Below are 114,941 nucleotides of genomic sequence, written 5' to 3' on the forward strand. Positions count from 1 at the left end.
GGGCGCGCACCCACCGGCCACGTACACCGGCACGCCGCCACCGACCCGCACCACCCGCACGCCCCCGCAGCAAGCTCCGGAGCATCCCACCAGACCGGAACCCGCGCCTCGTCCTCCCGCGTCCACCACAACGACGACGAACCCGCCTCCCCGACCGCACCCGCACCCGCGGCCCGCGGCACCGCACCCTCGGACGCGGGCCGCGGCACCACACCGTCGGACGCACCCACCGGAACAGGCACCGGAGGGCCCAGCTCGGGGCGCGCGGGCGCGACCGACCGCTCAGCGGCGACCACCCCAAGACCCCAATCGAACACGTGTTCCACACTACAGACGACCACTGACACGCGTGCCCGACGCCGGCCCCACGCACCGTCGAGGCCAGATGACGAGCGGCGTCGGCACCGCTGGATGCCGACCGCGCGCGCGGCCGGGCCCTGTGGCGAGCGGCTCCGGGCGGCGCCGTCGCGGCGCCGTCGCGGCGGTGTTCGTCGGACTCGTCGTGCTCGTCGCCGTAGGCTCGGCGCGTGAGCGTCGTCGGACCGGCCGTGCTGCCGTCGCACCTGCGCGACGCGGGACGCGCGCTGGTGATGGGCGTCGTCAACGTCACGCCGGACTCGTTCTCCGACGGCGGGCGCTGGTTCACGCCCGGCGCGGCGGTCGCGCACGGACTGACGCTGCTGGACGAGGGCGCGGACCTGCTCGACGTGGGCGGTGAGTCCACGCGTCCGGGCGCGCGCCGCGTCCCGATCTCCGACGAGCTCGACCGGGTGCTGCCGGTGATCGACGAACTCGTCCGACGCGGCGCGGCCGTCAGCGTCGACACGACGCGGGCGCGCGTCGCGCAGGCGGCGGTCGAGCGCGGAGCGGTGCTGGTCAACGACGTGTCGGGTGGGCTCGCCGACGACGACATGCACGCGGTCGTCGCGCGCACCGGCGCCGCGTACGTCGCGATGCACTGGCGCGGGCACGCCGACGTGATGGACGACCTCGACGACTACGACGACGTGGTCACGGACGTGCGCCGCGAGCTCGCCGAGCGCGTCGACGCGCTGCGCGCCGCAGGCGTGCGCGACGAGCAGGTGGTGCTCGACCCCGGCCTCGGGTTCGCGAAGCCCGGCGTGAGCAACTGGCCGCTGCTGGGCCGCCTGCCCGAGCTCGTCGCGGACGGGTTCCCGGTGCTGGTCGGCGCGAGCCGCAAGCGCTTCCTGGGGCACCTGCTCGCCGGCCCGGACCACCCGCCGGCCCCGCCGCTGCAGCGCGACCACGCGACCGCCGCGATCTCGGCTCTCGCGGCTGTCGCCGGTGCCTGGTGCGTGCGCGTGCACGAGGTCGCGGCCTCGGCCGATGCCGTGCGTGTGGCCGCCGCGTGGCAGGGTGGGCGCGACGAGCAGGGGCACCCGACCGTCCGCACCGATGCGGACCCGACGAGCGCTGGAGGCGCACCGTGAGCGAGACGCCGGGGGTCCTCGACGCCCAGGGGCACCTGCTCGACCGGATCCGGCTGACCGGCCTGTCCGCGACGGGCTACCACGGTGTGTTCGAGCACGAGAGGCGCGAGGGGCAGACGTTCGTCGCCGACGTCGTCGTGCACCTGGACACGCGCCGCGCCGCCGCGCAGGACGACCTGCGGCACACGCTCGACTACGGCGATGTCGCGTCGAAGGTCGTCGCGGTGCTCGAGGGCGAGCCCGTGGACCTCGTCGAGACGCTCGCCGAGATCATCGCGGCGACGGTGCTCGCGAACGGCTCGGTGCAGGCCGTGGACGTCACCGTGCACAAGCCGCAGGCGCCGATCACGGTCCCGTTCGAGGACGTGACCGTCTCGATCCGACGAGACCGCTCCAAGCTCCCCGCGGCCGAGCCGTACTCGCCCGTCCCGGTCGTCACGCTCGCGCCCGACGAGGCCGCGCCCGACGAGCCAGCGCCCGACGAGCCAGCGCCCGACGAGACCGCGCCCGCAGCGGCAGTGCCCCCGACGGCGGCCCTCGCAGAAGCAGCGCCCGCCGAGCCCGGCCGACTCCTCGTGCCCGCAGCAGCGCCGATGCTCGCGCCGGTGCGCGCGGCAGAAGGCCAAGGGGATGTCGAGGATGCGGCGTCCGCCGACGAGGTCGTCGTCGGCGAGGTCGTGACCGACGTGCTCGACCGTGAGCCGGACGGGCCCGTCGACGCGGTGCTGGCGCTCGGCGCCAACCTCGGCAACGCGCAGGAGACGCTGCGCGCGGCGGTCTCCGCGCTCGCGGCGACGCCCGGCGTCGTCCTGGTCGACGTGTCACCGCTGGCGCGTACCGCGCCCGTGGGCGGCCCGCAGCAGCCGGACTTCCTCAACGCGGTCGTGCTGGTGCGCACCACGCTGTCACCGCGGGGCCTGCTGCGGGCGACTCAGGCGATCGAGCAGCAGCACGGGCGCGAGCGCCACGAGCACTGGGGGCCGCGGACGCTCGATGTCGACATCGTCGTGTACGGGCAGGTGCTCGCGACGACCGACGACCTCGAGCTGCCGCACCCGCGCGCGCACGAGCGGGCGTTCGTGCTGCAGCCGTGGGCGCAGGCCGACCCGCACGCGGTCCTGCCGGGCCTGGGCGGCGGCCCGGTCGCGGCGCTCGCGGCGACGGCACCGGACCGCGCGGGCGTGCGGTGGCTCGCGCTCGACTGGCTGACCGCGCCGGTATCGGCGGCGCAGGTGGACGCCGACACGTCCCGCTCGGCCCCACCGTCGAGGCCGTGATGCAGCGCACCCGCTGGCAGACGCTGGTCGTCCTCGCGCTCGGGGTCGCGGCGGCGACGTGGATCGTCTACCGCGCCGTACTGGGTCGCGGTGGGATGCCGCCGCAGGTGCCCTGGCTCGTGATCGCGGTCGAGGTGCTGATCGCCGGCGTCGTGCTCTCGATGGGCTGGGCGGTGCGCCAGTTCCTGCGCGGCAAGCGCCCGTCGCTCGACCCCATCCGCGCCGCCCGCACCGCGGTGCTCGCGAAGGCGTCGTGCTACACGGGCGCGCTGCTCGCGGGCTGGTACGGCGGTCAGACCGCGGTGCTCGTCTCCGATCTGGACGTGCCGGGCAACGGCGGGCGCGCGATCGCGGCCGGTGCGGCGACGCTCGGCGCGCTGCTGCTGGCGGGTGTGGGCCTGCTCGTGGAGTGGTTCTGCCGGGTGCCCCCGCAGGAGCCGAAGGACCGGGTCCAGGGCGAGGCGCCGAGCACCCCGGCCTGAGCCGGTCGAGACGGTGCAAGGATGGTCGCGTGACCAGCGAGCAGACCGTCGGCCTCCCGTTCGAGCCCGAGGGCGTGGAGTGGACGCCCGTCTCGACGCGCCTGGCCGGTGCGCGGCTCACGGTGCTGGGCGTGGTGCTCGGCCCGGTGACGCTTCTCCTGATCGTCCTGGCGGTCGTCGTGACGCCGTGGATCTGGATCCCCGCGGGTGTGCTCCTGGCCGTGATCACCTTCGGCGCGGTGCTGGTGCCGCGGCAGGTGCGCGCGATGGCCTACGCCGAGCGCGCCGAGGACCTGCTCGTCCGTAAGGGCATCATGTTCCGCCAGCTCGTCGTCGTGCCGTACGGCCGGATGCAGTACGTGGACGTCAACGCCGGGCCGATCGCGCGCCGGTTCTCGATCGCGTCGGTGCAGCTGCACACCGCTTCGCCCATGACGAGCGCGAGCATCGACGGCCTGCCGCCGCAGGAGGCGGCGAGGCTGCGTGACCGGCTCGCGTCGCGCGGCGAGGCGAGGTTGGCCGGCCTGTGACCGAGGACGAGCTCGACGCCGGACCCGTCCCCGAGGACCGCTGGCGGCGGATGCACCCGGCGACGCCGGCGCTGCGCGGCTGGAAGGTCGTCTTCGCGGTCCTGCTGATCGTCTGGTACCAGATCGGCGACAACCTCCAGGACGCCTACCGGCTGATCGACGGGCACGCCTGGCTGTACATGCTCGGAGGGCTCGCGGTCGTCGCGCTGGTCGGGGTCGGCTGGTCGGCGATCGTCTGGCGCGTGACGCGTTTCGCGGTGACCGACGACGCGGTGCACGTGCACTCCGGGCTCGTCTTCCGCCAGCAGCGCCGCGCGCGGCTGGACCGGCTGCAGGCCGTCGACGTGGTGCAGCCTCTGCTCGCGCGGCTCGTCGGGCTCGCGGAGCTCAAGCTCGAGGTCGCAGGCGGCTCGGGTTCGGCGGTGGAGCTCGCCTACCTGCGCGAGAGCGACGCGCAGGCGCTGCGGGCCGAGCTCCTGGCGCTCGCGGCCGGTCTGCGGCAGGGGTCGGCGGGGGCTGCTTCCGGGCCCGTGGCCGCGGACGGCGTGCCGTTCTCCGTCGAGGCCGCGCCCGGTTCCACGGACCCGACGACCGCCCCGACGAGCGACCCGACGAGCGACCCGACGAGCATCCCGACGAGCGTCCCGGCAGCCGCCGGGACGATCCCCGCGGTCCGTGCGACCCGACTGACCGACCGCATCGAGCGCCGCTTCGAGGACGCGCCCGAGCAGGAGGTGTACACGGTCCCGACACCGCGGCTGCTGATCGCGACACTGCGCTCGGGTGCGGTGGTCGGTCTGGTCGCGGCAGCGATCGCGGTGGTCGTCGGCGTGATCCTCGCGGACGGCGACATCGGTGCGGCCTTCGTGTTCGTCCCCGGCGTGTTCGCGCTGGTCGGCTTCGTGTGGAACCGCGTCAACAGCGGTGCGGGGTTCCGCGCGGCGATCTCGCCCGACGGCATCCGGCTGCGGCACGGCCTGACGGAGGCGCGCACGCAGACCGTCCCGCCGGGGCGCGTGCAGGCGGTCCGGATCCATCAGGGGCTGTGGTGGCGCGGACCGGACTGGTGGCGCGTCGAGATGAACGTCGCCGGGTACGCGCAGGCCGCCAACAACGCGCGCGAGACCGTGCTGCACCCGGTCGCGACGCGCGACGAGGCTGCCACGGCGCTGTGGCTCGTGCTGCCCGACCTCGGTGTCGCGGACCCGCGTGCGCTGCTCGACGCCGCGCTCTCGGGGCGCGACGAGGACGGCGGCTTCCTGACGGCACCGCGGCGCGCCCGCTGGCTCGATCCGTTCGGTTGGCGACGGCGCGGCGTCTTCGTGACGTCGACCGCGCTGCTCGTGCGTTCCGGCCGCTGGGGGCGACAGCTCGACGTCGTGCCGCACGAGCGGACGCAGTCGCTCGGGTACGTGCAGGGGCCGTGGCAGCGGCGGCTCGGGGTCGCGACGATCGCGGTGCACTCGACGCCCGGCCCGGTGACGCCGCGGGTCGAGCACCTCGACGCGGACGCGCTCGCGCGGCTGCTCGACGAGCAGGCGGAGCGGGCCCGGGCCGCGCGCGCGCTGGCCGGACCCGAGCAGTGGATGCGGGGCACCGCGTGAGCGCTGCGCGCCCGGGTCGGCTGGGTGTGGGGGTGATCGGCGCGGGACGGGTCGGCGCCGTGCTCGGCAACGCCCTGCGCGCCGCCGGGCACCCGGTCGTCGGGGTGTCCGCGGTGTCCGAGCAGTCGCGCGAACGCGCGGAGCTGCTGCTGCCGGGCGTCCCCGTGCTCGACGTCCCGGAAGTCGTGCGCCGCGCCGAGCTGGTGCTCCTCGCGGTGCCCGACGACTCGCTGGGCCCGCTGGTCGCAGGGCTGGCGGACCTGGGCCGGTGGCAGGCGGGCCAGCTCGTCGTGCACACGTCCGGGCGCTACGGGACGGGCGTGCTGGACCCGGCCCGGCAGTGCGGCGCGATCCCGCTCGCGCTGCACCCGGCGATGACGTTCACGGGCACGTCGCTCGACCTGTCCCGCCTGGTCGGCGCGGCGTTCGCGGTCACGTCCCCGGCTGCCGTGCTGCCGATCGGGCAGGCACTCGTCGTGGAGATCGGCGGCGAGCCGGTCGTGGTCGACGAGGAGGCCCGCGGGCTCTACCACGCGGCGCTCGCGCACGGCGCGAACCATCTCGTCGTGCTCGTCTCGCAGGCCGCCCAGGCGCTCGCGGCTGCGGGCGTCGAGGACCCGAGCCGCGTGCTCGCACCGCTGCTCGAGGCGGCGCTCGACGGCGCCCTGCGGGCTGGGGCGCCGCGTGAGGGCGTGACGACGGGTGCGGGGGCGATCGGCGCGCTGACCGGCCCGGTCCGACGCGGCGACGCGGGCACCGTCCGCGGGCACCTCGAGGCGCTCGAGTCGTTCGCCGCGGCGTCCGGCGCGCCCGACGTCCCGGAGTCCTACCGGGTGCTCGCGCGCGCCGCGGAGGCCCGCGCGCTCGCGGCCGGGCTGCTCACGCAGGACGAGGCGACACGGGTGCTCGACGAGCTGCTCGCCGACCGTCGGGTCGCGGGCATCGATCGCGATGCGGGATCGTTGCAGCAGGATGACCCGGGCGACGACGCCGGCCGCGGCCCCCAGCACGCCGCGGACGAGCCCGAACCGGGAGCCGGCTCGCAGGAGGACGCATGAGGACCGCAGTGGTGACGCCCACGCTCGCGCGCACGCGCGCCGAGCTGGCCGCCGCCCTCACCCGGCAGGACGCCGCGCCGCCGCGCTCGGGCGGGCGGCACCGCGCGGTCGTCATGACGATGGGCGCGCTGCACGAGGGGCACCTGTCGCTGGTCGCGGCGGCGCGTGAGCGGGCCGAGCACGTCGTCGTGACGATCTTCGTCAACCCGCTGCAGTTCGGCGCGGGCGAGGACCTCGAACGCTACCCGCGCGACCTGGACGGCGACCTGCACCGGCTCACCGGGCCGGGTCTGCTGCGTGAGGGCGACGTGGTGTTCGCGCCCGGTCCGGACGAGGTCTATCCCGACGGCGACCCGCTGGTGCGGGTCAGCGCCGGACGGATCGGCGAGGTGCTCGAGGGCGCGTCACGCCCCGGTCACTTCGACGGTGTGCTGACGGTCGTGCTCAAGCTCCTGCACCTGACGCACCCGGACGTCGCGATCTACGGCCGCAAGGACGCGCAGCAGCTCGTCGCGATCCGCCGGATGGTGCGCGACCTGGACCTCGACGTCGACGTGGTGGGTGCGCCGCTGGTCCGCGACGCCGACGGGCTCGCGCTCTCGAGCCGCAACGCGTACCTGTCCGACGACGAGCGGGCGCGCGCGCTCGCACTGCCGGCCGCGCTGCGCGCCGCGACCGCGACGGCCGACGGCGGCGGGACGCCCGACGAGGTCCGCGCGGCTGCGCTCGCCGTGCTCGTCGGGCTCGCCGGGCCCGTCGGGCCCGTCGGGCTCGACGTGGACTACGTCGCGGTCGTCGACCCCGACGACCTGACCGAGCTGGCGCCCGACCATGCCGGGGACGCGCTGGTCGCGCTCGCCGCACGGGTGGGCCGCACCCGGCTGATCGACAACACGACCGTGCACCTGGGCCCGGCCCGGGGGAAGGAGGCCGCGCGATGACCTCGCTGCAGCGCACGATGATGACGGGCAAGATCCACCGCGCGACGGTGACGCAGGCGGACCTGCACTACGTCGGCTCGGTTACGGTGGACGCCGACCTGCTCGCGGCCGCGGACCTGCTGCCCGGTCAGCAGGTCGACATCGTCGACGTGACCAACGGCTCGCGCCTGACGACCTACGCGATCGCGGGCGAGGCGGGCTCGGGTCAGATCTGCATCAACGGCGCGGCGGCGCACCTGGTGCACCCGGGGGACGTCGTGATCCTCATCGCGTACGGCGTGCTGTCCGACGAGGAGGCGCGCACCTACGAGCCGCACGTCGTGCTCGTCGACTCCGAGAACCGCATCGTCGACCTGTCCGAGGACCCCGGCCAGGTGCCCGACGAGTGGACGCAGGTCGCGGGCCTGATGCCCAGCGGCGTGCCGTTCGCGCGCGGCCGTGACCTGGTGGACCACCCGCACCCGCTCGACCTGGCCGCGCCGCACGCGGCCAGTCCCGGCTGCGGCGTGCACACGCCGCACACGCACGACGCGGCGGCCCGGTGACGACGACCGACGCGCGTCCGCAGACCGGCGAGACGGTCGACGGCCTGCCGCGCCCGACGCTCGCCACCCGGCTCGCCGCGCCCGCACCCGGCTGGACGGTCGAGGCCGACGCGGTCGTCGTCGGCTCCGGGATCGCCGGGCTGACGGCCGCGCTCGAGCTGCGCACGCGCGTACCGCGCGTCCTGCTGGTGACCAAGGACCGGCTCGCGTCCGGCTCGACGGTGTGGGCGCAGGGCGGCATCGCCGCGGCGCTCGACCCGAGCGACTCGCCCTCCGCCCACCTGGTCGACACGCTCGTCGCGGGCGGTGGCCTGTGCGACCCGCGCGCGGTCGAGGTGCTGGTCACCGAGGGCCCGGCGCGCGTGCGCGAGCTCGTCGCGCGGGGGGCGCGGTTCGACCGGGCACCCGACGGCCGGATCTCGCTGACCCGCGAGGGCGGGCACCACGCGGACCGCATCGCGCACGCCGGCGGCGACGCGACCGGTGCGGAGATCTCGCGCGCGCTCGTCGCCCAGATCGAGGCCGTGCGCGGCGACCCGGGCATCGAGGTCATCGAGCACGCGCTCGTGCTCGACGTGCTGACGGGCCCGCCGGGGCCGGACGGCCGCCCCGGCCCGGCGTGCGGCGTGACGATCCACGTGATCGGCGAGGGCCAGCGCGACGGCGTGGGCGCCGCGCTCGGCAAGGCCGTGGTCCTCGCGACCGGCGGCATCGGGCAGGTGTACCGCTCGTCGACGAACCCCGCGCAGGCGACGGGCGACGGCATCGCCGCGGCGCTGCGCGCGGGGGCCGTGCTGGGTGACGTCGAGTTCGTGCAGTTCCACCCGACCGTGCTGTGGCTCGGCGCGGGGGTCAAGGGTCAGCTCACGCTCGTCTCGGAGGCCGTGCGCGGCGAGGGTGCGTACCTGCTCGACACCGACGGCGTGCGGTTCATGCCGGACGTGCACCCCATGGCCGAGCTCGCGCCGCGCGACGTGGTGGCGCACGCGATCGTCCGGCGGATGGCCGCGACCGGGTCCGAGCACGTGTGGCTCGACGCGCGGCACCTGGGCGCGTCGTTCCTGCGACGACGTTTCCCGACGATCCACGAGCGGCTCGCGGAGCACGACATCGACCTGGGCAAGGACCTGGTGCCGGTCGCGCCGGCGCAGCACTACCACTCCGGCGGTGTCGTCGCGGACCTCGTCGGACGCACGTCGTTGACCGGCCTGTACGCGGTCGGCGAGGTCGCGTGCACGGGCGTGCACGGGGCGAACCGCCTGGCGTCCAACTCGCTGCTGGAGGGTCTGGTGTTCGCGCACCGCGCGGCCCGGCACATCTCCGACGAGGTCGCACGCGGCGCCCTGCGGCACGGCGAACCGAGCGTGCGCCCAGGCGACGAGGCGCTGGTGGCCGCCGCAGCGCGCGGGCGCGTGCAGCGGATCGCGACCGACGGTCCGGGCGTGCTGCGCGACGGCCCGGGACTGCGGCGCGCGACGACCGCGCTCGCGGCCGTGCCGACCGACGCGCACACCCGGCTCGACGACGGCCGCCTGCTCGCCGCCCCGCAGCTCGCGGAGTGGGAGACGACCAACGTGCACCAGGTCGCCACGGTCCTGACGGCCGCGGCCCTCGCACGCGAGGAGAGCCGCGGTGGGCACGCTCGCTCCGACTTCCCCGAGCAGGTCGACGAGTGGCGCCTGCGGCTGACCGCACGGCTCGACGAGGACGCCCGGCTGACCCTGCACCGCACCCCCATCGACTGAGGACGGCATGACCCTCGCACCCGACGCCGCCCAACCCGGCGTGCTCCCCGGCGACCCGGGCCCCGACGAGGGCGCGGTCGAACGACTCGTCGCGACCGCGCTCGACGAGGACCTCGGACCCGCTCCCGGCCGCGACGTCACGTCCCAGTCGACGATCGCGCCGACGACGACCGGCACGGCCGACCTGGTCGCGCGCGCCGACGGCGTGCTCGCGGGCCTGGTCGTCGTCCCCGTGGTGCTGCGGCAGGTCGCGGCGCGCCTGGCGCTCGCGGAGCCGACCCTCGTCGTGCACGTGCCGGACGGGTCGCGCGTGGCGCGCGGCGACGTGCTCGCCACGCTCGTCGGACCCGTGCAGGTGCTGCTCGTCGCGGAGCGCACGCTGCTCAACGTCGCGAGCCGCGCGTCGGGCGTCGCGACCCACACCCGCCGCTGGGCCGACGCTCTCGAGGGCACCGGCGCCCGCGTGCTCGACACCCGCAAGACGACGCCCGGCCTGCGCGCGCTCGAGAAGTACGCCGTGCGCTGCGGCGGCGGCACCAACAAGCGCATGGGGTTGTACGACGTCGCGATGGTCAAGGACAACCACGTCGCCGCGGCGGGCTCCGTGACCGCGGCGATCGAGGCCGTGCGCGCGCGCTACCCGGACGTCCCGATCCAGGTCGAGGCCGACACGCGCGACCAGGCCCTGGAGGCCGTCGCGGCGGGCGCCGACTTCCTGCTGCTCGACAACATGCCCACCCCGGTCCTGGCGGACGTGGTCGCCGCGGTCCGCGCGGTCGCGCCGGACACCGAGCTCGAGGCCACCGGCAACCTCACGCTCGAGCGCGCCCGCGAGGTCGCGACCACGGGCGTCGACCACCTCTCGGTCGGCGGCCTCACGCACTCGTCCCCGATCCTCGACCTGGCCCTCGACCTGCACGCCTGACGCCGCGCCGGCACCGTCACGAGCACTCGAAGACGGCGGACTGGGCGTCGTAGCGCAGGCGGAGCTGCCACGTGCCGTCGGGGCCCTGGAGCGCCCACAGCGCGTTGGCCGCGAGGAAGTCCTCGTCGGTCGGGTAGCGGTAGGAGCCGCCGCCCAGGTCCTCGCCCCAGGACAGGCTCGACTGGTACTCGCGCACCGCACGGGAGACGTCGTTGCCGCCCGCGACCGGGAGGTAGACCTGCTGTCCCTCGGCCGTGGTGCCGGCCGCGCGCCACGTGCCCGCGTCGAAGTCCGCCTGCGTCGAGAGCTGCAGGCTGTCGCACGTGAACGCTCCGGGCGCGGCGCTGTACGGGCGCTGGTCGTCGGCCCGGAGCACGCCGTCGTCCCACGTGATCGCGTCGAACGCGGCGTTCGGCTGGTCGGCGCCCTCGAGCACGACGAGCGTGCCGAACGGCAGCCGCACGGCGTACCGGTGGGAGCGCAGGCCCTCGACGGGCTCGACGCCCTCCACGGCGTCGGGCGTCTCGTCGGTCAGGACGAGTGCGAGCGGCCCGAGGTCGACGACGTCCCAGGTCGCGTCGGGCTGGCCGAACTGCAGCGGCAGACCGTAGGCGGGCGCGTAGGGCAGCTCGCGCGTGGACGCGGTGCGGAACGACCAGCCCGGGCCCGCGTCGATCGTGGCGGGCAGCGTCAGGGAGTCGTAGAACGTCGCGTCGTCGGGCTCGACGTCGTCGGCCAGGACGCCCAGCTCGTCCGGGGTGACGCACGGGTCGCCGGTGCGGGCGCTCGGGCAGCGCACCGCGCGCGCGCCGTCCTCGTCGCGCTCGACGAGCAGGGCGCCGCGGTACAGGAACGGCGCGGTGGACCCGTGCGCGGTGGCGTCCTCGACGACGAGGTAGACGCTCGCGGCGCCGCGCGCCCCCACGGCGTACACGGTCCAGCCCGAGGTGCCGGGCGCGAGCAGGGCGGCGCGAGCGGTGTCGTCGCGCACCGGGTCGTGCCACGTCTCGCCCGTGCGCGGCGCCGCGAGGCGGGCCAGCACGCTCGCGTCGTCGATCTCGGCGGCGCGCTCGACCGGACCCTGCGGGGTCGGCGCGAGCGACGGGGCGGGGGTCGGGGTCGGCGTGGGGTCCGACGAGGGCGCGGTGGTCGGTGTCTGCGTCGCGGGCGGCACCGGCGCGGCGTCCCCGCGACCCAGTGCGTAGGCCGCGCCGACGCCGAGGACGCCGACGGCGGCGACCGCGCCCACCGAGGTGACGGCGTGGCGGCGCAGCCGGGCGCGCCGCGTGACGCCCCGCACGCGGGTGAGCGCGCGCTCGTCGATCGCGTCCGTGCCGCCGGTGAGCTCGTCGTACGCGCGGCTCAGGAGCTCGTCGAGGTTCATCGCGCCGCCTCCGTCCCGTTCGTCGTCGTGGTGGGTGTGCCGGGTTTGCTGGCGGGTGTGCTGGTGCGCGTGCGTACCGGGGCGGTCTCGTCGGACCCCGGGCTCGCGCCGAGCAACGTCGTCAGGCGTGCCAGCCCGTCGGAGGTGTACCGCTTCACCGCGCCCTCGGACAGGCCGAGCGCGGCGGCGGTCTCGGCGACCGACAGGTCCTCCATGCGCCGCAGCACCACGCACGCGCGCTCGCGGGGGCTCAGCGTGGACAGCGCCCGGACGACGTCGCGGCCGACGGTCGGTGCGGGCTCGTCGGGTGCGGCGACGGGCTGCGCGGCGGCGCGCAGCGCGACCAGCCGTTCGCGCCGGCGCCGTCGCGACTCGTCCACGGCACGCGAGGCGATCGCGCGCCGCACGTAGGCCTCGGCCTGCGCGACGCTGGTGAACCGCGCGCGTCCGCGGAAGGTCGCGATGAGCGCCTCCTGCACCAGGTCGGGCGCCTCGGCCGCCGAGCCGCTCACGAGGGTCGCGTGCGCGACCAGGCGCGGCCAGCGCTCGCGCGCCACCTGGTCCAGCATCGTCTCCCATGGTCGTGCCACGCCTTCGTCCCTCCGTCGTCGGTGCCTCGTCTCCAGAACGCCTGCCGTCCTCGCCCGGGTTGGGGTGAGATCGGCGCCGACTACGATGGCCCGGTGACGGACGCCCCCCTCCAGCCTGCCGAGCCGCAGGCCGCCGCAGCCGACGACACCCCCGAGCAGATCCGCATCCGGCGCGAGAAGCGCGAGCGGCTGCTCGCGGAGGGCACGGCGCCCTACCCGGTCTCGCTGCCGCTCACCCACACGATCGAGCAGGTCCGCGCGGCGTACCCGGACCTCGAGGCGGGTCAGGAGACGGACGACGTCGTGGGCGTCGCGGGCCGCGTGGTCTTCCTGCGCAACACCGGCAAGCTGTGCTTCGTCACGCTGCAGGCCGGCACCGGGACGCGGCTGCAGGCAATGCTCAGCCTCGCGGAGATCGGTGAGGAGCGGCTGGCGGCCTTCAAGACGGATGTCGACCTCGGCGACCACCTGTTCGTGCACGGCCGCGTCGTGCAGAGCAGGCGCGGCGAGCTGTCGGTGATGGCCGACGAATGGCGCATGGCCGCAAAGGCGATCCGCCCGTTGCCGAACCTCTACACGCGTGAGGACGGCACGGTCGCGGAGCTGTCCGACGAGGCGCGCGTGCGACAGCGTTACGTCGACCTGATCGTCAACCAGAAGGCGCGCGACATGGTGCGCACGCGCGCTGCTGTGGTGCGGTCGTTGCGGGACAACTTCGCCCGGCGCGGATTCCTCGAGGTCGAGACCCCGATGCTCCAGGTGCAGGCGGAGGGTGCCGCGGCGCGGCAGTTCGAGACGCACATGAATGCGTTCGACATCGAGCTGTTCCTGCGCATCGCGCCCGAGCTGTTCCTCAAGCGTGCGGCGGTCGGCGGCGTCGAGAGGGTCTTCGAGATCAACCGGAACTTCCGTAACGAGGGCGTCGACTCCACGCACTCGCCGGAGTTCGCCATGCTCGAGGCGTACGAGGCCTACGGCGACTACGACACCATGGCCGCCCTCACGCAGGACCTCGTGCAGACCGCGGCGCTCGAGGCGCTCGGGACGACGGTCGTCACGCTGCCCGACGGCGAGCAGTACGAGCTGGGTGGCGACTGGACGCACCTGGCGATGTACGACTCGCTCTCGGACGCGCTGGGCGTCGAGATCACGCACGACACGCCCGACGAGACCCTGCTCCGCCTGCTCGAGAAGGCCGAGATCGACCTCGCCCCCGCGCAGCGCAACCACGGCAAGCTCGTCGAGGAGCTGTGGGAGCACCACGTCGGTGCGCACCTGCACGCGCCGACGTTCGTGCGCGACTTCCCCGTCGAGACCTCGCCGCTCACGCGTGACCACCGCAGCAAGCCGGGCCTGGTCGAGAAGTGGGACCTGTACGTCCGCGGGCTCGAGCTCGCGACGGCCTACTCCGAGCTGGTGGACCCGGTGATCCAGCGGCAACGGTTCGAGGCGCAGGCGCTGCTCGCGGCGCGCGGCGACGACGAGGCGATGCGGATCGACGAGGACTTCCTCACGGCGATGGAGTTCGCCATGCCGCCGTCGGGCGGAATGGGGATGGGAATCGACCGCCTGCTCATCGCGCTGACCGGCCAAGGAATCCGCGACACCATCTTGTTCCCGCTCGTGAAGCCGCTGTCATGAACGGCCTCGGTCCCGTTCTCGCGGCGGTGCTGCCCTCGATCGGCGTCGGGTTGCTGTTCTGGTTCGTCATGCGTGCGGTCGTCAATGCCGACCGCACGGAACGCGAGGCGATCGCGCGTATGGATGCCGAAGAGGCCGCCGCGAAGCGTGCCGAATCGCAGGAGAACTGACAAGGGCATTTGACCGTCTTGCCGGACGGTGCGATCCTGACGGCGCCCAGGTATTCTTTTTCTTTCCCGAATCCGGAGAACACGATGGCCCAGAAGGTTCAGGTCCTGCTCGTCGACGATCTCGACGGCAGCACGGCCGACGAGACGGTGACGTTCGCGCTGGATGGCGTGACGTACGAGATCGACCTCACCAGCGCGCACGCCGGTGAGCTGCGGGACGCATTCGCGACGTGGATCGGGCACGGCCGCAAGGTCGGCGGCCGCGCGACGAGCGCGCGCGTCGGCAGCAGCGCACGGCGCCGTTCCAGCGACGCCGGCGCGATCCGTGAGTGGGCCAAGTCCCAGGGCATCGAGGTCTCGGAGCGGGGTCGCATCAGCGCCGAGGTCCGCAAGGCGTACGACGCGGCGCGCTGATCTCGTCGCGAGCCGAGGCTCGTCGGACACGCCCGCAGGACACGTCCGCAAGACACGTCCGCAAGACACGGAGAGGCCCGGCACCCCGCAGTGGTGTCGGGCCTCTCCTGTCTTCCGTGGCGGTGGCGACTGCGGCCATCCCACGTGTCTGTCGACCTCGCGGTCAGCGGGGTCGGGTCCCGGTGAGCTCACGCACGGCCGCGTACTGCTCGCGCACACGCGGCTGCGAGTCGCCACGGTAGACCTCGGCGTCGCCTGCCGCGCTCCAGCTCGGCGGCGCGTCGTCGCCGGAGAGGACCCACGCCGCCTGCCGGGCCGCACCGTCGGCCACGTACTCGCCGGGGGTCGGCACGTGCACGTCGAGACCGAGCACGCTCGGGGCGATCGCCCGTACCGCGGGTGACTGGGCGCCGCCACCGATGAGGAACAGCCGCTCGACGCCGACGCCCTGCGCGCGCAGCGCGTCGATGCCGTCGGCCAGTGCGCACAGCATGCCCTCGACCGCAGCACGGGCCACGTGGGCCGGCGTCGTGTTCGCCAGCCGCAGGCCGTGCAGCGCGCCCGTCGCGTCGGGCTTGTTCGGCGTGCGCTCACCCTCGAGGTAGGGCACCAGCACGAGCCCGTCGGCGCCCGCCGGGGCGGACAGGGCGAGCTCGGACAGTCCGGCGTAGTCGACGCCGAGCATGCGCGCGGTGGCGTCCAGGATCCGTGAGGCGTTGAGCGTGCACGCGAGCGGCAGGAACGCGCCCGTCGCGTCGGCGAACCCCGTCACCAGGCCGGAGCCGTCGGCGGTCGGGGAGTCGGTCACGGCCGAGACGACGCCCGAGGTCCCGATCGAGACCGCGACGTCACCTGGCCGCAGCCCGAGCGCGAGCGCCGCGGCCGCGTTGTCCCCCGCGCCGGGACCCAGTACCGGGGTCCGGGCTCCGACGACGCTGCGCGGACCGGCCTCGTGCGGGCCGAGGACCCGCGGCAGGTGCGCGCCGTGCCCGAGCGCGAGCTCGAGCAGGTCGGTGCGGTACTCGCCGGTGCGCGGCGACCAGTAGCCCGTGCCGGACGCGTCGGAGCGGTCCGTCACGAGCGTGTCGAGGCCGGCGGCGCCCGAGAGGCGCCACGTGAGCCAGTCGTGCGGCAGGGCGACCGCCGCGACGCGTGCGGCGGCGTCCGGTTCGGCGTCGCGCAGCCAGCGCAGCTTGGTCGCCGTGAGCGAGGCGACGAGCACCGAGCCGACCGCGTCGGCCCAGGCTTGCGGCCCGCCGCCCTCGGCGATCAGGTCGAGCGCGGCCGGGGCCGAGCGGGTGTCGTTCCACAGCAGCGCGTCGCGGACCACCTCGCCCTGCTCGTCGAGCGTGACCATGCCGTGCTGCTGCCCGCCGACCGCGATCGCGTCGACGTCGTCGAGGCCACCCGCGTCCGCGACCGCGGTCTGCAGCGCGTCCCACCAGGCGGCGGGCGCGACCTCGGTCCCGTCGGGGTGGGACGCGCGACCGGAGCGCACCAGCGCCCCGGTCGCGGCGTCCCTGACCACGACCTTGCAGGACTGGGTCGACGAGTCGACCCCGGCGACGAGCGCCATGTCCTCTCCTCTTCCGTCCGGTGTCAGCCGCGCGCGCCGAGCGCGTGCTCGAGCGCGAGCTGGTTGAGCCGGACGAAGCCGAAGCCGCGCTTGGCGACCTCGTCGGCGTCGAAGTCCTCGTACGCCGAGCGGTCCGCGAGGAAGTCGGCCAGCGTCTCGCCCTCGTTCAGCGTCGGCTGCGCGAGCTCGAAGACACCCGCGTACTCGAGCGCCTCCTGCACCTCGGGGTCGGCGCGGAACGCCTGCGCCCGCTCCTTGAGCAGGATGTAGGTCGACATGTTGGCCGCGGCCGACGCCCAGACGCCGTCGAAGTCCTCGGTGCGCGAGGGCTTGTAGTCGAAGTGCACCGGGCCGGTGTACTTCGGGCCGCCCGACGGGAACCCGTTCTCGAGCAGGTCGACCGTCGCGAACGCGGAGAACAGGTCGCCGTGACCGAACACGAGGTCCTGGTCGTACTTGATGCCGCGCTGGCCGTTGAGGTCGATGTGGAACAGCTTGTCGGCCCACAGCGCCTCGGCGAGGCCCGTCGTGTAGTTCAGGCCGGCCATCTGCTCGTGACCCGTCTCCGGGTTGAGGCCGACGATGTCGCCGTGCTCGAGCTTGGCGATGAGGCCGAGCGCGTGACCGATCGTCGGCAGCAGGATGTCGCCGCGGGGCTCGTTCGGCTTCGGCTCGAGCGCGATGCGCAGGCCGTAGCCCTTCTCCTTGATGTACCCGGCGACGGTGTCGATGCCGTCGGCGTACGCCTGGTGCGCGGCGTACAGGTCCTTGGCGGAGTCGTACTCCGCACCCTCGCGGCCGCCCCACATGACAAACGTGTCCGCGCCGAGCGAAGCGGCGAGGTCGACGTTGCGCAGGATCTTGCGCAGCGCGAAGCGGCGCACGCGGCGGTCGTTCGACGTGAACGCGCCGTCCTTGAACACCGGGTGCGAGAACGTGTTGGTGGTGACCATCTCGACCGTGATGCCGGTCTCGGCCAGCGCACCCTTGAACCGCTCGAGGATCTTGTCGCGCTCGGCGTCCGACGAGCCGAAGGGGATCACGTCGTCGTCGTGGAACGTGACGTGCGACGCGCCGAGCTCGGCGAGCTTGTGCACGGACTCCACCGGGTCCAGCCACGGGCGGGTCGCCGAGCCGAACGGGTCCTGGGCGGGCCATCCGACCGTCCAGAGGCCGAAGGAGAACTTGTCATCGGGAGTGGGCTTGCGGACCATCACGAACCTCTCGTCGTCGAGCGGGCTGGATATTTGTTGTACGGATGAACTTATCGAGGGAACGGGCTATGGTCAAGCCGTGAAGTCCACCGCGGCACGTCAGGGCACCCTGCGCGAGCTCAACCTCGGCCTCGTGCTGCGGGAAGTCCTCGATGCCGCTGCGACCCACGCCCCCTCACCGTCCCGCGCCGACGTCGCCGCCGCCACCGGACTGACCCGGGCGACCGTCTCCACGCTCGTCGACCGGCTCGTCGCCGGCGGGCTGCTCGCCGAGTGCGAGCCCGTCGCGACACAACGCGCAGGCCGTCCGGCGGTCCCCCTGGTCCCGGCCGGCGGCACGCTCGTCGCCCTCGGCGCCGAGGTCAACGTCGACTACCTCGGAGTGCGCGCACTGGACCTCGCCGGTCACGTGCTGGCCGAGCGCGTCGTCGAGGACGATCATCGCGACAGCGATCCCGCACGCGTGCTGCGCGCGCTCGCGGCGGTCGCCGACGACGTGCTCGCGGAGACTGTGGGCGACCCGGTCGCGGCGACTGCGGGCGAGCCGGTCGCGCCGGGCGGCCCGCGCCGCGTCGTCGGCACCGCGCTCGCGCTGCCCGGGCTGGTCGCCCGCGACGCGGGGACGCTGCTGCTCGCGCCCAACCTCGGATGGCGCGAGGTCGACGTCGCGGGCGTGCTCGCCGACGCATCCGAGGTGTTCTCGGCCCACCCGCCGACCCTCGCCAACGAGGCCGATCTCGCGGCTCGGGCCGAGGCGCGCGCGCAGCGGCGCGAGGGTGCCGCGTCGTTCGTCTACGTCTCGGGCGAGATCGGCATCGGTGCGGCGCTCGTGCTCGAGGGTCGCGTCTTCGGTGGCCGGCACGGCTGGGCCGGCGAGCTCGGCCACACGCTCGTCGCGGACGGGCGTCCGCTCGAGCAGGTCGCAGGCCAGGACGCGATGGTGCGTGCCGCCGGGCTCGAGCGCGAGGCCGGCGTGGCGTCGCTGGTCGCCGCGCTCGCCGCGGGAGCGCCGGCCGCGCACGAGGCCGTCCGGGCAGCGGGGGAGGCGCTCGGCGCCGCGCTCGCGAACGTCGTGAACACGGTCGACGTGTCCGACGTCGTGCTCGGCGGCACGTACGCGCGGCTCGCCGAGCACCTCGTCGAACCCGTGCTCGCCGCGCTGCGGACCCACGTGCTGGCGGCACCGTGGGCGCCGCCGACGGTCGGTGTCGCGCGCGTCGGCGACATCCCCGCGCTGACGGGCGCGGCGCTGTCCGTCCTCGACCTCGTCATCGCGGACCCCTCCGCGTGGCTCGACGCGCCCGGCGCAGCGGCGGCGCTGCCTAGACTCGCGCCGTGACCTCGCGCGAGCTGTGGATCGGCACCTATCCCGTCGCAGGTGCGGGCACCCCCGTCGGGCTCGGCGAGGGCGTGTGGGCGGTACGGCTCGACGACGAGACGGGCGCGCTGACCGCGGCCCGGCAGGTGGCCGAGCTCGCGTCGCCGTCGTTCCTCGCGCGGCGGCCGGGCGACCACGAGGCCGGCCGGCTCTACGCGGTCCTCGAGGATGCGCCGGGCCAGGTCGCGAGCCTGACGCCGACGGGCGCGGCGGCCGTTCCCGCGGGCGGTGACTACCCGTGCCACGTCGTCGCGACCGACCGCGCGCTGCTCGTCGCGAACTACGGCACGGGCACTCTCGCGGTGCACGCACTCGACGCCGACGGGGCGATCTGCACGCCGCCCGTCGTGCACGGGCACGTCGGCTCAGGGCCCGTGCTCGACCGGCAGGAGGGCCCGCACGCGCACTTCGTCGCGCTCGCGCCCGGGGGCCGGCACGTGCTCGTCGTCGACCTCGGCACGGACGAGATACGCCGCTACGACTGGGACGGCACCACGGCCACGCCCGCGGGGATCGCCGCCTCCTTCCCGCCCGGGACCGGCCCGCGGCACCTGGACTTCTCGGCCGACGGCCGGTTCGCGTACGTCGCGGGCGAGCTCGACGTCGCCGTGCACGTGCTCGCGTGGGACGAGGCCAGCGCGACAGGCACGCTCGTGCAGTCCGTCCCCGCGGTCGTCGAGCATGCGCGGCCCGACGACGAACGCGCCGTGCTCGGCCAGGGCGACGACCCCGTGCGCCACGGCGCGGGCGACCTCACCTCGCACCTCGAGCTCGCGGGCGACGAGGTGCTGGTCACGGTCCGCGGCGCCGACGTCCTGACCCGCTGGGACATCGGCCCCGACGGCCTGCTGACCGTGGGCCGCTCGCACGCCCTGGGTGGCCACTGGCCCCGCCACTTCGCGGTGGTCCCCACCCCCACCACCACCAGCGCCACCACCAGCCCCGTGCGCCAGTCCGACGCCGCGGCGCCAGGTCCTGCGGGCGCACCCGCGTCCGACCGGCACCCTCGCGCGTCGGTGCAGGGGTCGTCGGGCGGCGGGGGATGGGTCGTCGTCGCGCTCGAGCGGGAGGGGGCGCTCGTCGTGCTCGACTCCGACGGCACCGTCGTCTCGAGGGTGAGCCTGCCGTCGCCGACCTGCGTGCTGCCGGTCTGACTGCCGTGGGGGACAATGGCCGCGTCCCGGATCCCGAGCCCCTCGGAGCGCGCGCATGAGTGCACCGCGAATCGCGATGCTGTCGGTGCACACCTCCCCGCTCGACCAGCCCGGCACGGGCGACGCCGGTGGCATGAACGTCTACGTCCTCGAGCTGTCGAGGGCCCTGGCCGCCCGCGGGGCGCGGGTCGAGATCTTCACGCGCGCCACCTCGTCGGACCTGCCCGAGACGATGGCGCTGCCCGGTGTCGACCACGACGGGACCCCGCTGGACCCCGCGCTCGACAAGGCGCGCGTGCGCGAGGTGCTCACGGCCACCGACGTGCCCGCCGGCGTGACGCCGCCGATCCTCGTCCACCACGTGCCCGCGGGTCCGTTCGAGCGACTCGACAAGAACGACCTGCCCGGCGTGCTGTGCGGCATGGCCGCCGGGCTCCTGCGCTGGGAGGCCGCGCGCCGGCCGGGCTGGTACGACGTCGTGCACTCGCACTACTGGCTGTCCGGCCAGGTCGGGCGGATCGCCGCCGACCGGTGGGAGGTGCCGCTGGTGCACAGCGCGCACACGCTCGCCAAGGTGAAGAACGCGTCGCTCGCCGACGGTGACGCGCCCGAGCCGCCCGCGCGCGTGCTCGGCGAGGAGCAGGTGGTCGCCGAGTCGGACGCCCTGGTCGCGTCCACGCCGGCCGAGGCCGCCGAGCTCGTCGAGCTGTACGGGGCCGACCCGGCCCGCGTGCACGTCGTCGAACCCGGCGTGGATCTCGAGCGGTTCGCACCGATGGTCGCCGGGCTGCACCGGAGTCCCGACGAGCAGCGCGCCGAGGCCCGTCGCGCGCTGGGGTTGCCGACCGGTGGCGAGATCGTCCTGTTCGCCGGCCGCGTGCAGGCGCTCAAGGCGCCCGACGTGCTCGTGCGCGCGCTCGGCGTGCTGCGCGCGACCGGTCGGCCCGTGCCGGTGCTCGTCGTGCTCGGCGGCCCGAGCGGCCGCTCGACCGCGGTGCGTGAGCTGCAGGCGCTCGCGGCGGTCACGGGGGTCGCCGACCGCGTCGTCGTCCGCCCGCCCGCCGCGCGCGACGAGCTCGCGACCTGGTACCACGCCGCCGACGTCGTCGCGATGCCGTCGCGGTCCGAGTCGTTCGGCCTGGTCGCCGCGGAGGCGCAGGCGGCCGGGGTGCCGGTGGTCGCGGCCGCTGTCGGCGGGCTGCGCACGATCGTCGACGACGGCGTGACCGGACTGCTGGTGCGGGGGCACGACCCGCGGCGGTGGGCGGACGCGCTGTCAGGTCTGCTGGCCGATCGTGAGCGGCTCGCGGCGTTCGGAGCCGCTGCCCGTGGCTCGGCGGAGCGGTTCGGCTGGGACGCCGCCGCCGAGCAGCTGCTCAAGGTCTACGAGGTGGCCCGGGAGCACGGCCCGCGCTGACTCGTCGGACGCGTGCCGGTGAGAGCACGGGCGGGGCGACGGCCGCGGGACGGACGTCCCTGCGCCACCCGCGCGCGACTGCGGCAGGATGGGCACATGACGTACACCCTGGTCCTGCTCCGCCACGGCGAGAGTGAGTGGAACGCGAAGAACCTGTTCACCGGCTGGGTCGACGTGGCCCTCTCCGAGAAGGGCGTCGAGGAGGCCAAGCGCGGCGGCACGCTCCTCAAGGACGCCGGCATCCTGCCCGACGTCGTGCACACGTCCCTGCTGCGCCGTGCGATCACCACCGCGAACCTGGCGCTCGACGGCGCCGAGCGGCACTGGATCCCCGTGAAGCGGTCGTGGCGGCTCAACGAGCGGCACTACGGCGCCCTGCAGGGCAAGGACAAGAAGCAGACGCTCGACGAGTTCGGCGAGGAGCAGTTCATGCTCTGGCGTCGCTCGTACGACGTCCCGCCGCCCGCGATCGAGCCGGGCAGCGAGTTCTCGCAGGACGCGGACCCGCGCTACGCGGGTGAGCCCGTCGTCCTGACCGAGTGCCTCAAGGACGTGCTCGTCCGCGAGCTGCCCTACTGGGAGTCCGCGATCGTCCCGGACCTGCAGGCCGGCAAGGTCGTCCTGGTCGCGGCGCACGGCAACTCCATCCGCGCGCTCGTGAAGTACCTCGACGACATCAGCGACGAGACCATCTCCGGGCTCAACATCCCGACCGGCATCCCGCTTGTCTACGAGCTCGACGAGAACTTCAAGCCGGTCGTGGCCGGCGGCACCTACCTCGACCCGAGCGCGGCCGAGGCCGCGATCGCAGCGGTCGCCAACCAGGGCCGCTGACCCGCACGCGACGAACGACGAAGGGGGCCGCCGTGGCGGCCCCCTTCGTCATGTCCTCGTCGGTCAGCCCTTGGCCGCGGGCTCGGCCGAGGCCATGGCGCCGGTGACGAGGTAGGTCACACGCTTGGCGATGCTCACGCCGTGGTCGCCGAAGCGCTCGTAGTACCGGCCGAGCAGCGTGACGTCGACGGTCTCCTGGATCGAGCCCGTCCACCCGCCGCCGAGCAGCACGGTGAACGTGTTCTCGTGCAGCTCGTCGAGCGTGTCGTCGTCCTGCTCCACGGCCGCGGCGATCGCCAGGTCGCGCGTGCCGAGCAGCGTCGTGGTGCGACGCGCGACGCGCACCGCGGCATCGTGCATCTCGGTGAACGTGCTCGCCAGCGGATCGGGGATCGCGTGGCCCGGGTAGCGGCCGCGCGCGACCTGTGCGATGTGCCGCGCGAGGTCGCCCATCCGCTCGAGGGTCGCGCTCATGCGCAGCGCCGAGACGACGACGCGCAGGTCGGTGGCGACCGGCTGCTGCTGTGCCAGGAGCAGGATGCAACGCTCGTCGAGGTCGCGCTCCATGGCGTCGATCCCGAGGTCGTCCATGATGACCGACTCGGCCCGCGGCAGGTCGGCGGTCAGCAGCGCTACCCCGGCGTCGGTGATGGCGCGCTCGACCCGAGCTGCCATGGCGACCAGGTCCTCGCCGAGCTGGGCGAGCTCGGCGTCGAAGATGTCCCGCATCGATGTCCCTTCCTGCGGTGCCGCGCCGAGGCCGGGGATGGCCACGCGCGCCGCCACCATCGCACCACCAGGTGAACGCGCGGGCGACCGCAGGTGAACGGACAGGTGAACGCAGGCCGACGATCGACGTGCCGGGTCACTGCACGGGGCACTGCACGGGTCCCGACCCGGGCCGCCACCCGGACGTCGGCGGCGGGCGCTAGTGTCGGCCGTGTCCTGCCCGCGAGAGGCAGGCCGGCAGACGTCGTCGTCGGCGCAGCGCCGACGCATGAAGGAGGCAACAAGATGTCGCAGCGGGTCACGGGCTGGGTCGGTTGGGTGTGGTTCTGCGCGTTCGCTCTGCTGACCATCGGCCTGTTCAACGTCATCTCCGGGCTCATCGCCGTGTTCAACGACGACAAGGTGCTGGGCTGGAGCGGGACCCAGGGTGCTTTCGTCCTGGACATCTCGACGTGGGGCTGGGTGCACCTGGCGCTCGGCGCACTGCTGACGCTCACCGGGTTCGCGCTGTTCGGTGCGGCCGGCTGGGCGCGCATCGTGGCGGTCGTGCTCGTCGTGATCAACCTGGTGTGGCAGTTCGTCTGGCTGCCCGTCACGCCGTGGTGGTCGCTCGCGTCGATCGTGCTCGGCGGCTTCGTGCTCTGGGCGCTCACCGTCCACGGTGACGAGGTCGAGCGCGCCGTCAGCTGAGCCGAGGCGCGCGCACCGCAGGTTCGACGAGAGGAGGATGACGGGCATGGCGAACACCTTCGGTCCGATCGAGCTCGTGGCATTCGAGTTCCCGGACGACCGCATCCCGCAGGACGTCAAGAGCGAGCTGCTCGCGCTGGTCGCGTCCCAGCAGGTCAGGATCATCGACCTCGTCGTGGTCCGCCGTCCCGAGGTCGGCGAGGTCGAGGTCATCGAGGTGCACGAGCTCGACGACGACCTCGTCATCACCGACGTCGAGCTGAGCGGGTCCGGGCTGACCGGCCAGGAGGACATCGACGAGATCGCCGACGGGCTGCCGCCGGGGACCTCGGCGCTCGTGATGGTCATCGAGCACGTCTGGTCGATGGGTCTGGTCGGCGCGGTGCGTGACGCGGGCGGCTTCGTGCTCGCCGCCGAGCGCATCCCCGCCGAGGTCGTCGAGGCCCTCCTCGAGCTCGCGTCCGACGAGGACACCGGCGCCTGACGGCGCGGGTCGTCCGTCCACCACACCCACCCGAGTCGAGGAGAACCACCATGCCTCTCGTCCGTCGCATCGGCCGTCCCGGCCTGGTCGGCACCGCCGCCCGCACGGCCGTCATCGCCGGCACGGCCTCGGCCACCGCCGGCGCCGTCCAGCGCCGCCAGTCGCAGAGGGCCGCGGCCAGCTACGAGGAGCAGCAGGCTGCCGCCGCCGAGCAGCAGCGCCAGCTCGAGGAGGCCGCCCGCCAGGCGGTCGCCGCCCAGAGCGCCGCCGCACCGCCGGCTCCCGCGCCCGCCGCGGGTGACGACATGATGGTCAAGCTGCAGCAGCTCGCCGCGCTCCACCAGCAGGGCATCCTGTCCGACGACGAGTTCACGGCGGCGAAGGCCAAGGTCCTGAGCTGATCACGACGTTCACCGCGTGGAGCTTCGGCTGACGGTCGTCGTCGAACACCTGGCCGTCGGCTCTTCGGTCGGGTGCCGGGTGAACGTCAGATGAACGGTGCGCCAAAGTGTGGCCGTCCGCGCCGTCGCGCGCGCTCGCTCGTGCCGCACGCGCTCTAGGGTGGCGCTGTGGACGGGAACAGCGGCTGGCTCCTGCTGCTGGCTGGCGCCCTCGGGATGCTCGTCGGCGGCGCTGCCGTCGCGGCGTTCCTGTGGAGCGAGCGCAGCCAGCGCGCGGTTCCCGCGACCCCCGCACCCGAGCTCGACGAAGGGCTCGTGCGCACGCTGTCGGTGCTGCGGTCGGCTGCGGTCGTGCTGGACGACGAGGACCGGGTCGTGCGCGCGAGCGCACCGGCCTACGCGCTCGGGCTCGTGCGCGACGGGCGGATCGGGCCCGCCTCGGTCCGGGAGCTGGTCGCCGAGGTCCGGCGCGACGGCGTCATCCGCGACGAGGAGCTCGAGCTCCCGCGCGGCCCCGACGGACCGGGCGTCCTGCTGGTGCAGATCCGCGTCGCGTACGTGAGCGCGCGACACGTCGTCGTGCTCGCGGAGGACCGCACGCAGGCGCGGCGGCTCGAGGCGATCCGCCGCGACTTCGTGGTCAACGTGTCGCACGAGCTCAAGACGCCGGTGGGCGCGCTGTCGCTGCTCGCCGAGACGGTGCAGGACGCGGCGGACGACCCGGAGGCGGTGCGGCGGTTCGCCGGACGCATGCAGGCCGAGGCGCAGCGGCTGTCCGCGCTCGTGCAGGAGATCATCGAGCTCTCGCGGCTGCAGGTCGCGGGCGCCCTCGGCACTCTCACGCTCGTCGACCTCGACGGCGTGCTCGCCGAGGCGGTCGACCGTGCGGGCACGACGGCCGCCGCCAAGCGCGTGCGCCTCGAGATCGGCGGCACGCACGGACTCGAGGTCTTCGGCAACCACGACCTGCTCGTCACCGCGGTCCGCAACCTCGTCGACAACGCGGTCGCGTACTCCGGCGAGGCGACGCGCGTGGGCGTCGGGGTCCGGGAGAGCGGCGACTTCGTCGAGATCGCGGTCGTCGACCAGGGTGTCGGGATCTCGCCGTCGGACCAGGAGCGCGTGTTCGAGCGGTTCTACCGCGTCGACCGGGCGCGCTCGCGGGAGACGGGCGGCACCGGCCTGGGCCTGTCCATCGTCAAGCACGTCGCGGCCGACCACGGCGGTGACGTCACGGTGTGGTCCCAGCCCGGACGAGGCTCGACCTTCACGCTGCGGCTGCCGCGCGTGCCGGTCCCGCCGCCGGGGCCCATCGGCATCCCGACCACGACGGCCGGGCACCCGCCGGCCGCCCCCACCAGCACGTCCGGACCGGCCGCGAGGTCGGACGGGCGCGACTCCCGAGGAGCAAGTGTGCATCGGAGCGCGTCGTGACCAGGATCCTTCTCGTCGAGGACGAGGAGTCCTACCGCGACCCCCTGACCTACCAGCTCGAGCGCGAGGGGTTCGAGGTCGTCACGGCCGCGACCGGCCCCGAGGCGCTCGAGCGGTTCGAGGAGTTCGGTGCCGACCTGGTGCTTCTCGACCTCATGCTGCCCGGCCTGCCGGGCACGGAGGTCTGCCGGCAGCTGCGTGCGGTCTCCTCGGTGCCGGTCATCATGCTGACGGCCAAGGACGACGAGATCGACAAGGTCGTCGGGCTCGAGCTCGGTGCCGACGACTACGTGACCAAGCCGTACTCGTCGCGTGAGCTGCTCGCGCGGGTGCGGGCGGTGCTGCGCCGACGCTCGCCCGCGGTCGAGGGCGGCACCGTCGAGCTCGACGAGGACGACGACCTGGTCGCCGGCCCCGTCCGGATGGACGTCGAGCGGCACACCGTGCGGGTGCGCGGCGCGCTCGTCGCCTTCCCGCTCAAGGAGTTCGAGCTGCTCGAGCTCCTGCTGCGCAACGCCGGTCGCGTGCTGACGCGCGGCCAGCTGATCGACCGCATCTGGGGCTCCGACTACGTCGGAGACACCAAGACGCTCGACGTCCACGTCAAGCGTGTCCGCGCGAAGGTCGAGGAGGACCCCGCCAACCCGACGCTGCTGGTCACCGTCCGTGGCCTCGGGTACAAGCTCAACGACGAGCCCGGCGCGCCGCAGCCGTAGCCGGACGCACCATCCCGCCTGACGCTCCCGCTCGCGTGCGGGTTCGTCGGCGAGCGTTCACCCGGGGTTCACCGAACGCCGGGCGAGTGGTCACGTCCAGGGGACAACCTGCTGGTGCGCACACCCCGGTGCGCACCAGAACGACAGGACGGACCACTGTGAAGCTCTCCCTCCACGGCCGTGTCGGGGCGGTCGCCCTTGCCGGCGTCCTCGCCCTCACCCTCACGGCGTGCGGAACGGACAACAACACCGACACGCCGGCCGCGACGGAAGGTGCGACGGACGACGCCACCGTTCCGGCCGCGACGCTGTCCGGCACGCTGAACGGCGGCGGCTCGAGCGCGCAGGAGAAGGCCCAGCAGGCGTGGATCGCCGGCTTCCAGACGGCCAACCCCGACAGCACGGTGAACTACACGACGACCGACTCGGGCGCGGGCCGCAAGGGCTTCCTGGACGCCTCGCTCGACTACGCGGGCTCGGACAGCGCGCTCGACGACGACGAGTTCGCGGCCGCGGCCGACCGCTGCTTCGGCGGCTCGGCGCTCGACCTGCCCGTCTACATCAGCCCGATCGCGGTCGCGTTCAACATCGACGGCGTGAGCGAGCTCAACATGAGCGCGGACGTCGTCGCGAAGGTCTTCTCCGGCGCGATCACGACGTGGGACGACGCGGCGATCACGGCCCTGAACCCCGACGCGACGCTCTCGGGCCCGATCACGGTCGTGCACCGCTCGGACGACTCGGGCACGTCGAAGAACTTCCAGGACTACCTGTCCAAGACCGCGCCCGACGCATGGACCTACGAGGTCTCGAACACGTGGCCGGTGAGCGTCGGCCAGGGTGCCAACGGCACCTCGGGCGTCGTCCAGACGATCCAGGCCGCGACCGGCACAATCGGCTACGCGGACGCCTCCGCGGTCGGGTCGCTCGGCAAGGTCGCGCTCGGTGTGGGCGACGAGTTCAACGCCCCGACGGCGGAGGGCGCCGCCGCGACGGTGGACGCCTCGCCGCAGACCACCGACCGCGCCGACGGTGACATCGTCATCTCGGTGGACCGCACCACGACGGCCCCGGGCGCGTACCCGGCGATCCTCGTGTCCTACCTCGTGGTCTGCAACACGTACGACTCGCAGGACAAGGCGGACCTCGTGAAGGGCTACGCGAGCTACGTGGCCAGCGCCGAGGGCCAGACGTCGGCGGGGACGGCAGCGGGTTCGGCGCCGATCTCCGACGAGCTGCGCACGGCCGTCGTCGCGGCGATCGACTCGATCACCACGAAGTAGTCGGCCCCAGCTCGGCCGGTCGTCGTCCGGTGGGCGCCCTCGTGGCGGCCACCGGACGACGACTCACGATCCCCGCCCTGACAGGAGAGCTCCGTTGGCCTCGCCCGCGACAGCGATGACCCCGCCGGTCACACCGGACCCCCCGCCTCGTCGTCGGCGGTCCCGGACCACCGACCGCGGGCTCGACCGCGCGTTCCGGTACCTCGCCGTGGGGTCCGGCATGCTGATCCTGGCGACGCTCGCGTCGGTCGCGATCTTCCTGGTCCTCGAGGCGCTTCCGGCGCTGACGCACGACGACCTGGCCTCGGAGATCGCGTGGATCCCCGAGGGCGGCAACCTCGGCGACGTCGTCGGCCCCCTGATCTTCGGCACGATCCTGGCGGCGATCGTCTCGCTCGGCCTGGCGGTGCCGGTCGCGGTCGGGATCGCGCTGTTCATCTCGCACTACGCACCGCGCAGGATGGCATCGGCCCTGGGCTACGTCGTCGACCTGCTCGCCGCGATCCCGTCGGTGGTCTTCGGCCTGTGGGGCGTGCTCGTGCTCGCACCCAAGGTCCAGCCCGTGTGGCAGTTCCTCGTGGACTACTTCGGCTGGATCCCGCTGTTCGCGGGCGACGAGCACGGCAACGCGTCCAACCCGCCACGCGTGCTCATGACCACCGCGCTCGTGCTCGCCGTGATGATCCTGCCGATCATCACGGCCGTGAGCCGCGAGGTCTTCCTGCAGACGCCGCGCCTGCACGAGGAGGCGGCCCTCGCCCTCGGTGCCACACGCTGGGAGCTCATCCGGATGGCGGTGCTGCCGTTCGGCCGCTCGGGCGTGACGTCGGCCGCGATGCTCGGACTGGGCCGCGCGCTCGGCGAGACCATGGCGGTCCTGATGATCCTGTCGCCCGGGTTCCTCTACTCGTTCAAGCTCCTCGTGGCGAGCCAGCAGCAGACGATCGCGGCGAACATCGCCGCGAAGTTCAACGACGCCGACGACATCGGCCGCTCGGCGCTGATCGCGACCGGTCTCGCGCTGTTCGTCATCACCCTGCTGGTCAACCTCGGCGCACGCGCGATCGTCGCGCGGCGCAAGGACTTCTCGGGAGCGAACTGACGTGGCCACCCTCGACACCGCCCCCGCCACGCCGTCCTCGGCACTGCGCGACGTGCTGAGCCAGGTCGACCCGAAGCGGCGCCGCAAGGACCGCGTCATGCAGGTGCTCGTCTACGGGGCGTTCGTCCTCGCGATGATCCCGCTCGTCTCGCTCGTCTGGAGCGTGATCAGCAAGGGCATCGGCCGGTTCGACCTGTACTTCCTCACGCACTCGATGCGCAACGTGTACGGCGGCATGGACGCCGGCGGCGTCTACCACGCACTGCTCGGCACGATCCTCATCACGCTGCTCACGGCGGTCATCTCGGTCCCGATCGGCATCGTCACGGCCGTCTACCTCGTCGAGTACGGCAAGGGGAGCCTGGCGCGGGCGGTGACCTTCTTCGTCGACGTGATGACCGGGATCCCGTCGATCGTCGCCGGTCTGTTCGCGTTCTCGCTGTTCTACCTCGTCGTGGGGCCGCAGTCGAAGAGCGGGCTCGTCGGCGCGGTCGCGCTGTCGGTCCTGATGATCCCCGTGGTCATCCGGTCGACCGAGGAGATGCTGCGGCTCGTGCCGAACGAGCTGCGCGAGGCCTCGTACGCGCTCGGTGTCTCGAAGTGGCTGACGATCATCCGCGTCGTGCTGCGCACGGCGGTCGCCGGCATCACGACTGGCGTGATGATCGCGGTCTCACGCGTGATCGGCGAGACCGCACCGCTGCTCATCACGGTCGGCGCGACCGACTCGATCAACGACGACGTGTTCCACGGCAACATGATGACGCTGCCCGTGTACGTCTACCGGCAGTACGCCGCGGGCCTTGTGCCCTGTGCGCCGGGCGACGACGCTTGCATCCCGACGATCAACTACGACCGCGCCTGGAGCGCGGCGCTCGTCCTGATCCTCGTCGTCATGCTGCTCAACCTCGTGGCGCGCGGCGTGAGCCGCTGGTTCGCGCCGAAGACCCGGGCCTGAGACCCAGAGGAGACCCATCACCATGGCACAGCGCATCGACGTCAAGGACCTCAACATCTACTACGGCGACTTCCTCGCCGTCGCCGGTGTCGAGATGTCCGTCGAACCGCGGTCCGTCACCGCGTTCATCGGCCCCTCGGGCTGCGGCAAGTCCACCTTCCTGCGCACGCTCAACCGCATGCACGAGGTGATCCCCGGCGCGCACGTCGAGGGCACCGTCGCGATGGACGGCGTGGACCTGTACGGCGCGGGCATCGACCCCGTCGCGGTTCGTCGGCAGGTCGGCATGGTCTTCCAGCGCCCGAACCCGTTCCCGACGATGTCGATCGCCGAGAACGTGCTCGCGGGGATCAAGCTCAACAACAAGAGGATCTCCAAGAGCGACGCCGACGAGACCGTCGAGCGGGCGCTGACCAGCGCGAACCTCTGGAACGAGGTCAAGGACCGGCTGAACCGGCCGGGTTCGGGCCTCTCGGGCGGTCAGCAGCAGCGGCTGTGCATCGCGCGTGCGATCGCGGTCAAGCCGCAGGTGCTGCTCATGGACGAGCCGTGCTCGGCGCTCGACCCGATCTCGACGCTCGCGATCGAGGACCTCGTCTCGGAGCTCAAGGCCGACTACACGATCGTGATCGTGACCCACAACATGCAGCAGGCGGCGCGCGTCTCGGACCGCACCGCGTTCTTCAACCTCAAGGCCACCGGGCAGCCGGGCCGACTGGTCGAGATCGACGACACCCCGACGATCTTCTCCTCGCCGCGCGAGCAGGCCACGGAGGACTACATCTCGGGCCGGTTCGGCTGAGCCGACCGCTCAGGAGGTCGGCGCGGGGCTGTACTGGGGGAGCGTGCCGTCCAGGACGGGCACCTGCACGGCGAGGGTGCCGCCGGGCTGGGTCGAGAGCGTGATCGGGGTGACCGCGCCGGCGGGGGCCGTGGTCGCCTCGGTGCGCACGTCCGCGTGCCCGTCGTCGTCGGTGCCGTCGAGCAGCACCGTCGCGCCGGCGGCGACGTCGACGGTCTCGCTCGAGGCGTCCGGGGCCGCGGTCGCGCCGGTCGGGTCGGAGACGTCGCCGAACGTGATCGTGACGGTGATGGAGTCGTCGGCGTGGTTCGTGAGGGCCCCGTGCAGGACGCCCGGCTCGCCCTCGGCGGCCGACAGGACCATGAGGTTGACCGCGGTGATGTCGCCGAGCGCGGCGCTCACACCGTCCGAGGCGTCGTAGTGATCCTCGGTCTGGATCGGGTTCGTCGCGGAGCAACCGGCGAGCGCGGCGGCGAGCGCCAGAGCGGCAGTCGCGACGACGAGGGTGCGAGGGCGGCGCAGCGAGGTCACGGCGCACAGCCTAGCCGCCCGGGCCGGGGATGTGACTGCGTGTCAGGACCGGCCCGTGACCAGCGGGGATGCGCGCTCGAGCCGGGGGTCGGCGCGAAGGGGGCGAAAAGGTCCCGTGCTAGGATGGCCCTTGCGAAAGGGGACACCTGCACATGACCTTCACTGTTGGGGAGACCGTCGTCTACCCGCACCACGGTGCAGCGCTGATCGAAGAGATCAAGACCAGGACGATCCGCGGCGAGGACAAGCTCTACCTCAAGCTCAAGGTCGCACAGGGTGATTTGACCATCGAGGTCCCTGCCGAGAACGTCGACCTCGTGGGTGTTCGCGACGTCGTCGGCCAGGAGGGTCTGGACCGGGTCTTCGAGGTGCTGCGCGCCCCGTACACGGAAGAGCCGACGAACTGGTCGCGCCGTTACAAGGCCAACCTCGAGAAGCTCGCATCGGGTGACGTCATCCGCGTCGCCGAGGTCGTCCGGGACCTGTCCCGTCGCGACGCCGACCGCGGTCTGTCCGCGGGGGAGAAGCGGATGCTCGCCAAGGCCCGTCAGATCCTCGTCTCCGAGCTCGCACTTGCCGAGCACACGGAGGAGGAGAAGGCCGAGGCGATTCTCGACGAGGTCCTCGCGTCCTGACCGACTCCTGACCACGGGCCGGATCGCAGCGTGAGCAGCGACGTCGTCGTCGCGGTCCTGACTGCCGCCGGCAGCGGGTCGCGGCTCGGGCACGAGCTGCCCAAGGCGCTCGTGCCCGTCGGCGACGAGCCGCTCGTGCGGCACGCCGCACGCCGGCTGCTCGCGGCCGACGCGCTCGGGTGCGAGGTCGCGGCCGTCGTCGTGACGGCGCCCGCGTCGTACGTCGACGAGTTCCGCGTCGCGCTCGCGGGTCTGCCGCGCGTCGTCGTGGTCCCCGGCGGCTCGACCCGGCAGGCGTCGGTCGCCGCGGGCCTCGCCGCGCTCACCGTGCCCCGCGATCGTTCCGCCGGTACCGACGGCCCTTCCGACGACGACCCTCCCGACGACGGCCCTTCCGACGACGACGGCGTCGTCGTGCTCGTGCACGACGCCGCACGCGCGTTCGCACCGCCCGTGCTCGTCGCGCGGGTGGTCGCAGCGGTGCGCGCCGGCCACCCGGCGGTGGTCCCGGGCCTGGCCGTCGCGGACACGATCAAGCGGGTCGAGGCGCCCGACGCGTCCGGTGCCGCGCGCGTCGCGGACACCGTGCCGCGCGCGCAGCTGCGCGCCGTGCAGACCCCGCAGGGCTTCGACCTCACGCTGCTGCGCCGGGCGCACGCCGCCGCCGCGGACGCCGCGCACGACGAGACGCTCGCGGCGAGCGACGACGCCGGGCTGGTCGAGCGGCTCGGTGAGCCGGTCTGGGTCGTGGCGGGTGACCCGCGTGCGGCGAAGGTCACGACGGCGCACGACCTGGCGATGGCCGCGTTCCTCGCGGCCGACGAGGAGGACGCGTGAACCTGCCCCGAACCGGCATCGGTGTCGACGTGCACGCCTACGACCCGGACCCCGCGCCCGGTGCGACGCTGCACCTCGCGGGACTGGCATGGCCGGACGAGCGCCCGCTCGCGGGGCACTCGGACGCCGACGTCGCCGCGCACGCCGCCGCGGACGCACTGCTCTCGGCGGCCGGTATCGGCGACCTGGGGTCGCACTTCGGCACGTCCGAACCGCAGTGGGCCGGTGCGGCCGGCACGGTGCTGCTCGCCGAGGCCGCGGCTCGCGTGCGCGCCGCGGGCTTCGTCGTCGGGAACGTCGCGGTGCAGGTGATCGGGAACCGGCCGCGGATCGGTCAGCGCCGTGCGGAGGCCGAGGCGGCGCTCTCGGCGGCCGCGGGCGCGCCCGTCGCGGTGTCCGCCACGACGAGCGACGGGCTGGGGCTGACGGGCCGCGGCGAGGGCGTCGCGGCGATCGCCACCGCGCTCGTCGTCCCGGCGCCCTGACCCGCCGGGACACCGGGACGTCGCGCGCTCGCCAGCAGCACGCCGGACACGACGAACACGCCCGCGACGAGCTCGACCGGCGGCGTCGACTCGTCGAGCAGCAGCCACGACGACGCGATGCCGACCACGGGCACCAGCATCGAGAACGGCGCGACGAGACCGGCGGGGTAGCGCCCCATGAGCGCCGTCCAGAGACCGGAACCACCGAGCGTCGCGACGAGCACGGTGAAGGCGAGGCCGCCCAGGGCCGCGAGCCCGCGCGGCGACCCGAGGTCGTCGAACGACGCCGCGATGCGGTCGGGGCCCTCGACGAGCAGTGACAGCGCGAGCATCGGAAGCGGTGGGACCACCGACATCCAGGCGAGCAGGCGCAGGGGTTCGCCGGGTGCCGTGCGAACCGCGAGCCGGTTGCCGAGGTTGCCGACGGCCCACCCGAGCCCGCCGCACAGTGTCAGGAGCACAGGCACGAGGGTCGTGCCGCCCGCGAGGTCCGCGCGGTGCGCGGCGATCGCGGCGAGCCCGGCGACGGCGACCAGCACGCCGAGTGCCTGACGGCCGGACACGCGCTCGCGCAGCAGCGCCGCGGCGAGCACGACGGTGAACGGCGCCGAGGACTGCAGCACGAGCGAGGCCAGGCCCGTCGGCATCCCGGCGGACATCGCCCAGTACAGGAAGACGAACTGCAGCACGCCGAACCCCAGCCCGTACAGCAGCACCCAACGCCGCGGCGCACGGGGCGGGCGGACCAGCAGCACGGTCGGGACGGCGATGAGCGCGAACCGGAGTGCGACGAGGAAGAACGGCGGGAACTGCTGCAGCGAGAAGTGGATGGCCGGGAAGTTGAGGCCCCAGCACACGGCGACGAGCACGGCGAGCAGGCGGTCGCGCGAGGTCATGGCGACGAGTCTGCGGGCGAGTCGTCGTTCAGCACCAGCGAAAGAAACTGAACTGACGATGTAGCGTCACTGCATGGACGCGCGTGCGCTCACCGCCCTGCGGACCGTCGGGACCCAGGGCGGCGTCACGGCCGCTGCCCGCGTGCTGCACCTGACGCCGTCGGCGGTCTCGCAGCAGGTCGCGGGCCTGGAGCGCGAGCTGGGGCTCGAGCTCACCGAGCGGGTCGGGCGCGGTGTGCGGCTCACGGCCGCGGGTGAGGCGCTGGCCGCCGCGGCGGTCGACGTCGAGGTCGCGCTCGAGCGGGCGCGAGCGGCGGCGCAGGGGCTGCGGGCGAGCCCGACCGGGACCGTGCGGGTCAGCGCGTTCGCGTCGGGCGCTCAGTTGCTGCTGCCCGGGCTGCTCGCGCGCACCGCCGCGCTGCCCGGCGTACGGGTCGAGTGCTCCGACGACGACGTGGCGCAGGACGCGTTCGTCGGGCTGACGGACCTCATCGACGTGGTGATCGCGCACCGGCCGGACGGTTCGCCGGGCTGGGGCGGCGGGGTCGTCGTGCGTCCGCTGCTGCGCGAACCGCTCGACGTCGCGGTCGCACCCACGCACCCGCTCGCGGGCCGGCGTGTGGTCGAGGCGTCGGACCTGGTCGACGAGGACTGGGTCGCGGTGCGCGAGGGGTTCCCGGTCGCGCGGGTGCTCGCCGAGGTCGGCGCGCTCGTCGGGGCGCTCGGCGGCACGGCGCCGCGGGTGCGGCACCGGATCAACGACTTCCACGTCGCGGCGGCGCTCGTCGGGGCGGGCCACGGGGTCAGCCTGCTGCCGCGCTACACGTTCGGCGCGGACCCCCGGGTGCGGCTGGTGCCGCTCGCGGGCGTGCGCGCGGGGCGCCGCGTGGAGGCGCTCGTGCGCCGGGACAAGGCCGAGCGCGTCGTCGTGCGGCGTGTCCTCGCCGAGCTCACCGCGCTCGCGGCGCAGATCGCGGGCGAGGACGCGGGCGCGGTCGCGGACGACGCCGATCAGGGGGTCAGCACGAGCTTGCCGCGGGCATGACCCGCGCGGCTCACCTCGTGGGCAAGCGCGACCTGGTCGAGCGGGTAGACGCCGGCCACCGCGACGTCGAGCGCCTGGTCCGCGGCGAGCTCGACGAGCTGGGCGCGGGCGGCCTCGCGCACCTGCGTCCCCGGGTCGGCGCCCGGTCCGCCGCCCAGCGCGAGGACTCCCAGCCCGGCGGCGCGCGCGAAACCCGCGATCGTCGCGATGCGCGTGCGGTCCGCGACGAGCTCGACCGAGCTGTCGAGGGCCTCGTCGGACCCGACCGTGTCGATCGCGACCGTGACCGGTGCGCCCGCGGCCTCGCGCACACGCTCGACGAGCCCCGTGCCGTAGGCCACCGGCTCGGCGCCGAGCGCGCGCAGGTCGTCGTGCGACGCGGGTGACGCGGTGGCGATCACGCGCGCGCCACGCAGCGCGGCGAGCTGCACGACCATGCGGCCGACCCCGCCCGAGCCGCCGTGGACGAGCACCACGTCACCCGTGCCCGTGCGGGTCGCGGTGAGCGTGTGCACGGCGGTCGCACCCGTGAGCAGCAGCCCGGACGCGGCGGCCCAGTCGAGCGACGCGGGTTTGCGGACCGTCACCTGTTCGGGCACGACGAGACGGCCCGTGTAGCCGCCGCGGACGCGCCACGCGATCACCTCGTCGCCCGGGGAGAGCCAGCGCACGGACGGGCCGACCGCCGCGACGACGCCCGCGACCTCGAAGCCGAGCCGCATCGGCAGCCGGGTCGGGTCGGCGTGCGGCGACGGTGCGTACAGCTTCCAGTCGATGGGGTTGACCGCCGCGGCGCGGATGTCGAGCAGGACCTCGCCGGGTCCGGGGTCGCCGGGGTCGATCTCGATCACGCGGAGCACGTCAGGGCCGCCATAACCCACCGCGATGACGGTGGGGCTCGTGTCAGTCACGGGACTCAGGGTGCACCTGCAACCCGGGTCCCGCCAGGTTGTCGGCGCTGGTGCACCCGCGCGGGTGAGGTCAGGGGCGCGGGCCGAAGACGCGCTCGACGTACGGGTTGTCGAAGACGCCCTTGGGGTCCACGGCCGCCCGCACGCGCTGCGCGTCGGCGAACCGGGGGTACAGCTCGGCGAACCGCGGCGCCTCGAGCCCGTGCATCTTGCCCCAGTGGGGCCGGCCGTCGACCTGCGCCATGATGCGCTCGACGGCCGCGAAGTAGCGCTCGTGCGGCATGCGCCAGTACTGGTGCACCGCGACGTACGCGGTCGCGCGGCCGTGCGCGGTGGACAGCCACAGGTCGTCGGGCGCCGCGAACCGGATCTCGCACGGGAACGGGATGTGCTCGCCCGAGGTGCGCACCCACGCGTCGATCTCCGCCAGGACGTCGACGAGCGTCTCGCGCGGGATCGCGTACTCCATCTCGCGGAAGCGCACGCGTCGGGGTGAGGCGAACACCTCGGGTGACGGGGCGACGTAGCGGCGGGCGGACAGCGCACGGGCGCTGATCTGGTTCACGCGCGGCGTGATCCCGGGCGCCCAGCTCACGACGCGGTTGGTGGCGCCGAAGATGCCGTTGGACAGCAGCTCGTCGTCCAGCCAGGCGCGCACCGGGTTCAGCGGGCGGTGCGTCTGCGCCGCGACGCGGTTGTTGCGCTTCGTGAGCGCGCGGCGCGTGTGCGGGAACCAGTAGAACTCGAAGTGGTCGTTGCCGTCGACGAGCGTGTCGAGCTGCTCGAGCACCGCGTCCAGGGGCCAGGGCTCCTCGCGGGCCTCGAGCGCGTACGCCGGCACCACGTCGAGCGTCACCGCGGACAGGACTCCGGCGCTGCCCAGACCGAGTCGCGCGAGCTCGAACAACTCGGGCTCGACCTCGGGCGACGCCTCCACCACCTCGCCCGAGGCGGTGACGACGCGGACCGCGGTGACCTGGGTCGCGAGACCGCCGAGCCGCGCGCCGGTGCCGTGCGTGCCCGTCGAGATCGCACCGGCGATCGACTGCTTGTCGATGTCGCCGAGGTTGCGCATCGCGAGCCCGAGCGCGGCGAGCAGCGAGTTGAGGGCCGCGAGCCGGATGCCGGCGCCGACCGTGACGAGCGCGGAGCCGTCGGGGCGGCGCTCGACGCGTTCGACGGTGTCCAGCGAGTCGAGGTGCAGGTGGACACCGTCGGTCACGGCCGCGGGCGTGAACGAGTGGCCGGCCCCGACCGCGCGCACGTGCGTGCCGTTCAGGGCGGCGAGCGCGACGATCTCGCTCAGCTCGGCCTGGTCGCGCGGGGACCGCACGGACGAGGGCGTCGCCGAGGCCGTGCGCGCCCAGTTGCGCCACGTCGTCGAAGTCGCAGATGTCGCCATGGTCCACCCAGCGTGACTTGAACGCTTGTCCAAGTCAAGCCGAACGGGCATCCTTGTCTATCGTTGGGGTGACGAGGTACGCGGGGACGTGCCGGCGCCGGAAGAGAGGGACGCCCATGAACCGCATGCCCGTGGCCGAGCGCCGAGAGCAGCTCATCGAGGCCGCGCTCGCCGTCGCGAGCCGGGACGGCATCGACGCCGCGACGGTGCGCGCGGTCGCCGCCGAGGCCGGTGTCTCGCTGGGGGTCGTGCACTACTGCTTCCAGGACAAGGCCGAGCTCATGCGGGCCATGGCGCACGCCATCACGCAGCAGAACCTGCCCAGCGGTCTCGACCAGATCCCGCCCGGCGCTCCCGTCGCCGACGTCATCCACGCAACGGTCTCGGGCCTGTGGCACGCGATCAGCGAGGCGCGCGGTGCGCAGCTCCTGACGTACGAGCTGACCACCTCGTCCCTGCGCCAGGCCGAGCTCAAGGAGGTCGCGATCGAGCAGTACCGCGGCAGCTGGGCCGCCGCGGCGGGCGTGCTCGAGCACGTCTGCGCCGCCGCACAGGTGCGGTTCGCGATTCCGATCGACGATCTCGCGCGGGTCGTCGTCGCGGTCGTCGACGGGTTCTCGCTCGCGTGGCTGGTCGACGGTGACGACGTCGCCGCGCTCCGTGGCATCGAGGGGTTCGGGGCCTACCTGGCCTCGCTCGCCATTCCGCTGGAACCAGGCGCTGCCGACTCCGGCTCGACCGACGACGACCCTTCTGCCGCGCACTCGTCCGTGACCCCCGCATGACCCCCGCGGCGCATCGCGCCCGCGTCGCCGGCTCGCTCGCGTTCGGCGTCCAGGGGCTGGTCCTCGCGATGATCCTGACGAGCCTGGACTCGTTCAAGTCGCGGTACGGCATCGGTGACCTGACGATCTCGGCGACGATCCTGGGCGTGTGCGTGATGGCCGGCCTCGGCACCGTGGTCGCCGACCAGCTCGCGCGGCGGGTCGGCGGCAGCCGCGGTGCCCTGCGACTCGGCCTGGTGCTGGTCGCGGTCGCGGTCGTGCTGATCGCGACGGCGCCGGAAGTCGGGCTGCTGTTCGTCGGGTTCGGCGTGTACGGGCTCGCGCTCGGGATGGTCGACGCCGGGACGAACATGCAGGCTGTCGCGGTGCAGGCCGAGTACGGCCGCCCGCTGCTCACCGGGTTCTACGCGTCCTGGTCGGCCGGCGGCATCCTCGGCACCCTCGCGATCGCCGTCTCGTCGGGACGCATTCCCGACGACCCGGTCGCCTGGACGATCGGCGTCGGCACGGTCCTCGCGCTGGCCGCCGCCGTCGTCGTCGGTCGCGGCTCGCTGCGCCCGACCGACGTCACGGTCGTGCCCGTGCAGCCGCGCGCCGACGCGCCCGCGCCCGTGATCCCGTGGGCGCCGCTGCTGCTGCTCGGCCTCGGTGTCGCGGCGTACTACGTGAACGACCAGGCCGTCTCCACCTGGAGCCCGATCTTCGTGCACGAGGTCTTCGGCGAGGACGGCACCATCACCAAGCTCGGGTACGCGGTCTACCTGTGCACCGCGCTCGGGTCCCGGCTCGTCGGCGACGCGTGCGTGCGGCGCTGGGGCCGCGGGCACGTCGTGCGGGCGGCCTCGCTCATCGGTGCGGCGGGCCTGCTCGTCGTGCTCGTGAGCCGGTCGCCGTGGCAGGCGGTCGTGGGCTTCGCGATCGCGGGCGCCGGCCTCGGCCTGATCGCGCCGCTGTGCTTCTCCGCCGCGGGTCGTCTGGCCCCCGGGCACGCGGACGCCGTGGTCGCGCGACTGAACAACTTCAACTACCTCGGCGCCGTGCTCGGCGGTGTGATCGTCGGCGTCGTCGGCAACGCGTCGTCGTCGATGCGCTGGGGCTTCGCGATCCCCGCGGTGCTCGTCGTCGTCGTCGCCGTCCTCGCGGGGCGCTTCGACTCGCTCGGCGGCCACGAGCACGACGCCGGCGAGGGCGCACCCGAGGGGCACGCGTCCGACGAGCACGCGGGCGGCGGGCACGCGTCCGACGAGCACGCGGGCGGAGCGGCGCTCGCCGCGACGCCGACGACCCCCGGGAGCGACGCATGAGCACCCTCGGCTCGCGGCTCGACGCCGCCACCGGTCACCTGCCCGCACCGCTCGCGGTCGTCGACCTCGACGCGCTCGACGCGAACGCCGCGGACCTGGTCCGGCGCGCGGGTGGCACCCCCGTGCGGGTCGCGAGCAAGTCCGTGCGGGTCCGTGCGGTGCTCGAGCGGACGCTCGCGACGCCCGGGTTCGCCGGTGTCATGGGCTACTCGCTGCGCGAGGCGCTCTGGCTCGTCGGTCACGGCGTCACGGACGTGCTGCTGGGCTACCCGACGGTCGACACGGCCGCACTCGACGCGCTCGCGGCCGACCCGGTGGCGGCGCGGTCCGTGACCCTGATGGTCGACGACCTGGCGCAGGTGGACCTCGCCGCGAAGGCCGCCGTCGCGCACGGCACCACGATCCAGGTGTGCCTCGACGTGGACGCGTCGCTGCGCGTGGGGCTCGGGCCCTGGCGCGCGCACCTCGGCGTACGACGCTCGCCCGTGCACTCGCCCGCGGACGCCGGTGCGCTCGCGGAGCAGATCGCGCGGCGCGACGGCATCCGGGTGCGCGGGGTGATGTTCTACGAGGCACAGGTCGCCGGGCTCCCGGACACGAGTCCCGCGGTGCGCGCCGTCAAGCGTCTGAGCCTGCGTGACCTCGCGAGTCGTCGTGGTCTCGTCGTGGACGCGGTGCAGCAGGCGACCGGGCTGCCTCTGGAGCTCGTGAACTCGGGCGGTTCGGGATCCGTGCAGGACTCGGCGGCCGACGGCTCCGTGACCGAGGTGACGGCGGGTTCCGGGCTGTTCGTGCCCACGCTGTTCGACCGGTACCGGTCGTTCGAGCCCCGGCCCGCGGCCTTCTTCGGGCTCGACGTGGTGCGGGTTCCCGCGCCCGGCTGGGTCACGGCCTTCGGCGGCGGGTACATCGCCTCGGGTCCGCCGACCGCGTCGCGCCAGCCGCGACCCGTCTGGCCGGCCGGCCTCACGCTGACCGACCGTGAGGGAGCCGGCGAGGTGCAGACCCCCATGCGCGTGCGCGGCGAGGCCGACCTGCGCATCGGCGACCGCGTCTGGTTCCGGCACGCCAAGTCCGGCGAGGTCATGGAGCGCTTCGCCGACGTGCACCTGATCCGCGGCGAGGCGATCGAGTCCACGGTCCCGACCTACCGCGGCGAATCCCACACCTTCGGCTGACCCGCCCCCACCCCGCCGAGGGCGCCGACCCGACGCGGCGGCGCCAGAAGCACCTGGCGCCGCCGCGTGCGACTGCGCCCTCGGTGGGACAGCGCTGCTCCCGGGCCGCCGCGCCGAGCCGCCGAGTCGCCGCCGTGCAGAGGGGGGCGGGGGAGGCGGGCTGAGTCGGCCGAGGGAGGGCGAGGAGGGTGTGGGAGCGTGGCCGCGACGGGGTTTGCGTGGTGGGGTTGCGGGGAATCTTCGTTTGGTGCGTAAGTTCTTGCATCTTTCGTTTGAGTCTTGTCTACGGTGTGTTGATTCCCTACGGTGTGGGACACATCGCGTGCCGCGCCCCCTGCGGTCCGCACCCGGTTCGCGCAAGGAGGCGCCCACCGTGCCCAGGTCCCTGTCGTCCCCCCGGTTCGCCCGGCTCGCCGGCGTCGTCGCGATGGCGCTCGTCGCCGGTGCGACCGCCGTCCCCGCAGCCGTTGCGACCACGTCCCCTCCACCCGGCGTCGAGACCCGCGCCGCGATCGACCCTTCGTTGAGCACCAACCGTGGTGCCCGGCTCGGTCTCGTCGAGCAGGAGGCCGAGAACGCCGTCACGGACGGTGAGCTGATCGGCCCCAGCCGTGACGCGTACACCCTGCCCGCAGAGGCGTCCGGCCGTGCCGCAGTCAAGCTCGACGCCGCGGGCGAGTCCGTCCAGTTCACGCTGACCAAGCCGGCCAACGCGCTCACGGTTCGCTACGCGCTGCCCGACTCCGCGACCGGCGGCGGGCTGAGCGGCAAGCTGCGCGTCTCGTCCGGCAGTGCCGTCGACAAGCTCGTCGGGGTCACGTCCAAGTACTCGTGGCTCTACAACCAGTACCCGTTCACCAACGACCCGAACGCCGACCTCCTGCACCCCGACTGGTGGCTGGCCGAGTGCGGGTGCGTGCCGAGCGAGCAGGAGCCGGTCTACCAGCCGGACAAGCCGTTCCGACCGTTCCACTTCTACGCGGAGCAGCGCGTCCTGCTCGGGACGCAGCTCCCGGCCGGCGCCACGGTCTCGATCTCTCTCCCGGCGGGCACGACGCTGCCGTGGGCGGTCGTCGACGTCGTCGACTTCCAGCAGGTCGCGGCGCCGCTCAAGGCTCCCCGCGTGCGTGTGCACGCGGTGGCCATGGGGGCCGACCCCACCGGCAAGAAGGACTCCACGGCGGCGATCGAGGCCGCGATCGCGAAGGCGAAGCAGCGCGGCGTCCCGGTGTGGGTGCCGGCTGGCACGTACAAGATCTCCCGTCACATCGTCGTGGACGACGTGACGATCCGCGGGGCCGGCAGCTGGTACACGATCTTCACCGGCAAGCAGGTCACGCTCAGCACCCCCGCGCCGGACGGCTCGACCCACACCGGTGTCGGCTTCTACGGTCGCAGCGCGGAGGACGGCGGCAGCTCGAACGTGCGGCTGGCGGACTTCGCGATCGTCGGTGACGTCTCCGAGCGCATCGACGACGACCAGGTCAACGGCATCGGCGGCGCGCTGTCCGACTCCGTCGTGAACAAGGTCTACATCCAGCGCACGAAGGTCGGCGTGTGGCTCGACGGCCCGATGGACAACTTCCGGCTGCTCAACAGCGTGGTGGTCGACCAGATGGCCGACGGCCTGAACTTCCACACTGGCGTCACGAGCTCGCTCGCGAAGAACAATCTGTTCCGCAACACGGGCGACGACGCGCTGGCGATGTGGGCCGACGGCGTCACGAACGCGGACAACACGTTCGAGCGCAACACCGTGCAGACCCCGACGCTCGCCAACGGCATCGCGATCTACGGCGGCACGGACATCACGGTGGTCGGCAACCTCGTGGCCGACCCGATCCGCGAGGGTTCGGCGCTGCACCTCGGATCGCGGTTCGGCGCACAGCCGTTCGCGGGCGACATCTCCCTGCGGAACAACACGACGGTTCGCGCCGGCGGGCTCGAGCTGAACTGGAACATCGGGATGGGCGCGCTGTGGGTCTTCTCCCTCGAGCGCTCGATCGACGCGAACGTGCTGGTCCAGGGCGATCACTACCTCGACAGCACGTACAACGCGATCATGCTCGTCACCGACTGGAGCCAGAAGGACAACCTGCGCCAGGAGAACCTCACGTTCAAGAACATCAAGGTCGACGGTGTCGGGACCTCGGTGCTCTCCGCGCGCACCGCGGGTTCGGCGACGTTCGTCAACGTCGACGCACGCAACGTCGGGGCGTACGGCGTGAACAACTGCGGTGCGTTCAACTGGGACTGGGTCAACGGTTCCGAGTTCACCGCGATCGACGGTGGCGGCAACGACGGCACGTCCGCGACGCCGTGGGGTGACGGGCCGGCCAACTGGCTGACCCGCTACACGCCGAACACCATCAGCTGCAACGACCGCCCCACGGTCGTCGCGCCGCCCGCGCCGTCACCGTGGGCGCAGCCCTGACGACGAGAGAGGCGCTGCCCTGACGGTGCAGTGACCGCGGTGGGGCCCACCTGAGCCGACGGGCCAGGTACTGGACCGGGCCCCACCGCCGCGGACGGCGTCCGCGCCCGGAGCTGGTGCGAACCGGGCGTGGACGCCTTCGTCGTGCGTCGCAGGTGTCGTCAGGCGCTCGCGCGCACGACGAGCTGCGGCGTGAACATCACGCCGCGGGGTTGCTGGCCGGGGCGTCCGATCCGGTCCAGCAGGAGTCGCGCCATCTCTGCGGCCATGTCCTCGATCGGCTGCCGCACGGTCGTCAGGGCGGGGCTCGTGGCGGCGGCCGACGCGTTGTCGTCGAATCCGACGACCGCGACGTCCTCGGGTACGCGACGCCCGGCGTCCTGCAGGACGTGCAGCACGGACTCGGCCACCACGTCGTTCGCCGCGAACACGCTGTCGGCGTCGGGGTGCTCGGCGGCGATGGTGTGCGCGGCGTGTGCCCCGCCGGCGGCGGAGAAGTCGCCCGCGAGCACGGTCACCGCGAGGCCCAGCTCGGTCGCGGTCGTCGTGAAGCCCGCGAGTCGCTCGCGCGCTGCCGTGAGGTCCCGGGGTCCCGCGACGGCGACGCACCGGCGCCGGCCCGTGCGCGCGAGGTGCTCGGCCGCGAGCCGCCCGCCCGCGAACTGGTCGGCGTCCACCCAGCTCAACCGCACGTCCGGACCGGGGTCGTGCGACAGCACGGTCGGCACGCTGAGGTCGGCCAGCGCGCGCGGCAGCTCGAGCTCCGCCGAGCTCGAGATCACGAGCGCGCCGTCGACGTGCCCCTGGCGCAGGTAGCGCAGCACGAAGTCGTGCCCGTCCGCGTCGGCGGGCAGCACGACGAGGTGCACGCCCTGCGTGCGCAGCACCGCCTGCGCGCCGCCGGTGACCCGCCCGAAGTACGGGTCCGAGAAGACCCGCTCGAAGAACGCCGCCCCGGTCGCCCCGGACGACGGCTCGGCGACGATCAGCGCGACCGAGTGGGTCCGCCCCGTCACGAGCGAGCGCGCGGCGAGCGACGGGACGTAGCCGGTCTCGCGGACGGCGGCCTCGACGCGCCGGCGCATCGCCGCGTCGACCGTCGGGACGTCGTTGAGGACGCGGGACACGGTGGAACGCGAGACGCCGGCGCGCCGGGCGACCTCTTCGATGGTCGCCGGCGCGACGGCGTCGTCGCTGGCTGTCATTCCTCCCTTATAGCAGCCCGGCCCCCGCCGGATGCGCGTCGCTCAGCCGTACACGCGGATCAGCGGTACACACGGACGTAGTCGACGAGCATGCGCGACGGGAACGGCGTCGTCGCGTCGACCGGACCCGGCCAGTCGCCCCCGACGGCCAGGTTGAGGATCACGTAGAAGTCGTGGTCGAAGATCCACGGGCCCCGGGTGTCCTCGATGGTCGCCTTGTCGGCCGTGAAGACGAGCCGGCCGTCCAGGTAGTACCGGATCGCGTTCGCGTCCCACTCGGCCGCCCACACATGGAAGCCGTTCGACAGCTTCGAGCCGTCGGGCAGCGTGTACGGGCCGCCGTAGCCGCCACCGCCGTTGTACGCCGGCGCGTGCAGCGTCGAGTACGAGGTGGTGGTGTCCTTGCCGAGCACCTCCATGATGTCGACCTCGCCGTTGTACGGCCACGGCCGCCCGGTGAGGAAGTCGGCGCCCATCATCCAGAACGCCGGCCACAGGCCGTTGCCCTCGGGCACCTTGATCCGGGCCTCGACCCGGCCGTACTGGAACATGTACTTGTTCGACGTGTTCATGCGGCCGGACGTGAAGTCCCGCCCGCCGGCCGTCTCGCGACGCGCCTCGATGACGAGGTTGCCCTGGCCGTCCATCGTGAGGTTGCCGCTCGGCGTGTAGTACTGCTGCTCGCCGTTCTGGCCGGTCCCTGCGTCGATCGTCCACTTGTTGGCGTCGGGCGCCGAGCCGGCCGCCCCGTTGAACTCGTCGGACCAGGCCAGGCGCGTGAAGTTCGGCGCCGGGACGTTCGACGTCGGCGGCTGCACGGGGTTGCCGCCCGTGCCGTAGACGTTGAAGTCGTAGATCGAGTAGCCGTACGGCCCCGACCGCTTCGTGAGGTTGAGCCGCACGTAGCGGCCGTCACCCGAGACGGTCAGGTCGTCCTTCGCGCCGTTGCCGGTCGTCGTCGTGTAGATCGTCGTCCACGCGCTGCCGTTCGGCGAGACCTGCACCTGGTAGGCGGTCGCGTAGGCCGGGTCCCACTGCAGCACGACGCGCGAGACGTGCGCCGTGGCGCCGAGGTCCACCTGGATCCAGCCCGGGTCGACCCAGCCCGCGGGGTTCGCCGTCGCCCAGCGGGACGCCGAGTCGTAGTCGAACGCCTTGTCCGCCGAGCACTCCCAGCACGTGCCGTCGTTCTGGTAGCTCGACGCGCTCGCGGGCTTGGCGTAGGAGAGCAGCACGTCGCCGCCGGTGGGCGGCGGGGTCGTGGTGCCGCCGTCGCCGAACACCTCGAGCTCCCACAGCGAGACGCCCCACTGCGTGGCGCGGGCCGTGGCGTAGACGCGGACGTAGCGTGCGTCGACGTCGAGCGCGATCTGCTGCTTGGCGGCCGAGGTCGGGTTCTGCGTGCTCACGGTGGTCCAGGTCGAGCCGTTCGCCGACGTCTGGAGCTGGTACGCCGAGGCGTACGCCGTCTCCCAGGTCAGGTCCACCCGCGTGACGTGCTTGCTCGCGCCGAGGTCGACCGAGATCCACTGCGGGTCGGCGAACGCGCTGGCCCAGCGGGTCCCCACGTTGCCGTCGGTGGCCGCGCTCGCCGGTGTGCCGGCGTTCTCGGTCGACGACGCCGTGGTCGGCTGACCCTTGGAGAGCAGCGTCGTGGTGGTCGGAGCCTGCTCGCCGAGCACCTGGAACTCCCAGAGCGAGACGCCGTAGCCGGTGGCCCGGGCCGTCGCGTAGAGGCGCACCCAGCGGGCGGTCGCGCTCACCGCGACCTCCTGCTTGGCCGCCGAGGTGGCCGTGCCGGTCTTGACGGTGGTCCAGGCCTGGCCGTCCGACGAGGTCTGGAGCTGGTAGGCCGTGGCGTAGGCGGCCTCCCAGGTGAGGTCGACGCGGCTGATCGACTGCGCGGAGCCGAGGTCGACCGCGATCCACTGCGGGTCGGCGAACGCGCTCGACCAGCGGGTGCCGGCGTTGCCGTCGGTCGCGGCGGACGCGGGAGTGCCCGCGTTCTCGACCGACGACGCCGTGGTGGGCCGACCCTGCGACAGCACCACGGGTGCGGCCGCGGCCGGATCGGGCTGGACCACCGCGAGGGTGGCGATCGTCGCGAGCGCGGCTGCGGCCACGACGAGGATGCGCAAGCGGTCCCGGCTGCGGCCGGAAGCGTGCAGGAGTGCTGAGGCCATGCTGGTCTCCCCCAGGGGTCGTCATTGACACACGGGAACTGGCGGTGCAGGGGCGCTGTCAGGGAGCGCTCTCTCAGAGGATGACCATGAACCAGACAAAGGGCGCTGTCAAGACGTAGCTGTGAACTCAACCCGACCGAGGGAGCGCTCCCTGAGCAAGGTTCGACGAACTCGAGCCGTGGAGGGCCGGCTGGGGGGCTAGTCGGAGCCGAGCAGCTGGTCGAAGCTCGGGACGGCCTCGTAGAGGCCGACGGGCTTGGCCGGCTCGCGGTCGGCGACCGCCTCGGCCAGCTCGCGTGCGGCGCGCCGGATCCGCTCGGGCAGCGGGCGCACGTCGTCGCCCGCGCCGTCGGCCCAGTCGTCGGTCGCGGCGTACACGCCCGTGCCGACCACGTCCGCATGCAGGTACCCGAACAGCGGGCGCAGCGCGTACTCGAGGACGAGCGAGTGCCGCCCGGTCCCACCGGTCGCGCCGAGCAGCACCGGCATGCTCGCGAGCGCGTCCTTGTCGAGCACGTCGACGAACGACTTGAACAGCCCCGAGTACGACGCCGTGAACACGGGCGTCACGACGACGAGCCCGTCGGCGGCCGACACCTTCGCGAGCGCGTCGGCGAGCGGGCCCGACGCGAAGCCGGTGAGCGTCATGTTGACGACCTCGTGCGCGAGATCGCGCAGCTCGATCGTCGTGACCCGTGCGGTCACACCGCGCGCCGCGAGCTCCTCGACCGTCGCGGCGGCGATCCGGTCGGCGAGCAGGCGCGTCGAGGACGGCTGGCTCACGCCCGACGAGACGACGACCAGCGACCGCTCCTGCGACATGTTCCCTCCCGGGAGCCCGTTGATGCTCATCGTGCCACCGCGTCCGCTGCGTCGATGTCGTCCTCGGCCGTGCGGCCCGTCCAGTGGTCCGCTGCCGCGGGCTGCTGCACGTGCACGTCGCCCGCGGCGCGGGCCGCCGCGACGCGCTCGGCGTGCGTCGGCGGGTTCGCCGGCACGTGCGCGGGCCGACGAGCCTCCGCCTCGCGGCGCAGCACCGGCACGACCTCCTCGGCGAGCAGGTCGATCTGCTCGAGGACCGTCTTGAGCGGCAGCCCGGCGTGGTCCATGAGGAACAGTTGGCGCTGGTAGTGCCCGACCTGCTCCCAGAACGCGCCGTACCGGTCGATGACCTGCTGCGGAGAGCCGACGGTCAGCGGCGTCTCGCGCGTGAAGTCCTCCATCGACGGCCCGTGCCCGTAGACCGGCGCCTCGTCGAAGTACGGCCGGAACTCGTCCCAGGCCTTCTGCGACTCCTTGCGCATGAACACCTGACCGCCGAGCCCGACGATCGCCTGGTCGGCCGACCCGTGGCCGTGGTGCTCGAACCGCTGCCGGTAGAAGTTGACCATCTGCGCGGTGTGCTCCATGGGCCAGAAGATCGCGTTGTGCAGGAAGCCGTCGCCGTAGTACGCGGCCTGCTCGGCGATCTCCGGGGACCGGATCGAGCCGTGCCAGACGAACGGCGCGACGCCGTCGAGGGGGCGGGGCGTCGAGGTGAAGCCCTGCAGCGGCGTGCGGAACTTGCCGGACCAGTCGACGACGTCCTCGGTCCACAGCCGGCGCAGCAGCGCGTAGTTCTCGATCGCGAGCGGGATGCCCTGGCGGATGTCCTGCCCGAACCACGGGTAGACCGGACCGGTGTTGCCGCGACCCATCATGAGGTCCATCCGGCCGTCGGAGATCACCTGGAGCATCGCGTACTCCTCGGCCAGGCGGACCGGGTCGTTCGTCGTGATCAGCGTGGTGGCCGTCGAGAGCGTGATGTGCTTCGTGACGCCCGCGAGGTAGCCGAGCATCGTCGTCGGGGAGGACGGCACGAACGGCGGGTTGTGGTGCTCGCCCGTCGCGAACACGTCCAGCCCGGCCTCGTCCGCGTGCCGCGCGATCGTGAGCATCGCGCGGACGCGCTCGGTGTCGTCGGGGGTGTGTCCCGTGGTCGGGTCGGTCGTCACGTCACCGACGCTGAAGATCCCGAACTGCATGTCGATCGCCTCGCTAGCCGGACTACAGGTCAACTACATGCGTTTGCATGTACTGACCGCTGCAACGGACGGGCGCGAGGGGCTATTCCCCCGTGACGCGTGAGACGTGCGTCACGGCTCCAGCGGGACGGGTGCGTCGACGGGGGCGTCGACGGGTGCGTCGACCGGTGCGGAGAAGTCCTCGTCCGTCGTGATGCTCACGGATGTGTGGTCGGTGCCGGTGAACTCCGCGGCGGCCACACCGACGTGCGGCGCGGCGAGCGCGATCGCCGCCAGCAGCACCGCGAACGCCAGGCGGACGAGCGAGCCCCGGTCGGCGGACCAGAAGCCGGGCGCGCCGTCAGTCGAGGAAGAACGCATCGACGTGCCTCTCGTCCCGGGTCGGCGTGGTCTGCCGACGGCGTTGTCGCGCATCGCGCAGCGCGAGCAGCTCGAGCGTACCGAGCGCGGCCAGCGGAGGGACGAGCATGACGGCGCGTCCCTGTGCCGATCCGGTCCACTGCAGCACCCAGCCCCAGCCCGGGTGCGCGCTCAGGACGATGCCACGAACGCGTGTGTACGGCGTCGCGTTGTCGTCCTGGACGTTGTTGGCGTCGCCCTTGGTGACGATGTACCGATCCGTGGTCGGCTCGCCCGTCGCCTCGTCGAGCACGGGCTTCGACTGGCCCGTCTTGGGGTCGGTCGCCATCTTCGGCAGCGTGACGAGCTCGATGATCCGGTGCGTCACGAGGCGCTGCGAACCCGTCGGCCAGAACGCGACGATCTGGCCGACCTTGAGCTCCGACGGGTCGCTGACCTTGCGCATCACGACCGCGTCACCGGCGTCGAACGTCGGTGCCATCGAACCCGACGTCACGATCATGAGCCGCTGGCCCTGGGCCTGGAACCACAGCGGCACGGCGATCGACGTCGCGTACGCGAGCACGCCGACCACGACGATCGTCCACAGCACGACGGACAGCGCGCGCCGCCACGCCGGCTTGCGCGCGACCGTGGCAACCGGGGCCTTGCCGCCGCGGCGATCCGCGCGGGCGGACGCCGCGGCTGCGGACGCCGTCGTCATTACGGGTTGGACTCGCCGGGGTCAGTGGGGTCGAAGTCCACCTGGCGAGCCTTGAAGATGAGGTCGAGCGACGTCGACGAGTCCTGGAACGCGTCGTCAGCGGCCGAGTTGAAGTCCACCCGAACGCACAGGTCCTCGGCCGTCTGGGCGACGAGCTCGCGGTTGCCCGGCGCCGCGTCGATGGTCGCGTCGCCGACGATGTTCGTCTCCGAGGTCGAGATGCCCCACGCGTTGCCGGCGGGCGAGATGCGGTTGGGCGATCCGGTCTCGGTGTTCGCAAGCGTGCAGTCGGCGGCCGCGATGTCGTAGATCCGCATGCGGAGCATGGTCGACAGGTTCGCCGGGTCGGCATTGGTCGCCTGCGCGACGATCCCGTACTGGTAGAGCAGCGACCCGTCGTTCGAGACGTGGACGGGCTTCACGATCGACGCGCCCGGGAGCATGTTGTCCACCGGCACGCTGAAGTTCACGTCGTCGATGCCGAGGTCGATGCTGCCGGTCGTGATCGCCGAGGTCGACGTCTCGTCGTCGGAGAAGATGGCGCTCGTCGTGAGCGTCGAGATACCGAGCGCGGACAGCGACACGATGGCGATCGTCGCCCACAGCCGACGACGACGGGGCCGGTCGCCCTGAGCCGGCGCAGGATTGATCATCTCCTGGAGCAGGTCATCCATCATGGCGGGCACTCCTGTGCTGGGTGGTGAGCCGGTGGACTGGTCCGGCTCTACGGACATCGGCGTCCGAACGGCGTCCTTGAGCAGTCTGCACGACTTTCACCCCTCTTGAGCGCACGATCTGTCCCAGTGTCACCCGGGCGTGGCGGACGGGGCAGGGGTCTTGGTCCCACGCTTCGAGCGCCGGGGCGCCCGCGCCCGCGGCAGGACCACCGCCGCAGGCTCGACCGCGGCCGAGTAGAGGAAGCCCTGCGCGCGGTCGACGCCGAGCCCCCGCAGGACGGCCGCAGTCGCGGCGTCCTCGACTCCCTCGGCGACGACACCGAGCCCGAACGAGTGCGCGAGGTCGACCATCGCCTGCACGACGACGACCGAGCTCTCCCGGCCGCCGTCCGCGATGTCGGCGACGAACAGCCGGTCGATCTTGAGCTCGTCCACCGGCAGGTCGCGCAGCTGCGAGATCGACGTGGTGCCGATGCCGAAGTCGTCGATCGACACCTGCACGCCCAGCTCGGCGAGGTCGTGCAGCACCGGTACGACGCGTGACGGGTCCGCCACCAGGGCCGTCTCGGTGATCTCCACCTGGAGCAGCTCGGCCGGGAGCGTGTGCAGCGCGAGCAGGTCACGGATCACCGTGACGACCGCCGTGCTCGTCACGTCGTGCGCCGAGAGGTTCACGGCCACGGGCAGGGGTTGCGTGGTCGTCGACCACTGCGCGAGCTGCTCGACGACCGCGGTGAGCGCGAACCGCGTGAGCTCGTGGATGAGGCCGGACTGCTCGGCGAGCGGGATGAACACGTTCGGCATCAGCAGACCACGGTTCGGGTGCTCCCAGCGCATCAGCGCCTCGTGACCGACCGTCCGGCCCGTCGCGAGGTCGATCTTGGGCTGGTAGTGCATGACGAGCTGCGCCGCTCCGTCGAGGTCCGGGGCCAGCGCCCGGTGCAGGTCGCCCAGGAGCATGAGCCGGGCCGGCGAGGAGTGGTCCTCCTCCGCGTCGTACACGGCGACGCCGGTGCGGTGGTGCTTGGCGGTGTACATCGCGACGTCGGCGGTGCGCATCAGGCTCGACGAGTCGGAGGCGTGATCGGGCAGGCAGGCGACCCCGATCGACGTCTCGACGTGGATCGACATCTCGCCGAGCTGGAACGGCGGGATGAACAGCTGGCGGACACGCCGGGCGAGCCGCTCCGCGTTGGCGACCGAGCGCACGTCCGGCAGCAGGATCGCGAACTCGTCACCGCCGAGCCGCGCGACCACGTCCTCGTCCCGCAACGCGCCGCGCAGCCGGTCGGCGACCTGCTCGAGCAGCTCGTCGCCGTGGTCGTGGCCCAGCGAGTCGTTGATGTCCTTGAACCGGTCGATGTCGAGCAGCACGAGCCCGAGCCGCCCGCCGGTCCGTTGCGCCTCCTCGACCGTCCGGCGCATCCGCTCCGCGAGCAGGCGCCGGTTCGGCAGACCCGTGAGCGAGTCGAGCAGCGCGAGCCGGGCGTTCTCGAGCGCGGTGGTCTGCAGGCGCTTGCTCGTCGTGAGCACGGTCCGGAACAGCAGGACCCACAGCGCGACGAGGCCGAGCGCCACGACGATCGCGACCGTGCGGACCGCGTTGTGCAGCGCCTGCGCGGCGTCCGTGTGGTCGAGCATGATCTCGGCGGCGCCGATCACGTCCTGCGGCCCGGCGTCGAGGGCTGCGCTCTCCTCGGGGGTCATCTCGCGCCCGGCGTCGGCCACTCGGACCGGCACGTACACGTCGAGCACCTGACGCGCGGTGGCGCCCTCGTCGGCCGTGGTCTGGGTGCCGTACGCGACGTCGACGATGACCCGTGCGTCCGGCTGCCCGCTGGACATGACCGCGTTGAAGCGCTCGGTGTCGGGGAAGCCGGAGCTGGCCGAGGTCGAGCTGTACATCAAGGAGCCGTTGGCGCTCCACAGCCGCATCTCGACGATGCGTTCGCCGAAACCGGCGGTGGACCGCTCGACCGCGGCGGCCTCCGCTGCCGAGAGCAGGCCCTGCGAGAACGCGTCGGCCGGGAGCGGCAGGACGGCGTAGCCCATCGCGGTGCTCGCGGTCGCGGTGCCGTCGCGGATCGCCTGCTGCTCCATGACGCGGGACGTCACGAGCACGAGCGCCACCCCGAGCGCCGCCATGGCGAGGATGCTGACCACGGCGAAGTACCGGGTCAGTGACCATCGCCTACGAGTGGCGGCAGACGGCACCGTTGACCTCCTCGGACGCCGGCCGTCGGTCGGCGTTACCGCGAGGGTAGGCGCAGATAGCCACAAACGGCGAGATCGGACCGGGACCGGGAGTGTGTCGGAGCGCCGCGGTGTTGCAGTCAGCGTGGTCACGAGCGATGGTCACAGCGGTGGCACACAGCGGCGGTTCCGGCGGGGTGGACCGGCCGTGCGAGGCGAGGGAGTGCGAGATGGCGTACGACGTCACGAAGTCCGACGAGCAGTGGTCGCTGGAGCTGGAGCCGCGCGAGTTCGCGGTCCTGCGCCGCGCCGGTACGGAGCGGCCGTGGACGGGTGAGCTGCTCGACGAGCACCGCGAGGGCGTCTACCGGTGCCGGGCGTGCAGCGCCGAGCTGTTCCGCTCGGACGCGAAGTTCGACTCCCACTGCGGCTGGCCGAGCTTCTTCACGCCGCTCGCCGCCGGATCCGTCGAGCTCGTCGAGGACCGCACGCTCGGGATGGTGCGTACCGAGGTGCGCTGCGCGCGCTGCGGTTCGCACCTGGGGCACGTGTTCGACGACGCGCCGCAGACCCCTACCGGCGACCGCTACTGCATGAACTCGGTGAGCCTGACGTTCGAGCCGGTGGCACCGACCGCGTGACGGCGGGGCGACGTCCCGACGACGAACCGGCGACGAACCGGCGACGAACCGGTGACGTTCGGGTGACACCCGGACGGAGGACACGCGGACCGGTTCCTGGGATGCACTGAAGCCGATGCCCTCCGGTGCCGATAATGGCAGTGTGGACCAGCTCCTGACCGTGCGGCGATGGCGACGCTATGGCGCCGACCGTCTCTTCGTCACGCAGGAGACCGGCGCGCGAGTCGGCTCGGTCGACCTGCAGTCGGGCGAGGTCGTCGTCGACGACCCGGAGCTCGAGGACCGGCTGCGGGAGGCCGCGCAGGAGTACCTGCGCAAGGACGTCACCGAGCTCGTGCTCCCGATGCCCCGGCAGCCGTTCGACGAGCCCATGCAGACGGCGATGGAGGCGTGGCTGGGACCGCGCGAGCCCGACGACGAGCGCACGCAGCGCGGCGCGAGCCTGCGCAAGCGGCTCGAGCGTCTGTACGCCGAGGGTTGGCACGTCGTCCACGACGTGCCGCTGGGCCGTCAGGGCTCGGTGCTCGAGCACCTGCTGATCGGGCCGGGCGGGATCTACACCGTCGCGGAACGCCGCCATCCCGGTTCGCTGGTGCGCGTGCACGGGCGCAACCTCACGGTCGACGGGGCCGCCACGGGCTACCTGCACGCCGCTCGCATGGAGGCGCAGCGGGTGCAGGGTCTGCTGCTCGCGGCAGGCTGCGCCGAGGTGCGGGTCCGGTCGATCCTCGTCGTGCAGGCGGAGCTCGAGACCGACGGGGTCCCGGACCCGGACGGCACGCTCGTCGTGACGCGGACGCTGCTCCCGGCGGCCGTGCGGGCGATGCCCGCGGCGCTGGAACCGGATCGGATCGCCGCGCTCGCGAACGTCGCGCGTCAGCGCGTCACCTGGGCCCGCTGACCGCTCCCGGACCCGTTCTCGACGGTCTGCGTGGGTGCTGGCACCCTGCCTCGGGCGTGTGATCCGCTCGATTCACCCGTTCGGCGCAGATTCGGAGCCCAGAGGCGTGTCCAGAGCGTCCGCGCTCGGTCAAGATGTGCCCGTGGCAGACGACGAACTCTCTCAGCTCGAACGCGAGCTGGGCCTCTTCCTGCGCCGGGCGCACGCCTCGGCGTCGGCGATGTCGCGGCGGGTGCACCCCGACCTCGACGCGTCGGCGTACGAGCTGCTCGCCCTGATCTCGCGCACGCCGGGGGTGCGCGCGAGCGACCTCGCCGCCTACATCGGCGTCGGCCGCGGCACGATGTCCCGCCAGCTCGCCCGGCTCACCGGGCTCGGCCTGGTCGAGCGAGTGGCCGACCCGGACGACTTCCGCGGGCAGCTGCTGTCGCTGTCGGACGGCGGCCGGGCGGCCTTCGAGTCGGCGCTGCGGGCGCGCCGTGACTTCCTCGCTCGCGCGCTCGAGGACTGGGGCCCGGACCAGATCGCGGTGCTCACCGAGCAGCTCGGGCGCCTGAACCGCGACCTCGCCGCCGTCTGGTCGACGTCGGACGAGGCCGCGGCCGGCGCCTGAGGGTCACGCCTTCGCGGCGACGACCTCGAGGTCCTCGAGCTGGTCGATCTCGTCGAGCGACTCCTGGGCGAGCAGCTCCTGGACGCCGGAGCGCGTGCCGAGCGGCACCTCGCGCAGGAACAGCACCGCGATCAGCGCGACGAGCGCGACGGGCGTCGCGACGAGGAACAGGTGCGCGATCGCGTCGCCGAAGGCCTGCTCGACGACCGTCCGCACGTTCGCCGGGAGCGTCGCGACATCCGGGAGCGAGCCCGAGCTGCCACCCAGCAGGCTGGGGTCGATGCCGATCTTGGCGAGGCCGCTCATGATGAGGTCTGCCGACCGGCTGGACAGGATCGCCCCGAGGACCGAGACACCGATCGCGCCGCCGAGCGTGCGGAAGAACGCGACCGTCGAGGTGCCGGAGCCGACCTCGGAGACGTCGAGCGTGTTCTGCACGGCGAGCACCAGGTTCTGCATGAGCATGCCGACGCCGATGCCGAGGATCGCCATGTAGAGGCTGACCAGCGCGAAGTTGGTGTTGTAGTGGATCGTGCCCATCAGGGCGAGGCCCACGGTGAGCGTCGTCGCGCCGGCGATCATGAACCGCTTGTAGTGACCCGTGCGCGTGATGATCTGGCCGCTGACGGCCGAGGCCACGAGCACGCCCAGGATCATGGGGATCGTCATGAGGCCCGACTGCGTCGGCGACTTGCCGCGCGCGAGCTGCATGTACTGGCCGAGGAAGACCGACGTGCCGAACATCGCGATGCCGACGGCGATGCTGGCCACGACGGAGAGCACGAGCGTGCGGTTGCGGAACAGGTGCAGCGGGATCATCGGCTCGGCCGCGCGCGACTCGACCCAGATCGCGAGCCCGAGCGCGAGCACCGCAGCGCCGACCATCGCGGCGGTCTGCCACGACGCCCACTCGAACGACGAGCCGGCGAACGTGATCCACAGGAGCAGCAGCGCGATGCCGACCGAGATCAGGAGGGCGCCGAGGTAGTCGATCCTCACGACGCGACGGCGCCGCGCCGGCAGGTGCAGCGTGCGCTGGAGCACGGCGATCGCGGCGATCGCGAACGGCAGCCCGACGAAGAAGCACGCACGCCAGGTCAGTGGCGAGTCGGTGATGACACCACCCAGGAGCGGGCCGCCGACCATGCTCACGCCCATCACGGCGCCCATGAGGCCCATGTACCGGCCACGCTCGCGCGGGCTGATGATGTCCGCGATGAGGATCGCGCCGAGCGCCGTGAGACCGCCCGCGCCCAGACCCTGCAGCGCACGCATGCCGATGAGCATCTCGGTGCTGTGCGACAGGCCCGCGAGCGCCGAGGACACGACCGTGATACCCAGCGCGACCTGGATGAGCACCTTGCGGTTGACGAGGTCGGCGAGCTTGCCCCAGATCGGCGTGGAGATCGTCGTCGTGAGCAGCGTCGCGGTGACCACCCAGGTGAACGCGGACTGCGTCCCGCCCAGGTCGGTGATGATGCGCGGCAGGGACGACGAGACCACGCTCGTCGCGAGCAGCGACACGAACATGCCCAGGAGGATCCCGGACAGCGCCTCGAGCACCTGACGGTGCGTCATGCCGGGAGGCTCGGCGTCGAGTCCGGTGCCGCGCTCCAGCGGCGCCGTGATGGACGGTTCGGTCATGGATCTCTCACTTCTCAGGGTGGTGGACCCGACGCCGTCGGCGGGTGATGGTGGGGCAGGTCAGGTGGGGAAGGTCAGGTGGGTGGGTCAGGCGGGCGGCGGCGCGTCGAGCGCGTCGAGCGCGGTGCTGAGCCGGTCGATGGCGCGGACGGTGTCGCGTACCTCGTCGGGCGTCCAGTCGGCGACCACGCGGTCCGTGTGACGTATGAGCGCCCGCTCGACCGCCGCGGCGCGGGCGCGACCCGAGTCGGTGAGGCGCAGCGTGCGGACGCGGCGGTCGTCGGCGTCGACCGTGCGCTCGACGAGACCGGCGTCGACGAGCAGGCTCACCTGACGGCTCGCGACGGAGGTGTCGACCCGCAGCGCGCTCGCGATGTCGCCGACGTGACGGGGCTCGCGGTTGAGCAGCCGGACGACCGTGGCGGCCGAGCGCGTGCACTCGGTGTCCCGGGCGACGAACCCGGCGCTCTCCCGGAGACGACGCTGGAACCCCTCGACCGCGTGCAGGAGCTCTGCCGCCGGAGTGTCCGTCATCGTCGCGCCCCTCAAATTGATTGCCAGATGCAACCATACTCCCGGATGCGTGCAGCATGCAAGTAACTGCCGCAAACGCCGCCGTCAGGCGGACGTGCGGTGCCGGCGCTCCACGTGGATCCCCTCCATCTGCTCGAGCGAGAGGCCCTTCGTCTCGGGGATCTTGAACAGCACGAACCAGAACGAGAGGAACGCGAACGCGGTGTAGATCAGGTACGGGATCGCGGCGCCGAACGCGTCCAGCAGCCAGGGGAACGACTGGGAGACCGCGAAGTTCGCGATCCACTGCGCCGCGGCGGCGACGCCGAGCGCGGCGGCCCGGATCCGGTTCGGGAACATCTCGCCGAGCAGCACCCACACCAGCGGTCCCCACGTCGCCCCGAAGAACACGACGAACGCGTTCGCGGCGATCAGCGCGGTCGTGCCCCAGCCGCCGGGGAGCTGGGTGAGGACCTCGCCCGGGTCGGCGGGGTCCGCGATCTCGTAGGACTGGGTGAAGGCCACGGCCATCAGACCCAGCGAGACGGTCATGCCGACCGAGCCGACGAGCAGCATCGGCCGGCGTCCCAGCCGGTCCACCAGGGCGATCGCGACGAAGGTCACCGCGACGTTCGTCACCGACGTGATCGTCGAGACCGTGAAGGCGTCGTCCTTCTCGAAGCCGACGGCCTGCCAGAGCGTCGTCGAGTAGTAGAAGATCACGTTGATGCCGACGAACTGCTGCAGGATCGAGAGCAGGATGCCGATCCAGACGATCGGCAGCAGCCCGAGGCAGGGCCCCCGCAGGCTCGAGTGCGCGGCGTTGTGCTCGTCCTGCGCGATGCTGTTCTCGACCGCGCTCGCGGCGCCCTGCGGATCCGCGTCGACGGTCGCCAGGACCGCGAGCGCCTCGTCGTGGCGGCCGCGGCTCAGCAGGTACCGGGGCGACTCCGGGATCGTCAACGCGATCCATCCGTAGACCGCCGCCGGCACGGCGCCGACGAAGAACATCCACTGCCATGCGGCCGCGCCCCAGAAGAGCTCGGCGGACGGGTCGCCGGCCACGCTCTGCAGGATCTGGTCGGAGAGCAGCGCTGTGAAGATGCCGAGCGTGATCGCGAGCTGCTGCAGCGAGCCGAGCCGGCCGCGCAGCGCCGACGGCGAGATCTCGGCGATGTAGGCGGGTGCCATGACCGAGGCGATGCCGATGCCGATGCCGGACAGGATGCGCCACAGGATCAGGTCCGCGGTCGTGACCGCGAGCCCCGTCATGATCGAGGACACCAGGAACATCACGGCGCCGAGGAACATGGTGCGCGTGCGGCCCCAGCGGTCCGCGAGCCGCCCCGCGAGCCACGCGCCGAGGGCCGAGCCGAGCAGGGCGACCGCGACGACGAAGCCGGACAGGGCCGAGCTGAGGCCGAACTCGTCCTTGATCGCCTCGTTGGCGCCGTTGATGACCGAGCTGTCGAAGCCGAACAGGAACCCTCCGACGGCCGCCGCCACCGCCAGGACGGTCGCCCGGCGGCGGTACGGGCTCGCGCCGTCGGCCGCCGGTGCGGTCGCTGCCTCGTCGGCTCCTGTCGGTCCCGGCACGCCACGCCCCTTCGGATGGTTGCCCGGGCCGGCCCCGGGACGCGTTCTACTCTGGCGCGCAGGGGACGGTCCCGCACGCCGACGGGCGTCGCCGGTGGTGGTGCGATCAGGAGGAGGTCCGATGACCGACACACCCGGACGGCCTCGACCGCGCCGGCCCGCCCTGATCGACCCCGCGGCGGCCGACGAGCTGCCCGGCGACCTGGACCCCGCCGTGCGCCGCGACGTCGCGCACACGACCGCCGCCGCGCTGGTGCACCAGGGCCGGGCGACGGCGGACCCCGACGTCGTGGCCCGCCTCGTCGCCCTCGTCGAGACCGAGGGGCTCGACGTCGTGGCGGCCATGTGGGCCGACAGTCCGGCCGGCTCGCTGCCCGGCGCGCTGTGGCGGCTGTACGTGCTGCGCGAGTGGGTGCGCCGCGACCCGGCGACCGTCGCGGACCGCTACCGACTCGGGGTGGCCGCCGTGCCGGTGCACGACGTCGTCGCGGGCGTCGCGGACGCGCCCGGACCTGCGGACGTGCGGGCTGTGGCCGATGCCGTGCTCTCGGGGGTCTACACCGGGGAGCTCGACGCCGCGCTCGAGCGCGCGGGTGCCTTCTGCCGCGTCCTCGCGGCCGGGGCCGCCGTGGATGCCGACCATCTCGACGAGGTCGACCCGGCGGGGGCGACGCGCCAGACCCGCGGCGCGGCGTCGCTGCTGCGTACCGCGGAGGAGCTCGAGCACGCCGCGACGCTGTGGCGGGCCGGGCGGCTCGAGTGAGTCAGCGCCGCGCCGGGAGGGTCAAAAGAGGCGGCCGATCCAGGTGAGCGCAGGGTTCAGGACGAGGTAGCACACCGCCGCGACGGCGGCCGCGGCCGGGATCGTCAGCACCCATGCGGTCGCGATGTTCCGCGCGACGCCCCAGCGCACCGCGGACAGGCGCTTGGTCGCGCCGACGCCCATGATCGCGGACGTCACGGTGTGGGTCGTCGAGACGGGTGCGTGCAGCAGGTAGGCGTTCGCGTAGAGCACGGTCGCCGAGACGGACTCCGCGATGAAGCCGCGCGCCGGGTCCACCTCGATGATCTTGCGGCCGAGCGTGCGCATGATGCGCCACCCGCCCGAGTAGGTGCCGGCGGAGATGGCCGCCGCGGCGGCGAACTTGACCCACAGCGGGATGCCCTCGTCCGGGTCCGCCCAGCCGACCGTCAGCAGCGCCAGGAAGATGACGCCCATCGTCTTCTGCGCGTCCTGCAGGCCGTGGCCGAGCGCCATCGCGGAGGCCGAGACGGTCTGCGCGAGGCGGAACCGGCGCATCGTCGGGGCGGGCGCTGCGTTCCGGATCAGCCAGAGCAGGCCGACCATGATCGCGAACGCGAGCGCGAAGCCGATCAGCGGCGAGAAGATCATCGGCAGCACGACCTTCTCGTACACCGACGACCAGAACACGGTCATGCTCGCGGCGATGCCGGCGCCCACGAGGCCGCCGATGAGGGCGTGCGTGGACGACGACGGCAGGCCGCGCCACCACGTGATGAGGTTCCACCCGATGGCGCCGAGCAGCGCGCACACGATCACCGTCAGACCGTGCGCGTTCTCCGAGTCCTGCAGGTCGATGATCGACGTCGCGATGGTCTCCGCGACCGCGGTGCCTAGCATCGCGCCGACGAAGTTCATGATCGCGGCCATGATGAGCGCGATGCGCGGCGTCAGGGCGCGCGTGGACACCGACGTCGCGATGGCGTTCGCGGCGTCGTGGAACCCGTTGGTGTAGTCGAAGCCGAGCGCGAGCGCGACGACGACGATGACGAGGAAGACCTCCACGAGCGGTCAGGACTCCTTGAGCGCGATCGTCTCGACGGTGTTGGCCACCTTCTCGAACGCGTCGGCGGCGTCCTCGAGCTTCTCGACGATCTCCTTGAGCTTCATCAGCAGGATCGGGTCGGCGATCTCGTCGAACATCTGCGCGAGCAGCTTGCGGTGCGACTTGTCGGCCTGGTTCTCGAGGCGGTTGACCTCGACCCAGTACTCCGAGAGCGATTCCATCGAGCGCAGCCGCGGCATGGCGTCGGCCGTGAGTTCGGCCGCGCGCTGCAGCACCTGCACCTGGTCCGCGACCCGGGCCGGGAGCTGACCCACCTTGTAGAGCACGATGAGCTCCGCGGCCTCGTCCATGTAGTCCATGCAGTCGTCGAGGTTGGAGGCCAGGTTGTAGATGTCGTCGCGGTCGAACGGCGTGACGAACGTCTGGTTCAGCCGACGCATGATCGAGTGCGTCGCATCGTCGGCGAGGTGCTCGGCCTCGGCGATCTTCTTGCCGATCTCCTTGCGCTGGGCGGCGTCCGCGCCGAGCATCTGCCCGAGCAGGTTGGCCCCCGTGACGAGGTGCAGTGCCGAAGCGGCGAAGAGGTCGAAGAACGTGGTGTCGCGCGGTGTCAGGCGCAGGCGCACGGGGGACTCCGGGGAGGGGGAGGAAGGACGGGATCAGGCTAGGTCACCGGGGCGGATTCTCGAAACGGCGGGTGTCCGGGAGGTGTCCTCATGGTGGCACCTGCGTCTGGGTGCGCGCTGGGACTTCGAGGACTCGCGGCTGGGAATGTGCGGGTAGCGGTCGTCGAGCGCCGGGGAGGTGACGCCGGACCGGGAGCGCCTCTCGGCGCGTGGCCGCTCGAAGCGGCTGATGATGGAGCCCGGGGCTACCGCGGTCCGGCGTCGTGGGTCATCGTACGCGGCGTCACGCCGGGACGGGCGGACGGTGCATCTCCGCCGCCACGACGCGCGGCCCCTTGGCGGTCTGGACGACGTGCGCGACGAGCAGCTCGGCCGGGCGCAGGAACGGGTCCTGCTGGGGCAGCGAGTCGGCGACCTGGCGTCTGGTGTGCTGCGCGAGGACGTCGACGACGGTCGGCAGCACCGGTCGGTGCGTGCACACCAGCGAGTCGCCCGGCCACTGCAGCAGGTCGAGCACGGTCGCCGCGACCCGCGCGGGCGACGCGTCGTTGCCCGACTCGGACAGGTGCGGCACGAGCTCGAGCGGCACCTGGGCGGCGGACGCGTACGGCGCGGCGGTGTCGACGCACCGCAGCCACGGGCTCGAGACCACCCGGCCGACGCCGAACGCCGAGACGATGGGCACGAGCTCCTCGGCCTGCTTCGCGCCGGTGGGCGTCAGCGGGCGGTCGCTCTCGCCGCCCTTCCAGGTGCTGCGTCGTCGGGCACTGCCGTGCCGGGCGACGACGACCGCGCGGCTGTCGAGGCGGTCCTTGGCGTGCGCCGCGACGAGCTCGACGAGCGGCGCGCGGTCGGCCGCGCGGGTGAGGCGGGCCGCGGCGGCGTCCACGTCGAACCAGCGCACCTGGTCGATCTCGTCGCGCGAGGCCCGCGGGACGGGCGGCCTGGCGCGCAGCGCGGCACCGTCGACGCGGCCCGAGACCTGCGCGGCCCAGTAGTGCACGCGCTTGAGCCGACCGTCGGACAGCGGGTACTCGAGCGGGGCCAGCGGGACGCCGAGGACCACGTCGTCGCCGGTCTCCTCGGCGACCTCGCGCCACGCGGCCGTGACGACGGACTCGCCCGGGTCGACCTTGCCCTTGGGCCAGGACCAGTCGCGATAGCGCGGCCGGTGGACGAGCGCGACCTGCAGGCGGCCCGTGCGCACGCGCCAGACGACCGCGCCGGCCGCCTCGACGACGGTCGGGGGTGCCGTTGTGCTCACCGCGTCGACCCCGGCCGACGGCGCTGCCGGTGGATCAGCTCGGCCTGCAGGTCACGCAGGGGGCCGTCGACGCCGCGGGCGTGACGCGTCCACTCGCCGTCCGGCTCCAGGTGCCAGCTCGAGGTGTTCTCGTCCATCGACTCGTCGACGAGCTCGATCAGCTCCGCGACCTGGTCGGGGTCGGCGACGCGGACCAGCGCCTCCACACGACGGTCGAGGTTGCGGTGCATGAGGTCGGCCGAGCCGATGAACACCTCCGGCCCCTCGAACCCGTCGTCGGGCGAGGGGTCCGCGTGCGCGAAGGCGAAGATCCGCGAGTGCTCGAGGAAGCGCCCGAGGATCGAGCGCGCGCGGATGTTCTCGCTCAGACCCGGCACGCCCGGACGCAGCGCGCAGATGCCGCGCACGACGATGTCGATCTGCACACCGGCCTGGCTCGCGCGGTAGAGCGCGTCGATGGTCTCCTCGTCCACCATCGAGTTGAGCTTGAGCTTGATCCAGGCGGGGCGCCCGGCCCGGGCGGACACGGCCTCACGGTCGATCCGTTCGACGAGCCCGGTGCGCACGGACCGCGGAGCGACGAGCAGGCGGTTGAACCGGCTCTTGGGCGCGTACCCCGAGAGCTGGTTGAACAGCCGGGTGAGGTCCTGACCCACCTCGGGGTCGCTCGTGAGCAGCCCGACGTCGGTGTACAGGCGCGCCGTCTTCGGGTGGTAGTTGCCGGTCCCGACGTGGCTGTAGCGCCGCAGGCCGTCGGCCTCCTGGCGCACGACGAGGCTCAGCTTGCAGTGCGTCTTGAGCCCGACGATGCCGTACACGACGTGCACGCCCGCCTGCTCGAGCTTGCGTGCCCAGGAGATGTTGTTCTGCTCGTCGAACCGGGCCTTGATCTCGACGAGCGCGAGCACCTGCTTACCCGCCTGGGCGGCGTCGATCAGCGCGTCGACGATCGGCGAGTCGCCGGAGGTCCGGTAGAGCGTCTGCTTGATCGCGAGCACGTGCGGATCGGCCGCGGCCTGCTCGAGGAACGTCTGCACGCTCGTCGAGAACGAGTCGTACGGGTGGTGCAGCAGGATGTCGCGCTCGCGAATCTTGGCGAACACGTCCGTCGGCGTCGCGCTCTCCACCTCGGCGAGCTGGCGGTGCGTCGTAGGGACGAACCGGGGGAACTGCAGCTCGGCGCGGTCGAGGTCCGCGATGACGTTCAGGCCGGTGTGGTCGAGCGGCGCCGGCAGCGTGTGGACCTCGTCCTCGGCCATGCCGAGCTCGCGGATCAGCAGCGTGCGGATGCGGGGGCTGATGCCATCGGCCAGCTCGAGCCGCACCGGCGGGCCGAACTTGCGGCGCAGCAGCTCCTTCTCCATGGCCTTCAGAAGGTTCTCGGCGTCGTCCTCCTCGACCTCCACGTCCTCGTTGCGCGTGACGCGGAACGTGTGGTGCTCGACCACGTCCATCCCGGGGAACAGGTGGTTCAGGTGCTCGGAGATGACGTCCTCGACGGGCACGAAGCTCGTCGGGCCCTTCTCGACCGCCGCGGTCTGCTCGTCGGGAGCGCTCGGGCGCCCGCTCGCGTCGACCGCGATGAACCGGGGCAGCAGTGGCGGGACCTTGACGCGCGCGAAGTGCTCCTTGCCCGTCGTCGGGTTCAGCAGCACGACCGCGAGGTTGAGCGAGAGCCCCGAGATGTACGGGAACGGGTGCGCCGGGTCCACGGCGAGCGGCGTGAGCACGGGGAAGATCTGGCGGCGGAAGAACTTGCGCAGCCGGTCCTGCTCGGACTCGCCGAGGTCCTGCCAGCGCACCAGCGTGATGCCCTCCGCCGCCAGCGCCGGCTGCACCTGGTCGGCGAACACCCGGGCGTGCCGGTCCATCAGGGCGTGCGTGGACTCCGAGATGGCCTCGAGCACCTGGCGCGGCGAGCGGCCGGACGCCGCGGTGACCGCGATACCGGTCGCGATGCGACGCTTGAGCCCGGCCACGCGCACCATGAAGAACTCGTCGAGGTTCGAGGCGAAGATCGCCAGGAAGCGCACCCGTTCGAGCAGCGGGAGCTCGGGGTCCTCGGCGAGCTCGAGCACGCGCTGGTTGAACGCGAGCCACGACAGCTCGCGGTCCAGGAACCTGTCGTCGGGGAGCGGCTCGCGCTCGACCTGCGTGGTCGGTTCGCTGGCGATGTGCTCGGCGATCTCGGCGGCGAGCTCGGCGTCGAGGGCGGGGGCATCCGTCATGGGGCCATGGTGGCACCGGCAGGTGAACCCTGCGTGTCCGGTCCGAACATCACGTCGACCGCACTTCGCTCGAACCCGACGGAGCGGTACGTCCGGATCGCGACCGTGTTCTCCGCACCCGTGTACAGCAGCGCGCTCGTCAGCCCGCGCTCGCGCAGGTGGGCGAGGCCGAGGTCGGTCAGCGCACCCCCGAGCCCGAGGCCCTGCGCGTCGGGATCGACGCCGACGACGTAGATCTCGCCGACCGGCGCCGGCCCGTGCTCACCCGCCGGGTGCACCTTCGTCCAGACCGATCCGAGCAGCTTGCCGTCACGCTCGGCGAGCAGGAATCCGGCGGGGTCGAACCACGGCTCGCTCTCCCGCGCGACGAGGTCCGCCTTGGAGATCCGCCCCTGCTCGGGGTGGTGCGCGAACGCGCGCGAGTTCACGCGCCGCCACGCCTCCTCGTCCTGCCCGGGGACGAACGTGCGCACGACGACGCCCGCAGGCAGCGGTCGCGGGGCCGGGGCGGGCACCGTCAGGTCGAGCCGCATCTGCCACAGCTCGCGCACGACGGCCATCGCCGTCGCCGCGGAGAACGTCCGCGCGTCGGGCAGGTCGCCGTGCGCCCACACGTGCAGTCGTCGTCCGGGTTCGAGGGCGGCCTCGGCGTGCGCCGCGGAGAGCAGCGCACGGCCCACGCCCACGCGCCGGTGGTCCGGGTCCACGACGAGCTCGGCGCGCGCGGTCGTCGTCGTGCCCACGTCCACCTGCGCATATCCGACGAGCCGGACGTCGCCACCGTCGTCGTCGGGTGCGTCGTCGGGTGCGTCGTCGTTCGCCCACCCGTCGTACGCGACGAGGTGCACGACGGGCGCCTCGGCCGACGTCAACCACAGCAAGGGTTGCTCGGACAAGGGGGCGACACCGTCGGACGACGCGGCGCGGGCAGCCAGGTCGCGGACGTCCCGTGCGGTGCGCGCATCCAGCGGACCTGGGCGCGCGACGACGGAGAACAGCTCCTTCGTCGGCTCGACCACCCGTCATCCCTACCACCAACGTGTGCGCCGGGTGTAGCCGTCACCCGTCCGGGGGACCCTGGTGCACACCATCCGGTCGCCACCCGAGGTCGGTTCGCGGACCGGTCCGTTGGTGTGGTCGTGGCGGGCATCCGGGTGGCGGGCGCCGCCGGGCATGGCCCGAAGCCGCGCACGCCGGGTACCGTGGGCGGGTCATGGATGCCGTCCCGGACCCGCCGCTCGTGGCTGAGCGGACCCCGGATGCGGGCCTGGTGCCACCTCCGCCGGCGTTCGCGCCGGCCCCCACGCGGCGTTCGTTGCGGCGGGCTCGCGAACGCGAGCGCCCGGCCGTCCCCGGCACCGCGGTCGACGTCGACGTGCTGGTGATCGGCGCGGGACAGGCGGGCCTGTCCGCCGCGTACCACCTGCGCAAGGCCGGTTTCGTGCCCGTCGGCGCGGCCGGCTGGGACACCGCGGAGCGCACGTTCGTCGTGCTCGACGCCTCGCCCGGACCCGGCGGCGCCTGGCAGGAGCGCTGGCCCGGCATGACCATGGCGGACGCGCATGCGGTGCACGAGCTGCCGGGGATGCCGCTCGTCGTCGTCGACCCGGCCGAGCCGGCCCGTGCGGCGGTCCCGTACTACTTCGCGCAGTACGAGGACGCGTACGGCCTGCACGTCCAGCGGCCGGTCGTGGTCAGCGCGGTGCGCGACGACGGCGCGGGGCGGCTGCTCGTCTCGTCGCACGTGGTCGACCGGCCCGACGAGGCCGTCTCGTGGCGCGCCCGCGGCCTGGTGAACGCGTCCGGGACGTGGCGCAAGCCGTTCTGGCCCGCGTACCCCGGCGTCGGCGTGTTCCGGGGCCGCCAGCTGCACGCCCGGGACTTCGTCTCGCCCGAGGCGCTCGCGGACGGGCACGTCGTGGTCGTCGGTGGCGGGACGTCGGCGGTGCAGCTCCTGCTCGCGGTCGCGGAGGTCACGACGACGACGTGGGTGACCCGGCGGCCGCCCGCGTGGCGCGACGAGCAGTTCACGCCCGAGCTCGGGCGCGCGGCTGTCGCGTTGGTCGACGAGCGCACGCGTGCCGGCCTGCCGCCCGGGTCCGTCGTGTCCGTGACCGGGCTGCCGCTGACGCCCGCGTACCGCGCCGGCATCGAGTCCGGCGTGCTGCGCGCCCGTCCGATGTTCAGCCGGCTGACGGCCGACGCCGCGGTGTGGGACGACGTCACGCCGCCGCCGGTGCCCGCGGCCGACGACGGACTGGACGGCCTCGGCGGCTGGGTCGCCGGGCCGGCCGAGGTCCCCGCGCGCACGATCCTGTGGTGCACGGGCTACCGCGCGTCGCTCGACCACCTCGCGCCGCTGCGGCTGCGCGGCCCCGGCGGCGGGATCGTCATGGCCGGTACGCAGGTCGCCGCGGACCCGCGGCTGCAGCTCGTCGGGTACGGCCCGAGCGCGTCGACGATCGGCGCGAACCGCGCCGGCCGCGAGGCCGTCCAGAACCTCGAGCGTATGCTCCCCTGACCCCGGCGCGGCTCGGCGCCTCGCGAGGCCGGCCACCCGGCACCGCGACGACCCGATCAGTCCTCGCGGTGGCGCTCGCCGAAGAGGGTGACGTCGATGACCTGTGCGGGCTCCTGCGCCGCCCGCGTCACCGCCTCGATCGTCGTGAGGTCGCCCAGGTACTCGGCCTCCCCCTCGCCGAGGACCGGCATCGAGATCGTCCCGTCGTCCGCGACCAGCCCCAGCAGCGCGCTGCCGCGGGAGGCGGTGCGAAGCGTCGGGTCCGGGGTGAAGGTGTTCGGCGGGTCCAGGACGGCCAGCACGTGCCGCCCGGCGAAGGCCTTCAGCATCGTCTCGGTGTCCGCACCGGCGCCGAACGTCACCGCGAGCCGCAGGACGTCGGGCGCCTCGCGGGACGGGTCGAAGTCGTTCTCGACCGCGACCGTCAGGACGACGGTGCGCCACGACGCGTCCGGTGAGCCGAAGTCGACCTCGACGGCCCGCGACCCGTTCTCCGTCTCCTCGTCTCGGTAGGCGGACCCCTCCTCGACGGCAGTCACGTGACCCTCGACGACCCCACCGAGAACAGACCGGGCCGGCGCGCCGTCGATCGAGAACGTCACGTTGGGCAGCGCGTCGCGCAGGCTCCTGTCGAACCACACTCCGTCCACCATCCCCCAGCGTGCGGCCAGGACCTGGATCGCGTACGCCAGCGCAGCGCCGTCGGTGGGCTGCGGGGTGGGCCGATCGGGTGTGGGGTCCACGGACGTCCCGACGGACTGCGGGGTCACGCCTCGCGTGAGGAACGCCCCGGCCGCTCCTGCCCCCGCGGCGACGACCACGACCACGACCGCGGCGGCGAGCAGGCGGACCGGGCGGCGTGGTGCGCGCTCCGGTACGAGCGGGTCGGGCCGCTCGATCGCGAACTCGGGGACGCCCTCGGCGAGCTCGCGGTCGACCTCGGCGCGCAGTGCCTTGCGCAGGTCTGCCTCGGTGAACATCAACGGACCTCCTCACGGTTCGACGGTGGCTGCGCCCACGTGTGCAACCTGCCCAGCGCCTGGTGCGCCGTGACGCGCACGGTGCTGCGGGAGATCCCGAGGGTCTCGGCGATCTCCCGGTCGCTCATGTCCTCGAGGTAGCGCAGCGCCAGGACGGCCCGCGCCCGGGGCGGCAGGTGCCGGAGCATCGCGACCGCGGCGTGCAGGGAGTCGAGCCCCGCGACCTCGTCGACCTGACTGGCCAGGTCTGCAGGGAGCTCGGTGGGAGGGGGCTCCTCGGCGCGTCCGTCCAGGTAGAGCCGTCCAGGTAGAGCCGCACCATCACGGTCCGGGCGTACGCCAGCGGACGACGGGCGTGGCCGAACGCCGGCTGGGTCAGCAGCCGCAGCAGCGTCGCCTGGACCAGGTCCTGGGCGTCGGTACGGTCGCGACAGATGCCCAGCGCGATCCGGTACAGCGCCGGGGCGTGCTGCGTCGCAAGGTCGGCGACGAGGTCGCCCTCGCCGGGTGTGCGCGACAAGACGAGCGCCCCTCCGATCGGCTCTACGACGTCCAGCATGGACAAGGAGACCGGTTCGGGCCGCCGATCTGTTTATCGCCGGTCGAAGCTGCTCGCCGTGCGGTCCTGCGCTCAGTCCTCCGAGGTCGTCGCGGGCGTGGCGAGGCCCTGCGCGATCAGGTCCATGACGGACGAGTCCGCGAGGGTCGTCGCGTCGCCGACCTGGCGGTGCTCCGCGACGTCCCGCAGGAGGCGGCGCATGATCTTGCCGGACCGGGTCTTGGGCAGCTCCGCCACGACGAGGATCTGGCGCGGCTTCGCGATCGGGCCGATCTCCTTGGCGACGTGGTTGCGCAGCTCGGTCTGCACGTCGTCGGCGCTCCTGTCGCCCACGCCCGCGTCGCCGCGCAGGATCACGAACGCGACCACGGCCTGCCCCGTCGTCTCGTCGGACGCGCCGACGACCGCTGCCTCGGCGACCCACGGGTGCGAGACCAGGGCCGACTCGATCTCGGTGGTCGAGAGCCGGTGGCCCGAGACGTTCATGACGTCGTCCACGCGGCCGAGCAGCCAGATGTCGCCGTCGCCGTCCTTCTTGGCGCCGTCGCCCGCGAAGTACAGGCCGCGGAACCGCGACCAGTACGTGTCCTTGTACCGCTCCGGGTCGCCCCAGATGCCGCGGAGCATCGCCGGCCAGGGAGCCGTGAGCACGAGGTAGCCGCCCGCGCCGTCCGGCACGGCCTGCGCGTCGTCGTCGACGACCTCGGCCGCGATGCCCGGCAGCGCGACCTGCGCGGAGCCCGGCTTGGTGGCCGTGACCCCGGGCAGCGGGCTGATCATGATCGCGCCCGTCTCGGTCTGCCACCACGTGTCGACGATCGGCGCGCTGTCGCCACCGATCACGCGGCGGTACCACATCCACGCCTCGGGGTTGATGGGCTCGCCCACGCTGCCGAGCACGCGCAGGCTCGACAGGTCGAACTGCGCCGGGATGTCCTCGCCCCACTTCATGCAGGTCCGGATCGCGGTCGGCGCGGTGTAGAGGATCGTCACGCCGTACTTCTGCACGATCTCCCACCAGCGGCCCTTGTGCGGGGTGTCGGGCGTGCCCTCGTAGATGACCTGCGTCGCGCCGTTGATCAGCGGCCCGTAGACCACGTACGAGTGGCCCGTGATCCAGCCGATGTCCGCCGTGCACCAGTACACGTCGGTCTCCGGCTTGAGGTCGAAGACGTTGAGGTGCGTGTACGCCGACTGCGTGAGGTAGCCGCCCGTGGTGTGGAAGATGCCCTTCGGCTTCCCCGTGGTGCCCGACGTGTACAGGATGAACAGCGGGTGCTCGGCGTCGACCTCGACCGGCTCGTGCTCGTCGGACGCGGTGTCCACGACGTCCGACCACCACACGTCCCGGCCGTCGGTCCACGCGACGTCCTGGCCGGTGCGGCGCACGACGAGCACGTGCTGCACCGTCGTCTCGCCCTTGGCGAGCGCCTCGTCGACCGCGGGCTTGAGCGCCGACGGCGCGCCCCGGCGGAACCCGCCGTCGGCGGTCACGACGAGCTTGGCCTCCGCGTCGAGGATGCGGCTGTACAGCGCCTCGGCCGAGAACCCGCCGAAGACGACCGAGTGCGGCGCCCCGATACGCGCGCACGCGAGCATCGTGACGACGGCCTCCGGGATCAGCGGAAGGTAGATCGCGACGCGGTCGCCCGTGCCGACGCCCAGCGCGACGAGCGCGTTGGCGGCCCTGGCGACCTCGCGCTGCAGATCGGCGTACGTGATCGTGCGGGTGTCGCCCGCCTCACCCTCGAAGTGCAGCGCGACCCGGTCGCCGCGACCCGCCTCGACGTGCCGGTCGACCGCGTTGTACGCGGCGTTCAGCCGGCCGTCGGCGAACCACTTCGCGAACGGTGCGTCCGACCAGTCGAGCACCTGCGTGAACGGCGTGCTCCACGTGAGCAGCTCGCGGGCCTGGTCCGCCCAGAACGCCTCACGGTTCGCGTCGGCCCACGCGTACAGGTCGTGCTGGGCGTTGGCCTGTGCGCTGAACTCGGGGGACGGGGCGAAGCGGCGGTCCTCGGAGAGCAGGTTCTCCAGGCCGCCGGGGGTCGACTCGGTCACGCGGACCTCCTGTGCAGCGTCATTGATGCAGCGTTTCGGACGGGACCTAGGTCCCGTCCGAAACTCTAGTGCGAGCGATCAGCGATGACGCGCGCGGAACTCGCCGATGCGCACCCCGCGACGCCGTGCGGCCCCGGCGACGATGCCGCCGACGAGCATGAGCGTGCCGACCGTGACCAGCGTCCCCGACGTCCCGGCGACCGTCACCTGCGTGATCGTGAGCTTCCAGCCCGACGAGTCGAGGACCGCGAGCACCTGCTCGTGCGCGACTCCCGGCAGGACCAGGGCGAACCCGCCGACCAGCGTCAGCACCGCGCCGCCCGCGATCGGTGCGGCGGGTGTCCACAGCCCCAGCAGCGCGACCCACACGAGCGAGAGCAGCCCGACCCCGACGAGCACGACGCCCGCGACGTCCAGCGTGCCGTCCCACTGCGGCGCCTGCTCCGCGAGGATGCGTGCCTGCCCGAGCAGCAGGACCGCCGCGCCGATCGGCGCCAGCAGGATCCCGACGAGCGCGCCCAGCACGTGCGTGCCCTTCGACGTGCTCGTCGGGGCGTTCGGCTCGGGGAACAGCTCGGTCGTGGCCGCGGGTGCGGCCGCGGCGGGTGCCGCCCCGACACGTGCGGCGGTCATCGGTGCGGCGGCGATCGGTGCGGCGGCGATCGGCGGCAGCGTCGCGGTCGTCTCCGCGGAGGACGCTGCCGGTGGCGCGGCGACGATCGGCTGCTCGGCCGTGACCGTGGGCACCGGAGCCGGCGCGGGAGCCGGTGCGGGAGTCGGTGCAGGAGCCGGCGCGGGAGTCGGCGCTGCGGCGGCCGTCGATGCAGCGGCGGCTGCGGGAGCGCCGATCGGGGGTGCGTCGCGGTAGCTCGTGCGGATCAGCGGCGCAGCCGCATCCGTCTCGGGCGCCGGGGGCGGCGGCACGGGCGCGGGCCGGACCACCGCGTGCTTGCCGGTCTCCGCCGCGGGCTCGGGCGCGTCGACCGGCGCACTGGGCGACGCGGGTTCCGCGGTGGCCGGGTCGGTGGCGTCCGTCGGACGTCCGGTCGCGCTCCCGGCCGGGTCGGCGGTGCTCATCGGCTGCTCCTCGCGTTCGGCGACGGCCGACGTGGCCGCCTCCGGTCACGGTAGGCGCAGCGGCACCGCCTCGCGCGGGCCGACGCGCGTGTCGCGCATCCTGGTCGCGTCGTCGCCGGCCGCGGCCGCATCGAGGCCGGCGGGTACGGGCCCGACCGCGAGTGCAGCGGCGCGGGGGGTCGGCGAGCCGTTCTCGTCGGGCGCAGGAACCGGCGCGGGAACCGGTGCAGGAACGGGTGCCGAGACGGGCACGACCACGGGGGCGGTGCGGACCGCGCCCGTGCCGTACGCGTAGGCGGCGCCGACGAGCAGCGCGCCGCCGAGGGTGTTGCCGAGGCCGACGAACACGACGTTGCGCGCGAACTCGAGGATCGTCGCGCCCGGCAGGTCGCCGAGCAGGCCGAGCGAGAAGGTCGTCATGTTCGCGACGACGTGCTCGAACCCGGAGGTGATGAAGACCATCACGCACGCGAAGATCACGGCGATCCTCGCGGACTCGCTGCGCAGCCTCGTCGCGCACCACACGGCGAGGCAGACGAGCAGGTTGCACAGGATGCCGCGCACGAGGAGCTGGACGTTGGACTCGGCGGCCTTGTGCTCGACCATGTGCGCGATCGCGTCGCCGGGTGCCGTCCCCGGCGCGACGATGCCGGACAGGTGCACGAGGCCCGCGAACAGGAACGCCCCGACGAGGTTGCCCGCCAGCACGGCGAGCAGCGTGACCCCGGCCCGGGCCCAGCCGATCAGACCCCGCAGCGCACCCTGCGTGAGCATCATCATCGCCGAGGTCGCCAGCTCGCCGCCCGCGATGACGACGATCGTCAGCGCCACGCCGAAGACCATGCCCTGGACGAGCGGTGCCCACGGCGAGCCCGCGGCCACGAGCGGTCCGCCCGCGGTCACCATGATCACCACGCCGATGCCGATGTAGGCGCCCGCGAGCATGGTGCGGACCAGGAACAGACCCGGGGTCCGCGTGAGGTCGACCTTGTGGAGCGCAGCGTCGGCGTGCGCGTCGACGGCGTCGGAGATGCTCAGCACCGTTCCAGGGTGCCTTGCGGGCGTGCGCAGGTCGTGGGACGAAAGGCTGGGCGCCGCCGTACGGCGGCGGGGTCCGCACGTACGTGGCGTCGACCCCGCGGTCCGACGGTCGTGCCGGGCTGACGTCAGATCTGGTGGTTGCCGACCGTGTCCGCGCCGTCGTCGCCCATGGCGAGCGCGGTCGCGACGACGGCCGCCGCGACCCTCGTCGTGACCTCGGGGTTGAAGACGGACGGGACGATGTAGGTGGGGCTGAGCTCGTCGGGGCGCACGACCTCCGCGAGCGCACGGGCCGCGGCGAGCAGCATCACGTCGGTGATCCGGTGGGACTGCGCGTCGAGCAGGCCGCGGAACACGCCTGGGAACGCGAGCACGTTGTTGATCTGGTTCGCGAAGTCGGAGCGCCCGGTGCCGACGACCGCGGCGTACCGGGAGGCGTCGTCCGGGTCGACCTCCGGGCGGGGGTTGGCGAGCGCGAAGACGATCGCGTCCGCGGCCATCGTCGAGACGTCCTGTCCGGTAATCACGTCGGGCGCCGAGACGCCGATGAAGACGTCCGCGCCCGCGAGCGCATCGGGGATCGTGCCGGTGACGCCGCGCGGATTGGTCACCGACGCCGTCCACGCGAGCTGCGGCGTCAGGCCGGGGCGGCCGGAGTGGACCACGCCGTCGATGTCCGCGACCACGACGTCGCGCGCACCGGCCGCGAGCAGCAGCTTCAGCACGGCGGTGCCCGCCGCACCCGCACCGGACAGCACGATCCGCACGTCCTCGATCTGCTTGTCGACGACGACGAGCGCGTTGGTCAGCGCCGCGACCACGACGATCGCCGTGCCGTGCTGGTCGTCGTGGAACACCGGGATGTCGAGGCGCTCGCGCAGCCGCCGCTCGACCTCGAAGCAGCGGGGCGCGGAGATGTCCTCGAGGTTGATGCCCGCGAACACCGGCGCGATCGCGCACACCGTCTCGACGATCGTGTCGACGTCCGTGGTGTCCAGTGCGATGGGGAACGCGTCGATGTCCGCGAACCGCTTGAACAGCACGGCCTTGCCCTCCATCACCGGCAGCGCGGCGAGCGGCCCGACGTTCCCGAGGCCGAGGACCGCCGTGCCGTCCGTGACCACCGCGATCGTGTTCCGCTTGATCGTCAGGCGTCGGGCGTCCTCCGGGTGCGCCGCGATCGCCTCGCTGACCCGGGCGACGCCGGGCGTGTAGGCCATCGACAGGTCGTCGCGGTTGCGCAGCGGGACCTTGGAGGTGATCTCCAGCTTGCCGCCCAGGTGCATGAGGAAGGTCCGGTCGCTGACCCGGTCGACCGCCACGCCCGTCAGCGAGCCGAGCGTCGCGACGATCTGCGCGGCGTGCTCCTCGCCGAGGGTCGCGCACGTCACGTCCGCGGTCATCTGCTCGTGCCCCGACGCGGTGACGTCGAGCGCCGTGACGATCCCGCCGGCCTGCTCGATCGCGGTGGTGAGCTCGCTGACCGCCGTCGGGCGGGCCGCGACCCGGAGCCGGACGGTGATGGACGACGACACGCTGGGACCGGCCATCAGCCCATCGTGCCGTGCCCGGCCGGTCCTGGCGTGAACTGCGTGCGCGCGTCGTAGGGTCGGGCGCGTGGACGCGCTCGCGAGCTGGGTCGAGGTCGCCGCCGATGCCGTCGCGCAGTCGCGGACCGCGTGCGACGAGCTGCGCTGGCACGAGGCGTACCGTCGTCGGTGGCGCGAGGTGCGCGCCGAGGCGAGCCTGCGGGCCGCCGCCGCGAGCGCCGAGCTCGAGGGTGCGCGGCTCGGGCTCGACCGGGTGCGGGCGCTCGCGGCAGGTGCTGCCGTCCCCTCAGCCAGCCCGTCCGCCGACCTGACCGATGCCGTTGCGCTCGGATGCGTCCGGGCGAACGCGCTGGTCGAGGGCCAGATGCCCGACCTCGGCGCGTCCGGCGCCGCAGCGCTCGCGCCCCTGTCGCAGGTGCTGGCCCGGCTGCACACGGTCGTCGGGCTCGGCTGGTTGCCCGTCGACTCCCTGGGACGGCTGCGGTCCGACGAGCCCGCGCAAGATCTGACCGGCCTCGGGCCCGCTCCGAGCGGGCGGGACGTCGCGGCCCGGATCGACCTGCTGGGTCGCACCGTCGCCTCGACCCACGCGCCCGCGCTCGTCGTCGCCGCGATCGCGCATGCCGAGGTGCTCGCGGTGCGACCGTTCGTCGCGGGCAACGGGGCGGTCGCCCGAGCCGTCGGGCGGTTGCTGCTGACCGCGGGCGGGCTCGACCCGACCGGAACGGCGCTGCCGGAGGTCGCCTGGGCCGCGGCGCCGCAGCCCTACCTGGGGGCGGCGGCGGGATATGCGACCGGCACCGTCGCGGGGGTCGCGGCGTGGATCGACGCGTACGCACGAGCGGTCGTCGCCGGTGCGGCCGAGGCACGGGTCGTCGCAGACGCGGTGCTGGGCTGAGCGCAGGTGCATCTCGCAGGGTCCGTCGCCGGACACGAGCGACGGCGTCCCGCGGGGGAACGCCGTCGTCGTCCTGCCTACCGCGAGGGTGATCAAGCGTGCTCATCGTCGGTCGCTACGGGACCAGCCCGGTCGACCTGCCCATAAGTGGGCCATGCTGCGCGTGGGTGCCCTCGCGGCTGTGCAGTTGTGAGGTCTTGCTACCGCAGTCGAGAGACGGCGGCAATCGCGGCCGGCATCCGTGCAGGTCGTCGGCGGTGGGGGGTCGCATGGCGGGACGGGTGTCCGCGATGCGGTCGCCTCAGGCCGAGGACCTGCCGCGGCGGTGCCGCAGCGCGAGCCACACGACGACCGCGGCGACCAGGACCGTGACCACGACGCCGGCCGAGACGCCCGCGGACCGCCGGCCGCCGAGCAGCGGCACCGGACGCTTGAACGTCAGCGTGCCCCACCCTCGCTCGTCCGCCAGCCGGCGCAGCGTGCGGTCCGGATTGACCGCGAACCCGTGCCCGACCGCCGCCAGCATCGGCGCGTCGGTGATCGAGTCCGAGTACGCGAAGCTCTCCGCGAGGTCGTACCCGTGGCGGGCGGCGAGGTCCACGATCGCCGTCGCCTTGTTCTCGCCGTACGCGTAGAAGTCGATGCCGCCCGTGTATCGACCGTCGTGCACCTCCATGTGCGTGGCGACGACGTGATCGGCCCCCAGCACTGCGGCGATCGGTTCGACGATCTCGCTGCCGGACGCGGAGACGACGACCACGTCCCGCCCGGCGGCGTGGTGCTCCTCGATCAGTGCGACGGCCTCCGCGTAGACCTGCGGGTCGATCGCCTCGTGCAGCATCTCGGCGACGACCTGCGAGACCGTCGCCACGTCCCAGCCCGCGACGGTCCGCGAGAGCTGGGCCCGCAGCCGCTCGGTCTGCTGCGCGTCGGCGCCGCCGAACAGGTAGGCCAGGTGCGCGTAGGCGGTGCGGGCCGCGGACCGGCGGGTGAGCAGGCCGCTCGCGAGGAAGCCGCGGGAGAACGCCGTGGCCGACGACGTCGCGATGATCGTCTTGTCGAGGTCGAAGAACGCGGCCGTTCGTGCGTGCGCGCCCGCCGTGCTCGCCCCGCTCATCGTGTCTCCCGTCGGTCTCGTCGTGTCCCCGGCGAGGGTACCGACCTGCACCGACACGCACACCCGGTCGCGTCAGCCGCCCCCAGCCCGGCGGACGGCTGCGCCCGTCCCCAGGGGTGCGCCGACGGCGACCGGCGGCTGCGCGTGGACGGGCAGGGTGGCGGCACGACGGCGACAGGGGGTGCTCGTGACGCAGCCGGGCGTGGTGTGGGCGGCGGGTGTCTCCTCGGCGCGCGCGCTCGTCGTCGGGATCGTCGGGGGACGCGGTGGCGCAGGCGCGTCGTCGTTCGCCGCGGCGCTCGCGCGGCGTGCGGCGGGGACGAGCGCCACGGTGCTCGTCGACCTCGACCGCAGCTGCGCGGGCATCGACGTGCTGCTCGGGCTCGAACAGGTCGACGGTGTGCGGTGGCCGGACCTGGGCGGTGCGCGCGGGGACGTGGACGGCGGACAGGTCGTCGCGCTGCTGCCGCGGTGGGGGAGGTGCGCGGTGCTGAGCACGGACCGCTCGCGGCCCGTGCCGCCGGACCCGGCCGTGGTCGCCGACGTGCTGCACGCGCTCACGACCGCGGCGGGCGTGCTGGTCCTCGACCTCGACCGCGGCGCCGTCGTGGCGGGCGAGTCGGTCGCGGCGGCGTGCGACGTCCTGCTCGTCGTCGCGCCGCGTGACCTGCGGACCGTCGCGGGTGTGCTCGCGATGCGCGAGCAGCTCGTCGGGCACGGCGCGGACGTCGGGCTCGTCGCGACGGGACCCGCGCCGGCCGGGCTGGGCGTCGCCGAGCTCGCGCGCGCCGTCGACCTGCCCGTGCGCGGCACGATCGGCATCGACCGGCGCACCGCGGCGGCGACCGAACGTGCCGGTCTGCCGTCGTCGGGGCTGCTCGCGCGCGCGGCCTCGCGCGTCGCGCGGACGATCGGCGTGGCGTCGTGAACCGGACGCTCGGCCCGCCGTCGGTGGGCGCTCCCGACGGCGCGTTCGTCGACGCCGTACGCGAACGGTGGCAGGCGCTGCCGGGCAGCCCGGACCCGGCGGGCCTGTCCGGGGTCGTCGACGCCGTGGCCCGCGCACGCGGGACGGTGCTCGGCTCGGCCGCGCTCGCCGGGGCGGTGCGCACGGTGCGGGCGGCGATCGTCGGCGCCGGGCCGTTGCAGCCGCTGCTCGACGACCCCGCGGTGACGGACGTGCTGGTCAACGGGCCGTCGGACGTCTGGGTCGAGCGGTCCGGACGGCTCGTGCGCGTGCCGCTCGAGCTCGGGTCCGACGACGACGTGCGCGCGCTCGCGGTGCGCCTGGCCGCGGCGGGCGGGCAGCGGCTCGACGATGCGGTGCCCACTGTCGACGCGCGGCTGCCGGACGGCACACGGCTGCATGCCGTCATCCCGCCCGTGGCGGGCGGCTCGACGCTGCTCAGCCTGCGGGTGGTGCGCTCACGAGCGTGGTCGCTGGCCGAGCTCGAGGCCGCGGGGACGGTGGCGCCCGCCGCGCACGCAGTCCTGCGCGCGCTCGTCGCGACGCGGGCCAACGTGCTCGTCTCGGGTGCGACGGGCTCGGGCAAGACGACGCTGCTCGCCGCGCTGCTCTCGCACGTTCCGCACGACGAGCGGATCGTCGTGATCGAGGAGGCCGAGGAGCTGCGTCCGCGGCATCCCCACGTCGTGCGGCTGCTCGCGCGGCGCGCGAACGTGGACGGCGCGGGCCGTGTCGAGCTGGCCGAGCTGGTGCGCCAGGCGCTGCGGATGCGTCCCGACCGGCTGGTGCTGGGCGAGTGCCGCGGCGCCGAGGTCCGCGAGGTCATGGCCGCGCTCAACACCGGCCACGACGGCGGCTGCGCGACCGTGCACGCCAACGCCGCCGCGGATGTGCCGGCGCGGCTCGAGGCGCTCGCGGCCCTCGCCGGGATGTCCGGGTCGGCCGTGGCCGCGCAGGCCGCGAGCGCGTTCGACGCCGTGCTGCACCTGCGCCGCGCGGGCGGACGGCGCTACCTCGCCGAGCTGGCCGTCGTGCGGCGGGTCGGGAGCGAGCTCGAGGTCGTTCCCGCGCTCACGCTCACGCCGGACGGGCACCCGACCCGCGAACCGGCCTGGTCCCGACTGTCCGCCCGCCTCGAGTCGGGAGCGCGATGAGTCTGGTGGCAGGGTTGGCAGTCGGGGCGGCGCTGCTCGCCGGGACCGGGTCTGCCGGGCGTGCGGCGTCGAACCTCGCAGACCGAGGTCGCAGCTCCTCGGCAGGTCGGACCGCGTCGGCGGTCCCGGCGGGTCCGGGTGCCGGCTCGTCGGACGGGCTCGGTGGGGGCGGTGGCCGACGACCCGTTCGGCGAGGTGACGTGCTTCGGGGCCCGCCGTGGTCGCAGCGGTCGGCCGGGGCGGCACCCGATGCCTCGGAGGTGCTCGTCGGCGTCGTCGCGCAGCTGCGTGCGGGGCGCACGCCCGAGCGGGCGTGGTCCGAGGTGCTCGGCCGACCCGTCCCGCCCGGCGGACCGGACGAGCGGCTGCTGGTCACGGTGCTGACCGGTGACGGCCGCGTCGGCGCCGAGCGGCGTCGCAGTGCGACCGGTGCGGCTCGCACCGTCGTCGCCGCGGGAGCCGTCGCCGCACGGGTGGGGGCGCCGCTCGCGGCGGTGCTCGAGAGCGCGGCTGCAGGCGTCGCGGCCGATCAGGAGGCAGCCGACGAGCTCGCGGCGGCGCTCGCCGGGCCGCGCGCGACGGCCCGGGTGCTGACGATCCTGCCGCTGCTGGGCCTGGCCCTCGGGGCGGCGCTCGGCGCGCATCCGGTGGCGGTGCTGCTCGACGGCGGTCCCGGCAGCGCGTGCGGCGTGCTCGGCGTGGCGCTGCTGCTCGTCGGGCGGCGCTGGACGACGGGCCTGGTCCGGCACGTGGAGCGGTCGGCCCGGTCCGGCGTCCGGGCCGGGTCCGGATCGGAGCCGTGAGGCTCGGCGCCGCCGTGTTCGACGTGCCGCTGCTCGTCGGGCTGCTCGTGCTGTCGGCGGTGGTCGCCGTGCCGTGGTTCGCGGCGCGGCGGGTCGGACCAGGTCGTGCGGGCGGTGGACCCGGCGCCGCGCAGGCTCGCCGCGGCGGCCGGGCGCGACGCGGTGCCGAGCCCGACCGGCCGGATCCGGTGGCGGTGCTGGACCTCGTCGACGCCGCGCTGTCCGCCGGAGCCGCCGTCCCCCGGGCGCTCGAGGCGGTCGGCGCGGCCGTGGGCGGGGACGACGGCGCCGCGTTGAGCCGCGCGGGTGCGGCGCTCGTGCTGGGTGCGTCGTGGCAGGTGGCCTGGGCGGGTTCGCCCGCGGTCGCGGCGGTGGTGCGTGACGCGTTGCGTCCGGCGTGGACGACCGGCGTCGCGCCGGGTCCCGCGCTGCGCGCGCGGGCGGCACGGGAACGCCGGGAGCGGCGTCGGCGGGCCCGCACCCAGGCGGGGGCGCTCGCCGTGCGGCTCGTGCTCCCGCTCGGGCTGTGCTTCCTGCCGGCGTTCGTCCTGCTCGGGCTCGCGCCGCTCGTGCTCGGTCTCGTCGGCGACCTGCTCGGCTGAGGGCCCGCCTCCGGCGGGCGCGCTCGTCGTGCGCGCGCTCGACCCGACCCCAGCCCCGTTCCGGACGCGTCCGTCCTCCGATCGTGGCGCCCGGCCCGCGAGCCCGGGGGCGCTGCGCCGAGGCTGGACGAGCGTCGGCAGGGCGTCGACGGGAGAGGAGACGGACATGACGACGACGGTGCTGACCACACCACAGGAGCCGCATCCGCCACGGCGTCGGCGGGCCCGGCGGCCGCAGGCGGTCGTGGTGGTCCGGCCGGCCCCGCGCCGGCTCGCGGCACGTCTGACGGGACCGGCCCGGGAGGCAGGGATGGCGACGGCCGAGTACGCGATCGCGACGCTCGCCGCGGTCGGATTCGCCGGGCTGCTGGTCGTCATCCTCAAGAGCAACGAGGTGCGCGGGCTGCTCACGGGGATCGTCAAGCAGGCGCTGTCGCTGTGAGTCCGACGGGCGGGCGGGCGGCGGGTGAGGTCGGTGCGGACGCCGAACGCGGTGCCGTGACCGCCGAGCTCGCCGTCGGCCTGCCCGCGGTCGTGCTCGCGCTGCTGCTGGTGCTGGGCGTGGCCGCTGCGGGCGTCGGGCAGCTGCGCTGCGGTCAGGGCGCCCGGGTCGGGGCCAGGGTCGCGACGCTCGGTGAGGACGACGAGGCGGTGCGTGCCGCGGTGCGGCGCGTCGTCGGCGACGAGGCGAGCATCACCATCGACCGGGACGGCTCATGGGTGACGGTGCGCGTCTCGACGGGTCTGCCCGTTCCGGTGCTCGACGCGGCCGTGACTCTCGACGGGGCGGCGACAGGGTGGCGCGAGCCGTGACGGCCGTCGATCGTGAGCGCGGCTCAGGCAGCGTGCTGCTGCTCGCGGTGCTGCTCGTCGCGGCGCTGCTCGCGGTCGGGGTCGCAGCGGTCGTGAGCGGACATGCCGCGCGGGCGCGCGCGCAGGACGCCGCGGACCTGGCGGCGCTCGCGGGGGCGGGTGCGGTGCGAGCAGGGCTTGACGGGTGCGACGTCGCGCGGCAGGCCGCGGGCCGCAACGCTGCGACGCTCGTGAGCTGCACCCCGGCGGTCGGCGGCGTGGTCGAGGCGGAGGTGCGCGTGCGGTCGGTCGTCGGCGACGCGCACGCGGTCGCCCGCGCCGGGCCGCGGCCCGTGTCAGGTGCCGGTACTGGTGCTGGTACTGGTACTGGTACTGGCGCTGGTGTCGGCTCCGGCGTCGGTTCCGGTGCCCGTCTCGGCGGAGTCGGCGTGGTGGACGACGACCTCGAGCAGCCGCAGGGCGGCGGCCTTGTCCAGCGGGTTGTTCGCGTTGCCGCACTTGGGCGACTGGACGCACGCCGGACAGCCGGTCGCGCACGGGCACGCGGCGATCGCGTCCCGGGTCGCGGCGAGCCAGGTCGCGCCGAGGTCGAAGCCGCGTTCGGCGAAGCCGGCGCCGCCCGGGTGGGCGTCGTGGACGAAGACGGTCGGCTCGCCGGTGTCGGCGTGCAGCGCGGTGGACAGTCCGCCGAGGTCCCAGCGGTCGCACGTCGCCAGCAGCGGCAGGAGCCCGATCGAGGCGTGCTCGGCGGCGTGCAGCGCGCCCGGCAGGGCCTCGAGCGTGATCCCGGCCTCCGCGAGCACCGCGGGCGGCGCGGTCCACCACACCGCCGAGGTGCGCAGCGTGCGCGCGGGCAGGTCGAGTTCCTCACGGCCCAGCACGCGCAGGTCCGGGATGCGCTTGCGCTGGAAGCCGATCACCTTCGTCGTGACGTCGACGGTCCCGACGTGCCAGGTCACGGGTCCCCAGGCACGCTCGTCGTGCACGTCGACGACCTCGGTCGAGGTGACCCAGTCCGCCCAGGTGCCGTAGTCCACGTCGCGGCGCGTGGCGAGCGCGACGGCGTCCGCCAGGTGCAGCTCGTCGACGACGAACGTCGTGCCCTGGTGCACGTACACCGCGCCGGCGTGCACGGTTGCGTCCGCCGAGGGTGCGTCGACGGTGCCGAGCAGGCGCCCGGTGCCGGACTCGACGACGCGCACCGGGCTGCCCCCGGCGCCCCGCAGGTCGGTCAGGCGCGCGGCGGGCTCCTCGTGGGTCCAGTACCAGCCGGACGTCCGCCGGCGCAGGATCCCCTGCGCGGTGAGCCGGTCCAGCACGTCGAGCGCGCCGTCGCCGAACAGCGAGAGCTCGTCGGCGCGGACGGGGCGCTCGGCCGCCGCGGCGCACAGGTGGGGCGCCAGGACGTAGGGGTTCGCGGGGTCGAAGGTCGTCGCCTCGACGGGGGCGTCGAGCGCAGCCTCGGGGTGGTGCGCCAGGTAGGTGTCGAGCGGGTCCTCGCGGGCGACGAACGCGACCAGGCCGTCGGCGCCGGCTCGACCCGCGCGCCCGGCCTGCTGCCACAGCGAGACGCGCGTACCGGGCCAGCCGGCGATGAGCACGGCGTCCAGGCCGGAGATGTCGACACCGAGCTCGAGCGCGTTGGTCGTCGCGAGCGCGCGCAGCCAGCCGGTGCGGATCGCCTGCTCGAGCGCGCGCCGTTCCTCGGGCAGGTAGCCGCCGCGATAGGCCTGCACGGAGGTCGCGAGCGAGGGGTCGATCTCGACGAGGTGGGCGCGGGTCGCGGCCGCGACGGACTCGGCGCCCCGGCGCGACCGCGTGAACGCCAGGCAGCGCGCCCCCGCCGCGACGAGGTCGGCCAGCAGGTCCGCGACCTCGGCCGTGGCGGTGCGGCGCGGCCGGTCCGCAGGTTCGCCCGGCGTGGACCACGGGTCGTCGTCGGGCACGAGCTGCGCCCACGGGTCGTCGCGGCCGGGCAGCTCGGGCGGCTGCCACAGCACGAACGTCTTGCGGCCGGCCGGCGAACCGTCGTCGGTGACGGCCAGCACGTCGTCCGGCGTGACGCCGATCATCCGCGCCGCGCTCGCGGCCGGGTCCGCGGTCGTCGCCGACGCGAGCACGACGACCGGCTCGGCGCCGTACGCCGCGGCGAGCCGGCGCAGGCGACGCAGCACCAGCGCGACGTGGGCGCCGAACACCCCGCGGAACGCGTGGCACTCGTCGAGCACGATGTAGCGCAGGTTGCCCAGCAGCCGCGCCCAGCGCTGGTGCTGCGGGAGCAGCGCGTGGTGCAGGAAGTCCGGGTTGGTGAGGACGACGTCCGCATGCTCCGCGACCCACCGTCGCTCGTCGCGGCTGGTGTCGCCGTCGCACTGCGCGACCCTCACGTCGCGCAGACCGGCCGACGAGAGCAGGCGCTCGAGCGCCGCGAGCTGGTCGGCGGCGAGCGCCTTGGTGGGCGACAGGTACAGCACGCTCGCGCGCCGACCCACCGACTCGATCCGGCCCGGGTCGAGCGTCCGGGCGGCCGCGGAGGCGCGGACCGCGCTCAGTGCGGGCAGCCAGAACGCCATCGACTTGCCCGACCCGGTCGAGGTCGCGAGCACCGTGTGCCGACCGGCCCAGACCGCGTCCGCGGCCTCGACCTGGTGCGTCCACGGCTCGAGGACGCCCGACGCGCGATAGCCGGTCACCACGTCGCGGTCCGCCCACGCCGGCCACGGCGCATGCCGGGCCTCGCGTGCCGGAAGGTGCCGCACGTGGGTGGCCCGATCGGCCCGCCGGCCCCCGGCAAGCAGCACGTCCAGCAGCTCGCCGGTGGTCACGCCCCATCGTCCCACCCGCGGACTCCCACCCCCCGCGCGGTCTCCGGCGCGTCGGCACAGGAGCGTCGTCGTCCGGGAGCACGGCGGTGCTCCGGCGCGCGCGTGGGAAGGTGGGGGCGTGGACCTCAACTGCGATCTGGGCGAGGGGTACGACGACTGGGAGCCGGGGGTCGAGGGCCTCGACACTCGGCTGCTCGCGATCGTGACCAGCGCGAACGTGGCGTGCGGCGCTCACGCGGGGGACGACCGGGCGATGGCCGAGGTGTGCCGGGTCGCGGCTCGGCACGGGGTCGCGGTGGGTGCGCACGTGTCGTACGAGGACCGCGCGGACTTCGGCCGGACGTTCCGCGACGTGCCGCCCGACGAGCTGCGCGCACAGGTGGCCGCGCAGATCCGCGCGCTCGCGGCGCACGCCGCCGCTGCCGGGACCCGGATCCGGTACGTCAAGCCGCACGGCGCGCTCTACAACGCGCTCGTCCATCACGACGAGCAGGCCCGCGCGGTGCTCGACGGTGTCGCCGACGCGTGCGCCGACCGGCGGGTCGCCGACCTGCGGACCGCCGAGCCCCTCCCGGTCGTCGGGCTGCCGGGGTCGGCCGTGCTCGCGCTCGCGGCGAGCCGAGGCGTGCGTGCGGTGGGCGAGGCGTTCGCCGACCGCGGCTACCGGTCCGACGGGACGCTCGTGCCGCGCACGGAGCCCGGGGCCCTGGTCACCGATCCTCGCGAGGTCGAGCGGCGGGTCGTGCAGCTCGCGACGACCGGCACGCTGACCGCCGCCGACGGGTCACAGCTCGCACTCGACGCCGAGACCGTCTGCGTCCACTCCGACACACCGGGTGCCGCCACGCTCGCGGCGGGTGTGCGTCGCGCGCTGGAGCGCGCCGGGGTGCGGCTCGCGTCCTTCGCCGACTGATCGTCGCGCACGGGTGACGTCGTGCACGGGTGACGTCGTGCACGGGTGACGTCGTGCACGGGTCACGTCGTGCACGTGGCGCGGAGGTCCGGTGTCGGCGGCGCGCCGGTCCGGCAGGATCGGGGGGTGCGCGTGCTCAGGTACGGCGACGACGCCCTGCTCGTCGAGGTCGACGACCTCGACGAGGTCCGGCGCGTCGACCTCGCGCTGCGCGCCGCCCGGTCGCACGCGCCGCACGAGCACGCGCCGTACGAGCACGGCGCCGCGACGCTCGCGCACGTCGTCGACCTCGTCCCGGCGGCGCGCTCGGTGCTGCTGCGCGTCGACGCACGCGGTGACCTCGACGCACTCGCCCGGGAGGTCACACGTCTCGTGACCGACTCGACGACCTCGTCGTCGGCCGGCGCCTCGCCCGAGAGCACGGCGCCGACGAGCACGGCGCCGACGAGCACGGCGCGGCCCGACGCTGCCGGGGTCGTCGAGCTGCCGGTCGTGTACGACGGGATCGACCTGCGCGAGGTCGCCGAGCTCACCGGGCTGGCGGTGGGCGACGTCGTTCGACGACACACCGCCGCGCTGTACACCGTGGCGTTCGGCGGGTTCATGCCGGGCTTCGCGTACCTCGTCGGGCTCGATCCGTCGCTGCGTGTCCCGCGCCGCGACACCCCGCGCGAGCGGGTGCCCGCCGGCTCCGTGGCGATCGCCGACACCTTCTCGGCCGTGTACCCCCGCGCGACCCCCGGCGGCTGGCGCCTCCTGGGACGGTGCGCGACGACGCTCTTCGACGTCGACCGCGACCCGCCCGCACTGCTCACTCCCGGCACCGCGGTGCGCTTCGTCCCGGTGACCCCATGACCGCGACGACACCGACTCCGACGACACCGAGCGCGACGACACCGAGCGCGACGACACCGAGCGCGACGACACCGACCGCTCCCGTCGGGGCGCTCGAGGTGCTCGCACCCGGGTTGCTCACGCTCGTGCAGGACGACGGCCGGCCGGGTTGGGCGCACGTCGGCGTCGGACGCGCGGGCGCGGCGGACCTCGGCGCGCTGCACCTGGCGAACCGGCTGGTCGGGAACGACGAGGGCGCGGCGGGGCTCGAGGTGCTGCTCGGCGGGCTGCAGGTGCGGGCGCGGCGGCCGTTGACCGTCGCACTCGCGGGTGCGCCGGCGCCGACGACGGTCCGCCGCGGGTCGCTGGTGGTACCGGTCGGGCCGCACGCGCCGCTCGAGCTGGCCGCGGGCGACGTGCTCACGCTCGGCACTCCGGTGCGCGGCCTGCGGACCTACCTCGCGGTGCGCGGCGGGGTCGCGGTGCCGCCGGTGCTCGGGTCGCGCTCGAGCGACCGGCTGGCCGGGCTGGGGCCTGAGCCGCTCACGGCCGGCGAGGTGCTGCCCGTCGGGCCTGCGCCGGCGGGCGGGATCGTCGTGGACGTCGCACCCGTGCGGCCCGTGCCGGACGTCGCGGTGCTTCCGGTCTGGCCAGGCCCGCACGTCGCGTGGTTCGGGCCGCATGCACTGAGCACGCTGCGCACCTCGTCGTACCGGGTCACGCCCGCGACCGACCGCACGGCGCTACGACTGGGGGGCACGACGCTGCGCCGCGCGCCGGAGCACGAGGGCCGCGAGCTCGCGCCGGTCGGGCTCGTGCGCGGTGCGGTGCAGGTGCCGGCCGACGGGCTGCCGGTCGTCTTCGGTGCCGACCACCCCGTCACGGGCGGCTACCCGGTGCTGGCGGTCGTCGCCGGGGGTGCGGTGGACCTCCTGGCGCAGCTGCGACCCGGCGACCCGGTGCGCTTCGCCCCGGCGCGCCGCTGACGCGGGTCGCGTCCGCGGGGGGCGTGTCGCCGCACCCCTCGCGGGCGACACGCCGGGCGATCGCCCAACCGCCAGGAGCGACACGCCGGGGATCGCGGAACCGCCTCGGAGCGACACGCCGGGGATCGCGGAACCGCCTGGGAGCGACACGCCGGGCCACGCAGCGTGTCGGCCGCTCGGTCCCCGCGCACCCTTCGGCGCGACGGCCTTCGAGTAGGACCTTAGGCCCAGGACCCCCGTGGACCCGGGCATAGAACTTCCCCACATCTTGTGAGCCACACCGCGCCGGACCACTACATGTGGGATCCGCGGCAGACAATGGATTCAGACTCAGCAAAGGAGCGCCCACCCATGACCGAGCAGCTGACCGAGCAGGCCGCAGCGCGTGAGCAGGCCGTGCCGCCGGTGACGATCGACGTCACGAGCTCGATCGAGGAGTACCTCGACCGGTCGGACTGGCGCGTGAACGCCAACGCGAACCAGGGGTACTCGCTGGGCGGCCTGATCCTCAACACGGCGGGCAAGGTCGTCGCGAACTACTGGCTCAGCAGCGTCTACCCGGCCGCGATCGGCACCGCCCACCGCGAGGGTGACCTGCACATCCACGACCTCGACATGCTCTCGGGCTACTGCGCGGGCTGGAGCCTGCGCACGCTGCTGCAGGAGGGCCTGGGCGGCGTGCCGGGCAAGGTCGAGGCGCGCCCGGCCAAGCACTTCTCCGCCGCGATCGGTCAGATCGTCAACTTCCTGGGCACGATGCAGAACGAGTGGGCCGGCGCGCAGGCGTTCTCCAGCTTCGACACCTACATGGCGCCGTACGTGCGCACCGACGAGCTGACGTACACGCAGGTCAAGCAGGGCATCCAGGAGCTCATCTACAACCTCAATGTGCCGAGCCGGTGGGGGACGCAGACGCCGTTCACCAACCTCACGTTCGACTGGGTGTGCCCGGACGACCTGCGCGACCAGGTGCCGTTCGTCGGCGAGGAGCCGTGCGACTTCACGTACGGGGACCTGCAGGCCGAGATGGACGTGATCAACCGCGCGTACATCGAGGTCATGACCGAGGGTGACGCCAGCGGGCGTGTGTTCACGTTCCCGATCCCCACGTACAACATCACCAAGGACTTCGACTGGGAGAGCCCCAACGCGGACGCGCTGTTCGCGATGACCGCCAAGTACGGGCTGCCGTACTTCCAGAACTTCATCAACTCGGAGATGAACCCGGGCGACGTCCGCTCGATGTGCTGCCGCCTGCAGCTCGACCTGCGCGAGCTGCTCAAGCGCGGCAACGGGCTGTTCGGCTCGGCGGAGCAGACGGGCTCGATCGGCGTCGTCACGGTGAACTGCGCGCGCCTGGGGTACGTGCACGCCGACGACGAGGCGGCGCTCATGGTCCGGCTCGACGAGCTGCTCGAGCTGGCGCGCACGAGCCTGGAGCTCAAGCGCGTCGTGATCCAGAAGCTCATCGACGACGGCCTCTTCCCGTACACCAAGCGCTACCTGCCGTCGCTCGACAACCACTTCTCGACGATCGGGGTCAACGGCCTCAACGAGATGATCCGCAACTTCACGGGCGACGCGTACGACATCACCGACGAGCGCGGGCACGCGATGGCGCTGCGCGTGCTGGACCACGTCCGCGCGCGGATGGTCGAGTTCCAGGAGGAGACGGGCCACCTGTACAACCTCGAGGCCACGCCGGCCGAGGGCACCACGTACCGGTTCGCCAAGGAGGACCGCAAGCGGTTCGCGGAGATCATCCAGGCCGGCACGCCGGACCAGCCGTACTACACCAACTCCTCGCAGCTCCCGGTGGGCTTCACCGACGACCCGTTCGAGGCGCTGCTGCGCCAGGACGAGCTGCAGACGAAGTACACCGGCGGCACGGTGCTGCACCTGTACATGTCCGAGCGCCTGTCCACGCCGGCCGCCGCGCGTGAGCTGGTCAAGCGGTCGCTGTCGACCTTCCGACTGCCGTACATCACGGTCACGCCGACGTTCTCGATCTGCCCGCGGCACGGCTACCTCGCCGGCGAGCAGCCCACCTGCCCGCGCTGCGCGGAGACGGGCCGTGAGCAGGTGTGCGAGGTCTGGACGCGCGTCATGGGCTACCACCGCCCCGTCTCGAGCTTCAACGTGGGCAAGAAGGGCGAGCACGCCGAGCGTCAGCACTTCCGCGAGTCCGTGGCGGCGCTGGCGTGACCACGCCCGTCGGTGGGTGGGCTTCCCGTCGCGAGGCGACGGGAACTCCACCCGCCAGCCCGGGCAAGGGCCCCGGCGAGCCGCTCGGGCTCGGGATGCCGGGGGTCGGGAGCCGCGGGGCCGCGCGGATCGCCGAGCGGGAGCGGGACGGCGCGTGCGCCGGGGACCTGGTGATCGCCGGGGTCACGCCGCTGTCAACGTGCGACTGGCCCGGGCACCTGGTGGCGACCGTGTTCCTCCAGGGGTGCCCCTGGCGGTGCACGTACTGCCACAACTACGCGATCCTCGACCCGCGCGCGCCGGGGCAGGTGCCGTGGCGCACCGTCCGCGACCTGCTGTCTCGTCGGACCGGGCTGCTGGACGGCGTGGTGTTCTCCGGCGGTGAGCCGACGCGCCAGCCCGCGCTCGCGGACGCGATGCGCGAGGTCCGGGCCGCGGGCTTCGGCGTGGGCCTGCACACCGGCGGTGCCTACCCGCGCCGGCTGGCCACCCTGCTGCCGCTGGTCGACTGGGTCGGCTACGACGTCAAGGCGCCGCGCGCGCTCTACCGCGCGATCGTGCGCGCGGGCGGCGAGACGACGGCCGCGGACCAGGCCTTCGAGGGCCTGCGCCTGGTGCTGGAGTCGGGCGTCGACGTGCAGGTCCGCACCACCGTCGATCCCACGGTCCTGTCCGACGACGACGTGGCCGCGCTGACGCGCGAGCTCACCGCGCTCGGCGTGCGCGAGCACGTCCTGCAGACGGTCCGCCCGGACGGCACCTCCGACGAGTACCGCGCGGCGCTCGCCGGGGTCGGGGCGCTCAGGGCACCGTGATCGTGCGCGGGTCGGCGATCGCGACGACCGTCTGCGCGGTCCCGGCGTCGAAGTCGTGCAGGACGACCGGGACGTACGGCCAGGCGACGAGCCGGTCGCCCGTCTCGGGGCCGTCCACCTCGCACGCCACGAGGTGCAGCGGGCCATCCAGGCCCAGGCTCGACCCGGGCGTGAACGACGCGTAGCTCGGTTCGTCGTCGTCGGGCACGACGAACCCGACGACCGTGCCGTCGGCGCCGACCAGCGCATACGACCCGCCGGCGACCTCGACGGTGGTGTCGGTCGAGCTGCCGGCCGAGAGCACCATCGACAGGTCGTCGTCGGCCGCGAGCACGATGCCGTCGGCGTCGGGTCGGGTCTGGATCGTGACTCCGACCTCCTCGCCGCACCAGAAGATCCCCGCAGCCGGCCCGAGCGCGGCGGCACGTTCCTGCGGCGTCGCGTCGCTCAGGTCGTCGTCGACCGTCGGATCCGACGAGGCCGCGCGGGTGGGGGCCGGCGTCGGCGTGCGCGACGGCGGCGTGCTCGTCGTGCCCGGGGTGCCCGCGGGGAGCGAGGGCGAGCCCTCGCGCACCTGTGCGGCGCCGATGCCGAGGGCGCCGACCGCGCACGCCGCGGCCACGCCCGTGCCCGTCTGGCGGGCCACGCGACGGCGGCGCACGCGCGTCGTCACACGCTTCGCCGCGGTCTCGTCGAGGCCGTGGGCGCCGCGGGCGACGGTGTCGGCCAGGTCCGCCAGCAGGTCGTGAAGCTCGTCGTTCATCGTGTCCTCCGCTCGATGAGGTCCAGCCGTTCGGGTGTGGGTGCGTCGCCGTCGGGAGATCCGAGCCGGGTGCGCAGGTTCGCGCGGCCGTCGGCCAGGTAGCGCTTGACCGTGCCGGTGCTCAGTGCGAGCAGGTCCGCGATCTCGTCGACCGGCAGGTCCTCGAGGTGGTGCAGCACCACGCACGTGCGTTCGCGCGGGGTGAGCTGCTGCAGCGCCTGCGCGAGCACGAGGCGATTGCCGACGAGCTCGTCGGGCGGCCCGTCCAGGCCGTGCGCGGGGCTCGACGCGGGCACCGCGGCCAGGTGCCGGATCGTCGCCCAGTGCCGCCGGCGACGGAACCCGTCGAGGTAGATGGTGTGCATCGCGCGGCGCACGTACGCCTCCGCGGAGTCGATCTCGCGCGCCGCGCGCCGCCCGGCGAACACCTTCACGAGCGCGTCCTGCACGAGGTCCTCGGCCTCCCTCGTGTCGCCCGTCAGGAGGTAGGCGCGCCCGACGAGCGCGCGCCCGCGTTCGCGGACGAGCGTGTCGAGCACCTCCTGCCAGTCGTGCACCGTGTCTCCTCGCCTGTTCCTACCCCAGATGACGCACGGGGACCCCATCCGGTTGGGGTGTGGACGCCACCCGGGGGATCCGGGCCGCTGGAGCAGGCGCGCGATGCGGGCGGCCGGCGGGTCGACCTCAGGTCGGTCGCCGGTCGTCGGTCAGGTGTCGGAACCGGTGTCCTGGCCGGGCTGCTGTCCGTCCGCGGGGCGGCCGCCGCCGGGCCCGCCGTCACGACCACCGCCCATGCCGCCGCCGCCCATGCCCCCGCCGCCCATCCCGGCGGTGACCTCGCCGGCCGTGCCGGTGCCGGCCTGGGTGGTGCCCGCGGTGCCCCCGTGGCTCAGCGGGCCGGCGACGGTCTCGCCGGCGGTGCCGCCGAGGACGGCTGCGTACGCGTCACCGTCGACCACATCGGGCGAGGAGTAGACCACCGACGAGAAGGACTTGGTCGCGGTGAACGAGGCGAGCAGGTCGCCGTCGGAGGAGACGACCTGCACGACGTCGCCCGCCCCGCCCTGGGTCTGCAGCGTGATCCCGACGAACGACTGCGAGCCGCCCGACGGGGTCTGCGCCATCCCGGAGGACCCGACCGCGATCAGCTCACCGCCCGAGATCTCGAACGTGCCGTTGTAGTCGAGCGCGCCGTTGCCGTCGTTCGTCGGACCGGACACGACCACCGTGCCGCCGGTCATCGTCATCGACCCGTTGGAGTCGAGGCCGTCGCCCTCGGCGTCGACCACGAGCGTGCCGCCGGAGATCGTCACGGACACCGCCGCGTCGTTCCCCATCTCGCCGCCGCCCATGTCGCCGCCCGGACCCTGCTGGGCCTGCGCGTCGGTCTCGGTCGTCGTGTCGTCCGTCGTGTCGTCCGTCGTCGCGTCCGCGGCCGAGCCGTTCACGCCGTCGTCGCTCGTGACGAGCGTGGTGTCCCCGCCCGAGACCGTGATGGTCTGGGCCTCGAGCCCCTCGACCGCCTGCGTGACGTCGAGCGTCCCGCCGCTGATCTGCAGCGCGTACTCGCCGTGCACCGCGTCGTCGCCCGCGGCCACCGTGAGAGCGCCGTCGGTGATCGAGACCGCGCCGTCGGAGTGGATCGCGTCGTCGGCCGCGTCGACCGAGAGCGTGCCGCCCCCGACGACGACGGCCACGTCTCCGACGAGCCCCTTCGGGGAGGCGTCCTCGGCGAGAGTCGCGCCGGCGCCGCCGCCGGTCTCGATCGTGACCGTCCCGCCCGCGACCAGCGCATCCGTCGCGGCGGTGATGCCGTCGTCGCCGGCGGTCAGGGTCAGCGTGCCGTCGTTGACCAGCACGTAGCCGGTGGTCGCGTCGTCGTCGGCGTCGGACTTGATCGCGTCGCCCGCCGCGTCGACGGTGACGTCGCCGCCGTCGACCACGACGTAGTCCTTGCCCCGGATGCCGTCGTCCACCGAGGTCACCGTGATCGTGCCGGACTCGATCAGGAGGCCGTCCTTGGAGACGATCCCGTCGTTCCCGTTGCCCGCCACCGACAGGGCGCCCGCGCCGGTGATCGTGAGGTCCGCCGTGCTGAACAGCGCGCCGGAGGCCTCGTCGTCGTCGGCGTAGCTCGTCGTGTCCGCGAGCGTGCTGGTCGAGCCGTCGGCCAGCGAGACCGTGACCTCGTCGGCGTCGAGCACCTGCAGCGGGGAGGTGGTCGCGCTCGTGAGGTCGACGCCGTCGAGGATCAGCACGACCTTCTCGTCGGGCGCGTTCACCACGACCGAACCGTCGCTCAACGTGCCCGTCAGGCGGTAGACGCCGCCGGCGGTGATGGTCACGGTGTCGCCGTCGACGCTCACGGCGTCCGACGAGGACGAGGACGCGCCGTCGGCGAGCGTGACGTCGACCGCGGCCGAGGCGTCGACCTCGTCGGCGGAGTGCGGCTCCTTGTTCGCCGCCATCGCGGACTCGACCGTCAGGTTCGCGTCGGTGGCGACCTCGACGGTCGACGAGGACGACGAGGTGCCGCTCGCGGACGTCGCGTCGTCGGTGGACGAGCCGGCCGCCGTGCAGCCGGCCAGGATCAGGGCGAGAGCAGCCGCCGGAACGGCGACCTTCCTCAGGTGGGTGCGCATGGTGCGGTCCTTTCGTCGGGCGCTCAGGCGTACGCGCTCAGGCGGGCGGTGGGCTGGACGTGCCGGTCCAGCACGCGGCGCCACGGGGTCAGGGGGAGGTCGGGGTGCAGCACGGCCATGCCGGTGCCGTACTTGGAGATGCGGACGGGCCGGTGCCCGTGCCGCCACAGGAGACGGTCGGTGGCCGACGGCGTCGCGCCGGTCTTCGTCTCGATCACGACGAGGGGGCCCATCGCCCGCTGCTCGCCGGTCGCCATGTCGACCCACACCAGGTCGGTGTCGATCGTCGTGCGGGCGACGAGCCCGGGGCGACCGCCGTCGACCAGCAGCGTGCTGCGCTGGTAGCGGGTCGCGAGCGTGGGCTGCAGCGCCGCGGGTGCCCGATGGGCGCCGAGCGCCTCGACCGTGAACTCGTGGGCCGCCGACGTCAGCTCGGCCGCGTCGCCGTCGTGCGCCTGCCGGGTCTTGACCGTCGCGCCGCGGGCGCCGCGCGTCTTGACCTCGACGAAGCAGTCGCCCGAGTCCGCGTAGGTGCGGGTGCGGACCTTGAACCGGCCGCGGCGGCGGTGCGCCGCCCCGAGGTAGCTCACGAGGTCGGGGGTGTCGAAGTAGACCGACTCGTACTCGCTGGTGCGCCGGCCGGCGATCTCCAGGACGCGCGCGCCGACCGTGAGCGGGAGCGTGTCGAGCGCCGCCGTCGGGAGCACGTACTTGCGGTCCACCCGGGTCTGGAGCGCGGCGCCGGCCGCCTCGAGCTCGTCGAGATCGACCGTCGGCAGGGTCGCCAGCCGGTCCTTGAGCGCGGTCACCGGGTCACCTCCGGCATGGCCGCGTGCGCCGTGCCCGACGAGGGTGCGCCGTCCGCCGTCGTCGTCGTCGGGATCCCGACGGAGTAGCGCACGTCGACCGTCGTCGTGTCGTTCACGAGGTCGAGGCGCAGGATCGTCGCGGAGTGCACCTGACCGCCGAGCAGGCGCTCGAGGTGCGCGACGAGCGCGGTCTCGTCGGGGATGGCCCGGTCGACCACGACGATCTGCTGGCGCAGCCGGGTGAGCAGTCGCGGGCTGTCGGCGACCGCGATGACCGCGACGATCGCGGCCATCAGGCCGACGCCGAGCCACAGCGACGTGGTGCCGAGCCCCCCGATCAGCCCGAGCGCGAGCGCCGCGAAGTAGTAGGCGACCTCGTGCTGCGAGAGCTCGGTGGACCGCAGCCGGATGATCGAGAGCACGCCGAACAGCCCGAGCCCGAGGCCCGCCGCGATCGTGCTCTGCGCGAGCGCCGCCGAGACGGCCAGCACACCGACGTTGACCGCCAGGAACGCCACGACGAGGTCGCGACGCCGGTGCCGGGGCAGGTACACGGCGAACGTGAGGACGACGATGGCGACGAGGTCCGCCAGGTAGAGGGCGTAGGGGGACACCGGGGCCTCCAGGGTCGGGAGCTGCTGACCTGACCTATTCAGGGCCTCCGACCTGGACGAACGCTGTGACCCGCCTGGATGCGCGGTCCGAGTCGTTCACCGGGTGTTCACCTTGTGCCGGTGCGCTCAGTCGGTGATCACCAGCGAGATCGGACCGGTGACGGCGTAGAACTCGTCGGGGTAGCCGAAGTCGGCCCGCAGCCACAGCTCGTACTCCCCCGCGGGCAGCGGGAGCTGCGCATCCGGCTCGGCGAGCGTGCTCGCGCACCTCACGAGCTGGATCCCCGCGCCGACCGGATGCGCCGCCGTCTCACCGGCGTCGACGTCCACGGTCACCAGCGGGTCCTCCATCGCGAGCGTCCGGGCGACGATCTGGCCGTCCTTCGCGACGAACACCCAGGCGGAGCCGGAGTACCCGGACTCCACGTGCGCGCCCGAGCGGTTGCGGATGGCGACGTCGAGCGCCAGAAGCGTGCCCGTGGGAGTCGGGGCCGGGGGTGTCACGACGAGCTCGAGAGGCGCCTCGTCGACGCCCGCCGCGGCCAGCGCCTCCAGGTCGTCGCTGGTGCCGCACTGCCCGGTGGCGACGGTCGCACCCGGCGACGGTGTCTCGCTCGTCGGCGCGCCGACGAGCTCCGCCGGGAACGGCCCGACGACCAGCTCCTGCTGACCGACCGTCCCGTCCGCCAACCGATAGTTGGCGTGCTCGACCAGCCAGATCTCGACCTGTCCGGAGATCGGCTCGCCCGTCGCGCAGCTGGTCTTCGAGATCGGGAAGGACGACGTGGTCGACTCGCCGGGTTCGAGGTCCGTGCCCATGGCGTCGTACATCGCCCACATGTCGTCTATCACGACACCGTCCTGCGTCACGATCCCGCTGTTGTCGTTCGGGTAGTAGCTCAGGTTCTGGTCGCTCGTGTTGACGACGTGCCCTTGGGCGGCCATCGCCTGGCGTCCGTCGCCGACCGCGAACGGGTCGCCCGGCTCGAGCGCCAGCGGGCCCGGCTGAGGCGCCGCGACGCGTGCGCGCAGCTCCGCGTCGGAGTCGCCGCACGCGATCTCGCCGAGGGGCGTCGGCGCCGGTGACGCACCGCCGTCGTCGGGCACGACGACGGCCACCGGCTCGCTCGTGCCGCGCGCGGCCCACGTACCGCCGGAGTGGTACGTCCAGCCGGTGGTCTGCGTGACGACGAGGTCGTACGAGCCGGGGGCGAGCGGTTCGCCGTCGCACGCGACGATGTCGACAGCGACGTCGGGCGAGCGCAGCGGGAACGGGTCGACGCCGAAGTCGGCGGCCATGGCGAGCGCGTCGTCCACGTCAGGCGCGCCCTCGCCCTCCTGCTGCGCGACGACGACCCCGTCACGCAGCAGCGCGACCGTCCAGCCGTACCGCCAGCCGACCGGATCGCCCACCGGCTCGGTCGTCGCGCCGTCGTCGGTGCCGCCGTCGGCCGTGCTGCCGGCGGTGGGCTCGACCGGCGGTGGCACGGTCGCCACGCCCATCTCGACGACGGTCGTGAGCGTCCAGGTCCCGGCGGCGGAGGGAACGACCGAGGCCGGGTCCACGACCGGAGCGCGCGGCACGCTGCCGTCGGGCCCGACCCCCGAGGCGTGGTCGTCGGCCCGCAGCTCCGCGACGGTCTGCCCGCACACGCCGACGCCCGAGGGCTCGACGACGTGCTCGGTACCCAGGCGCGGCACCACGACGGCGCCGACCGCCACGACGGCCGCGAGCGTGCCCGCGGCGACCGTGACCCGGCCGGTGCGGCGGCGGCGGGCGCGCGTGCGGATCAGCTCGACGGGGACCTCGTAGGCACGGGCCTCGGGCGAGGCCGCCGCGTCGTCGAGCGCGCTGGTCAGCGGGTGGCGCTCGTCGGGGTGGTGCGTCATGGTCGGGTCCTCCCGCCGGTGAGCGGCGCGGTCTCGTCGGTCCCGTCCGGGAGCGGGCCGAGCAGCGCCTCGAGCTTGTGACCGGCCGTCGACAGGTAGCGCTTCACGGTGCCGTCGGCCAGGCCCATGCGGGCCGCGACCTCCGGCACGGTGAGGTCCTCGCACCAGCGCAGCACCGCGGCGGCCCGCTCCTGCGGCGCGAGCGTCGCGAGCGCGGCCCGCACGTCGAGCGTGGCTCCGACGACGGGCCCGGGGTCGCGCGCAGGCTCGTCGGACGCGCCGACGAGGTGCCGCACCCGGGCCCAGCGGGCTCGTCGTCGAGCGCCGTCGAGGAAGACGGTGAGGATCGCGCGCCGGACGTACGCCTCCGCGTCGTCGGGCGTGAACCCCGCCCGGCGACGCGAGAACGTGCGCACCAGCGCCTCCTGCACGAGGTCCTCGGCGGCGTGCCGGTCCCCGCTGAGCAGGTAGGCATAGCCGAACAGCGCCCGCCCGCGCTCGCGGGCCAGCGTCGCCAGCAGATCCTCGTCCCCCACCGCTGCCCTTCCCCGATCCGGTCGAGGCGGCAACCGCCACCTCACCAGTCAAGACGCACACCGCGTCGGAACCGTTGTACCGGCCCGGCGGCGCGATCGTGCGAGGAATCGGCCACGATCCGTGGCCAGTCCTTCGCGCGATCGGATCAGGGGGCCTCGGAGTGGGGGTGCGGGTGGGGCGCGGTGATCGTGAGCGGGTACGGCCCGGCGGCCGCGGTCCAGGTCGTGGTGCCGGGGGCCGCGGTGTCCGCGTCGGCCTGCGGTGTCAGCGGCACGACGATCCAGTACTCGTACTCGCCCTCGTCGAGACCGGTGCGCGGGGCGTCGCCCGTGTCGCAGCGGCCCAGCTCGCTCGGCGCCTGGATCGTCTGCTCGCCGCCGGGCTCGAGGCCGATCGCCGTGGTCCCGTCGTCGGTGTGGTCGAGGCCGCCGACGATCGTGCCGTCCCGCGTGACGACGACCGTGGGCGTCCGCACGTCGACCACCAGGCCGTCGGGAGAGTCGTTCGTCAGGGTGACCGGCAGGTCGAGCGTGTCGTCGGCGTCGCGGGTCGTCGTCGGGTCCTCGACCGAGAGCCGCACCGGGCTCGGGTTCTGCTGCGGGTCCGCCAGCGCGGCCAGCTCGTCGTCGTCGCCGCCGCACGCGAGGGAGGGCGCCGAGGGCGCGGCGGTCGGTACGTCGACGGCCGAGACGCTGATCCCGGCGCTGGTCGCCCGCGCGACCCAGCCGTTCGAGCCCGCGACGGTCCAGCCGAAGGTCGTCGAGGTCACCAGCTCGTAGCTGCCGACCGGCACCGCACCCTTCTCGGCGGTCGCGCACCAGACGAACTCGCCCTCGTACGTCGCCGTCATCGGGAACGGCTGCGGGACGGCGTCGACGGCGACGCGCTGCGCCGTCTCGAGCGGCATGTCCTCGTGGTCGTCGAGCACGGCGACCACCCGGTCGCCCTGCAGCAGCACGACCTGCGAGCCGATCGTCCACCCCTCCGGCACCGTCGGCACCGAGGCCGCCAGTGCCTCCCCGACGGCCAGCCGCACCGTGACCACCCATGTGTTCCCCTGCGCGGACGCGGCAGCGTCGCTGGCGGTCGCCCCCACGACCCAGAGGTCCGTCCCCGACGCGGGGGTGTCCCCGGACGGCGCGATGCCGTCCCCGGCGCGAATCTCGTCGGAGGTCTGCCCGCAGGCCGCCGGGGCGCCGGGGTCGATGGTCGGGGTGGTGCCGCTCGCCGGGCCAGGCTCGGCGGACAGCCGGGGGACCGCGGTGGCGGTCGCGGCGACGACGAGAACTGCGGTGACGCTCACCGCGAGCATGCGGCCCGCGCGGTGCCGGTGGGTACGGCGCAGCACCACGTCGAGGTCCTCGAGCGGGCGGTTCAGGTCGTCCTCGTCGCCCAGCGCATGCAGGCGCGAGCGCAGGTCGTCGTTCATGCGTCCTCCTGGGCCGCGTGGGTGCGGGCGATCACCAGCACCTCGGGTGCGTCGTCGTCGGGCAGACCGAGCGGTCCGAGCACCACCTCCAGCCGGCGCAACGCGTCGTGCACGTAGCGCTTGGCGGTGCCCGTCGACACGTTCATGCGTGCGGCGACCTCGGGCACGGTGAGGTCGTCGTAGTAGCGGAGCACCACCGCCGCGCGATGCTGCGGGCCGAGCACCCCGAGTGCCGCGCGCAGGTCCAGCCGCGTCTCCACGGACGGGATGGCCGGTGCCTCGTCGGGTACGGCGACCGCGTGCCGCAGTGCCGCGAAGCGGGCGCGCCGGCGGTGGTCGTCGAGGAACACCGTGAGGATCGCGCGGCGCACGTACGCCTCGGCGGCGTCGGGTTCGAAGCCGCGCCGGATCCGCCGGAACACCTTCACGAGCGCGTCCTGCACCAGGTCCTGGGCCGCGGCGTGGTCCCCGCTGAGCAGGTGTGCGTACGCCACCAGCGCCGGCCCGCGGGTGCGGACCAGCTCCGTGAGCACGTCGTCGGCTCGCGGCACACCGCCTCCTTGGTCGTCGCGGGCCCGTCCGGCCCGTCACCACCTTGACGCACGGCGAGCGCCGGAACGTTGCAGCCGCCCAGGAAGCGTCGCTGGCGACCAGCGTCGTCAGCACGTCGTCGTCGCACCCCCAGACCCCCGGACCCAGAGAGTTCCGCCCGGACGCACGATCGGGTGAGGTCGCGGTGTTACCCGCGCGTCACCTCGTGGTCGTGGCGGCTGGCTAGACTGCCCCGGTCGCGCGGCAACGAGGCCGCGCGACTGGGGCGCTTCGGGGGAGGCGCCGGGTCGAGGAGGATGCATGGTCGAGCTCGGGTCCACGAGCATCACGATCGTCTGGGTCATCGCAGGTCTCGCGGTCGCCGCGCTGGTCGCGGCGCTGCTGCTGCGGCGCCAGGTGCTCGCGGCGGGCGAAGGCACGGCGTCGATGCAGGAGATCGCCAAGGCGGTCCAGGAAGGCGCATCGGCGTACCTGAACCGTCAGTTCCGCACGCTCGCCCTGTTCGCCGTGGTGGTCTGTGCGCTGCTGTTCCTGCTGCCGGGGGACTCCGGCGTCAAGGTCGGCCGTTCGGTGTTCTTCCTGGTGGGTGCGGGCTTCTCCGCGACCATCGGGTTCGTCGGCATGTGGCTGGCGACGCGCGCGAACCTGCGCGTCGCGGCGGCCGCGTCCCATCCGGGAGGCCGGGCCGAGGGCGCGCGCATCGCGTTCCGCACCGGCGGTGTCGTCGGGATGTCCGTGGTGGGCCTGGGCCTGCTCGGTGCCGCGAGCGTCCTGCTCATCTTCGGTGCCGACGCGCCGGCCGTGCTCGAGGGCTTCGGCTTCGGCGCCGCGCTGCTCGCGATGTTCATGCGCGTGGGTGGCGGCATCTTCACCAAGGCGGCGGACGTCGGCGCCGACCTCGTCGGGAAGGTCGAGCAGGGCATCCCGGAGGACGACCCGCGCAACGCCGCGACGATCGCGGACAACGTCGGCGACAACGTCGGCGACTGCGCCGGCATGGCGGCCGACCTGTTCGAGTCGTACGCCGTGACGCTGGTCGCGGCGCTCATCCTCGGCAAGGCGGCGTTCGGCGAGCAGGGGCTCGTGTTCCCGCTCATCGTCACCGCGATGGGCGCGCTCGTCGCCGGGCTCGGCGTCCTCATCACGCGCGTGCGCGGCGAGGAGAGCGGGCTCACCGCGATCAACCGCGGCTTCTACATCTCGGCCGTCGTCGGCGTGCTGCTCTCGGCCGTCGCGGCGTTCGTCTACCTGCCCTCGTCGTACTCCGAGTTCACCGGCGGTACCGCGGACCTGTCCGGCCTGGACTCCGATCCGCGCGTCGTCGCCACGCTGGCGGTCGCGATCGGCGTGGTGCTGGCCGGCATCATCCTGTGGGTCACCGGCTACTTCACGGGCACGACGAGCAAGCCCACGCTGCACGTCGCGGCGACCACCCGCACCGGCGCCGCGACCGTGGTCCTGTCCGGCATCGGCGTGGGGCTCGAGTCCGCCGTCTACACCGCGGGCATCATCGCCGCCGCGATCTGCGGCGTGTTCCTCATCGCCGGTGGCAACGTGGCGCTCTCGCTGTTCCTCGTCGCGCTGGCCGGCTGCGGCCTGCTGACCACCGTCGGCGTGATCGTCGCGATGGACACGTTCGGCCCGGTCAGCGACAACGCGCAGGGCATCGCCGAGATGTCCGGCGACGTCACGCCCGAGGGTGCGCAGATCCTCACGGACCTGGACGCCGTCGGCAACACGACGAAGGCCGTCACCAAGGGCATCGCGATCGCCACCGCCGTGCTGGCGGCGACCGCGCTGTTCGGCTCGTACTTCGACGCCGTGCAGAGCAAGCTCGCCCAGATCGGCGACGTCTCGATCGATCCGCTGACCGAGGCGATGATGTCGTCGAACATCATCAGCCCGGTGACGCTCGTCGGGGTGATCCTCGGCGGCGCGACGGTGTTCCTGTTCTCCGGGCTCGCGATCGACGCCGTGACCCGCGCCGCCGGCGCGATCGTCTTCGAGGTGCGCCGCCAGTTCCGGGAGAACCCCGGGATCATGACGTACGAGGTCCGTCCCGAGTACGGCAAGGTCGTCGACATCTGCACGCGCGACTCGCTGCGCGAGCTCGCCACGCCGGGCCTGCTGGCCGCGTTCGCGCCGATCGCCGTGGGCTTCGGCCTGGGCATCGGCCCCCTCGCGGGCTTCCTGGCCGGCGCGATCGGCACCGGCGTGCTCATGGCCGTGTTCCTCGCGAACTCGGGCGGTGCGTGGGACAACGCGAAGAAGATCGTCGAGGACGGGCACCACGGCGGCAAGAACTCGCCGGCCCACGCGGCGGCGGTCATCGGCGACACCGTCGGCGACCCGTTCAAGGACACCGCCGGCCCGGCGATCAACCCGCTCATCAAGGTGATGAACCTGGTGGCCGTGCTCATCGCCCCGGCGATCGTCGTGATCTCCGTCGGCGACGACGCCAACACCGTCGCCCGCATCTCCATCGCCACCGTCGCGGCCCTCATCGCCTTCGGCGCCGTCATCGCGAGCCGCCTGCGCGCCGCGAAGGTCGACCGCGAAGGCGCGCTCGAGCACGCGATCGAGGAGCAGGAGGCCGCCGCGGCCCACTGACGCCCACGACGTCCGTCGCCCGCACCCGTCGGCCGCGCCCCCCTCGGGGGTCGCGGCCGACGCCGTCCCCGCCGACCACACGGTGGGGCCAGGCCGGCGGCTGCCGCGGCGCGCGGTAGCGGGCAGGCCGGGCGGGATCGCCGGCCGGAGGTGCCCGGCGAGGGGGTCGGGGCGCCGCGGCGGGTTGGTGGGTGGCGTTCTCGTCGCGAGGCGGCGGGAAGTCCACCCATCGGTGTGCGCGCCGGCGGGGGTGGGCCGCGGCGGGTTGGTGGGTGGCGTTGCCGTCGTGGGGTGGCGGGGAGTCCACCCATCGGTGTGGGCGGCGGCGGAGGCGGGCCGTGCGGCCGGGAGTCCGGACACTGCTGCGGGTGGCTGTGTCCGGCGAGGGGCTCGGGGTGGCGCGGCGGGTTGTGGGTGGCGTTGCCGTCGCGGGGCGGCGGGGAGTCCACCCATCGGTGTGCGCGGCTGCTCGGTGTGGGCGCCGGCCGAGGCGGGCCGTGTGGCCGGGAGGTCCGGACACTGCCGGGGGTGGTTGTGCCTGGTGAGGGGGGTCGGGGTGCTGCGGCGGGGTGGTGGGTGGCGTTGGCGTCGTGGGGTGGCGGGGAGTCCACCCATCGGTGGGTGTCGGGGAGGATGGGCGCGTGGATGCACCTGTGACGGATGTGCGACTGACGAGTGCGCTGCGCGCCGACCTCGAGGCGGCCGAGTACACCGTCGAGCGGGTCGAGGACGTGCTCGGGCCGGTGGCGACAGAGGCGCTGCACCGCGAGCAGCTATTACCGGCGCTGCGCGCGACGGCCGGCGCCGAGCGTCCGGGCGCGGACCCGGCCGCGGTGCTCACCCGCCTGCTCGTCCTGGGCCGCACCGTGCGGCGCGATGCGCTGGCCGCGGCGCTGCCGGGGGTCGGGCTCGACGGCATGGCGGCGCTGGGGCTCGTCGTCGCGGCCGGGCACGGGGACGACGACGAGGTGCGCGCGCTCGTCGACCTGCGGCCCTACGCCGCCACGGACGGGCACGGCGACGTGCGGTGGTGGATCGCGTCGGACCTCGGCGAGGCCGTGACGGGCCGGGCGCTGCGGACCGACCACGTGCTGGGGGTCGGCGGCGCGTCGACCACGCTCGCGCAGGTCACGGTGCGCGACGAGCGCGCGCGGGCACTCGACCTCGGCACGGGTTGCGGGATCCAGGCGCTGCACGCCGCGCGGCACGTCCGGCAGGTCGTCGCGACCGACATCTCGGCCAGGGCGCTCGCGTTCGCGCGGTTCAACGCCGCGCTCGCGGGGGTGGGCGACGGCGTGCTGGACCTGCGTGCCGGCTCGATGCTCGAGCCGGTGGCCGACGAGCGCTTCGACCTCGTGGTGAGCAACCCGCCGTTCGTCATCACGCCGCGGCGCCCGGACGTGCCGGCGTACGAGTACCGCGACGGCGGCCGCGCGGGCGACGCGCTGGTCCGCGACCTGGTCACGGGTGTCGGGGTGGTGCTCGCGCCGGGCGGTGTCGCGCAGCTGCTCGGCAACTGGGAGGTGCCGCGGGGCGAGCGGTGGGAGGACGTCGTCGGGCGCTGGCTCGACGAGGCCGGGCTCGACGGCTGGGTGGTGCAGCGCGAGCTGCAGGATCCGGCGCAGTACGCCGAGACGTGGATCCGCGACGGCGGCACGACCCCGGACCGTGACCCCGAGCAGTGGGCGCTGCGGTATGGGGCGTGGCTGGACGACTTCGCGTCGCGCGACGTCGAGGCCGTCGGCTTCGGGATCGTGACGTTGCGCCGGCCGGCCGCCGCCGTCTCGTCGGGAAGGGCGACGGAGGGTACGCGGCTGCGCAGGCTCGAGGAGGTCACGGGGACGGTGCGGCAGCCGCTCGGTCCGACGATCGCCGCGGGCCTGGCCGCGCACGACTGGCTCGCGGAGCGCGACGACGCGGCGCTGGCCGCCGAGCGGCTCGTCGTCGCGGCGGACGTCACCGAGGAGCGCTACCTGACGCCCGGCGACCCGGACCCGCGCATCGTGCTGCTGCGCCAGGGCGGCGGCCTGGGCCGGACGGTCCAGCTCGGCACGGCGACGGCGGGCCTCGTCGGCGCGTGCGACGGCGAGCTCGGCGTGGGTCAGATCGTCGCGGCGCTCGCGGCGCTGCTCGAGGTCCCGGCGGCCGAGGTCGCCGCGGACGTGCTGCCGACGGTGCGCGGACTGCTCGCCGACGGGCTCCTGCTGCCGGCCTGACCAGCCCTTTCGCCCACCCGCGAGCACGAGTCCCCAGGTCGTTCCCAGGTCCGTCACATCTTCGCCACAGTCGGCCTCCCTACGGTCGCACCCGGACGCACCGCGTGACGGTGCCGAGGCAGGTCGACCGGAGTGGGAGAAAGCACGTGCACGCACGGCGCAGATGGATCTGGCGGGGAGTGGCCGCGCTGGTGGCGGTGGCCCTCCTCGTGGGCGGGGCATGGTGGATCTGGTGGCGCGAGCCCGCTTCGGCGCAGGCCGCGACGCAGGACACCACGCAGACCGTCCAGGCGAGCCTGACGACGATGGAGAAGACGGTCACCGGCACGGGCACGCTCACCCCTACGGTGAACGAGGACGTCTCGTTCGAGGTCTCGGGGACGGTGCTGACGGTCGACGTCGCGGTGGGTGACACGGTGACCGCGGGCCAGACGCTCGCGACGGTGGACACCCTCCAGCTCAACGCGGACCTGCTCGCGGCGAACGCGACCCTCAAGGAGGCGCAGGCGCGGCTCGACGACGCCGAGGACGCCGACGACGGCACCGACCTCGCGCAGGCGCAGATCGACGCGGCGGACGCTCAGGTCGACGTCGCGCAGGCCGCGTACGACGAGGCGGACGAGGCGATGTCGGACGCGACGCTGGTCGCACCCGCGGCCGGCCTGGTGACGACGGTCGACCTCGAGGTCGGCGACGCGGTCACGGGCACGGGCTCGAGCAGCGGCTCGGGCGGCGCCGGCGGCGCGACGGGCGGCACGGGAGCGACGGGCAGCAGCACGTCGGACACGTCGTCCGCCCAGTTCGTCATCGTCGGCACGGACGCGTGGCAGGTCACGACGAGCGTCGACGAGACCGACGTGGCGCTGATCGAGGTCGGCGACCAGGTCGAGATGACGTCGGACGACCTGACGGACACGCTCTACGGCACGGTCGGCGAGATCGGGCTCGTCTCGACGAGCTCGTCGGGCGTCGCGTCCTACCCCGTGACGGTCGACGTCACGCTGCCCGACGAGACGCTGCACGACGGCGTGAGCGTCGACACCACGATCATCTACGAGCGCCGCACGGACGTGCTCACGGTCCCGTCGATCGCTGTCACGCAGGCCGACGACGGCACGTCGCAGGTGACCCAGGTGGCCGACGACGGCACCACGTCGATCGTGGCGGTCGAGACCGGCGAGACCTCGGGAACGTTGGTCGAGATCACCTCGGGACTGTCCGAGGGCGACTCCGTGCAGGTCGAGGTCGTCACGCGGCAGCAGGGCCAGAACGGTCAGACCGGCCAGAACGGCCAGCAGAGCGGTGACTTCCAGCTGCCGGACGGTTTCCAGCCGCCCGAGGGCGGCTTCCCCGGCGGCGGGAACTTCCCGGGCGGGGGCCAGGGCAATGGCTGACCTCTTCCCGACGAGCGTGCTCGAGGCGCCCGACCCGTCCGAGCGCCCCGTCATCGAGCTGACGGGCGCCCGCAAGACGTACCGCTCCGGCACCGTCGAGTTCGAGGCGCTCCGGGGCGTGGACCTGACGATCGCGCGCGGCGAGTACGTCGCGATCGTCGGGCCGTCCGGCTCCGGCAAGTCGACGCTGATGAACATCCTCGGCTGCCTCGACACGGTGACGGCCGGGGAGTACCGGCTGGCCGGCGAGGACGTCGAGCAGCTCGACGAGGTCGAGCTCGCGGAGATCCGCAACCGCCGGATCGGCTTCGTCTTCCAGCAGTTCCACCTGCTCGCGTCGCTCTCGGCGCTGCGCAACGTCGAGCTGCCGCTGCAGTACCGCGGCGTGCCGACGGCCGAGCGCCGGGAGCGGGCCACGGCTGCCCTCGAGCGGGTCGGCCTCGGCGACCGGCTGCGCAACCGTCCGGGCGAGCTGTCCGGCGGTCAGCAGCAGCGGGCCGCGGTCGCGCGCGCGCTCGTCGGAGACCCGGACCTGCTGCTGGCCGACGAGCCGACGGGCAACCTCGACTCGACGTCGACGCACGACGTGCTCGCGCTGCTCGACGAGCTGCACGCGCAGGGCCGCACGATCGTGCTCATCACGCACGAGCACGACGTCGCGGCGCGCGCCCAGCGCGTGGTGCACGTGCTCGACGGGCTCACGCAGGAGGAGACGCGGGGGGCTGTCGCATGACGTGGGCGGAGACGCTGCGCACCGGCTGGGCGGCGATCCGCAGCCACGCGCTGCGCTCGGCACTGACGGTGCTCGGGATCCTCATCGGCATCGCGGCCGTCATCCTCACGGTCGGGCTCGGGCTGGGCACGCAGCAGGACGTGAGCGCGCAGATCAGCGCGCTGGGCTCCAACCTGCTCATCGTCACGCCGGGGTCGAGCACGTCGAGCGAGGGGATCCGCGGCGGCTTCGGCTCCGCGGCCTCGCTGACGCGCACCGATGCGGAGGCGCTCGACTCGGACGTGTCCGCACCGGACGTCGCGGGCGTCGCCCCCGAGAAGGAGACGAGCCTGTCGCTCGAGGCGAACGACACGAACTGGACCACCACGGTCACCGGCACCACGTCGGACTGGCTCGAGGTCCGCTCGCGTGAGCTGGCGTACGGGACGTTCCTGACCGACGACGACGACACCGATCGTGCCGCCGTCGTCGTGCTGGGCTCCGAGACGGCGACCGAGCTGTTCGGCCGGACGAACGTCGTCGGCCAGACCGTGACCCTGTCCGGCACCGACTTCACGGTGCAGGGCGTCCTCGCGGAACAGGGGGCGAGCGGTGACGCGAACCTCGACGACCTGGCGGTCGTGCCGTTGTCGACCATGTCGGAGCAGCTCGTCGGCGGCTTCCAGCGCAACTCGCTGAGCACGATCTACGTGCAGGCCGCGTCGGCCGACCAGCTCTCGGCGGCCTCGCAGGAGGTCACGACGCTGCTGCTCAACCTGCACGGCATCACGTCCGCCGACTCGGCGGACTTCACGGTCGCGTCGCAGGACTCGCTGGTCTCGACGGCGACCGCGGTCTACCGGACGCTGACCGTGCTGCTCACGGGCATCGCCGCGCTGTCGCTGCTGGTCGGCGGCATCGGGGTCATGAACATCATGCTCGTCTCGGTCACAGAGCGGACGCGCGAGATCGGCCTGCGCAAGGCGCTCGGCGCCCCGCCGTGGGCGATCCGCCGCCAGTTCCTCGTCGAGGCGTCCGTCCTCGGCCTGGGCGGCGGGCTGCTCGGTGCCGCGCTCGGCATCGGCGCCGCGACCTGGCTGCCCGCGCTGCTCGACAGCACGATCGTCGTCTCCGGTGCGGCCGTGGCCGGCTCGGTCGTGATCGCCGTCGGCATCGGACTCGTCTTCGGCGTGTACCCGGCCACCCGGGCCGCACGCCTCGCCCCCATCGACGCCCTGCGCGCGCAGTGACCGCGCAGGAGAAGGAGAGAGCTGTGAACACGCGACACACCCGCGCCACGCGCGCGTTGCTCGTCACCCTGACCGCGGGGGTCACCGCGCTGACGCTCGCCGCGTGCTCGTCGTCGGACGACACCGCGACGCAGCCCACCGCGGCCGCGACCCAGGACGCCCAGGGCGACCAGGGCGCCGCCCAGAACGGCGGCCAGAACGGTCAAGGGGGCCAGGGTCAGGGCGGCGGCGGGCTGAGCGGCGAGATCGTGCAGGTCGGCGACCAGCTCCTGCAGCTGCGCGACGACGACGGCCAGACCTCGGTCACGTGGTCGGCCGAGACCACGGTGACGCTGCAGAAGTCCGTCGGGCTCGAGGCCGTGACCGTCGGCTCCTGCGTCATCGCGACGAACGGGTTCTCGGGCATGCCGTCCGACGACGCGGCCTCCGACGACGCGGCTGCGGACGACGCCGCGGTCGCGACGGTCGTCGTGAGCGATCCGGTCGACGGCGAGTGCACCGGCCTCGGCGGCTTCGGCGGTGGGGGCAGCTTCCCCGGCGGCGGCCCGGACGGCGCGCCCGGCGACATGCCCACGGATCTTCCGACCGACATGCCCGCACCCGGCGGCGACGGCCAGCCCGGCGACCAGCCGACCGACCTGCCGACCGACCTGCCGGACGGCTTCCCCGGTGGCGACTTCCCCGGTGGCGGCTTCCAGCCGACCTCGGGCCTCGTGACGGCGGTCGACGGCGCCACGATCACCGTCCAGACGACGGACCAGGACGGCACGACCGGCACTGCGACGATCACGACCGACGCGGACACCACCGTGACCACGACCGTCGCGGCGGACGCCACCGCGCTCGTCGTCGGCCAGTGCGCGGCCGTGCGGGGCGAGGCCGACGACAGCGGCAAGGTGACCGCCGCGACGATCACGCTCTCCGAGAAGAGCGCCGAGGGCTGCTCGACCGGCTTCGGCGGCCGCGGCGGGTTCCCGGGCGGCCAGGGCGGTCAGGGCCGTCAGGGCGGGCAGGGCGAGCAGCAGGGCGGCGGAGATGCCTGACGTGCGCAAGCGACGCGGGCGCACGCGCCGGGTCGTCGGGATCGCGTCCGGGGTCGTCGTGCTGACGCTCGTCGGCGGCGGGGTCGCGCTCGCGCTGGCCTCCGACGGCGGCGAGCAGTACCGCACCGCGGTCGCCGGGCCGGGGTCGGTCGCGCAGAGCGTGTCCGCCGTCGGCACGGTCGCATCCGCCTCACGGCGCGACGTGGCGTTCCAGGTGAGCGGCACGGTCGCGAGCGTCGGGGTCGGGGTGGGCGACACGGTCGCCGCGGGCGACACGCTCGCGACGCTGGACGACACCGACCTGCAGTCCGAGGTCGGCTCGGCGGCCTCGGACCTCGCGGACGCCGAGCAGCAGCTCGAGGACGACCTGGACTCGCAGACCTCGAGCAGCACCTCGAGCACCAGCACGACGAGCGCGACGACGGCCTCGGCCGCCGGCACCGGCACGGCGGCGTTCGTCGTGCAGACGGCGGCCTACGCGACGGGCACGACGACGACCGCGGAGCCGGCCGCCGCGCCGACCGCGGCCCCCGGCCCGCAGCCGACCGCCGCACCGACCACGGAGCCGACCGCCGCACCGACCGACGGACCGACGGATCCGCCGGCCGACGACGACGTGCCGCAGGCGGTCCTCGACGCCGAGTCGGCGGTGGACCAGGCGCAGCAGGACCTGCTCGATCAGTACGACGCGACGTCGCAGCTCCTCACCGACTCGGGTGCCGACGTCAGCGCCGCGCAGCTCGTCTGCCAGGAGTTCCTCGACGCGGACCTGGGCTCCGGCACGCCGTCCGTCGGTGACGTCCTCACGCTGACGCCGGGCTCGGTCGCGGCAGGTGCGGCGCTGCGCGTCGACGCGGCCGGTGTCGCCGCGCTCGGCGACGGCGAGGCCTACACGTTGCGGCTGGCCTCGTCGGGCGCGGTCGTCGGGACGGTCACCGCGACCGACGGCGACGCGTTCCACGTCGCGGTCCTCGTGCCCTCGGGCGCGTCGGGCGACGACGCGATCGAGCTGGTCGGCCCCGACGGGTCGACGGTCTCGAGCACCTCGATGACCGTGACCGCGGCCGACGAGTCGTCCCTCCCGGCGGCGCTCGCGGCGTGCCAGGACGCGATCTCCGGCGTGCTCGGCGGCCAGAGCGGGGTCGACGAAGCGCAGCAGCAGCTCATGACGCTGGCCGCGGCCCTCGACGACGCCGTGGACGCGCTCGAGCAGGCGTGGCGGGACGCGTGGGCGGACGGCTCGACGCCGACGCCGGACCCCGAGCCCACGCAGCCCGGAGACCCGGGCACGGAAGATCCCGGCACGGGCGATCCCGGCACGGGCAGCCCAGGCACGGGCGACGGCGGGAGCGGCGGAACGGGCGGCACCGGCGGCACCGGCGGCGAGCAGGAGTCGGCGGTGGCCTCGGCCGCGGACGTCCTGGCGGACCGCGCGGCGATCGACCTCGCGCAGGCGCGGCTCGACCTGGCGAACGCGCAGCTCACGTTCGTGACGCTGACCGCGCCGATCGGCGGCACGGTCGCGGCGGTCTCGATCGTCGCGGGCGAGGACGTCGGCGCGGCGTCGGACTCGACGGTCGTGACGATCATCGGCGGTGACGGGTACGTCGTCACGTCGTCGGCGACGCTCGCGCAGGTGGGCCTGCTCGCGGTCGGTCAGAGCGCGGACGTCACGGTCCGCACGACGGACGCTCCGCTGACGGCGACGATCTCGTCGGTCGGTGTGCTCAACACGGAGACGTCGAGCACGACGCCGTCGTACACGATCGACCTCGTGGTCGACCCGACGGACGAGACGCTCTACGACGGGTCGTCCGCGCAGCTCACGATCGCGGTCGCCGACGGCGACGAGGTGCTCACGGTCCCGACCTCCGCGGTGCACGTGGAGTCGGGCACGACGACCGTGCAGGTGCTGCGCGACGGTGCCCCGGCGCAGGTCGAGGTCACGACGGGCGCGGTCGGTGCGGAGCTGACCGAGATCACCGACGGCCTGTCCGCGGGCGACGAGGTGGTGCTGGCCGACCTGGAGCAGCAGCTCGTCTCCGACGACTCGTCCTCGTCGGGCCTGTCCGGCCTGGGCGACACCGACGACCAGCAGCAGACCGGCCCGGGCGGGAACTTCGGCGGTGGGTTCGGCGGGGGACCGCCCGCGGGCTTCCAGCCCCCGAACGGCTGACGCGTACCGACCCCGGCGTCGCCGTGCGCGAGGCCGGGCGACGCCGGGGTCGGTAGGCTCGCGCGCGTCGCCGTCCGGCGGCGCACGACGAGCGAGGTGGCGGCGATGACCGAGGAGATGCGCGGCGGGTCGACGCCCGCGGTCGCGGTGCTGGGCGGCGGCGTGATGGGCGAGGCGCTGCTCTCGGCCCTGCTCACCGCGGGGTGGCCGACGCACCAGGTGGAGGTCGTCGAGCAGCACGTGCCCCGGGCCGACGAGCTCGCGGGCCGCTACTCCGTGCGGACCGGCGCGACCGGCGCGCAGGCGGCCGCTCGTGCCGACGTCGTGCTCGTCGCGGTCAAGCCGAACGTCGTCGCCACGGTGCTCGACGAGATCGCCCCGGTGCTGCGCGGCGGCACGGTCGTCGTCAGCGTCGCGGCGGGTGTGCCGATCGCGGCCTACGAGCAGCGACTGCCGGCGGGCACGCCGGTGGTGCGCGTCATGCCGAACACGCCTGCGGTGGTGGGCAAGGGCGCGAGCGCGATCGCCCCCGGGACCCGCGCCGGCGAGGGGCACCTGCTGCTCGTCGAGCGCATGCTGACCGCGACGGGTCTGGTCGTGCGCGTCGCGGAGAAGGACCTCGACGCGGTCACGGCGATCTCCGGGTCGGGCCCGGCGTATGCGTTCTACCTGATCGACGCCATGGCCGAGGCGGGCGTGCTGCTGGGCCTGACGCGCGACCTGGCGACCCGCCTCGCCGCCGCAACCGTCGAGGGTGCGGGCGCCCTGGCGGTCCAGGGCGAGCACCCGGCGGTGCTGCGCGAGCGCGTCTCCTCGCCGGGGGGCACGACGGTCGCGGCCGTCGCGGAGCTCGACGCGCACGCGGTCCGCGCCGGCGTCGTCGCGGCGGCACGCGCCGCCTACGAGCGCTCGCGCGAGCTCGGTGCGCACTAGACCTGACCGCGTACGCCAGGCGCGGACCGGGCACCTTCGGGGCCGCCGCTGCGTGGGAACCGGCGCTACTCCTTCAGGAGGACACGGTTCGCAGGCTTCTCGGTGAGGGTCGCGGGGTCGAGTCCGGTCAGGTCGATGCTGACCCGGACGTTCGTCAGTGCCGTTCCGTCCGGCCCGGTCTCAGGGACCTGGATGGCGCCGAGCTGCCCCAGCGGTGCCGTGATGTCGGCGTCGTTGCCGAGCAGCCAGAACTGCAGGGTCCGACTCTCGTCCACGAAGGCGTTCACGGACAGGTCGGGCGTCTGGTCGCCGTCGGTGTGGAAGCAGTCGCTCCAGCCCGCGTCGATGTGCGTGCAGATGGTGAGCGGCTTCCCGCTGTCGTCGACGAGCCGCTGGACGGGCTCGACTCGCACGCCGATGTAGTCGAGGTTCTTGGTGCGGTTGGTGCCCGGCTCGAGGACGGCTTCGTGGCTGGGCTCGGACGAGGGTTCCGGAACCCCGAGGATCTCGCGGGCCTCTGCCTTGGTGGTGCCGGGGAGCCGGCCCAGCAGGAGCGCCCAGTCGGCGCCGTATTCCTTCTGCATCCTCTGGTCGTACACCAGGTCCATGCACTGGCCGGGGATGAACCCGTCTCCGGTGGGTAGCACGACGATCGGGTAGGCGACCGTGTCCTCGCCCGCACCTGAGTCCGCGGTCGCCATCGCGAACCACACGCCGGCGTCGTTGCGCTCGGCCCAGGGCACCACCGTCAGGAAGCTCGCGTGGATGCGCAGCCGCTCGGTCCTCCGGACGCCGTCCTCGAGCACGACGACCTGTGGCGTGGCGAGGTCCCAATCCTGGTCCCACCCCGGTGCCGTGGTCGGGATCGCTTCGGCGGGCACCTCGATGACCTGCAGCCACCGCTTGGTGCCCGTCAGGTCACTCATGATGCTGTAGACCGGCCCGGCATCGGGCAGGTTGCAGGCACCGAACTGCCGGGCGAGCGCCTCGGGCGACATCGCGTCGGACGAGGCGGTCGGTCCACTTCCGCACGCGGTGGCGAGCAGAACAACGCCGATGAGGGGGCCGAGTGCGAGCGTGTGCCTCACGGGACCACCCCGATCCGAACGTTGTCGATCTTGAGGGGCGAAGAGCCGGCATCGGCGTAGGCCCGAACCTGTAGGGCGTACCCGTCGCCCTGAGCGAGCGTCGACATGAACTTGGTCGTTGACGACAGCCCGTACCAGCTCGTGCCGGGCGGAGTCGTAGCGCGAGATGTCCTCATTGCGCGCCTCCGCTCTGGAGGCGGACGGTATCGCGCTGACGGCGTCGTGCGCTTCATCCACTCGGGTGACCCCAGCCTCCACGACGTCGCACAGGCCGGCACTTTGCGGAGAATGTGAGCGTTAACATACAGTCGCCGCGGCGCCTGGTGACGCCACCACTGCCGGCAAGGGCGCCGGCCGGACCCGAGGATGACGATGACGCTTCCCCGCGCTGCCGCAGCAGCACTGACGACCCTGGCCCTCGTGGCGGCGACCGTCGCGACGGCGATGGCACCCGCCGCCGCCGAGGCCCCCTCCGACCACCTCGTCGCGCACTACGAGATCGACGAGACGAGCGGGTCGGTCGTCGCCGACTCGTCGGGCAACGGGCACGACGGCACGGTCGTCGGCGCGAGCGGCTGGGCAGCGGGGGGTCTGCAGCTCTCCGGTGCCGCCTCCAACGCCAACTACGTGCGCCTGCCGGACGGGCTGCTGGCCGGCCAGGCGTCGGCGACGGTCAGCATGCAGGTCAAGGCGGACGACCTCGCGGGCACGACGGACAACTTCCTGTGGAACTTCGGCGGGTTCTCCTCGGCGAGCGGCAGCGGCACCGGGTCGTGGTTCGTCGCTCCCCGCAACGCGCTGCGCACGGTCGTGACGCCGAGCCACTGGAGCGGCGAGCAGAGCGCGACGTGGACGGGCACGCGGCTCACGGCGGGCACGTGGCAGAACGTCACGGCGACGATCGAGCCGAACGCGGCCCCGAGCACCACCTCGACGCTCAAGCTCTACGTGGACGGCACGCTCCGGGCGACGAACGCGGCGGTCACGACCACGCCCGCGACCCTGACCGACCACACGCGCAACCGCCTCGGCGGATCGGCCTACGACGGCGACCGCGGCTTCCCCGGCACGATCGGCGAGACGCGCATCTACGACACCGCGCTGACGGCCGCGCAGGTGGTCGACGTCGTCGCGGACGACGCCGCGGACACCGCCGGCGACATCCTGGCCGGGATCGCCCTCGGCGACACGTCCGCGGTGACCCAGGACCTCTCGCTCCCGACGAGCAACGTCACGTGGACGACGAGCGACGCGGCGGTCGTCACGGCGACGGGCGTCGTCACGCGCCCGGCGACGGGCACCGCCGACACGACGGCGACGCTCACCGCGACCGCCACCGTCGCGGGACGCACGGCCACGCGCGAGTTCCCGATCACGGTCAAGGCGCTCGCCGAGGGTGAGGACCCCATGCCGGCGACCGCCGCCCTGCGCTCCTGGTTCCCGCTCAGCTCGTCGTACCCGGGCACGCCCGCGGCCGGCACGACGACGTTCGTCGGCGCGACCAACGCGCCGGTGTGGACGTCGACGCACCTCGACGTGACGGGCGGCGGCTACGTCGCGAACAACGCCGCGACCGGCCTGACGCTCGCCGGCTCGTCGACCTCGTCGTTCGACTTCCTGCTGCCCTCGAGCGCCACGGGCACCGTCAGCTCCACGCTCTACACGCTCGGCAGCAACGCGACCACCAGCAACCTGTCCTTCCACCCGTTCTACGCGGACGGCAGGGCGGCCGCGGTGATCCGGCTCGGTGGTGCCGTCGTCGCGACCGCGCAGCTCACCTCGGACCTCCCGCGCGACGTGTGGGTGAACGCGACGATCGTGCTCGACGACACCGCGGACACGCTGACCGTCTACCTCGACGGCCGCCAGGTCGCGCAGGCGACGGGGGTCACGACGACGGCCTCCGCGATCGGCACCACCGTGCTGCGCCTCAACCGCGAGGGCTGGGGCTTCTCCAACCTCGCCTCGAAGTACCGTGACCTGCGCATCTACTCGGCGGCCGCGGCTGCCGCGGAGGCGCGCGCGCTCGCCCGCCAGAACGCACAGTTCGCGTTCGACCAGCTCGTCGCGTCCGTCGACCTGCCGGAGCTCGCGTCCGACGACCTCACGCTCCCGGGCGCGCCGACGTTCACGTGGACGTCGTCCGACGAGGACGTCGTCTCGACCGCCGGCGTCGTGACGCAGCCCGCTCCCGGCGAGGACGACGCCACGGTGACCCTGACGGTCTCGTCGGACCGTGGTGGCCTGCAGCTCTCGCACGCGTTCGTCGTGACGGTCCCGGCGGAGCTCGGCGAGGCCGACAAGGTCGCGGCGGACGCGGCGGCGGTCGTGCTCGACGGCGCCGGTGACCTGCGCTCGGTCGAGACGCTCCCGACGACGGGCGCCCGGTACGGCTCGACGATCACGTGGGCCACCTCCGACGCCGGGGCCGTGGCCGTGGGCGCCGACGACGGCACCACCTACGCCGAGCCGCGGCGCCCGGCCTACGGCCACGGCGCGGTGTCCGCGACGCTGACCGCGACCGTCACGCTCGGCTCGACCTCGCTCGACGTCCCGGTCGAGGTGACCGTCCCGGCCCTGCCGCGCAAGGTCGACGACGAGGGCTACGCCTTCGCGTACTTCACGGCCAACACCGTGGCGGGCGAGAACATCTACCTCGCGGCGTCGAACGGCAACAACGCGCTGTCCTGGCGGACGCTGAACGACGGTCAGTTCGTGCTGACCTCGCAGTTCGGCGAGAAGGGCCTGCGTGACCCGTTCGTCATCCGCTCGGCGGAGGGCGACAAGTTCTACCTCATCGCGACGGACCTCTCGATCGGCCGCAACGGCGACTGGGGCCGCGCGCAGGTCTCCGGCAGCCAGTACATCGAGGTGTGGGAGTCCACCGACCTGGTGCACTGGTCCGACCAGCGCCACGTCAAGGTCTCGCCGGACACCGCGGGCATGACCTGGGCGCCCGAGGCGTACTGGGACGAGGACCTCGACGCGTACGTCGTGTTCTGGGCCTCGCG

The 114,941-nt window shown here is 73.7% G+C and carries 102 protein-coding genes and 3 pseudogenes (1 of these 105 running past the window's edge); 61 read left to right on the forward strand and 44 right to left on the reverse strand.

Translation table 11 applies throughout. The features are described 5' to 3' along the window. Positions 1-527: 527 nt before the first annotated feature. Genes folP through nadC form a run of 10 tightly spaced genes read left to right on the forward strand, consistent with a single transcriptional unit; the run spans position 528 to position 10,558 of the window. Complete coding sequence (gene folP, locus CCO02nite_RS11795; RefSeq protein WP_371862512.1) at positions 528-1,451, forward strand: dihydropteroate synthase; 924 nt, start codon at positions 528-530, stop codon at positions 1,449-1,451. Further along, positions 1,448-2,728 (forward strand): 2-amino-4-hydroxy-6-hydroxymethyldihydropteridine diphosphokinase, encoded by a 1,281-nt coding sequence (folK, locus tag CCO02nite_RS11800; RefSeq protein WP_146843356.1) that lies wholly within the window; start codon positions 1,448-1,450, stop codon positions 2,726-2,728. The genes folP and folK overlap by 4 nt, the downstream gene beginning before the upstream one ends. Beyond that, entirely contained in the window at positions 2,728-3,210 is a 483-nt protein-coding gene (locus tag CCO02nite_RS11805; protein WP_146843456.1) for a DUF3180 domain-containing protein, read from the forward strand. Before folK ends, CCO02nite_RS11805 begins: the two co-directional genes overlap by 1 nt. Positions 3,211-3,239: 29 nt before the next feature. Continuing rightward, positions 3,240-3,740, forward strand: a complete 501-nt coding sequence (locus CCO02nite_RS11810; protein WP_146843357.1) for a PH domain-containing protein — start codon at positions 3,240-3,242, stop codon at positions 3,738-3,740. Beyond that, complete coding sequence (locus CCO02nite_RS11815) at positions 3,737-5,344, forward strand: PH domain-containing protein (protein WP_246117518.1); 1,608 nt, start codon at positions 3,737-3,739, stop codon at positions 5,342-5,344. The genes CCO02nite_RS11810 and CCO02nite_RS11815 overlap by 4 nt, the downstream gene beginning before the upstream one ends. After that, complete coding sequence (locus tag CCO02nite_RS11820; protein WP_146843358.1) at positions 5,341-6,402, forward strand: Rossmann-like and DUF2520 domain-containing protein; 1,062 nt, start codon at positions 5,341-5,343, stop codon at positions 6,400-6,402. The genes CCO02nite_RS11815 and CCO02nite_RS11820 overlap by 4 nt, the downstream gene beginning before the upstream one ends. After that, positions 6,399-7,343 (forward strand): pantoate--beta-alanine ligase, encoded by a 945-nt coding sequence (gene panC, locus CCO02nite_RS11825; RefSeq protein ID WP_146843359.1) that lies wholly within the window; start codon positions 6,399-6,401, stop codon positions 7,341-7,343. Before CCO02nite_RS11820 ends, panC begins: the two co-directional genes overlap by 4 nt. Continuing rightward, on the forward strand, positions 7,340-7,888 hold the full coding sequence (panD, locus tag CCO02nite_RS11830; protein ID WP_246117519.1) for an aspartate 1-decarboxylase: 549 nt from the start codon (positions 7,340-7,342) through the stop codon (positions 7,886-7,888). The genes panC and panD overlap by 4 nt, the downstream gene beginning before the upstream one ends. Beyond that, complete coding sequence (locus CCO02nite_RS11835; protein ID WP_371862513.1) at positions 7,885-9,633, forward strand: L-aspartate oxidase; 1,749 nt, start codon at positions 7,885-7,887, stop codon at positions 9,631-9,633. The genes panD and CCO02nite_RS11835 overlap by 4 nt, the downstream gene beginning before the upstream one ends. Before the next feature lie 7 nt (positions 9,634-9,640). Next, the gene (nadC, locus tag CCO02nite_RS11840) at positions 9,641-10,558 is read left to right on the forward strand and encodes a carboxylating nicotinate-nucleotide diphosphorylase (RefSeq protein WP_146843360.1); all 918 of its coding nucleotides are present in this window, start codon (positions 9,641-9,643) and stop codon (positions 10,556-10,558) included. A 16-nt stretch (positions 10,559-10,574) separates the two neighbouring features. Here the strand turns inward: nadC and CCO02nite_RS11845 are convergent, their stop codons facing one another. Both CCO02nite_RS11845 and CCO02nite_RS11850 read right to left on the reverse strand, forming a co-directional pair. Beyond that, positions 10,575-11,942, reverse strand: a complete 1,368-nt coding sequence (locus CCO02nite_RS11845; protein ID WP_146843361.1) for a hypothetical protein — start codon at positions 11,940-11,942, stop codon at positions 10,575-10,577. After that, the gene (locus CCO02nite_RS11850) at positions 11,939-12,511 is read right to left on the reverse strand and encodes a sigma-70 family RNA polymerase sigma factor (protein WP_246117520.1); all 573 of its coding nucleotides are present in this window, start codon (positions 12,509-12,511) and stop codon (positions 11,939-11,941) included. Before CCO02nite_RS11850 ends, CCO02nite_RS11845 begins: the two co-directional genes overlap by 4 nt. Positions 12,512-12,625: 114 nt before the next feature. Between CCO02nite_RS11850 and lysS the strand changes: the two genes are divergently transcribed. The 3 genes from lysS (at position 12,626) to CCO02nite_RS11860 (ending at position 14,757) form a co-directional block, all read left to right on the forward strand. Further along, positions 12,626-14,173 (forward strand): lysine--tRNA ligase, encoded by a 1,548-nt coding sequence (gene lysS / locus CCO02nite_RS11855; protein WP_146843363.1) that lies wholly within the window; start codon positions 12,626-12,628, stop codon positions 14,171-14,173. Then, complete coding sequence (locus CCO02nite_RS15765) at positions 14,170-14,343, forward strand: hypothetical protein (RefSeq protein WP_186812687.1); 174 nt, start codon at positions 14,170-14,172, stop codon at positions 14,341-14,343. The genes lysS and CCO02nite_RS15765 overlap by 4 nt, the downstream gene beginning before the upstream one ends. 84 nt (positions 14,344-14,427) lie before the next feature. Next, on the forward strand, positions 14,428-14,757 hold the full coding sequence (locus CCO02nite_RS11860; RefSeq protein WP_146843460.1) for a histone-like nucleoid-structuring protein Lsr2: 330 nt from the start codon (positions 14,428-14,430) through the stop codon (positions 14,755-14,757). Between the two features lie 163 nt (positions 14,758-14,920). On the opposite strand, the gene xylB is transcribed toward CCO02nite_RS11860, so the two are convergent. Both xylB and xylA read right to left on the reverse strand, forming a co-directional pair. Next, positions 14,921-16,333, reverse strand: a complete 1,413-nt coding sequence (gene xylB / locus CCO02nite_RS11865) for a xylulokinase (protein WP_146843364.1) — start codon at positions 16,331-16,333, stop codon at positions 14,921-14,923. Positions 16,334-16,356: 23 nt separating this feature from the next. Beyond that, positions 16,357-17,547, reverse strand: coding sequence for a xylose isomerase (gene xylA, locus CCO02nite_RS11870; RefSeq protein WP_146843365.1), 1,191 nt, complete (start codon positions 17,545-17,547; stop codon positions 16,357-16,359). Here xylA and CCO02nite_RS11875 point away from each other — a divergent pair. The 4 genes from CCO02nite_RS11875 to CCO02nite_RS11890 all read left to right on the forward strand — a co-directional run bounded on the left by CCO02nite_RS11875 (position 17,537) and on the right by CCO02nite_RS11890 (position 22,330). Continuing rightward, complete coding sequence (locus CCO02nite_RS11875) at positions 17,537-18,886, forward strand: ROK family transcriptional regulator (protein WP_307724048.1); 1,350 nt, start codon at positions 17,537-17,539, stop codon at positions 18,884-18,886. The two genes, xylA and CCO02nite_RS11875, sit on opposite strands and share 11 nt — an antisense overlap. Continuing rightward, positions 18,883-20,079, forward strand: a complete 1,197-nt coding sequence (locus CCO02nite_RS11880; protein ID WP_146843366.1) for a lactonase family protein — start codon at positions 18,883-18,885, stop codon at positions 20,077-20,079. The genes CCO02nite_RS11875 and CCO02nite_RS11880 overlap by 4 nt, the downstream gene beginning before the upstream one ends. A gap of 55 nt (positions 20,080-20,134) precedes the next feature. Continuing rightward, complete coding sequence (locus CCO02nite_RS11885) at positions 20,135-21,496, forward strand: glycosyltransferase (RefSeq protein WP_146843367.1); 1,362 nt, start codon at positions 20,135-20,137, stop codon at positions 21,494-21,496. Positions 21,497-21,592: 96 nt separating this feature from the next. After that, complete coding sequence (locus tag CCO02nite_RS11890; RefSeq protein WP_146843368.1) at positions 21,593-22,330, forward strand: phosphoglyceromutase; 738 nt, start codon at positions 21,593-21,595, stop codon at positions 22,328-22,330. A 63-nt stretch (positions 22,331-22,393) separates the two neighbouring features. Here the strand turns inward: CCO02nite_RS11890 and phoU are convergent, their stop codons facing one another. Beyond that, a complete protein-coding gene (gene phoU / locus CCO02nite_RS11895) occupies positions 22,394-23,059 on the reverse strand; it encodes a phosphate signaling complex protein PhoU (RefSeq protein ID WP_146843369.1) in 666 nt (221 codons plus the stop codon). 285 nt (positions 23,060-23,344) lie between these two features. On the opposite strand from phoU, the gene CCO02nite_RS11900 reads away from it, so the two are divergent. From CCO02nite_RS11900 to pstB, 9 genes are all read left to right on the forward strand, one after another. Beyond that, positions 23,345-23,749, forward strand: a complete 405-nt coding sequence (locus tag CCO02nite_RS11900; RefSeq protein ID WP_146843370.1) for a DUF7144 family membrane protein — start codon at positions 23,345-23,347, stop codon at positions 23,747-23,749. 46 nt (positions 23,750-23,795) lie between these two features. Beyond that, entirely contained in the window at positions 23,796-24,233 is a 438-nt protein-coding gene (locus CCO02nite_RS11905; RefSeq protein WP_146843371.1) for a DUF6325 family protein, read from the forward strand. 50 nt (positions 24,234-24,283) lie between these two features. Then, positions 24,284-24,634, forward strand: a complete 351-nt coding sequence (locus CCO02nite_RS11910) for an SHOCT domain-containing protein (protein ID WP_186812688.1) — start codon at positions 24,284-24,286, stop codon at positions 24,632-24,634. Between the two features lie 168 nt (positions 24,635-24,802). Next, positions 24,803-26,068, forward strand: coding sequence for a sensor histidine kinase (locus tag CCO02nite_RS11915; protein ID WP_146843372.1), 1,266 nt, complete (start codon positions 24,803-24,805; stop codon positions 26,066-26,068). Beyond that, entirely contained in the window at positions 26,065-26,784 is a 720-nt protein-coding gene (locus CCO02nite_RS11920) for a response regulator (RefSeq protein ID WP_146843373.1), read from the forward strand. Before CCO02nite_RS11915 ends, CCO02nite_RS11920 begins: the two co-directional genes overlap by 4 nt. Before the next feature lie 158 nt (positions 26,785-26,942). Beyond that, positions 26,943-28,067, forward strand: a complete 1,125-nt coding sequence (locus CCO02nite_RS11925; RefSeq protein ID WP_146843374.1) for a phosphate ABC transporter substrate-binding protein PstS — start codon at positions 26,943-26,945, stop codon at positions 28,065-28,067. A 115-nt stretch (positions 28,068-28,182) separates the two neighbouring features. Further along, complete coding sequence (pstC, locus tag CCO02nite_RS11930; RefSeq protein WP_146843375.1) at positions 28,183-29,169, forward strand: phosphate ABC transporter permease subunit PstC; 987 nt, start codon at positions 28,183-28,185, stop codon at positions 29,167-29,169. Position 29,170: 1 nt separating this feature from the next. Further along, entirely contained in the window at positions 29,171-30,127 is a 957-nt protein-coding gene (gene pstA / locus CCO02nite_RS11935; protein ID WP_146843376.1) for a phosphate ABC transporter permease PstA, read from the forward strand. A gap of 22 nt (positions 30,128-30,149) precedes the next feature. Then, positions 30,150-30,929, forward strand: coding sequence for a phosphate ABC transporter ATP-binding protein PstB (pstB, locus tag CCO02nite_RS11940; protein ID WP_146843377.1), 780 nt, complete (start codon positions 30,150-30,152; stop codon positions 30,927-30,929). Between the two features lie 9 nt (positions 30,930-30,938). Here the strand turns inward: pstB and CCO02nite_RS11945 are convergent, their stop codons facing one another. Then, positions 30,939-31,460 carry a hypothetical protein gene (locus CCO02nite_RS11945; protein ID WP_146843378.1) on the reverse strand — a complete coding sequence of 174 codons (522 nt, stop codon included), beginning with the start codon at positions 31,458-31,460 and terminating at the stop codon, positions 30,939-30,941. Between the two features lie 152 nt (positions 31,461-31,612). Here CCO02nite_RS11945 and CCO02nite_RS11950 point away from each other — a divergent pair, with 152 nt between their 5' ends. The 3 genes and pseudogenes from CCO02nite_RS11950 to CCO02nite_RS11960 form a co-directional block, all read left to right on the forward strand. Then, on the forward strand, positions 31,613-32,095 hold the full coding sequence (locus tag CCO02nite_RS11950; RefSeq protein ID WP_146843379.1) for a CarD family transcriptional regulator: 483 nt from the start codon (positions 31,613-31,615) through the stop codon (positions 32,093-32,095). 30 nt (positions 32,096-32,125) lie between these two features. Beyond that, positions 32,126-32,932: an IspD/TarI family cytidylyltransferase gene (locus tag CCO02nite_RS11955; protein ID WP_246117521.1), complete on the forward strand. Its 807-nt coding sequence runs from the start codon at positions 32,126-32,128 to the stop codon at positions 32,930-32,932. A 29-nt stretch (positions 32,933-32,961) separates the two neighbouring features. Continuing rightward, positions 32,962-33,345, forward strand: a pseudogene (locus CCO02nite_RS11960) (2-C-methyl-D-erythritol 2,4-cyclodiphosphate synthase); the annotation flags it as partial. On the opposite strand, the gene CCO02nite_RS11965 reads toward CCO02nite_RS11960, so the two are convergent. After that, a complete protein-coding gene (locus tag CCO02nite_RS11965) occupies positions 33,267-34,313 on the reverse strand; it encodes an EamA family transporter (RefSeq protein WP_443092613.1) in 1,047 nt (348 codons plus the stop codon). The pseudogene CCO02nite_RS11960 and the gene CCO02nite_RS11965 sit on opposite strands and share 79 nt — an antisense overlap. Before the next feature lie 73 nt (positions 34,314-34,386). Between CCO02nite_RS11965 and CCO02nite_RS11970 the strand changes: the two genes are divergently transcribed. Next, positions 34,387-35,358: a LysR family transcriptional regulator gene (locus CCO02nite_RS11970; protein ID WP_146843381.1), complete on the forward strand. Its 972-nt coding sequence runs from the start codon at positions 34,387-34,389 to the stop codon at positions 35,356-35,358. Here the strand turns inward: CCO02nite_RS11970 and CCO02nite_RS11975 are convergent. Together CCO02nite_RS11975 and CCO02nite_RS11980 are read right to left on the reverse strand one after the other, a co-directional pair. Beyond that, positions 35,325-36,269: an NADP-dependent oxidoreductase gene (locus CCO02nite_RS11975; protein ID WP_222593198.1), complete on the reverse strand. Its 945-nt coding sequence runs from the start codon at positions 36,267-36,269 to the stop codon at positions 35,325-35,327. The genes CCO02nite_RS11970 and CCO02nite_RS11975 overlap by 34 nt on opposite strands. A 70-nt stretch (positions 36,270-36,339) precedes the next feature. Continuing rightward, positions 36,340-37,671, reverse strand: a complete 1,332-nt coding sequence (locus CCO02nite_RS11980; RefSeq protein ID WP_146843382.1) for a D-arabinono-1,4-lactone oxidase — start codon at positions 37,669-37,671, stop codon at positions 36,340-36,342. Positions 37,672-37,787: 116 nt separating this feature from the next. Between CCO02nite_RS11980 and CCO02nite_RS11985 the strand changes: the two genes are divergently transcribed. The 4 genes from CCO02nite_RS11985 to CCO02nite_RS12000 all read left to right on the forward strand — a co-directional run bounded on the left by CCO02nite_RS11985 (position 37,788) and on the right by CCO02nite_RS12000 (position 43,372). Then, positions 37,788-38,456 (forward strand): TetR/AcrR family transcriptional regulator, encoded by a 669-nt coding sequence (locus CCO02nite_RS11985; RefSeq protein WP_146843383.1) that lies wholly within the window; start codon positions 37,788-37,790, stop codon positions 38,454-38,456. Beyond that, on the forward strand, positions 38,453-39,760 hold the full coding sequence (locus tag CCO02nite_RS11990; protein ID WP_146843384.1) for an MFS transporter: 1,308 nt from the start codon (positions 38,453-38,455) through the stop codon (positions 39,758-39,760). The genes CCO02nite_RS11985 and CCO02nite_RS11990 overlap by 4 nt, the downstream gene beginning before the upstream one ends. Then, entirely contained in the window at positions 39,757-40,938 is a 1,182-nt protein-coding gene (locus CCO02nite_RS11995; RefSeq protein ID WP_146843385.1) for an amino acid deaminase/aldolase, read from the forward strand. The genes CCO02nite_RS11990 and CCO02nite_RS11995 overlap by 4 nt, the downstream gene beginning before the upstream one ends. 373 nt (positions 40,939-41,311) lie before the next feature. Continuing rightward, positions 41,312-43,372 (forward strand): glycosyl hydrolase family 28-related protein, encoded by a 2,061-nt coding sequence (locus tag CCO02nite_RS12000; RefSeq protein WP_246117522.1) that lies wholly within the window; start codon positions 41,312-41,314, stop codon positions 43,370-43,372. 161 nt (positions 43,373-43,533) lie between these two features. Here the strand turns inward: CCO02nite_RS12000 and CCO02nite_RS12005 are convergent, their stop codons facing one another. The 8 genes from CCO02nite_RS12005 to CCO02nite_RS12040 all read right to left on the reverse strand — a co-directional run bounded on the left by CCO02nite_RS12005 (position 43,534) and on the right by CCO02nite_RS12040 (position 52,669). Continuing rightward, positions 43,534-44,577, reverse strand: coding sequence for a LacI family DNA-binding transcriptional regulator (locus tag CCO02nite_RS12005; protein ID WP_146843386.1), 1,044 nt, complete (start codon positions 44,575-44,577; stop codon positions 43,534-43,536). Between the two features lie 59 nt (positions 44,578-44,636). Then, complete coding sequence (locus tag CCO02nite_RS12010) at positions 44,637-46,760, reverse strand: discoidin domain-containing protein (protein ID WP_146843387.1); 2,124 nt, start codon at positions 46,758-46,760, stop codon at positions 44,637-44,639. 198 nt (positions 46,761-46,958) lie between these two features. Next, entirely contained in the window at positions 46,959-47,582 is a 624-nt protein-coding gene (locus CCO02nite_RS12015) for a CE1759 family FMN reductase (protein WP_146843466.1), read from the reverse strand. Positions 47,583-47,608: 26 nt separating this feature from the next. After that, entirely contained in the window at positions 47,609-48,784 is a 1,176-nt protein-coding gene (locus CCO02nite_RS12020; protein ID WP_146843388.1) for an LLM class flavin-dependent oxidoreductase, read from the reverse strand. Positions 48,785-48,895: 111 nt separating this feature from the next. Then, positions 48,896-49,144, reverse strand: coding sequence for a hypothetical protein (locus tag CCO02nite_RS12025; RefSeq protein ID WP_146843389.1), 249 nt, complete (start codon positions 49,142-49,144; stop codon positions 48,896-48,898). Beyond that, positions 49,125-49,847 (reverse strand): signal peptidase I, encoded by a 723-nt coding sequence (locus CCO02nite_RS12030; protein ID WP_146843390.1) that lies wholly within the window; start codon positions 49,845-49,847, stop codon positions 49,125-49,127. Before CCO02nite_RS12030 ends, CCO02nite_RS12025 begins: the two co-directional genes overlap by 20 nt. Further along, on the reverse strand, positions 49,847-50,524 hold the full coding sequence (locus CCO02nite_RS12035; protein WP_186812689.1) for a TasA family protein: 678 nt from the start codon (positions 50,522-50,524) through the stop codon (positions 49,847-49,849). The genes CCO02nite_RS12030 and CCO02nite_RS12035 overlap by 1 nt, the downstream gene beginning before the upstream one ends. A 129-nt stretch (positions 50,525-50,653) precedes the next feature. Continuing rightward, on the reverse strand, positions 50,654-52,669 hold the full coding sequence (locus CCO02nite_RS12040) for a putative bifunctional diguanylate cyclase/phosphodiesterase (RefSeq protein WP_146843392.1): 2,016 nt from the start codon (positions 52,667-52,669) through the stop codon (positions 50,654-50,656). A 278-nt stretch (positions 52,670-52,947) separates the two neighbouring features. Here CCO02nite_RS12040 and msrB point away from each other — a divergent pair, with 278 nt between their 5' ends. The 3 genes from msrB to CCO02nite_RS12055 all read left to right on the forward strand — a co-directional run bounded on the left by msrB (position 52,948) and on the right by CCO02nite_RS12055 (position 54,872). Then, positions 52,948-53,358, forward strand: coding sequence for a peptide-methionine (R)-S-oxide reductase MsrB (msrB, locus tag CCO02nite_RS12045; protein ID WP_146843393.1), 411 nt, complete (start codon positions 52,948-52,950; stop codon positions 53,356-53,358). A 142-nt stretch (positions 53,359-53,500) separates the two neighbouring features. Next, the gene (locus CCO02nite_RS12050; protein ID WP_146843394.1) at positions 53,501-54,259 is read left to right on the forward strand and encodes a nuclease-related domain-containing protein; all 759 of its coding nucleotides are present in this window, start codon (positions 53,501-53,503) and stop codon (positions 54,257-54,259) included. A gap of 142 nt (positions 54,260-54,401) precedes the next feature. Beyond that, a complete protein-coding gene (locus tag CCO02nite_RS12055; RefSeq protein WP_246117523.1) occupies positions 54,402-54,872 on the forward strand; it encodes a MarR family winged helix-turn-helix transcriptional regulator in 471 nt (156 codons plus the stop codon). 3 nt (positions 54,873-54,875) lie between these two features. Here the strand turns inward: CCO02nite_RS12055 and CCO02nite_RS12060 are convergent, their stop codons facing one another. The 3 genes from CCO02nite_RS12060 to CCO02nite_RS12070 all read right to left on the reverse strand — a co-directional run bounded on the left by CCO02nite_RS12060 (position 54,876) and on the right by CCO02nite_RS12070 (position 58,625). Then, positions 54,876-56,516, reverse strand: coding sequence for an MDR family MFS transporter (locus tag CCO02nite_RS12060; protein ID WP_146843395.1), 1,641 nt, complete (start codon positions 56,514-56,516; stop codon positions 54,876-54,878). Between the two features lie 87 nt (positions 56,517-56,603). Next, on the reverse strand, positions 56,604-57,050 hold the full coding sequence (locus CCO02nite_RS12065; protein WP_146843396.1) for a MarR family winged helix-turn-helix transcriptional regulator: 447 nt from the start codon (positions 57,048-57,050) through the stop codon (positions 56,604-56,606). 84 nt (positions 57,051-57,134) lie between these two features. Further along, positions 57,135-58,625, reverse strand: coding sequence for a sugar porter family MFS transporter (locus CCO02nite_RS12070; RefSeq protein WP_146843397.1), 1,491 nt, complete (start codon positions 58,623-58,625; stop codon positions 57,135-57,137). A 121-nt stretch (positions 58,626-58,746) separates the two neighbouring features. Between CCO02nite_RS12070 and CCO02nite_RS12075 the strand changes: the two genes are divergently transcribed. Then, positions 58,747-59,388, forward strand: coding sequence for a hypothetical protein (locus CCO02nite_RS12075; protein ID WP_246117524.1), 642 nt, complete (start codon positions 58,747-58,749; stop codon positions 59,386-59,388). A gap of 21 nt (positions 59,389-59,409) precedes the next feature. Here CCO02nite_RS12075 and CCO02nite_RS12080 read toward each other — a convergent pair whose 3' ends face one another. The 5 genes from CCO02nite_RS12080 to mshD all read right to left on the reverse strand — a co-directional run bounded on the left by CCO02nite_RS12080 (position 59,410) and on the right by mshD (position 65,570). After that, a complete protein-coding gene (locus CCO02nite_RS12080; protein ID WP_146843398.1) occupies positions 59,410-60,432 on the reverse strand; it encodes an inorganic phosphate transporter in 1,023 nt (340 codons plus the stop codon). A gap of 6 nt (positions 60,433-60,438) precedes the next feature. Continuing rightward, complete coding sequence (locus CCO02nite_RS12085; protein WP_146843399.1) at positions 60,439-61,059, reverse strand: DUF47 domain-containing protein; 621 nt, start codon at positions 61,057-61,059, stop codon at positions 60,439-60,441. A gap of 283 nt (positions 61,060-61,342) precedes the next feature. Beyond that, a complete protein-coding gene (locus CCO02nite_RS12090; RefSeq protein ID WP_146843400.1) occupies positions 61,343-62,323 on the reverse strand; it encodes an NUDIX hydrolase in 981 nt (326 codons plus the stop codon). Continuing rightward, positions 62,320-64,551 (reverse strand): RNA degradosome polyphosphate kinase, encoded by a 2,232-nt coding sequence (locus CCO02nite_RS12095; RefSeq protein WP_146843401.1) that lies wholly within the window; start codon positions 64,549-64,551, stop codon positions 62,320-62,322. The genes CCO02nite_RS12090 and CCO02nite_RS12095 overlap by 4 nt, the downstream gene beginning before the upstream one ends. After that, complete coding sequence (gene mshD / locus CCO02nite_RS12100) at positions 64,548-65,570, reverse strand: mycothiol synthase (protein WP_146843402.1); 1,023 nt, start codon at positions 65,568-65,570, stop codon at positions 64,548-64,550. The genes CCO02nite_RS12095 and mshD overlap by 4 nt, the downstream gene beginning before the upstream one ends. Positions 65,571-65,764: 194 nt before the next feature. On the opposite strand from mshD, the gene CCO02nite_RS12105 reads away from it, so the two are divergent. Beyond that, positions 65,765-67,072 carry an NAD(P)-binding domain-containing protein gene (locus tag CCO02nite_RS12105; RefSeq protein WP_146843403.1) on the forward strand — a complete coding sequence of 436 codons (1,308 nt, stop codon included), beginning with the start codon at positions 65,765-65,767 and terminating at the stop codon, positions 67,070-67,072. 56 nt (positions 67,073-67,128) lie between these two features. Here CCO02nite_RS12105 and CCO02nite_RS12110 read toward each other — a convergent pair whose 3' ends face one another. The 7 genes and pseudogenes from CCO02nite_RS12110 to CCO02nite_RS12140 all read right to left on the reverse strand — a co-directional run bounded on the left by CCO02nite_RS12110 (position 67,129) and on the right by CCO02nite_RS12140 (position 74,340). Continuing rightward, complete coding sequence (locus CCO02nite_RS12110) at positions 67,129-68,052, reverse strand: hypothetical protein (RefSeq protein WP_146843404.1); 924 nt, start codon at positions 68,050-68,052, stop codon at positions 67,129-67,131. After that, positions 68,052-68,345, reverse strand: a complete 294-nt coding sequence (locus tag CCO02nite_RS16360; protein ID WP_371862516.1) for an RNA polymerase sigma factor — start codon at positions 68,343-68,345, stop codon at positions 68,052-68,054. The genes CCO02nite_RS12110 and CCO02nite_RS16360 overlap by 1 nt, the downstream gene beginning before the upstream one ends. A 20-nt stretch (positions 68,346-68,365) precedes the next feature. Further along, positions 68,366-68,611 (reverse strand): annotated as a pseudogene (locus CCO02nite_RS16365) (RNA polymerase sigma factor); the annotation flags it as partial. A gap of 72 nt (positions 68,612-68,683) precedes the next feature. Next, complete coding sequence (acs, locus tag CCO02nite_RS12125; RefSeq protein WP_146843407.1) at positions 68,684-70,672, reverse strand: acetate--CoA ligase; 1,989 nt, start codon at positions 70,670-70,672, stop codon at positions 68,684-68,686. A gap of 78 nt (positions 70,673-70,750) precedes the next feature. Then, positions 70,751-71,749: a hypothetical protein gene (locus CCO02nite_RS12130; RefSeq protein WP_146843408.1), complete on the reverse strand. Its 999-nt coding sequence runs from the start codon at positions 71,747-71,749 to the stop codon at positions 70,751-70,753. A gap of 45 nt (positions 71,750-71,794) precedes the next feature. Further along, positions 71,795-72,790 (reverse strand): formate/nitrite transporter family protein, encoded by a 996-nt coding sequence (locus CCO02nite_RS12135; RefSeq protein ID WP_146843409.1) that lies wholly within the window; start codon positions 72,788-72,790, stop codon positions 71,795-71,797. Positions 72,791-72,915: 125 nt separating this feature from the next. Continuing rightward, positions 72,916-74,340, reverse strand: a complete 1,425-nt coding sequence (locus CCO02nite_RS12140; RefSeq protein WP_246117525.1) for an NAD-dependent malic enzyme — start codon at positions 74,338-74,340, stop codon at positions 72,916-72,918. A 67-nt stretch (positions 74,341-74,407) separates the two neighbouring features. Between CCO02nite_RS12140 and CCO02nite_RS12145 the strand changes: the two genes are divergently transcribed. Beyond that, positions 74,408-75,238, forward strand: a complete 831-nt coding sequence (locus CCO02nite_RS12145) for a Fic family protein (protein WP_146843410.1) — start codon at positions 74,408-74,410, stop codon at positions 75,236-75,238. Positions 75,239-75,539: 301 nt separating this feature from the next. Here CCO02nite_RS12145 and CCO02nite_RS12150 read toward each other — a convergent pair whose 3' ends face one another. Beyond that, a complete protein-coding gene (locus tag CCO02nite_RS12150; protein WP_146843411.1) occupies positions 75,540-76,355 on the reverse strand; it encodes an HAD family hydrolase in 816 nt (271 codons plus the stop codon). A gap of 187 nt (positions 76,356-76,542) precedes the next feature. Here CCO02nite_RS12150 and ssd point away from each other — a divergent pair, with 187 nt between their 5' ends. The 7 genes and pseudogenes from ssd to CCO02nite_RS16370 all read left to right on the forward strand — a co-directional run. After that, a complete protein-coding gene (gene ssd / locus CCO02nite_RS12155; RefSeq protein ID WP_246117526.1) occupies positions 76,543-77,283 on the forward strand; it encodes a septum site-determining protein Ssd in 741 nt (246 codons plus the stop codon). Next, positions 77,280-78,476 (forward strand): TadA family conjugal transfer-associated ATPase, encoded by a 1,197-nt coding sequence (locus CCO02nite_RS12160; RefSeq protein ID WP_146843413.1) that lies wholly within the window; start codon positions 77,280-77,282, stop codon positions 78,474-78,476. The genes ssd and CCO02nite_RS12160 overlap by 4 nt, the downstream gene beginning before the upstream one ends. 200 nt (positions 78,477-78,676) lie before the next feature. Next, positions 78,677-79,279 carry a type II secretion protein F gene (locus tag CCO02nite_RS12165; RefSeq protein WP_246117527.1) on the forward strand — a complete coding sequence of 201 codons (603 nt, stop codon included), beginning with the start codon at positions 78,677-78,679 and terminating at the stop codon, positions 79,277-79,279. Beyond that, on the forward strand, positions 79,276-79,881 hold the full coding sequence (locus CCO02nite_RS12170) for a type II secretion system F family protein (protein ID WP_246117528.1): 606 nt from the start codon (positions 79,276-79,278) through the stop codon (positions 79,879-79,881). Before CCO02nite_RS12165 ends, CCO02nite_RS12170 begins: the two co-directional genes overlap by 4 nt. A 166-nt stretch (positions 79,882-80,047) precedes the next feature. Further along, positions 80,048-80,323, forward strand: coding sequence for a DUF4244 domain-containing protein (locus CCO02nite_RS16300; RefSeq protein WP_146843414.1), 276 nt, complete (start codon positions 80,048-80,050; stop codon positions 80,321-80,323). Then, positions 80,320-80,694 (forward strand): TadE family type IV pilus minor pilin, encoded by a 375-nt coding sequence (locus CCO02nite_RS12180; protein ID WP_146843415.1) that lies wholly within the window; start codon positions 80,320-80,322, stop codon positions 80,692-80,694. The genes CCO02nite_RS16300 and CCO02nite_RS12180 overlap by 4 nt, the downstream gene beginning before the upstream one ends. Further along, positions 80,598-80,960 (forward strand): annotated as a pseudogene (locus CCO02nite_RS16370) (Rv3654c family TadE-like protein); the annotation flags it as partial. The gene CCO02nite_RS12180 and the pseudogene CCO02nite_RS16370, both read left to right, overlap by 97 nt. 69 nt (positions 80,961-81,029) lie before the next feature. Here CCO02nite_RS16370 and CCO02nite_RS12190 read toward each other — a convergent pair. After that, a complete protein-coding gene (locus CCO02nite_RS12190; protein ID WP_146843416.1) occupies positions 81,030-83,519 on the reverse strand; it encodes a DEAD/DEAH box helicase in 2,490 nt (829 codons plus the stop codon). Between the two features lie 118 nt (positions 83,520-83,637). Between CCO02nite_RS12190 and CCO02nite_RS12195 the strand changes: the two genes are divergently transcribed. The 5 genes from CCO02nite_RS12195 to CCO02nite_RS12215 all read left to right on the forward strand — a co-directional run bounded on the left by CCO02nite_RS12195 (position 83,638) and on the right by CCO02nite_RS12215 (position 89,272). Beyond that, positions 83,638-84,432 (forward strand): LamB/YcsF family protein, encoded by a 795-nt coding sequence (locus CCO02nite_RS12195; protein ID WP_146843417.1) that lies wholly within the window; start codon positions 83,638-83,640, stop codon positions 84,430-84,432. Between the two features lie 126 nt (positions 84,433-84,558). After that, a complete protein-coding gene (locus CCO02nite_RS12200; protein WP_146843418.1) occupies positions 84,559-85,287 on the forward strand; it encodes a 5-oxoprolinase subunit B family protein in 729 nt (242 codons plus the stop codon). Beyond that, positions 85,284-86,252, forward strand: coding sequence for a 5-oxoprolinase subunit C family protein (locus CCO02nite_RS12205; protein WP_146843419.1), 969 nt, complete (start codon positions 85,284-85,286; stop codon positions 86,250-86,252). Before CCO02nite_RS12200 ends, CCO02nite_RS12205 begins: the two co-directional genes overlap by 4 nt. 351 nt (positions 86,253-86,603) lie before the next feature. Next, positions 86,604-88,457 (forward strand): ribonucleoside triphosphate reductase, encoded by a 1,854-nt coding sequence (locus CCO02nite_RS12210; protein WP_146843420.1) that lies wholly within the window; start codon positions 86,604-86,606, stop codon positions 88,455-88,457. Continuing rightward, on the forward strand, positions 88,454-89,272 hold the full coding sequence (locus CCO02nite_RS12215; RefSeq protein WP_371862515.1) for an anaerobic ribonucleoside-triphosphate reductase activating protein: 819 nt from the start codon (positions 88,454-88,456) through the stop codon (positions 89,270-89,272). The genes CCO02nite_RS12210 and CCO02nite_RS12215 overlap by 4 nt, the downstream gene beginning before the upstream one ends. On the opposite strand, the gene CCO02nite_RS12220 is transcribed toward CCO02nite_RS12215, so the two are convergent. From CCO02nite_RS12220 to CCO02nite_RS12260, 9 genes are all read right to left on the reverse strand, one after another. After that, positions 89,259-90,035, reverse strand: coding sequence for a hypothetical protein (locus tag CCO02nite_RS12220; RefSeq protein WP_146843421.1), 777 nt, complete (start codon positions 90,033-90,035; stop codon positions 89,259-89,261). The genes CCO02nite_RS12215 and CCO02nite_RS12220 overlap by 14 nt on opposite strands. Beyond that, positions 90,032-90,592: a SigE family RNA polymerase sigma factor gene (locus CCO02nite_RS12225; RefSeq protein ID WP_246117530.1), complete on the reverse strand. Its 561-nt coding sequence runs from the start codon at positions 90,590-90,592 to the stop codon at positions 90,032-90,034. The genes CCO02nite_RS12220 and CCO02nite_RS12225 overlap by 4 nt, the downstream gene beginning before the upstream one ends. 150 nt (positions 90,593-90,742) lie before the next feature. Next, a complete protein-coding gene (locus CCO02nite_RS12230; protein ID WP_146843423.1) occupies positions 90,743-92,677 on the reverse strand; it encodes a carbohydrate-binding domain-containing protein in 1,935 nt (644 codons plus the stop codon). 23 nt (positions 92,678-92,700) lie between these two features. After that, entirely contained in the window at positions 92,701-93,486 is a 786-nt protein-coding gene (locus tag CCO02nite_RS12235) for a polyphosphate polymerase domain-containing protein (protein ID WP_146843424.1), read from the reverse strand. Then, positions 93,483-94,100, reverse strand: a complete 618-nt coding sequence (locus CCO02nite_RS12240; RefSeq protein ID WP_146843425.1) for a DUF4956 domain-containing protein — start codon at positions 94,098-94,100, stop codon at positions 93,483-93,485. Before CCO02nite_RS12240 ends, CCO02nite_RS12235 begins: the two co-directional genes overlap by 4 nt. 126 nt (positions 94,101-94,226) lie before the next feature. Next, a complete protein-coding gene (locus tag CCO02nite_RS12245) occupies positions 94,227-95,990 on the reverse strand; it encodes a serine/threonine-protein kinase (RefSeq protein ID WP_146843426.1) in 1,764 nt (587 codons plus the stop codon). Continuing rightward, positions 95,987-96,526, reverse strand: coding sequence for a sigma-70 family RNA polymerase sigma factor (locus CCO02nite_RS12250; protein ID WP_146843427.1), 540 nt, complete (start codon positions 96,524-96,526; stop codon positions 95,987-95,989). The genes CCO02nite_RS12245 and CCO02nite_RS12250 overlap by 4 nt, the downstream gene beginning before the upstream one ends. A gap of 146 nt (positions 96,527-96,672) precedes the next feature. Next, positions 96,673-97,956 carry a hypothetical protein gene (locus CCO02nite_RS12255; RefSeq protein WP_146843428.1) on the reverse strand — a complete coding sequence of 428 codons (1,284 nt, stop codon included), beginning with the start codon at positions 97,954-97,956 and terminating at the stop codon, positions 96,673-96,675. Continuing rightward, a complete protein-coding gene (locus tag CCO02nite_RS12260; RefSeq protein ID WP_146843429.1) occupies positions 97,953-98,507 on the reverse strand; it encodes a sigma-70 family RNA polymerase sigma factor in 555 nt (184 codons plus the stop codon). Before CCO02nite_RS12260 ends, CCO02nite_RS12255 begins: the two co-directional genes overlap by 4 nt. Positions 98,508-98,808: 301 nt before the next feature. Between CCO02nite_RS12260 and CCO02nite_RS12265 the strand changes: the two genes are divergently transcribed. The 8 genes from CCO02nite_RS12265 to proC all read left to right on the forward strand — a co-directional run bounded on the left by CCO02nite_RS12265 (position 98,809) and on the right by proC (position 110,842). Next, on the forward strand, positions 98,809-101,118 hold the full coding sequence (locus CCO02nite_RS12265) for a sodium-translocating pyrophosphatase (RefSeq protein ID WP_146843430.1): 2,310 nt from the start codon (positions 98,809-98,811) through the stop codon (positions 101,116-101,118). A gap of 641 nt (positions 101,119-101,759) precedes the next feature. Next, positions 101,760-103,334 carry a DUF7059 domain-containing protein gene (locus CCO02nite_RS12270; protein ID WP_146843431.1) on the forward strand — a complete coding sequence of 525 codons (1,575 nt, stop codon included), beginning with the start codon at positions 101,760-101,762 and terminating at the stop codon, positions 103,332-103,334. 179 nt (positions 103,335-103,513) lie between these two features. Continuing rightward, positions 103,514-104,728: an efflux RND transporter periplasmic adaptor subunit gene (locus CCO02nite_RS12275; RefSeq protein ID WP_246117531.1), complete on the forward strand. Its 1,215-nt coding sequence runs from the start codon at positions 103,514-103,516 to the stop codon at positions 104,726-104,728. Next, positions 104,721-105,461 (forward strand): ABC transporter ATP-binding protein, encoded by a 741-nt coding sequence (locus tag CCO02nite_RS12280; protein WP_146843433.1) that lies wholly within the window; start codon positions 104,721-104,723, stop codon positions 105,459-105,461. Before CCO02nite_RS12275 ends, CCO02nite_RS12280 begins: the two co-directional genes overlap by 8 nt. After that, the gene (locus tag CCO02nite_RS12285; protein WP_146843434.1) at positions 105,458-106,690 is read left to right on the forward strand and encodes an ABC transporter permease; all 1,233 of its coding nucleotides are present in this window, start codon (positions 105,458-105,460) and stop codon (positions 106,688-106,690) included. The genes CCO02nite_RS12280 and CCO02nite_RS12285 overlap by 4 nt, the downstream gene beginning before the upstream one ends. Before the next feature lie 23 nt (positions 106,691-106,713). Continuing rightward, positions 106,714-107,733, forward strand: a complete 1,020-nt coding sequence (locus CCO02nite_RS12290; protein WP_146843435.1) for a hypothetical protein — start codon at positions 106,714-106,716, stop codon at positions 107,731-107,733. A 1-nt stretch (position 107,734) separates the two neighbouring features. Beyond that, complete coding sequence (locus CCO02nite_RS12295) at positions 107,735-109,909, forward strand: permuted SH3 domain-containing protein (RefSeq protein WP_186812691.1); 2,175 nt, start codon at positions 107,735-107,737, stop codon at positions 109,907-109,909. 105 nt (positions 109,910-110,014) lie between these two features. Further along, a complete protein-coding gene (gene proC / locus CCO02nite_RS12300) occupies positions 110,015-110,842 on the forward strand; it encodes a pyrroline-5-carboxylate reductase (protein ID WP_146843437.1) in 828 nt (275 codons plus the stop codon). Between the two features lie 65 nt (positions 110,843-110,907). Here proC and CCO02nite_RS12305 read toward each other — a convergent pair whose 3' ends face one another. Further along, positions 110,908-111,930: a hypothetical protein gene (locus tag CCO02nite_RS12305; RefSeq protein ID WP_146843438.1), complete on the reverse strand. Its 1,023-nt coding sequence runs from the start codon at positions 111,928-111,930 to the stop codon at positions 110,908-110,910. 372 nt (positions 111,931-112,302) lie between these two features. Between CCO02nite_RS12305 and CCO02nite_RS12310 the strand changes: the two genes are divergently transcribed. Further along, positions 112,303-114,941, forward strand: the 5' portion of a protein-coding gene (locus CCO02nite_RS12310) for an immunoglobulin-like domain-containing protein (RefSeq protein ID WP_146843439.1). Its footprint extends 1,648 nt past the window's final position; only the first 2,639 of its 4,287 coding nucleotides appear in the window; its start codon is at positions 112,303-112,305; the stop codon falls past the right edge of the window.

The sequence above is a fragment of the Cellulomonas composti genome (assembly GCF_007990245.1).
Lineage (GTDB): Bacteria > Actinomycetota > Actinomycetes > Actinomycetales > Cellulomonadaceae > Cellulomonas > Cellulomonas composti.

Excerpts from the sequence above, each read along its gene's own strand:
- CCO02nite_RS11805 (WP_146843456.1), top strand. The coding sequence starts at position 2,728 with ATGCAGCGCACCCGCTGGCAGACGCTGGTCGTCCTCGCGCTCGGGGTC.
- panC (WP_146843359.1), top strand. The coding sequence starts at position 6,399 with ATGAGGACCGCAGTGGTGACGCCCACGCTCGCGCGCACGCGCGCCGAG.
- panD (WP_246117519.1), top strand. The coding sequence starts at position 7,340 with ATGACCTCGCTGCAGCGCACGATGATGACGGGCAAGATCCACCGCGCG.
- nadC (WP_146843360.1), top strand. The coding sequence starts at position 9,641 with ATGACCCTCGCACCCGACGCCGCCCAACCCGGCGTGCTCCCCGGCGAC.
- CCO02nite_RS11845 (WP_146843361.1), bottom strand. The coding sequence starts at position 11,942 with ATGAACCTCGACGAGCTCCTGAGCCGCGCGTACGACGAGCTCACCGGC.
- CCO02nite_RS11850 (WP_246117520.1), bottom strand. The coding sequence starts at position 12,511 with ATGCTGGACCAGGTGGCGCGCGAGCGCTGGCCGCGCCTGGTCGCGCAC.
- CCO02nite_RS15765 (WP_186812687.1), top strand. The coding sequence starts at position 14,170 with ATGAACGGCCTCGGTCCCGTTCTCGCGGCGGTGCTGCCCTCGATCGGC.
- CCO02nite_RS11860 (WP_146843460.1), top strand. The coding sequence starts at position 14,428 with ATGGCCCAGAAGGTTCAGGTCCTGCTCGTCGACGATCTCGACGGCAGC.
- xylB (WP_146843364.1), bottom strand. The coding sequence starts at position 16,333 with ATGGCGCTCGTCGCCGGGGTCGACTCGTCGACCCAGTCCTGCAAGGTC.
- xylA (WP_146843365.1), bottom strand. The coding sequence starts at position 17,547 with ATGGTCCGCAAGCCCACTCCCGATGACAAGTTCTCCTTCGGCCTCTGG.
- CCO02nite_RS11885 (WP_146843367.1), top strand. The coding sequence starts at position 20,135 with ATGAGTGCACCGCGAATCGCGATGCTGTCGGTGCACACCTCCCCGCTC.
- CCO02nite_RS11890 (WP_146843368.1), top strand. The coding sequence starts at position 21,593 with ATGACGTACACCCTGGTCCTGCTCCGCCACGGCGAGAGTGAGTGGAAC.
- phoU (WP_146843369.1), bottom strand. The coding sequence starts at position 23,059 with ATGCGGGACATCTTCGACGCCGAGCTCGCCCAGCTCGGCGAGGACCTG.
- CCO02nite_RS11900 (WP_146843370.1), top strand. The coding sequence starts at position 23,345 with ATGTCGCAGCGGGTCACGGGCTGGGTCGGTTGGGTGTGGTTCTGCGCG.
- CCO02nite_RS11905 (WP_146843371.1), top strand. The coding sequence starts at position 23,796 with ATGGCGAACACCTTCGGTCCGATCGAGCTCGTGGCATTCGAGTTCCCG.
- CCO02nite_RS11910 (WP_186812688.1), top strand. The coding sequence starts at position 24,284 with ATGCCTCTCGTCCGTCGCATCGGCCGTCCCGGCCTGGTCGGCACCGCC.
- pstC (WP_146843375.1), top strand. The coding sequence starts at position 28,183 with ATGACCCCGCCGGTCACACCGGACCCCCCGCCTCGTCGTCGGCGGTCC.
- pstB (WP_146843377.1), top strand. The coding sequence starts at position 30,150 with ATGGCACAGCGCATCGACGTCAAGGACCTCAACATCTACTACGGCGAC.
- CCO02nite_RS11950 (WP_146843379.1), top strand. The coding sequence starts at position 31,613 with ATGACCTTCACTGTTGGGGAGACCGTCGTCTACCCGCACCACGGTGCA.
- CCO02nite_RS11965 (WP_443092613.1), bottom strand. The coding sequence starts at position 34,313 with ATGACCTCGCGCGACCGCCTGCTCGCCGTGCTCGTCGCCGTGTGCTGG.
- CCO02nite_RS11970 (WP_146843381.1), top strand. The coding sequence starts at position 34,387 with ATGGACGCGCGTGCGCTCACCGCCCTGCGGACCGTCGGGACCCAGGGC.
- CCO02nite_RS11980 (WP_146843382.1), bottom strand. The coding sequence starts at position 37,671 with ATGGCGACATCTGCGACTTCGACGACGTGGCGCAACTGGGCGCGCACG.
- CCO02nite_RS11985 (WP_146843383.1), top strand. The coding sequence starts at position 37,788 with ATGAACCGCATGCCCGTGGCCGAGCGCCGAGAGCAGCTCATCGAGGCC.
- CCO02nite_RS11990 (WP_146843384.1), top strand. The coding sequence starts at position 38,453 with ATGACCCCCGCGGCGCATCGCGCCCGCGTCGCCGGCTCGCTCGCGTTC.
- CCO02nite_RS11995 (WP_146843385.1), top strand. The coding sequence starts at position 39,757 with ATGAGCACCCTCGGCTCGCGGCTCGACGCCGCCACCGGTCACCTGCCC.
- CCO02nite_RS12005 (WP_146843386.1), bottom strand. The coding sequence starts at position 44,577 with ATGACAGCCAGCGACGACGCCGTCGCGCCGGCGACCATCGAAGAGGTC.
- CCO02nite_RS12010 (WP_146843387.1), bottom strand. The coding sequence starts at position 46,760 with ATGGCCTCAGCACTCCTGCACGCTTCCGGCCGCAGCCGGGACCGCTTG.
- CCO02nite_RS12015 (WP_146843466.1), bottom strand. The coding sequence starts at position 47,582 with ATGTCGCAGGAGCGGTCGCTGGTCGTCGTCTCGTCGGGCGTGAGCCAG.
- CCO02nite_RS12020 (WP_146843388.1), bottom strand. The coding sequence starts at position 48,784 with ATGCAGTTCGGGATCTTCAGCGTCGGTGACGTGACGACCGACCCGACC.
- CCO02nite_RS12025 (WP_146843389.1), bottom strand. The coding sequence starts at position 49,144 with ATGCGTTCTTCCTCGACTGACGGCGCGCCCGGCTTCTGGTCCGCCGAC.
- CCO02nite_RS12030 (WP_146843390.1), bottom strand. The coding sequence starts at position 49,847 with ATGACGACGGCGTCCGCAGCCGCGGCGTCCGCCCGCGCGGATCGCCGC.
- CCO02nite_RS12035 (WP_186812689.1), bottom strand. The coding sequence starts at position 50,524 with ATGATGGATGACCTGCTCCAGGAGATGATCAATCCTGCGCCGGCTCAG.
- CCO02nite_RS12040 (WP_146843392.1), bottom strand. The coding sequence starts at position 52,669 with ATGGCGGCGCTCGGGGTGGCGCTCGTGCTCGTGACGTCCCGCGTCATG.
- msrB (WP_146843393.1), top strand. The coding sequence starts at position 52,948 with ATGGCGTACGACGTCACGAAGTCCGACGAGCAGTGGTCGCTGGAGCTG.
- CCO02nite_RS12060 (WP_146843395.1), bottom strand. The coding sequence starts at position 56,516 with ATGACCGAACCGTCCATCACGGCGCCGCTGGAGCGCGGCACCGGACTC.
- CCO02nite_RS12065 (WP_146843396.1), bottom strand. The coding sequence starts at position 57,050 with ATGACGGACACTCCGGCGGCAGAGCTCCTGCACGCGGTCGAGGGGTTC.
- CCO02nite_RS12075 (WP_246117524.1), top strand. The coding sequence starts at position 58,747 with ATGACCGACACACCCGGACGGCCTCGACCGCGCCGGCCCGCCCTGATC.
- CCO02nite_RS12095 (WP_146843401.1), bottom strand. The coding sequence starts at position 64,551 with ATGACGGATGCCCCCGCCCTCGACGCCGAGCTCGCCGCCGAGATCGCC.
- CCO02nite_RS12105 (WP_146843403.1), top strand. The coding sequence starts at position 65,765 with ATGGATGCCGTCCCGGACCCGCCGCTCGTGGCTGAGCGGACCCCGGAT.
- CCO02nite_RS12110 (WP_146843404.1), bottom strand. The coding sequence starts at position 68,052 with ATGTTCACCGAGGCAGACCTGCGCAAGGCACTGCGCGCCGAGGTCGAC.
- CCO02nite_RS12130 (WP_146843408.1), bottom strand. The coding sequence starts at position 71,749 with ATGAGCACCGCCGACCCGGCCGGGAGCGCGACCGGACGTCCGACGGAC.
- CCO02nite_RS12140 (WP_246117525.1), bottom strand. The coding sequence starts at position 74,340 with ATGGCCGGTCCCAGCGTGTCGTCGTCCATCACCGTCCGGCTCCGGGTC.
- CCO02nite_RS12150 (WP_146843411.1), bottom strand. The coding sequence starts at position 76,355 with ATGAGCGGGGCGAGCACGGCGGGCGCGCACGCACGAACGGCCGCGTTC.
- CCO02nite_RS16300 (WP_146843414.1), top strand. The coding sequence starts at position 80,048 with ATGACGACGACGGTGCTGACCACACCACAGGAGCCGCATCCGCCACGG.
- CCO02nite_RS12205 (WP_146843419.1), top strand. The coding sequence starts at position 85,284 with ATGACCGCGACGACACCGACTCCGACGACACCGAGCGCGACGACACCG.
- CCO02nite_RS12210 (WP_146843420.1), top strand. The coding sequence starts at position 86,604 with ATGACCGAGCAGCTGACCGAGCAGGCCGCAGCGCGTGAGCAGGCCGTG.
- CCO02nite_RS12220 (WP_146843421.1), bottom strand. The coding sequence starts at position 90,035 with ATGAACGACGAGCTTCACGACCTGCTGGCGGACCTGGCCGACACCGTC.
- CCO02nite_RS12230 (WP_146843423.1), bottom strand. The coding sequence starts at position 92,677 with ATGCGCACCCACCTGAGGAAGGTCGCCGTTCCGGCGGCTGCTCTCGCC.
- CCO02nite_RS12245 (WP_146843426.1), bottom strand. The coding sequence starts at position 95,990 with ATGACGCACCACCCCGACGAGCGCCACCCGCTGACCAGCGCGCTCGAC.
- CCO02nite_RS12255 (WP_146843428.1), bottom strand. The coding sequence starts at position 97,956 with ATGAACGACGACCTGCGCTCGCGCCTGCATGCGCTGGGCGACGAGGAC.
- CCO02nite_RS12265 (WP_146843430.1), top strand. The coding sequence starts at position 98,809 with ATGGTCGAGCTCGGGTCCACGAGCATCACGATCGTCTGGGTCATCGCA.
- CCO02nite_RS12280 (WP_146843433.1), top strand. The coding sequence starts at position 104,721 with ATGGCTGACCTCTTCCCGACGAGCGTGCTCGAGGCGCCCGACCCGTCC.
- CCO02nite_RS12285 (WP_146843434.1), top strand. The coding sequence starts at position 105,458 with ATGACGTGGGCGGAGACGCTGCGCACCGGCTGGGCGGCGATCCGCAGC.
- proC (WP_146843437.1), top strand. The coding sequence starts at position 110,015 with ATGACCGAGGAGATGCGCGGCGGGTCGACGCCCGCGGTCGCGGTGCTG.